The sequence below is a fragment of the Oceanobacter antarcticus genome (genome assembly GCF_044962685.1).
Lineage (GTDB): Bacteria > Pseudomonadota > Gammaproteobacteria > Pseudomonadales > Oceanobacteraceae > Oceanobacter > Oceanobacter antarcticus.
Genome location: NZ_JBBKTX010000001.1, coordinates 1 through 115,343 on the forward strand (window position 1 = coordinate 1; position 115,343 = coordinate 115,343).

Genomic DNA, 115,343 nt, shown 5'->3' on the forward strand with positions numbered 1-115,343 from the left:
AGAGTTCGTCTAGGTCGAGAAGATCTTGCTGAATGGACATAAAAAAATCCGATGTCATGGTCTGACATCGGATTTTCCAGATACTGCTCAGATGAGTAAATGGCTTAAGTGAACAGCATTAGCGCAAAGCCGGTTTTTTTATATCATGCTGGTCGATTACACGACTATTCGTCGATAAAGCTGCGCAAGTGGTCTGAGCGGCTGGGATGACGTAGCTTGCGTAATGCCTTGGCTTCGATTTGTCGAATACGCTCGCGGGTGACATCGAACTGTTTGCCGACTTCTTCCAGGGTGTGGTCAGTGTTCATATCGATACCGAAGCGCATTCGCAGTACCTTGGCTTCACGAGCCGTCAGGCCGGACAGAACGGAGCGGGTTGCTTCGGTCAGGCCGTCGTTGGTGGCGGTGTCCATCGGCGATTCGGAGTGCGCATCCTCGATAAAATCTCCCAGGTGCGAATCTTCATCGTCGCCAATCGGCGTTTCCATGGAGATGGGCTCTTTGGCGATTTTCAGTACCTTGCGGATCTTGTCTTCCGGCATTTCCATGCGTTCAGCCAATTCTTCCGGCGTTGGTTCCCGTCCCATTTCCTGCAGCATCTGGCGGCTGATTCGGTTCAGCTTGTTGATGGTTTCAATCATGTGCACCGGAATACGGATGGTGCGTGCCTGGTCGGCGATCGAACGGGTAATGGCCTGACGAATCCACCAGGTTGCATAGGTGGAGAACTTGTAACCACGACGGTATTCGAACTTGTCGACCGCTTTCATCAGGCCGATGTTGCCTTCCTGTATCAGATCCAGGAATTGCAACCCCCGGTTGGTGTACTTCTTGGCGATCGAGATAACCAGACGCAGGTTGGCTTCGACCATTTCTTTCTTGGCACGGCGGGCGCGGGCTTCACCGATGGAAACGCGGCGGTTCACTTCCTTAATTTCTGGAATGCTCAGGCCAACACGGGCTTCAACGGCTTGTATTTTGCGCTGGGCGCGGAAGATATCGAGTTTGTAGGTGTCGAGTTTTTTCGAGTAGGACTTGTTTGAAGCAATAAGGCCTTCAATCCAGTCATTGTCGACTTCGTTGCCCTGAAAGAATTTGATGAAGTCTTTACGATCCATTCCGCACTTGCGCGTCATCATCATCATGATTTGACGTTCCTGGGTACGGATGGCGTTCAAGGCTTCACGGGCGTTGGTCACCAGATTTTCGAAATGTTTGGGCGACAGCTTGATCGGTGCAAACACGGAAGCCAACGCTAACAGTGCCGCTTCGGATTCCTTGCTGGCGCGACCATGTTGTTCAATCGAGGCGAGCACGGCTTCGTGGGCGTCGTAGATTTCTTCAAAGCGACGGTTGACTTCGGTCAGGTCGATACCGGATTCCGCTTCGGAGTCGTCGTCATCGTCTGTTGTCGCTGCGTCGTCTGTTTCTTCAACAACGGCATCAGGACCGCTTTGCGGGCCTGGTTCCGGGTCTTCATCGGATGGGTCGATAAAGCCATTGAAGATATCGCCAATGCGGTTCGGATCCTGCTCGGCATCTGCAAATGCCTTGAGGATGGTCTGTACTGCACCTGGGTAGTAAGACAGCGCCGACATCACTTCGCGGATGCCTTCTTCGATACGCTTGGCGATCACGATCTCGCCTTCGCGGGTCAGCAGCTCAACGGTGCCCATTTCACGCATATACATACGGACAGGGTCTGTGGTGCGGCCAACATCGCTTTCGACTGAGGCTAATGCGGCGGCGGCTTCTTCGGCAGCGGCATCATCAGCGGCATCGTTCATAAACAGCGCTTCGCCATCGGGAGCCACTTCCGATACCGGAATACCGATGTCGTTAATCATACGGATGATGTCTTCAACCTGATCAGGGTTGGCAATGTCATCTGGCAGGTGGTCGTTCACCTGAGCATAGGTGAGGTAGCCTTGCTCTTTACCTTTGGCAATGAGTTCTTTCAATCGGGACTGTTGGGTATTCGCTGACATAGGGGCCCTGTGATCCGTTGGTATCAGGCGTGGCAAGAAAAGCGCCGAAGTATATCTTTTTGACCGGTTTTAGGCCAGAGCCAACGGGATGGGTTCCATCCGGGCTGTGAATAAAATATACAACAAGGACTCGGTTGGTTGAGTCGGGGCATTTCTGGAACGACTTATCCATATGGGGATGAATGGTTGTTTTTTCAAGCAGCATAGACCTGGTCTAGCGCTGATGTGGATTATTCAGGTAAATCTCACCACGCCCGGCTGTGAGTTCGCGGCGTTGGCGTTGGTAGGTTTTAAGCTGTTGTATCTCGTCTGAGTTCATTTGTCGGCGGCTCTCTTTGCTGTGGTAGCGGGCCAGGAGTGACTGGTATTCACTCTCTGTCTGGCGGGTTGAGAGGCGTTTGATGGCATTGCTGACTTCGGCGATAACGGGTTTGACTGGCGTTTCATTGTGGTTGGCAATACGCGTCAGTTCGGCATGGAAGGGTGTACCGATCCACTGGATCAGCAAACCTATGCTGCTGGATTGTGGTGACTGGTGCAGCTTTTTTACAACTTCCAATAAAAGGCGCTCCCGGTCGGTGAAGGGTTCAAATTCGACAGTGTCGAGCTGGCTGGCGAGAACCGGGTTGCGTACCAAGGCAGATAGGGCGCGCTCGACTACGGGTATCAGACGCTGGTTATTTGGGGTGTCACTGTTGTTGTCGAGGTTGTCACTGTCGAGTTCGGTCAGCCAGCTGGGGGTGTTGTCTGACCCATGAGGGTCAGCGTCAGGGAGCGGCTCAGTGGCTGGCTGCTGGGAATGAAGCTGGTTGGTAGCGCTTGTATCGGCGGCGTTGATTTTGTCCATTGCCCGGCTGTGAACACCCAGTTGTTTTTCCAGTTCCGCAATCATCAGATCGCGCAGTGTGCCGCGCGGGATTTTGCTGATCAGCGGAGCGGCCAGCTGATCCAGTCGTGCCTTGCCATCAAGGCTGTCGAAATCGACCTGTTGCTTGAGGTGGTCAAACAGGAATTCCGGCAGGTGACGGGATTGATTCAGGCGTTTTTCAAAGGCTTCCTTGCCTTCCTTGCGTACCAGCGTGTCTGGATCTTCGCCATCAGGTAAAAACAGGAAGCGCGCTTGCAAGCCATCTTCGAGGATGGGTAGTACTGTTTCCATGGCTCTGGCAGCTGCGGTCCGACCTGCCTGATCGCCATCGAAGCAAAAAATCAGTTCAGGAACCAGTTTGAACAAACGTCGCAGGTGGTGTTCGCTGGTGGCTGTGCCGAGGGTCGCAACCGCATAGTGAATACCGTATTCGGCCAGTGCCACTACATCCATATAGCCTTCTACGATCATGATGCGGTTCAGCTTCTGGCGAATCTTGCGCGCTTCATACAGACCGTAAAGTTCCTTGTTTTTCTGGAATACCGGAGTTTCCGGTGAGTTCAGGTATTTGGGTTTGTCGTCACCTAGTACCCGGCCTCCAAAGGCAATGATCCGGCCGCGAATATCCCGTATCGGGAACATGATGCGATCGCGAAAGCGGTCATAGTGACGGCCATCGTCTTTTTCGATCAGCATGCCAGAGGTAACCAGTTGTTTGACATCAGCAGGTGTGGTGCCGAGGCTGCCGATCAGGTTGTCCCAGCCGGGTGGTGCGTAGCCGATGGCAAAAAACTTTGCCGCCTTGCCCGATAGCCCCCGGCCTTTAAGGTAGTCGACCGCCCGCTGGCGTTGGTCATGCTGGCGCAGTTGGTGGGTATAAAAATCGGCGGCAAGGGATAGTTGTCGATAGAGTGGTTGCTGCTCTTGCTGCTGGCGTTCCATATCCTGGCTTTGCTGGTCGCGAGGGACATCCAGTCCGACACTGCTGGCCAGTTTTTCAACGGCATCGGGAAAGCTCAGGCCGTCAAATTCCATCACGAACTTTAATGCCGTGCCGGATGCGCCGCAGCCAAAGCAATAGTAGAACTGCTTTTCACGGCTGACGGTAAAAGATGGCGTGTTTTCGTTGTGAAACGGGCAGCAAGCGGAGTAGTTTTTTCCGGCTTTTTTGAGTTTGACACGGCTGTCCACCACATCGACGACGTCGGTGCGGGAGAGCAGTTCATCAATAAATGCCTGTGGAATTCGGCCCGCCATCGATTTTTTCAGCCCGTAGATAACTACACCTGCGGTATAGAGTAAATGAAGGTAGCAGAAAACAAAAAACGCCACTGTAAAAAAGTGGCGTTTTGACTCTGGCGTTGGTGTCTGTCCAGCCGCTTAACCGAGTTGGGATTTCACCATTCGGCTGACTTGCGCCATATCTGCGCGGCCTTGCACCTGTGGTTTGAGGATGCCCATAACGTTACCCATGTCCTGCACAGAGGCAGCACCGGACTGTGCAATGGCATCAGCAACGAGCTGGCTCAGCTCATCTTCGCTCAGAGCCGTTGGCAGAAATTCGCTGAGCACGTCGATTTCGAACTGCTCAACTGCTGCCAACTCATCGCGACCTGCTGCCGTATATTGGGCAAGAGAGTCACGACGTTGTTTGGTCATTTTGTCGAGAATAACCAGAGCACGGGCGTCATCAACATCAATACGCTCGTCCACCTCGACCCGTTTGAACTCGGCGGTCAGCATGCGTAACGCACCCAGACGATCTTTTTGCTTGGCGCGCATGGCATCTTTTACTGCCGCTTTTACCTGTTCAACCAGAGTACTCATGGTGGCTCCTTTGGTTATTCAGAACAAAATCAGTAGAGACGAACCATTTTACGTGATTCGCGCTGTACTTTCTTCAGGTGGCGCTTGACGGCAGCCGCTGCCTGGCGCTTGCGGATCCAGGTTGGCTTTTCGTAGTGTTCGCGACGACGTACTTCAGACAGTACACCGGCCTTTTCACAGGCACGCTTGAAGCGACGCAGTGCTACGTCGAATGGCTCGTTTTCTTTAACTTTTACAGCTGGCATCCAATCACCTACGTTTTAGCTGAATTCTTTGGTCGAGGCCGATGATTCAGGATATTCCTGCATGGACCCCAGTTAGAGGGCGGGCATTCTAATGTTTTTTGCAGTGTAATGCAAAGCCTTGGAGATCTGTTTGGTTGGCTTTCGATCGACTGGGCCGTATTATGGGCGGCTTGTTGGCCGCTGCAAGGTGTTCTTGAGGCTGGTCGATCACAATCAGGAGCGGGTAGATGCGTGTGTTGAAGGGTTTGGCGTGATTGTACTGGGTCTGGAGACGTCCTGCGATGAAACCGGTATCGCCATCTATGATACCCGGCACGGGTTGATAGCACATCGACTGTATTCCCAGATAGCCGTACATGCCGAATATGGCGGTGTGGTGCCGGAACTGGCGTCGCGTGACCATGTCCGCAAGACCCTGCCGCTGATTCACGAAGCACTGGCAGAAGCTGGCATCACGGTGAGCGATCTCGACGGCATTGCTTATACCTCCGGGCCAGGTCTGGTTGGTGCTCTACTGGTCGGCGCCTGTTTCGGGCGCAGTTTGGCCTGGGCCTTGGGCAAACCTGCGATTGGTGTACATCATATGGAAGGCCATTTGTTGGCTCCGATGCTGGAAGACAACCCACCGCCGTTTCCATTTGTTGCTCTGCTGGTGTCGGGTGGTCACACCCAGCTGGTACAGGTTGATGGCATTGGTCGGTATACCTTGTTGGGTGAGTCACTCGATGATGCTGCAGGTGAAGCCTTTGACAAGGCCGCAAAAATGATGGGTTTGCCATACCCCGGCGGCCCGGCCCTGAGCAAACTGGCAGCAACCGGAGACGACAAGCGGTTTGCGTTTCCGCGACCGATGACAGACCGTCCGGGGCTGGATTTCAGCTTTAGCGGTCTGAAAACTTTTACTCGTACCAAAATTCTGGCATTGGCGGTGGATGGCGTGCTGGCCGGTACCGACAAGGCCGATATTGCTGCCGGGTTTCAGGCAGCAGTGGTGGATACCTTGTCGCTGAAGTGCAAGCGAGCGATGCAACAAACCGGTATCAAGCGCCTGATTATAGCCGGTGGTGTCGGGGCGAATGTACGTTTGCGTGAACAGCTGCGAGTGACTGCGGAAGCGATGGGCGGGGCGGTGTATTATCCCCGGCCAGAATTTTGCACCGATAACGGTGCCATGATTGCTTACGCCGGAGCGCAGCGTCTGGCCGCTGGTCAATGTTCGGATCTGGCAGTGGCGGTGGTGCCGCGCTGGCCATTGGTGGATTTGCCTGCGGTCGCACATTCCGTTGATGCGGAGGCGGTGGATGGATAAGGTCTTTATTGATGGTCTCAAGGTGGATGCGGTCATTGGTGTGTATGAATGGGAAAAACAGGTGCGCCAACCGCTGGTGTTTGACCTGGAGATGGCCTGGGATATTCGCCAGGCGGCCGCAACCGATGATCTGACTTTCGCATTGAACTATCAGGCGGTGACGGAATACATTGAGGGTTTTGTGCAGCAGCAGCATTTTCAGTTGCTGGAATCGCTGCTGGAACGCTTGTCTGCTGGGCTGTTGCAGGAATTCGGCATGCCCTGGTTGTCTATTCGGGTGGAAAAACCAGCCGTTGTTCCGCAAGCGCGAGCGGTGGGGCTTAAAATCGAACGTGGGGTATTCTAGTTGGCCATTGTCTATTTGGGGGTTGGCTCCAATCAGCAAGCCGAGCGTAATATCACCGATGGCCTTCGAGTCTTGAGCGCCAAGCTGCAGCTGGAGAAAATTTCTCCCTGGTATCGTTCTCCGGCGATGGGATTCGATGGTCCGGCGTTTATCAACCTGGTGGTCAAGGTCTCGACCGATTTATCCTTGCCGCAGTTGGGCCGCGTACTGAAACAGCTGGAGCTGGATTTTGGCCGGGCACCGGATGCGGTGAAGTTTTCATCGCGCACGCTGGATGTCGATGTGTTGCTGTATGACGATCTGGTCGGTCAGTACGAAGGACATTCCCTGCCACGGGGGGATATCCGGCGTTGTGCGTTTGTGTTGCGGCCATTGCTGGATATTGAACCTGAACTGAGTTGCCCATCGAGTCTCCAGCGCTTTGACAGTTTCTGGCCAGCCCTGGCCTCACAGCCACTTGAGCAGATAGTCCCTCCCGCTGATTTTTGCGTGGCGTATTGCAAACAGCAACCTGCTTGAATCTCCGGTCAGCAGACCTGAGCTGCTTTCCAGCTTCCCAGGCGGGCCTTTCTGGCCTCTGCCAATGCCGGACGAATCTCGGCGCCGGTTATGCCATTGACCATTACGTCTTTCGCTGTGATGGTCAGGGCTTGTTGGAGCGCTTGCTGCAGGTATTCCACTTGCGGGTAGTCACATTGTTCAAACCCTGTTCTGCCTCTGGAATCCGCTTTGGCGACCAGCAGGAGCTGTTCAAACCGTTCCGGCCTGCGCCACACATCCACGCCATCCAATAGCTTCAATAAGGTTTCCGGCCGCAGCTCCTGTGCCCGATGTACATGGGTGTGCCACTGGCTGGCCAGTACCGACAGTTCGGCAGCGTCTTTGGGTGCTTTCAGGCGCTTGGCGAGTTGTTTGGCAGGTTTGACACCCCGTGCTTCATGAGCGATATGGCGGGGCCATTCTTCCGGCGGCGTGAGTGCCTTGCCGAGATCGTGCGTCAGTGCTGCCCAGCGGACTGCTACCTGGTCAGACAGCGGGACGCTGGCGTTTAGCGACATCAGGGCGTGTACGCCGCAGTCGATTTCTGGATGGTGTTGTGGCGGCTGAGGGACACCGAACAGGGCGTCAATTTCTGCGAACCAGAGTTTCAGCGCGCCGCAGTCGCGCAGTACCTGGAAGTAGGTGGCAGGCTGCTTTTCCTGCAGGGCACGCTGGGTTTCTTGCCAGACCCGTTCTGGTACCAGGTGATCAAGCTCTCCGGCATTCACCATATCGCGCATCAATGATTGTGTTTCGTCCGCCACCGTGAAACCAAGCGGGGCCAGGCGAGCAGCAAAGCGGGCTACGCGTAATACCCGCAGCGGGTCTTCCATAAAGGCCGGTGATACGTGGCGCAGCAGGCGGTTGTTCAGATCCTGTTGACCACCGTAGGGATCGACCAGACTGCCGTCATCCCGTTGCGCCATGGCGTTGATGGTGAGGTCACGGCGTAGCAGGTCTTGTTCCAGCGTAATGTCGGGGCTGAAGCGGCACTCGAAGCCTTGATAGCCTTTGCCAGACTTGCGTTCGGTACGCGCCAGGGCGTATTCCTCGTGAGTTTGAGGGTGCAGGAAGACCGGGAAGTCTGCGCCAACCTGTTGGTAGCCGAGATCAACTAACTGCTGTGGTGTTGCGCCTGTCACGACCCAGTCCCGATCCTTGACCGGAATACCCAACAGTGCGTCGCGGACGGCACCGCCGACCAGATAAGATTGCATGGTGATTGTTATCCTGAAAGCGTGCGGAAGCCCGATTTGCCAAGTCGGAAGCATAAAAAACGCCAGCGGGCTTGTCACCCGCTGGCGTTTTAATCGTGCAGCTGAGGTTTCCTGCTGGAAACGCCAGGGCGTGTATCAGAAGTAAAAACCGGTTTCCAGTGCGACACCGGCTTCTTTTTCGACATCGTTAGGGTTAGCCATGGCGGCGATGTCGATATGCAATCCAAATGGCGAGAAGCCGAAACCGATTGAGGCGACTTCAGCATCAGATACACTCAGATTGGTGCGGTAACCGGCACGTAGCTGCAGGGTATCAAAAACATCAAATTCTGCACCAATGGCGGCGTATTGGGTCGGATTTTCCCAGGCAATCGGGTCGTTTTCCGTGAGGTCAACGTCGATGGCGACGGTTGTCCAGTCGCCATTAAAGGCCAGACCCGCGCGGTATTGCGGCTTCAGTGAAATTTCCGGGCCGTCCTGATAGGTGGTCACAACCGCACCACGAACTTCGGCGGGTTTGGTTTCGTAGGTTTTGCTGATCAGGTTTTTACCGACCAGACCAAATACCCATTTGTTGGTGGAGCCAAAGCGGAACGAAGCGCCAAGGTCGACGTTAAACTGGTTAAAGGTTTCGGAGGAATCTTCGAGATCCTGCTCATCAATATCACCATCATAGTCGGCTTCAGTGACGTAGTGGAGAGTGATGACGCGTTGCAATTTTGGCGTAATACCAATGGCGATTTTTTTCTCCCAGAAGCTGAATTCACGGGAAAAGGAAACACCGAGATCAGAGACCGCAACACCAACCAGCTCCAGACGGGAGTTCAAGTCGGCGTCTTCAGCTTCAGAGCTCAGTTGCCCATCTTCGATAATGCTGATGTCACCCGATGCGGTAGTGATGGTGTCCGACGTATAGTTGCTGGTGGACTGAGCCTGATCGGTAATGGCTGTTAACTGGGCTTCGGTCACATCACCGTTTTCTGCGCCATCCAGCAAGGTATCAAAGTCGGTCGTCAGCGCTTGGGCATCGCTGGCGTAACCGTTGGCGGCATCAGCGTACCCATTGATCAGGTTGTTATCTTCCGGGCTGAAGTAGGCCCGGCCAGAAAAGGTAACGTTCCCAGAAAGACTGATGGCGGCGGCAAAGCGTTTGCCCGGAAAGGCGATTGCCGCTGAAGCACCCAGGCGACCGCTGAGCGGGTTGCCTGAAACCGAGTTCAGGTCGCTGGTCAGTTGATCCGTCAGGTTGTCGACGTCGTTGATATCTGCAGTCACTGTGGTCAGGGCGGTTTGCAAGTCGGCATTTTTGGCGCGCAGATTGGCGATGGTGGCATCGACATTGTTAACGTCCGTAGCCGACAGGCCGTTCAGAGCGTCATATAAAGCCTGGGAAGCCTGATCCAGCGCTTCGATGTGCTTGTCGAAGTTGTCGCTTTCCGCGTTATCAAACAGGGCTTCAAATTCCGGTATCAAATCATCGTTCATATCGACAAAGGTGTCGTACATTTCCGCTTCATCGGCTACTGAAATACCGAACTGTGGAATCAGAATGGCAAAATCATCATCGTGTTCTGCCTGCGACAGCAGCGACGGGTTGTAGGATGGCGCATGGGCGCGCTGGGCGCTGGCAACACCGGTGTTACCCATCGCCAGGCCGCGGGCATCCATCGGCAAAAAAGGAGTCGCCTGGACACTGGCGGCCCCCAGTGTGGCAATCGTTACGGCAAGCAGTGAACGTTTTGTCATAGTCCTGATCCTGAATCCATGTTGTTGATCTGATTGGTCGTATTGGCACCATTCCCTGGACAGGTCTGCACAACCTTTGTGCTCAAGGCGACCGGTGGTTGCACCAGGCGCATTGCAGGGGTGTGGCCATCGCGTGGGGCTGGTGTTTCTGGGCTAGCAACAAAGTTCCATAAGCTTAGCTATTTTTTTTTTGTCTTGCACGGTCATTGCTTAAAGAATAATCACCGCAGGCTGCGGTTGTCTTGAATTGCGGGCAAGCTGCCCGCGCTCCGGGTTAGTGATAGTGATCGTGAGATTAAAATGACCTATCAATCAGCGTAGTGAACGTCGCTGGTGATTGAGCAGTAATCTTCGATGGCGGTTTTGTAACGGAGATAGGTGTCATGCTCATTATTTAACGACAGTAACCCTGATGCTGCTATATCGCTGCAGTGGGTGTTGGTGGAAACCAGTTCTGCGAGTGCCGTTACTGCGGCGGCGGCCTGAATCTGGCTGGTTCCGGTGTCGAGTATGTCGCCCATGGTGACGGTCAGGCTGTCTTGTTGGGTCACGCCGTCGTTATCTTTCCAGCGAATCTGCAGGGTAATTTCATCGCTGCTGGCAAAGTCTGTATCGGCGGAGAAGGCTTCAAAGAAAAACTGTTCGCTGTTATAGGAGTAGTTGATGGTCTGGATGGCGTCGGCGTCGGTGGAAGATTCTTCAGCTGCCGATACCCCGTGCTCCCAGTTTGGTGGGTAGTCGAGCATAAACAGCACGTCCCGTACGGCGACATCGACAAAGCGCATAAAACCGTCGCCAAACAGGCGGCTGGCGTCTGCCGGTGTCACCATGGCGGAGTAGGTGCCTTTACCGGTGTCGGTCAGTTCATCCAGAAAATCGGAGTCGAAGTCCGCGCCAATCCCAATGCCGGAAAAATAGATGCCTTCCTGATCATTGAGGGTCAGGTTGTTAGCAATAACATCGACATTGGTTTCACCGGTATTGGCGTAGGCGTCGGTCAGCATGATGACGCGGTTGTCCTTGCTGGCATCGAAGGTTCGTAAGGCAACGCGGTAGGCTTGTTGAATACCGGCATCCAGATTGGTGCTGCCATTGGCCACCAGTTGGTCGAAGTAGCTGGTGAGTGCTGCGGTATTGACAGTATCTGAGCCTGAGTCCAGGTCGTAGTGCCAGCCTTCGAGCAGGGTGCTGGCAGCGGTATTGAATTCGACCAGATTCACGACATCGCCGGCCTTGAGGCTGAAACGCAGTTTATCGAGGCTGTATTTCACCAGCTCGATACGGGTATCGAGGCCATCAATGGTTTCATATGTACCGTTGTAGAAAGGGCTGTCCATGGAGCCGGAGGTGTCGACCAGGAGGGTTAACACCAGATTGTCGCGCGCGTCTTTGCTCAGGCTTGGGCCTTGTATATCAATACCGAGGGCGGTGAAATACGCGTGCTCCGAGTTGACCATCAACTCGCTGGCAGTGGTGTTGTAGGCACCGATAGAGACCTCAAATGGCCCCACCGTCTGGCTGTTGAAGGCACCAAAGGTTTCTGCATTGAGGTATTCGTAAGCCCGACCCCAGTTGGCCAGCGGTGCCTGGCCCTGGTCGAGGTAAAAGAGCGTCAGATCACGGGAAGCGGTGCTGGCGGAGTCGTCATAAGAAAAATAGAAGTAACTCAGATCCGTGGTGTCGATTTCGGAAGTTGGTTCATCGGGTAAAGAGGTTTCTGTCAAACTGTCTTCGGTAGCGCTGCCAACTTGCGTGGACGAGGTTAATGAACTGTCACTCTGTTCGTCGCTACCGCAAGCGGCCAGTAGCAGGCTTGTTAATAACAATGCTCTCCAGTGGTGTACTGGGGTCTGGTGGTTATGGATCATGGCGAAAGTCCTTTTGTGGTAAAGAGCCGTAAAAGAGTCTTGTTAGAAAGAGGACGGCAGACTCCGTCAGCAACCTGGGTCTGCCGTTGCTGTGCTTGCGGTCGCGGGTTTAGTCTGGCGGCTTATTGTGCCGTCCAATCTGTGACTGAGCCGGAGGTTACCTCGCCGTTGTTAACCAGATGCAGGCCATCGGCTTGTAATGGCACTCGGGTGTATTGATAGCTGTACCAGTAGTTGGCGTAGCTTTCGTCGTTGGGTTCGAGGTAGTTGGTGTTGAGTATTTCGGTGAGGGTTTGGGTGCTGGTGTTGATGTCGGCGATATAGATCTTGTCCCCTAGCCATTGATAGCCGTTGTTTTCGTCGTAATGAGACCAGGTAAATGCCAACCGCACCCCGCTGTCGGTCGCCAGAAAGCTGGCGGCGTGGTGATCCTGAAGAATGTCGGCGCTGGAGCCGCGTCCACCCAGCAGGGTGCTATTGATCGCCGTCGGGTTGGCAGCATCCGAGGTATTAAACAAGGTAAGTTTCAGGCCTGCTGTGCGGCCGCTGCTGTCGGCGTCCTGGCCAATGCCCAGTAGCAGTGAGTCGGACAGCGGATGCAGGTAGGCCGAGAACCCGGTGATCTCCAGTTCGCCTTCCACGAAAGGATCACTGGCATCACTGAGATTCAACACGTACAGCGGGTCGGTTTGCTGAAAAGTCACCACATAAGCGCGGTCACCGCGATAACGCACCGCCTTGACGTCTTCTCCCGGTTTGCCAATCACGGTGGTGCGGCTGGCGTTGGGTAGCTGTGAGATCAGATCCAGAGTGCCATCGCTGGCGGGGGTGACGATAAACAGGCGGTGTTGCCAGTCGCTGCTTTCCATTAGATCGGTGCTGTTGGCGGCGACAGCCGTGGTGCTGGAGCTGGACTCCAGGGTGGCAACGTCGTCGATGAGCACGTCTTCCCAGAACCACCAGTTCCAGCTGGAGGTCAGAATACGCAGGTTGCCGTCTTGCTCGCTGAGGCGGAAGCCGGGCATGCTGCCGTCCAGTGTGCCAGGTACTGCGCCACTGGCTTTCAGCGTCAGACCATCAAGCGTGTACCAGTCGAGGCGGGTGCTATCCCAGTGGCTATTGTCGTAACCCGTCATAATAAACGCGTCGGTTGAGGCGTAGACTCCGGTGATACGACCGCTGTTGCAGCTGGCTTCCCAGTCGGTCGGGTTATTCAGGTTGATTCGCACCAGTGCGACGATGCTGGGATAGCCTCCCTGAGCCAGATCGGGTACGTGACAGTCGCCATCTTCGAACAGGTGTCCGGTTTGTTCACCGTTGATCCAGATCCGGGGTAACAGCTCGCTCAGAGGGGTGTCGAGCACGGTGTGTTGCCAGCTGGCAATCGAGACGTTATCGCCATACTCATTGCTGTTGTCGGGGGGACTGATCGTCGGGGTGAACTTGGTTGCCATATATAGCTGGCCATTTATCACACGGCTGCTGATCAGATAGCCTTCGATACTCAGTTGATAATTCTGGTTCGGCTGAGCGGGTGTACTGAGGTCGAGTACGCGCACATCGGTGCTGTACGACTGCCAGTACCAGGGGTTGTAGTAGCTGTCTGATGCCCGTGTTGTGGCGAGATCGTTGCGGCTGGGGTCGAGCCCTGAGCGGGTCAGTGCAATCAGCCGGTTGTCCTGCAAATACAAACCTTCTACGTCATAAGCTCCCGCCAGCGTGACGCTGCCTTGCAGGCTGCTACTGACCGGGTTGGTGTGGGTGGCCCAACTGAGAATTTTGGGTGCTGTTGTGCCGCTGGGGTCGAGCCAGGCAGGCAGCGGCTGCTGGACGGCATAGAGGTAGCTGCCGTTCTGTTTGACCAGATCGGCTTCGTCGACGCCGCTTTCCTGGGTGTTGGTTACGGAGTAATTCCCACCGGTTGAGTCATCGGCGCTGGTATCTGTGTCGGTTGCTGGTGACGCGGTGTCGACTTCGGTGCTGGTATTGGTCGACTCTGAATATTGATTGATATAACCGCGTTTGAGGTAGTTTTCCAATGTGGTGGCGTTTTTCAGTTCGGCATCCAGATTCACACCCTTGCTGTCACTATCGCTCTGGCAGGCAGTGAGGATAGCGCTGATCAGCACCGTCGTTGCGATGGTGCGGAAATGGGTTATGACGTCTCTGTCCATGATCGGATTCCTCTGCGGGATCGTTGGTTCGATTATTGTTCAGGTTATATGGGAAAATTTCCCATTTCAATCCGGCAAGATAAATTTCATAAAAGTGTTACATAGCGGACTGGTAGACTGGCGTCCTTGCTCTGTTATTTTTTGAGTCTGTTTTTTGGTGTGTTTTTTGGTGTGTTTTCGGGATGTGTATTTTTGGTGCACTGGTGCACTGGTGTGATGTGAATGGTCAGGGACAGCGATACGGGACAACGATATGGGTAGAGTTATCAACGGTTCGGTGAGTCGAGTCGGCATATTCAGCACAGCCAAGCCGGTGAAACAGGCTGGCTTGTACCTGTGTGGATTGCTTGTCGGTATTGTCAGCACCAGCACGGTTGAGGCCCAGTCAGCCCCCTTGCAGGCAACGCTGGGTTATCACACCGGCCTGGCCGATGTGCCGGAGACGGATCAACGCTGGCAGTCCTGGACGCTGACACTGGGAAAAACGCTGCCGGTCGAAGCGCCGCTGGTACGTATTCGTGCCACTCTGGGGGTATTACAATCCGATAGTGCCAGTGGTCTGGCGGATACCTGGGTCTCGATGACCCGGCTGGGGCAACGACGGCATTGGCAGCACTGGTGGGATGTTCGGGCCAAGGTGAAGTTGCCCACCGCCGATGCAGCTGCTGGTCTGGGCACCGGCAGCGTGGACGAAGAGATTGGCCTTCGGGCGCTGGCTCAGTGGGGAGATTGGGTGCCCTGGTACGCTTTGGGTTATCGCTGGCGCGGCGCTAGTGATTACTATGATTTGCAGGATGGTCTGACCTGGGGAGCGGGGCTGGGTCATGCTGGCTGGAACCTGAGCTATCAGGGGCGCACGGGTAGCCGCAGACAAGACCCGAGTCGTCACGTGATGAGTGTCGGGCATGGCATGACGCTGTTTGGGCGGCGCTGGTCGCCCTATCTCAGCCTGAATGTCGGTCGTACCTCGCGCTGGGGGACGGGCCTCAGCGCTGTTTTCTGACGGGATGGGTGTGGCTCAGGCTGTTGATTTTATCCCTGATGTCTACTGGCTTTGGTAAAATACTCTTTTTCAATGGATTCCCGGACTCCCATGCATGGCGCTGACATTACCCAAGAAGCCTTGTTCACCACCATCAAACTGGATGAACGGGTGCCACACGATCATCCTTTACGATCCATCAAAACCCTGTTCGATCAGGCGCTCACCCACATCGATTGGAAACTCAGTTTGATCTATTCCGAGCGCGGGCGGGAATCCATTCCTCCGGAGCGTTTATTGAGAGTGCTGCAAATCCTCTTCAGTATTCGCAGCGAACGGCAACTGGTCGAACAGATTCAGCACACGCTGGTTATCGGCCTGAGCATTGATGATCCGGTCCGGGTTTTAAAAGCACTGCCGGGGGCTCATGGTAAAACCGTGGGCGCAGATAAAAACTACGACACCAAGGGGTTTGTGAAGGAATGCAGGAACCACCGTATCACGCTCCATGTTGCCCGAAATAACAAACGTCCCGGCGGCTCAGCGATCGATGGTCGAACCAGTCATAAAGCGGGTTTATGCCGCCAGTCAGATTGTGCGTAAACGGGTCGAAGAACCCTTCGGCTGGGGCAAGACCGTTGGCCACTTACGGCAGTTAAAAGTGAAGGGGCTGGCGAAGGTCAACAGCGTTCTTGAGATGACCATGATGGCTTACAACCTGGTGCGAATGGCAAAGTTACAGGGTCAATCCGTCCGATAATCCGATAGACAGGGATCGCCGTTCACATCATCAAGCGATCCATCGGACTTTCAGTGCCCGCAAAATGCTGGCCGATCACATGGGTATAGATCTGCGTGGTGGCAACATCTGCCGCTGTGTACGGTCAGTGCTCGCCGAGAAGCATCGAAATCCTTGATTCTCAGCCGTAAACATTCAGAAATGCACAAACCGGAGCCAAATAGCAGCGAAAATATCAGCCGATCCCGATTGTCCATCACGGCAAGAATTCGTCCGACCTCCTGCGATGAGATCACCACAGGCAATTTGGCAGGTTTGTTGGCATGTTGAAAGCCCAGGTCGCCCAGAGGCAATTCCAGATACGTGTTATAGAGAAACGCCAACGCATTCAAGGCCAGCTTCTGAGTATTGACCGAGACATGACGATCATTCGCCAGAAACCCCAGAAACTGCACCACCTCAGCAGCCCCCATCTCTTTGGGATGTCTCCGCTTTTGGTAACGATAAAGAACCGAATCCAGTAAACATAGGTTTTCTCGGTTCGCAGGCTGTAGCCGCGGGTGCGCATAAAGCGGCGAATGTCATTGAGAAAGGGGCTGGAAGTCATTGATCACTCCTTGATCTGATGTGTATGCATATCCAGTATAATTGAAAGTTTGCCCAAATCAATGCGCGCTTTTTCAGAAGCCTTGCGCGCTTTCCCGGACGTTGTTATCGTTAAGGCATTGATACACGGAAATTTTTTGCGCAGGTTTACAGATTAATGCGCAAGGCACAAAGGAGTTAATGCGCATGCTCGCTTTCACAGAATGGACTGATCTGGAAATGGATTTTACTTCCTATTATTCAAGTAGTTACGGTGATTTCCCAGAAACCGGCTTGCCCAGAAACCGCGCATGCGCACTAATAAACTGTTAATGGGTAAAGCAAAATTGAATTTACTGGCTTGTTGTTTGTTAATCGGCAAAGCCAAGGTTCACGGTTAGTGGCTTCTGGCGGTTGCCAATATTTGATGTATCGTTAGTCTGTTTATTGGTTCAGGTTTGGTTTCAGACAGGTCTTCAACTGTCAGGGTTGCAGGCTTTTCAAAGCAGGGAACAGCGGCTTCGTTGAAGCTAAATGAGAGAAGGAGTTTGTTTTAATATGCCAGCGTTTAAAACCTGTTTGCTTACGGCAAGCAGCCCACTAACAAGCGCCATCAATTCGCTCCCGTTGGTCGCCGGACACTCACTGCGTTCGTGCCGTTGTGGCGTGCGTTAGCCTCTGTAGGCAATTTCATATAAAGGAAATGTAATGAGTATTGAAGATATAAATGATTTAATTAAAGAAGCGAAAGAGAAACAAAAAGCGTTTGATGAGGCGACTGTTAAATGTGGAATTATTGGCTTGAGCGGTTCAGGAAAGTCTTCATTGATTAATGCGATCGCGGGAGAAAGAATAGCCCCTGTAGGCTCAACAGAGCAAACAATGGAAGCTCAATCATTTTTACATGCAGGTATTGAATTTGTAGATCTTCCTGGCTGCGGCACAGAAAAATGGCCTCAAAGCACATATATACAAGATTTAGAGCTTGAAGAATATGATTGTTTTATTATTGTTACGAGTAATAGGCTTTACGAATCAGATATTTATTTACATGATGAAATGGCCACCAAAAGAACTAAGCCGTGTTTTATTGTTCGAAATAAAATTGATATTGCTATACAGGATGAGCAACACGATAACGACTTAACGGAAAATGAGACAATATTAAAGGTTACGAATAATATAATTGAAAGTATAAGCAGTCTAAACAAAGGGTCAATATACCTTACATCTGCAAGGCAGCCGACTAAGTGGGATTTCCCTAAGCTTTTAGGTGATATTAGTGACTCACAAGAAGGTGTTAAACAAGAAAAATTTATAGCAGGAATGGCTGTTTGGTCAAAAGAAGCAATAGAAAAAAAGCGAAAAATTGGACTCAAAATAGTTTCGTGGTTTGCTGTTACATCAGCAGCAAATGGCTTAAACCCAGTTCCAGGACTTGATGTCGCTGTAGATGCTGGAGTTCTGCTTTCTATGGTGAAAAAAATTAATGAAATTTTTGGGCTAACAGAGGAGCAGCTATCTTACATAGAAAAAACCACTCCAGGAATTACAGATACGCCAGAATTTAATGGAATTAAGCAGGGCATTATAAAATTTATTGCGAAATATGCGGCGGTAGAGGGAATTTTGATAGTCTTAAGAAGAATGGGAACTAAAGTTGTAATTAAAAATACCACTAAGTTCTTACCTTTTGTTGGTCAGTTAGTATCGGCTGGAATAGGTTATAAAATGACTACGTCTTTTGGCGAGACATATTTAGATGAGGCTGCGGAAAAATCTGAATTATTACTTTTAGAGGTCTTGAGTAACGGGTAAAGGGGACATCTATTTAATCCGGCACGGCTCTGCGCGAGTGTTGCCGCTGTTCAGGGCAAGGCGGCCAATGCAGCGACAAGTCCTTTTCAAATTCGTCAACACCGCACTGGACGGCGGCAACCCGCACCCTCCAGGGGCTGCCGGATGATCCCGACGCTATGTCGCCGACGTTTGGCTTGACCCGTCATGCCCGCAAATCGGCTTCGTGATTCGAAACCATCCGGTAGCCCAGAGTGAGCACCGGATTAAATAGATGTCCCCTAAAGGCTAACAAACATGTCAACCGGACATTTTTTTGCTACGGTCTTTTGCAAATTCCGCTTCGCTACATTTTATCGCAAAAGCCCTCCACAAAAAACTGCGCGGTTACATGGGCGTTATGTTGGTAAAAGTTGAAAGATAAAATTGTTATTGCGTTAAACCGCTGAGCCAATGGCCTGTTAATTTTGGCAATATCGCAGGGCGTCGTTAGTGGTTTAAAGCATTTTAAAATATTGGCAGTGCAGCTATTTCGTTTGCTGGGTTTTATCCAGTGTCAGTGTTTTTCGGTTGTTGGCCATGTTGCTGCTTTTCAACGTGAACAGGTGCTTTAGGGTTTATTGGCGCTTGCCAATTTTGGTAAGGCCGTTAATGTGTTTGGTCAGTCGCGCTCGTTTCCGATGCCAATTGGCCAACGAAAGAGTAGGCTTTTCAGTTCAACAGAAGGCAGCTTCGATGCTGCTTAATTTTAACAAGGAGGTTGGTGGTGTTTTCAAAGCCTTTGATTATTTCTTCAACTTCAACGCTGCAACATAACAAGCGCCAGCACTTCGCCTCTTCGGGGCTGGGACAGCCTCCGCTGCGCTGCGGCTGCCCGTGTGGCGTGCGTTAATGGGTAAAGCAAAGTTGAATTTACTGGCTTGTCGCTTGTTAATTGGCAAAGCCCAATATCAACAGTTAGTGGCTTTTATCGTTTGCTAAAAGCCGATCAGTTGTTAGTCTGTTTGCAAAGCTCAGTCGGTTTCAGACAAGTCTTCAACTGTCAGGGTTGCAGGCTTTTCAAAGCAGGGAACAGCGGCTTCGTTGAAGCTAAATGAGAGAAGGAGTTTGTTTCAATATGCCAGCATTTAAAACCCGTTTGCTTACGGCAAGCAGCCCACTAACAAGCGCCAGCACTTCGCCCCTTCGGGGCTGGGACAGCCTTCGCTGCGCTGCGGCTGCCCGTGTGGCGTGCGTTATGTGATTTTGAATTGGAGTGCATAGATTGAGAAAAGAAGATATTCAGAAAGAGATTTTGGATCTGTCTATTGCGCAATGGAACCAATCTTTCGGTGGCACTTCGGCTTTAGATATATGCGATAAAATTTCAGTATCAAATGAAGAAGTAATGCGAGAAATGGAGTCTCTTTGCAAGGATAAAAAAGGCACTATAAATGCCAATGTTGAGCTGTATGCCATAAGAATTGATCCTGAAAATCCAAAATTTGAAATTCCTAAAGAAAGCACCACAACTCACGTATTCTTTCCAAGCAAAGAGTTGCTAGAAGATCATTTCTATGGCTCCAAGTTAGTCCGAGAAGGCTTTCCCGAATATAAAAACAGACTGCATTGTGGTGCTCACCAACTTGAACTCGTAATGTTCTCTGAAGAAGTCCTTTCGCGTTATTTTGACCACCCAGAGTGGTATGAAATTGATGATTCATTATCTGGAGGGCATATATGGACAAAATCAGAAGCACCTGAGAACCGATACTTGTACGTGAGGCATGGAAAGCGAAAACTAGATAATGGCCTGTCCGCAGTTACCGCAATTTTTAAAGATTTGTATGCTATGAGCCCTGAAGAACAAAGACATTGGCACGCATATGAATTAAATGAAGCGAGCTTTGATAGTGATGATCCAAATTTTGCTCGATTCGTCGCTCGAACATATGATGGCGCATGGGTTGATTTCCCCAAACCTCTTCAAGAGGTATTGAACCGAATTGCTGAAATTAACCAGCTATTCGGTGAAGAACTACTGTTCAAAAAGTACCAGAACGATCACTTTAGGCCGCCCGTAGAAAATACAAGAAAGTCATATTACGACAGTTGTAGTGAGCTCTATAAGCTGATTGGCCCTGATAGCTTAAATCAAAAGCTAATCAAAAATATCCTAAGGAAAGAGTTTTCCACTACGGATGGTGAACTGATTCATAAAGAATCAAAAAGACCGCTAAGTACAATCCAGCTGCTTGAATTGCTGGAAGAGAAAATGGGCGTTGATGGAGTTATTTCCAGCCAGATTAGATTGATTGGAAAAGATCGTATGGAGGCAGATCATAAGATTACTTCCTCAGCTGTAGAAGAGCTTAATTTTACAGAAGAGTTTATTTCTCTCTGTCAAAAATTTTCTCATGCAGCTAATCAATTCAAGCACACGCTCCAGCAGCATGCACTCACATAACAAGCGCATGTTGGGCGCCCACTGCGTGGGCTGGGACCTCCGTTCCGCTGCGCTCCACTTCGGCCCCAAATGCGGGCGTTAATGGGTAAAGAAAAATTGAATTTACTGGCTTGTTGTTTGTTAATCGGCAAAACCTAATATCAACGGTTAGTGGCTTTTATCGTTTGCTAAAACCCGATCAGTCGTTAGTCTGTTAGCGGGTTCCAGGTTAATTTCAGACAAGTCTTCAACTGTTAGGGTTGTAGGCTTTTCAAAGCAGGGAGCAGCGGCTTCGTTGAAGCTAAATTAGAGAAGGAGTTTGTTTCAATATGCCAGCATTTAAAACCCGTTTGCTTACGGCAAGCAGCCCACTAACAAGCGCCAGCACTTCGCCCCTTCGGGGCTGGGACAGCCTTCGCTGCGCTGCGGCTGCCCGTGTGGCGTGCGTTATCTGTATAGGAAAATACAATGAATTCGAGAAAAGTACTTACTATCGGACCCAGAGAGGGGCCATCGTCTAATCGTAAGGTGTTATACGAAGCTGATTCTATAGACGATTTGCTGGAGAAAGGCATTGAATATGCTCGACTTAGCGGAGTTAGTAATCCTGAATGGTTAAATGTTTCGCGCCCTGTAATGGGGGATAAGAAGATGACACAAGAGCATCGGAAATATTCAATGGTTCTAGACTCCAAAGAGGTCCTAGTTGTTGAATAAAACAGATAACAAGCCGCTGAAATTCATTACAGCCACAAAAAGCGTGGCCTTCACTAGGACTCGCTTCGCTCGCCTTCTAGCGGGGCGTTATGTGTCTTTTGTAGCTCATCATACAACTGTCTATAAAATGAGGAATTGAGAAAATGAAAAGCAAGTGCTTATGTGGCGCAGTTGAGATTGAGGTTGAACTGTCAAATACCGAAGTGGCTGCGTGCCATTGCAGCATGTGTCGAAAATGGTCTGGAGGTCCAATGCTGGCTATCGACAGCGGCGAACTGAGAAGCATATCAAACGAATCACTTGTGACACGCTATCTGTCATCTGAGTGGGCAGAGAGAGGCTTTTGTTCTAAATGCGGCACTCATTTATTTTACTTTTTAAAGCCAGCTAATCAATATCACTTCCCAATCGGACTATTAGATAATGGCTCAAAGTACAAATTTAGCCATCAAATTTTCATTGATGAAAAACCTGAATACTATAGCTTCTCAAACGAAACTCAAAATATGACTGGAGCCGAAGTATTTGCGCACTTTGAAAGCGATGGATAAACACATAACAAGCCTCAGCAATCGCTCCCTGTGGTCGCTGGGACAGCCAAAACGCTGCGCTTATTTGTCTGCCCCTGTGCGGGGCGTTATATTTCCGAGTATGAAACTACTAACGAATAAAGGAATAGATGAGATTGAGGGTGCTCTAGCAGGCTGTTGATTTTATCCCTGATGTCTACTGGCTTCGGTAAAATGCTCTTGTTCAATGGATTCCCGGACTCCCATGCGTGGCGCTGACATTACTCAAGAGCCTCTGTTCACCACCATCAAACTGGATGAACGGGTTCCCACCCTTTGAGATCCATCAAAATCCTGTTCGATCAGGCGCTCACCCACATCGATTGGAAGCTCAGCCTGATCTATTCCGAGCGTGGGCGGGAATCCATTCCTCCGGAGCGTTTATTGAGAGCCTTGCTGCTGCAAATCCTCTTCAGTATTCGCAGCGAACGGCAACTGGTCGAGCAGATTCAGTACAACATGCTCTATCGCTGGTTTGTCGAACGATCATTTCAGTGTCGATGGCACTTTGATGCAGGCCTGGGCTTCCCAAAAGAGTTTTCGGCCGAAGCACCCTGATGACGATCAGGATAAGGGCCAAGGGCCATCCGGACGCAATCGGGGAGAGAACTTTCGTGGAACCAAACGCAGCAACGACACGCATGAATCGACCACTGACCCAGATGCGAGGCTGTTCAAAAAATCCAAAGGGCAAGAGGCCCGATTATCCTTCCTGGGACACACCGTCATGGAAAACCGGCATGGTTTGATCGTTGCGACACAAGCCAGTCTGGCGACCGGAACAGCGGAAAGAGAAGTTGCCCTAACGCTTTTAAAAGCACTGCCGGGGGCGATTACAAAAGCAATGTAATGTTTAAAAAACTGGCTCAAATGACGTTGACACGTTCCGCCCGCAATGGCAAACGGCCCGGCGGCTCAGCTATCGATGGTCGAACCAGTCATAAAGCGGGATATGCTGCCAGTCAGATTGTGCGTAAACGGGTCGAAGAACCCTTCGGTTGGGGTAAGACCATCGGGCAGTTAAAAGTAGAAGGTCAACAGCGTTCTTGAGATGACCATGATGGCTTACAACCTGGTGCGAATGGCAAAGTTACAGGGTCAATCTGTCTGATGAACGGAAACGGGATGGATAATCCTGTTTCCAGCGGAAAAATCACTCAGAAAACAACCAGATAAGCGTGAATTATCGGGTTGAAAAGCTTCTGTCTGCGAAGTGAATAAGAATTGCTCTTCAGGAGCCGCGTTTTATGGCGGGGTTGCGGTATCTTCTGTGCCGGTATCTTCTGTGCCGGTATCCAGATCAACACTGTCACTGCTGTTATCTGCGCCATAGAGATCAACATCCGGGCGTTCAAAAATATCTGGTCGCTCAAATACTTCCGGCCGCTCTGGCGTATTGATACTGCGACCGGTGCCGCCAATACCTTCCTCGTCACCGGGGAGTTGCGGTTGCTGGCCGGTGCCGCCAATGCCGTCGTTCTCAATGCCGCTCTTGGCGGGCAGGCTGCTGGCCATCAGTAGCAGAATGAGCAGCCGGGGTGTGAGTCCGTTCATACATCGGTTTCCTGCGGGTGCGTGGCGGAGGCTGGATTCGGGTTGGTGGACGACGCTGGTTGTTCACCGCAGGCGAAGTACACCCCGGCATTCATGCGTAAATTCCCGGGTGAGCGGGTTTTCAGCTGGCGTGCCCGTTCGTTTATCTGCTTCAGCAACGCCATGCTCCTTTCCCGATACAGGTGGTGTAATTCGTCGACAGCGGCGGGTGACAACTGGCCATAATACACACTGCGCTCCAGCCGTGGCGGGTTGGTGTCATCAAGGTTTTGCGATGCTGTCTGGATATGGTCGGCCAGATTACGCTGCCAGTAGTAGAGTTTTTCTTCTTCGTTGCCGCGTGGCACGTAAGCGTCGGTTTGCAATACCACTTCGTCTTTACCATTAACACTGGCAATGCCCAGCCGCTGCCATTCGTCTAATACGGCCCGTGGGCGAATATCCTGATGGCCGACGGTTTCGACCAGGGTTTCAAAACTGACATCTCCGGGCTGGCGGCTCTGGCGTGGAATCGGTTGTGGCTGGCCATCCTGGTGATAACCTGCGGTCGCCAGCCAGCTGGCAACCAGTTGCCCTCCCAATGACAGGTTTACCGGCACCTGCTGCGTCGGAATCACGTCTTCTCGCAGGCGTTTGACCTCCTTGCGGTGAATGCCGGTCAGCAGGCTGAGGCGGCTCTCGGTCTGGCGTTTGCCATCCAGCGTCAGTTCCTGATCAGCCACTTCAACATAAAGTTGTTTCAACAAGGGTAGCAAGGCGGTGTAGGTCACCTGATTTCTCAGTAGCAGACGTACCAGTGGGCGCAGTACAGCGGCACAGGCAGTGAGCAGGCGGGAGGGACGTTCGATCTGGCTCATGGTGATCTGCGGTGAAAACGAAGAGCAGAACTGTAGCGAACTTCTGTCTGACTGTCTAAAAATGGGGATAATTTCCATTTGTTATAATTTAAAAAGCTATCAGGATTCTAGTTTTATTTTATTTAAACTATTTAAAGGGTGGCGTTACTCTGTTGGTGTATTCCAATCAATGCCAGACAGCGCCAGCAAGGCAGCTGGCGAGGAGCTTAAAATGATCAAGACACTGACCTTTGCTGTGATGCACTTTTGTGTGGCGTTTACCGTTGCCTACACTCTGACGGGGGATTTGTTGGTCGGAGGTCTGGTGGCCATTGTTGAACCTGCCATTAATACCGTGGCCTTTTACTTCCACGAAATGGCCTGGAACATGAAGGAAAAAATGAAAGACCAAATCCGCGCCGTTGGCGCTGTCAGCGTCAATGGCTGGGTAGCAGTGCAATCGGAAGGGGCGGGTCGGTAGCGCCGGTGGACAGCCACGGAGAGTGTTACAGGGTAAACCCACTGGATAGGTGTTCGATGCCAGCGGCATCGATCACCATGGCTTCAACATCGTCCAGCTGTTCAACCAGTGCCATACCTTCTTGCGGCCCCATAACAAACACTGCGGTGGCCAGGGCATCGGCCCAGAAGCCACGGCTGGCCATGATGGTGACACTCTGGCAGCCATTCGCGGGGTAGCCTGTTGCCGGGTTGATCAGGTGACTATAGCGCTGGCCGTTGTGAATGAAATAGCGTTCGTAGTCACCTGAGGTAGCCACCGCCATATTGGCGACAGGCAGGCGCGCAATCAGTTGCTCACGCTGTCGAGGGTGCTGAATGCCGACTTGCCACAGCGGTTGTCCTGGCACACTGCTGGCGTACAGATCACCTCCGGCATTGACAACAAATTGCTGGAATCCGGCGCGTCGAATGACTTGTACGGCGCGGTCGATGGCATAACCCTTGGCAATGGCACCCAATCCCATGCTGGTGTTGGCTGAGGTAATTTCTGCCAGATAACCGGTAGGGCTGGTGGTGGATTGTTGCAGCCGCACTTTGTGGTAATCAATCGCAGTTATGGCGGCCTCTATTTGCGCCTGGGTGGGGATGATCTGGTGACGAAAATCCCATAACTTGCCCGCACTGCGGAAGGTGATATCGAACCGTCCACCACTGAGTTCAGACACCTGTAATGCCATTTGCAACAGCCGATACAGTTCCTCGCTGATCGCCACCGGCCCTGTGCCCGCCGCGCTGTTAATCTGAGACACCTCACTGTGTGGTTGCCATTCCGACATCACCTGTTCAATGCGCTGGATTTCTCCGATGGCCTCGTCAATTGCCTGATTGGCAGTGGCGGTCTGCTCGATTAATTCAGGCGCGGATTCAAGCGCTAACTGAATCACAAATTCCACCGGCGTGGTCATCAGTGTGACGGTGCGGCTGACTCTGCTGCTCTGGCGTGACTCCGCAGCGGTGGGTTGATCCGGCAGAAGATGCTGGGTTGGCCAGCGTTGTGATGTGTTGTTGCCGACGGTTGCCGGGGTCTGTGCGGCCGCTATCTGTGTTATTGCTAGTTGTGTTATTGCTAGCGATGCGGTCAGTAATATGGCTAACCGTCGGCAGATACGCCGGTGCGGGTGTTGTGGCGCTATCGGTATCATTTTGAGGTTGGTTGCACGGTTTGCTGGGCGTTTGCTGGTGTTGGAATAGCTGGCTGCGCGGCTGGCTGAATAGCCGCCAGGGCAGCACGCAACTCATCATTCAAATGATGGGTAATCTGGATAATGTTGCCACTGGCGTTAATCACCACCAGCGTGGGGGTGCCCCGAACCTGATACTGGTCGGCGATGGTCAACTCGCCATCCTTGACCGAGGCGTAGGGAATACCGCGCTGTTCGACCACCGCCAGACCATTGGCGGCAGTGCGGTCGAGGTTGACACCGACGACCGTTAGCCAGGGATTGCTATTGGTGAGGGTGATCATATCTGGCAGTTCTTTCATACAGGTCGGGCACCAGGAAGCCCAGAATACCAGCAGGGTCGGTGCGCCTGGCTGATAACGGATCGCTGTGCCAACCAAACTGGTGCCACTGAATTCGGGGGCATGGGCAGGTGATTGCAGGGCGTGTGTTGCTGAGGCCAGCGTTAACATCAACATCAGTAAAAGTTTTAGCATGGTGGCTCCAGTCTTGAAGGGTTATAAATAGCGCCAGACGCAGACGTTATTGGGGATAGCGCCAGCCGACTGTCAGCCAGTAAAAGCGGATGTTGTCGCTGCGATCGTAGACCTGAAAACCCATATCATACCAGGCCTGTCGCTGCAGCCAGGGGGCAGAACCGAGCCAGGAAACATTCAGCCCCAGGGTATGGCCGTCGAAATCGCCGAGGTCAGAATCCGAGCTGCGAAAGGGCGGCAAGCCATCAAACTGCCAGGCAAAATAACGGGACTGTTGTTGCTGGTAATAGCGGTAGACCGGCTCCAGCACCAGTTGGCCACGATTGAAATGGGCATAATATCGCAGCTCCAGGGTATTGCCTTTGACATCCCAGTTGTCCTGATAGCGGCTGAAACCGAGCTGCCAGGAGTCTTCTCCGTTTGCCTGTTTGTAACGGATGGAACCGGCGTTGCGAATACGGTGTTCGGGGAGTTGTTCAAACTCAAAGTGGTCGTCTACCTTGACGGCATTAAAGGACGTGGCGAGCATTCCGCGTTGCTGGCTGTTCGACCAGCCCAGATTCAGCACGCGGGTTGGCGTCAGGCTTTGCGTCCAACCCAGATTCAGGGTGTCGGTATTACGCACCTGATCGTGCTCCTTGCTGCCATCGAAGCGAATCACCCGTACCTGATCGTTAAACACCTGCAAGCTGGCACTCAGTTGCGTGGCTCCTTCCGCCAGATCAAGATTGCCCGACAGGTTGTAACCTTGTGAACGGTAGGCGTATTCCTGGCCATAACTGGTGCCGATGGAGAAGCCCCAGTCCAGACTTTGGTGCAGCCAGGCAATATCAATATTGAACCGACCCGGATTGTAGCCAGTAGCACCGGAGACGGTTTCGGCTTTTTCCCGCGCATCGTCATAGGAGGCAGCAGACACTACGTCGCCGGTGAACTTGCCTTGTAATGCATCCTCAGCGCCGAGGCTGCTGCGGTAGAGAAAGAGTCCCTCGTAAATAGAGGCATCTTCGCTGACGTAGGGATTACCACCGTTGTTATCGTCTTGCTGCAACACAATGCCACGAAAGGCAAACAGATCATCCAGTTCACCACTGGATGGAGCAGCCGCAAAACAGGGTAAAACCAGCAACCAGCTGATGACTGTTTTTATCAGTAACACCCGCAGCCACCTCCGCCACCGGTCGAAAAAGTGCCCGAAGCGCCTTCGCGGGATGAATAGATATGGTTTTCCAGTTCGGCCTGCAGTGGCGTGCCATCAAACTGCATATCCGGCCGGGCCAGGGTTTCGCGTTCGTTAAAACGCACGCTGGTGCAGCCACTGCAAACCAGCACCACGGTGGCCAGCGTCAGCCAGTGCCGTGGTCGGGAGAAATTGGGTGTCATCGTGGTTGATCAGTCTATGTCGCTGAAACTAGGATCGAGTTAACCACAGTTATATGGGGATTTTGTGAAGATCCCGTCACGAACCGCGACGCGGCAATGGAATCAGGCAAAAGTACTTGATTGATGGGTGTCCTAATAGTCTGGTCTCTGCTTGATCGATGGGTGTCCTGATAGTCTGCTTAAGTGGGTGTCCTGATAGTCCTCCTGATAGTCCGGTGATAGTCCATGGGTGTCCTAATAGTCTTGTCCTACGTGGATCTGTGAGAATGAGCTGACACAGAACTATGAACACCCCCGCTGACAGCCCCTACGAACGAGAGCCTCTATATCACTTTGCTGTGTTTTATCACTTGAGTTGATTGTATTAAATCCAGAGCAAAAAGGTCCTTGGTATAGTCCGCATTCATATGGGTTGCCAGTGATTCCTGACTGGTAAAAATCTCCCATAAGATAAACTGGTTTGGCTTTTCGGCTGCTTTAAAAAACCTGAATTCAACACAGCCTGGCTCGTCGTTGGTGACTTTCTCGAACTCTGGCAACTGTTTTTCCAATGCTTCTGCACAACCGGTTCTGGCTTCAATAACAGCAGTCATTGCAATGTAATCTGACATATTCATTTTCCTGTTACTTCAAGAGATACAAGCAGCTTATGTTCCAGTAAACACGGTATAAGCCAGCGGATAATCACATTTCAGCAAACCGATTTCTGCTTGCTGATGTACCTGTATAGCTTGTGCACCAGCGGGCAGGTAGTCCAGTGTCAGTATTGGGAAAAAGAATTGCGCAGGTGGCATATATCTTATCCCTGCGGCATTTGCGTGGCCGCTGCTTGATTTTCCGTTAACTCAACTCCCGAGCCGCTCTGCCAGAAAATCCACCAACAGCCTGACCTTGGTCGACAGGTGGCGGCTGTGCGGATACAGCGCCCAGATCCCTTCGGCTTCCGGCTGGAATTGCGGCAAGAGCTCAACCAGTGCGCCACTGTCGATATGTTCCTTGACGTAATAATTCGGCAGCTGAACCAGACCTATGCCCTTGAGGGCTGCATCGACCAGCGCCAGGCCGCTGTTGGTGCGCAGGTTGCCGCTGACGCGGAGGATTTTTTCCCGGTTGTACTCTCGAAAACGCCAGTAGTCGAGTGTGCCCAGCAAACAGTTGTGGTGTTGTAACTCCGAGAGCGAATGGGGCTCGCCCCGTTTGCTCAAGTACTCTGGCGAAGCACACAGATATTGCTGGCGAGTGGTCAGGCGGCGAGCCTTCATGGAGGAGTCTTCCAGCTTGCCCAGGCGAATGGCGAGGTCGTAACCGCCGTCAATCAGATCGAGTTTCTGGTTGGTCATCTGGCATTCGAGCTGGACTTGCGGGTGCTGCTGGAGGAAGTCGTTCAGCAAGGGGGAAATATGGTTTTCACCATAGGTGAACGGGGCGGTCAGCCGTAACAGTCCACTGGCTTTGTGGTTGAGTGAATTGAGCGCCTGTTCGGCTTCTTCCAGTCCATCCAGCAGCGGCCGACAGTGTTGGTAGTACAGTCGTCCGGCTTCGGTGACCGATACTTTACGTGTGGTGCGGTGCAGCAGTTCGCTATTGAGGCGGGCTTCCAGCGCAGCAACCTGGCGGCTGACCTGGGCAACCGACAGCTTCAGCCGTTGGCTGGCGGCGGTAAAGCTGTTGGTCTCTGCCACGGCAACAAATTCTCTGACTCCTTCCCACTGCACCATTATTTCTACACCGTAAAGATAAATTGTTAATCTGGGGGATTATATCCATGTGAGGAAAAACTAGAATGGTGTTTTTACGCTAAATCACCAGCAGGAGAACAACATGGCTGAACCTATCAAGTGCCGCGCCGCTATTGCCTGGGGGCCGAAAGAGCCTTTAAAGATTGAAGAGGTTGAGGTTGCACCACCGCAGGCCGGTGAAGTGCGGGTCAAGATTGTCGCCACGGGCGTGTGTCATACCGATGCCTTTACGCTGTCTGGTGAAGATCCTGAAGGTATTTTCCCGGCGATTCTGGGCCATGAAGGCGGCGGTATCGTTGAGTCGATTGGCGAGGGCGTGACCAGCTTGAAAGTCGGCGACCATGTGATTCCGCTGTACACCGCGGAATGTGGCGAGTGCAAGTTCTGCAAATCCGGCAAGACCAACCTGTGCCAGGCGGTGCGTGCCACTCAGGGCAAGGGCCTGATGCCGGATGGCACTACCCGTTTCAGCTGCAACGGTGAACCGATTTTCCATTACATGGGTTGCTCTACCTTCTCTGAATACACGGTGCTGCCAGAAATTTCGCTGGCCAAGGTCAATCCGGAAGCGCCATTGGAAGAAGTGTGTCTGCTCGGTTGTGGTGTGACCACCGGTATGGGCGCCGTCATGAATACCGCCAAGGTGGAAGAAGGTGCCACCGTTGCTATCTTCGGTCTGGGTGGTATTGGTTTGTCGGCAATTATTGGTGCCACCATGGCGAAGGCCAGCCGCATCATTGCGATTGATCTCAACGAGAGCAAGTTTGAACTGGCGAAGAAGCTGGGCGCGACCGACTGTATCAACCCGAAAGACTACGACAAGCCGATTCAGGACGTGATTGTTGAGTTGACCGACGGCGGTGTGGATTACTCGTTTGAATGTATTGGTAATGTGAACGTGATGCGTTCGGCGCTGGAATGCTGCCACAAGGGCTGGGGCGAATCGGTGATTATCGGTGTTGCCGGTGCCGGTCAGGAAATCTCTACCCGTCCGTTCCAGCTGGTGACTGGTCGAGTCTGGCGCGGCTCCGCCTTTGGTGGCGTCAAAGGCCGTTCCGAACTGCCAGGTATTGTTGAAGATTACCTGGCCGGCAAATTTGCCCTGAACGACTTTATCACCCATACCATGCCACTGGATCAGATCAACGAAGCGTTTGACCTGATGCACGAAGGCAAATCCATTCGTTCTGTTATTCATTATTGATCAAGTTCGGTATTTGGGGCTAAGGCCGCAGCTATATAACATCGTCGAAACGCTGATTGACACGATGATACAGCAGCGGACTTGGGCGCGATAAATCGGTGATGCAACAGCTATCGCGCCAGGCGCTCCGTTGGCAATGCCGGGCGTTGGCGCAGGAGATGTACGATGGAAATGATCAGTCAGAACAAGAGCTTCGACGGTTGGCACAAACAGTATAGACATCGCTCCGAGGTACTGAACTGTGAGATGCGCTTTGCGATTTATCTGCCGCCGCAGGCGGTGCAGGGTCAGGATGTACCGGTGTTGTACTGGTTGTCGGGACTGACCTGTAGTGATGAAAACTTTATGCAGAAAGCCGGTGCCCAACGAGTGGCGGCGGATCTGGGTATTGCCATTGTGGCAGCGGATACCAGTCCCCGTGGCGACGGTGTGGCCAATGCGGATCAGTACGACTTGGGTCAGGGGGCCGGGTTTTATGTCAATGCGACCCAGCAGCCCTGGAGCAAGCACTATCGCATGTACGATTACATCGTCAGTGAGCTGCCAGCGTTGATTGAGGCAACGTTCCCGGTGACGTCGAAGCGGGCTATTTCCGGTCATTCGATGGGCGGCCATGGGGCGTTGACGATTGCGCTGAAAAATCCGGCGATGTTTTCATCGGTATCGGCGTTCAGCCCGATCAGTAATCCGGTGAACTGTCCCTGGGGTCAGCAAGCGTTTACTGCGTATTTGGGTAAGGATCGTGAGTTGTGGAAACAGCATGATGCCAGTGAGTTGATGAAAAGCGCTGAAGTACGTATTCCGGCGCTGGTGGATCAGGGCGAAGCGGATAACTTTCTGGTGGAGCAATTAAAACCGGAAGCGTTGCAAGCCGCTGCGGAAGCAAGTGATTACCCACTGAGGTTACGGCTGCATGCTGGTTACGACCACAGTTATTACTTTATTGCCTCGTTTATTGAAGAGCACTTGCGGTTTCATGCCGAATATCTGGGTGCCTGATTCATTCCGAAGTGACTGATTGCTGTGATCAACCAACAAAAAAGCCAACCGGGTTAACAACCCGGTTGGCTTTTTTGTTGGTCACACCATTGTGCCAATCAGAATTGGTAGTGAACACCGACTGACGTTGCGCTGTAGTCCAGCTCGATACTGTCTTCGGCGTAGTAATAATAACTGCCGTCGTCTTCCCAGGTTTGATCCAGATCCATCGAAGCACGGCTATGTTCCAGGCGTACAGCAACACCACTATTAAACAGATACTGGACGCCGCCGCCAAATACAGCACCGAAGCCATCCCAGGAATCTGAATTTGAATGAGAATCGTCGATCGCCAGATCGAAATGCTGAAGTCCAAAGCGTGCGTAAAGGCCAATATTGTCGGTTAACAGCAGCTGAAAACGGGGCGTTATGGCTACGCCTGACAGTGTATATTCTGTGGACGAGCCTTCAGCCTGAAATCCTGGTGCCCGGTTGATGTGCATTTCAAGGCCAAACCAATGGGTGAAGTTGTAACCACCATAAACACCAAACAACGCGGTGTTGTCGTCTGCCGTCAGTGAGCTGTTTAATTTATTGGTCAACTCAATATGAGTACGACCAAATTCACCACCAACAAACCAGCCGCGCTGATCGGCGGCGGATGCTGCTGTTGTTGTTATCAAGCTTATGGTGGCCGTAGTGATTAGCGTAATGAGTGACTTGAACATAGTATTTCCTTATATAGCCCTGAATTTGGACGATGGTGTCAGACGGAGTGTCAGGCAAATAACAAGCCCTGTTATCTGATCACCGGTCTGTGAAGTCCGTGTGACAGGCAGCCTTACAGAGGCTTGCCTGTCAGGTTGATGCCTTCAGAGCGGCTGCACAAAATCAAAAGAGGGCACGGCGGTGTGAGCGGATGCTTGAGGAATTTTTCCATCCCTGATCAGCCAGCAGGTTTGCAGTCCGGCTTCACGGGCAGCATCCAGTTCGGCTTCGATATCCGACAGGAACAGCACGTCTGCGGCTAGCAGACCAACATGTTGGGTTTGTAGTTGCTGCACTATATTGCGGTAGGAATCCGCTGCCTGTTTGGCCCCGGATTGGGTATCGAAATGGCCACTGAATAATGGCAACAGGTTGCCATCCTGGCTGTAACCAAAAAACAGTTGCTGGGCCTTTACCGAACCGGATGAATACACATACAAGGGTATGCCGTCGGCGTGCCATTGCCGCAGGTTGGCAGTGGCATCCGGGTACATATGGGCGGCATAGTCGCCGTTTTTGTAGCCTGTTTCCCAGATCAGTCCTTGCAGGACTTTTAACGGCGTTGCCTTGCGGTCTGCGGCAATCCATTCCAGCAGTGTATTGATCAGGGCATCGGTATCCGCTGCGGTTGCTTCACTGCCGGGAGATTCTTCTTCCAGCAGTTGTGCCGTTGCTTGCAGTTGTTGCTGCACCAGGGGGGCGTTGCGATTGGCACGTACATAACCGGCCAGGTGACTGGCGGCGTAGGGAAACAACACGTCCTTTACAAAGGCAATGGAGGAGGTGGTGCCTTCAATGTCGGTCAGTATGACTTTGACTGTCATGATCCGTTTTCCAGTCGATTAAAGCGCTCGGCAATGGTGTCGCCGGTGTAGTTGGCAACCCAGCCTGCCGGGTTATTAAACAGTCGAATGGCGATAAATCCGGGATTCGGGCCCATATCAAACCAGTGCGGGGTATTGGCCGGTACGCTGATCAAATCGCCTTGCTGGCACAGGACTTCGTAAACCTTGTCGTCTATGTGCAGGCTGAACAGGCCCTCCCCGGCAACAAAAAACCGCACTTCGTCTTCGCTGTGACGGTGTTCGCTGAGGAAAATCTGGCGCAGTTCATCTTTTTTCGGATTGTCTGCGTTGAGGCTGACAACGTCGACTGTCTGGTAACCTTCTTCATTGATCAGGCGGTCGATATCGGCGGCGTAGGCTGCGATAACATCTTCCTGGCTGGCTCCGGGGGTCAGTTGGGTATCGGTGTGCCATTGCTCAAAACGGACGCCGACTTGCTGCAGTCGTGCACGAATATGATCGTGCGTGTCGGTGGTAAACAGCAGTTGGGTGGTTTCTTGTTGGGGGTAAATGCGCAAGATGCTCATGGCTTCCTCCTTCATCATATCCAGTTCGGCACGCATATAACCGCTGCGGCGCGAGCGTACGGGTTTGCCCTTGTTCCAGGTACGGAGGTCTTTGCGCGTCAGACTTTGACGGGTGATGTACCTTGGCGTCGGTGGACGTTTCATTGCTGCCCCAGTCGTTTGAGTTCCAGTTGGTAGTCGAACAGGTGTTCAAGTGCTTCCAGATGACGCATGCATTCGGCCAAATCCCGGCCCCAGGTATACACTCCGTGGCCTCGAATCAGATAAGCATGTCCCTGCTGGCGGGTTTGCATGCGCTGTTCAACCTGGTTGGCCAGTCGGGTGATGTCCTGATCATTGTCGAAAACAGCAATGACCATCTGGCAGTCGTGGCTGGTTTGGCCAGCAAAGGCTTTCAACAGCTCCCAGCCTTCAAGTATCAGTTCACTGTTCGGGTGAATCTGCGATAACACCACTGCGGCTTTGGAGTGCGTGTGCAACACCGCGCCAATGGCCGGGTCGCGGGCGTACAGCTGCGTGTGCAACCGGGTTTCGGCACTGGGTTTTCCGGGTGTCAGTGGTTCGCCTTGCCAGTTCACCACGAGGATATCTGCCGGGGTCAGTTCGCCTTTGTGTTTGCCAGAACTGGTCAACGCGCAGCAGTGCTCGTTGAGGCGAACCGAGTAGTTAGAGCTGGTGGCTGGAGACCAATCGCGGTCGTACAGTTGTTTGCCGTAGCGACAGAGATCGGCAGCGGCGGACTGCAATGCCGCTGTATCGAAAGCCGTGGAATCGAAAGCGAGTGCCATGCTATCTCCCGTTAACGTCAGTGGCTGTCCAGCAGCGCGGCAACCGTGGCGACAGACGGCTGATGGATCACGCCCCGTTCGGTGACGATGGCGTCGATCAGCTCAGCGGGCGTCACGTCGAATGACGGGTTAATGGCCTGGCATTTTTGCGGGGCAATCTGAATGCCTTGCAGGCTGGTTACTTCGCTCATCGGGCGCTGTTCAATCGGAATATCGTTGCCGGAATTCAGGCTCAGGTCAAACGTGGTGCTGGGCGCAGCAACCATAAACTTCATACCGTGATGTCTGGCCAATACCGCCAGACTGTAAGTACCAATTTTATTGGCGACATCGCCGTTGGCGGTAATTCGGTCGGCACCGACAATGACCCATTCTGGTTTTTCGGCGCGGAACAGTTGTGCGGCAGCACCATCACACACCAGCGACACCGGGATATTATCTTGCATCAATTCCCAGGCAGTCAACCTGGCCCCCTGTAACCAGGGACGGGTTTCACCGGCGTACACATGCTTGATTTTGCCGCCGGCCCAGGCGCTGCGAATGATGCCCAGTGCGGTGCCGTGGCCTCCGGTCGCCAGCGCGCCGGTATTGCAGTGGGTGTATACCGTTGCATTGTTGCCCAATAGCTCGGCCCCGAATTGGCCCATGGCGAGATTGTGGGCAATGTCTTCAGCGTGAATACGCCGGGCTTCGGCCAGCAGCTGTTCGCCGTCGCTGGTGCCTAGTGCGGCCATCCGTTCCAGTGCCCAGAACAGGTTAACAGCGGTTGGGCGGGACTCGGCCAAGACTTTGTAAGCGGCTTCCAGATCGCGACCTGCCAAGGCATCCAGCGCAATACCATAAGCGGCCGTAATGCCGATCGCCGGGGCGCCCCGAACCACCATCTCGCGAATGGCGTTGGCCGTTTCTGCGGCGGTCTGGCATTCAATCATCTGCTGCTGATGGGGAAGAATACGTTGATCGAGTAACTGCAGCGTTTGTTGCCGCCATTCGATGGCGATCACCTGTGAGTGTTGTGACATAGGCTTTGGGTATTCCGATATGGACGCTCAGCTGGCTTGGGCAAGCTGTCGTGGAAGACATAAACCCGCACAGTTTAGCGTTAACCGTCGTGGCTGTCGCCACAGAGGTTGCTTGAATATCGGGGAAGGAAGGATCGCAGCGCCATGACAGTGCATGGCGCTGCACTCGATCAGAGTTTCGACTGCATGGCGTGGAAGGCGCGAATCAGGCCATTGGTGGAGCCATCAAACGCGTCTGGAATACGATCGGACTCCAGCGCCTCCAGCACTTTGTTACCCAATTTTTTGCCCAGTTCAACGCCCCACTGATCAAAGGAGTTAACGCCCCAGATCATGCCCTGGGCAGCAACCTTGTGCTCGTAAAGTGCAATCAGGGCACCGACGGTTTGGGGTTTGGCCTTGGGGAAGTAGAGTGTGTTGCTTGGGCGGTTGCCGGTAATGACTTTCTGGCGTGCCAGTACCATGGCTTCTGCTTCGCTCTTGCCGTCGGCGATCAGTTCGTCGATGGCTTGCTGTTCGGTTTTGCCTTGCAGTAACGCCTGGCTCTGGCTAAGACAGTTGGAGACCAGCATCGCATGGAAGTTATCGATCGGGTTGTGACTGCACATCGGCATGATGAAGTCGCAAGGGGAGAAATGGGTGCCTTGATGCAGCAGCTGGTGGAAGGCGTGTTGGCCGTTGGTACCTACACCGCCCCAGATGACCGGGCCGGTGTGGTAGTCGACCCGGCGACCGTCGAGGGTGACGGATTTGCCATTACTTTCCATGTCGAGTTGCTGCAGATGCGCAGGCAGGCTGCGCAAATAGTGGTCGTACGGCAAGATGGCGTGGGAATTGACGCCAAAAAAGTTGACGTACCAGACACCCAGCAAGGCCATGATCACCGGCATGTTTTGCGCCAGTGGTGCGGTGCGGAAGTGTTCATCCATCTGGTGGGCACCGCGCAGCATGTCGCGGAAGTTGTCGATACCAATGGCCAGCGCCAGTGGCAGACCAATGGCCGACCAGAGTGAGTAGCGACCGCCAACCCAGTCCCACATCGGGAAAATATTTTCTTCGGCAATGCCGAATTCCACGGCTTTTTCAACGTTGGAAGAGACTGCCGTAAAGTGTTTGGCCAGATATTCTTCGCAGCCACCGTTGCTGAGGAACCATTGACGGCAAGCAAGGGCGTTTTTCAGGGTTTCCTGGGTGCCAAAGGATTTCGACTGGATGATAAACAGCGTGGTGGCCGGATTCAGGCGTTTGAGAATCTCGGTAATGTGAGTGCCATCAATGTTGGCCAGGTAATGCACGTTCAGGCCGCTGTCCCAGTAGGGCTTGAGCGCACTGGATGCCAGCTTTGGCCCCAGAAAGGAGCCACCAATACCAATCGAGACGACATCGGTGAACGGCGCATTGTTGTAGCCGCGCCATTGATTACGACGAATCTTCCAGCAGAACTCTTCCATCCGATGCACGGTATCGCGAATCTCCGGCATGATGTCGCTGCCGTCGACCATGATCTGGCGGTCGCTGAAATTCCGTAACGCGGTGTGTAATGCCGGACGGTTTTCACTGCGGTTAATCGCTTCGCCTTCGAACATGGCGTTGATCTGGGCAGGCAGCTCGCGTTCGTTGGCCAGTTGCAGCAGGTAGTGCAGGGTGTCGCGGGTGGCGCGGTTTTTGGAAAAGTCGAGACTCAGGCCTGCAGCGCTGAGATGAAAATCTTCGAAACGATTGGGGTCAGTAGCAAACCAATCGAGCATGTGCTGATCTTTAATCTCGCCGTAGTGGCGTTCCAGAGTTTTCCAGCTTTCAGACTGGGTCAGGCTACTGGCCAGGGTCATAACGCTTCCTTCAATATCCGTATGGTCGGCAGGCAGTATACGGAACCGGTTCACCGTCAGCAAAAGTTAGGATTGTCCGTTTTGTGAGTGATCTGGGCGGATAGGGATAGGGGAAGAATCGGCCACCACGGGGTGGTGGCCGGACAGGTCAGGCAACCTGTACAGGAATATCGAAGCTGGTATGACTGACGGTGTTATCGGCGTTGATGTACACCATTTTGGGTTTGAACGTTGCCAGTTCACTTTCATCGTAATTGCCAAAGGCACAGATGATGATCCGGTCGCCAACACCGGCAAGGCGGGCCGCTGCACCATTGACCGAAATCATGCCAGAGCCGTCTTCGGCGCGGATGATATAGGTGGTGAAACGGTTTCCGTTGTCGATGTTGTAGATCTGGATCTGTTCAAATTCACGCATACCCGCGAGATCCAACAGTGAACCGTCGATGGCGCAAGAACCTTCATAATCAAGCACGGAGTGTGTAACACGAGCCTGATGAAGTTTGGCTTTCAGCATAATGGATTGCATGGTAACCCCTTGTTTGTACTGCGGTTCGGCGTACTCATCAAGACGCCGATACCGGGGATTTCCCTCGTCTGATCGAACAATAATTATACGACCAACGGAAGGGGGCGAGAGTATGCCCTAATCAAAATCTGTATTCAACGACACCAAAATATTATCGATAAGTCGGGCCTTACCGAGTAGCGCTGCTGCCAGAATGACAATTCTGGCCGTTTTGGTCAGCTCGGTGGTGTCGAGTTCCGCCAATGTGTCGGCATGACGGATCTCGATATAGTCTTTGGTGAAGCCGTATTGCTGCAGTTCATCGTCGGCATTGGCCAGCAAGGTGGGTAATGCTTCGCCCGCCTGCAGGCCCTGTGCAATCCGTGTCAGGGTGCGGTAAAGCGCTGGCGCAGCCTGTCGTTCTGCATCGCTCAGGTAGCCGTTCCGTGAACTCAGGGCGAGGCCGTCGTCGGCTCTGGCGGTGGGCACGGGCACCAGTGCGACGGGCATGTTCAGGTCATTGATCATCTTGCGAATCACCGCAACCTGCTGGAAATCTTTCTCGCCAAAAAAGGCCAGATCGGGTTGGACCATATTAAAAAGTTTGGCCACTACCGTTGCGACACCATCAAAGTGGCCAGGACGACTGCCGCCGCATAACCCGGCAGATACGCCAGGAACCTGCACGCTGGTGTGAAGCGTCTGCCCTTGTGGATACATCTCGACCACATTCGGAGCAAACAGCAGATCGCAACGGGCATCGACCAGTTGCTGACGATCTGCTTCCAGAGTGCGCGGATAACGTTCCAGATCGGCGGGGTCGTTGAACTGTAATGGATTGACAAAAATGCTGGCGACGACAAAACAGCCACGGTCGCGGGCGGCGTCAATCAGGCTGATATGACCCCGGTGCAGGTTGCCCATGGTGGGCACAAAGCCAATCTTGCGGCCTGACGCCTTGGCGGCCCGTACCTGCTCGCGCAGGGCGGTAACGGTATGTACGGTGATCATTGAAGTACTGGGCATCAGGCGAACTCGTGTTCCGGGCCGGGGAAAGTACGTGCCTTGACTTCGTCATTGTAGGCCGCCAGAGCTTCATTCACGGTACGCCCTGAAGTGGCAAAGTTTTTGACAAATTTCGGCACATGGTTGGGGTTCAGCCCCAGCATGTCGTGCATCACCAGAACCTGGGAATCGGTTGCGGCACCGGCACCAATACCGATAACCGGTACCGTCACGGCGGCGGTGATACGTTGGCCCAGATCAGCAGGAACGCATTCCAGCAGAATCATGTCAGCACCGGCCTCGACCAGCGCCACCGCTGCATCCACCATGGTGTCAGCATGGGACTGATCACGGCCCTGTACTCGATAACCTCCGAGCTTGTTGACCGATTGTGGGGTCAGTCCCAAATGAGCACAGACTGGAACGCCCTGTTGCGCCAGGCTGGTTACCAGCGGCACCAGCCATCGGTCACCTTCCACTTTGACCATATGCGCACCGGCCTGCATCACCTCTCGGGCGCTAGCCAGTCCTTGCTCCAGGGTGCCATAGCTCATAAATGGCAGGTCGGTCATGATCAGCGCCGGGCGTTGTGCCCGGCGGTTGCCATTGGCCACGCAGCGGGTGTGATAAACCATATCAGCCAGAGTGACTGGCAGGGTGCTGTCTTGCCCTTGCAATACCATGCCAAGGGAGTCCCCGACCAGCAGAGCTTCAATGCCTGCATCGGCGGCCAGTTGTGCGAGGGTCGCGTCGTAGGCGGTTATCACAGCAAACGTCTGTTGCTGTGACTTGTACGCCTGTAGTGAGCGAATTGTTACTGGATTCATCTGCTACTCCCGTGTGGACAAGCCACTTTCAGGTCGCTAATGGTGCGGATTGGTGAGCATAAGTCAATATTGCCCGAACAATTTTCGTTGGCAGGCAAGGGTGACTCGATCCTGCTGCACATTTTTTGACGGGTAGGCTACTCAAGGGTCGTCCAGGAATACATAATCAGGAGTCCACCGCAGGGGCTTGCGGCAGCAGCTCCAGACGTGTTGGTGTGGGGATGGTTATGAGTTCGTCTTGTCCGGCCAGTGTACTTAATATCGCATGGACGGGAGTGCCATCAGGAAGATGACAATCAGGAACCAGCTCGGCCAACGGCTGAATAACAAACAGGCGGTTGCACATTTCGACATGGGGAACCGTCAGGCGTGGGTGTTGGATTGGCTGATTGGCGTACAGCAGAAGATCGAGATCCAGAGTGCGCTCACCCCAGCGCCGTAATCGTACACGGCCCTGATGTTGTTCGATGGCTTGTAACTGATCGAGCAAGTCCAGTGGTGCGAGGGTAGTGCTTATTTGGGCAACCGCATTGACATAATCCGGTTGGTCTTGCGGCCCTACTGGCTTGCTGCGGTAAAATGACGACCAGCCGGTCAGTTTGATACCAGGGGTGCTGTTCAGAGCAAGCAGTGCCTGCCGCAGTTGCTGATCGGGCTGGTCAAGATTAGCACCCAGCCCCAGATAGCAAGTGACCGCTGTCATGGACGGCGGGGAGCGTTACTGCGACGACGGCGTTTACGTGGGGGGTCATCCCGATAGGCCTGGCGTGACGAGTCGGGCACGCCTTCACGCTTTTGCAAGTCAGTCCACCAGTCACCCACGCCTTGCAGGTCTTCACCAGACTGTTCACGCAGCAGCAGAAAATCATAAGCTGCGCGGAAACGCGGGTGTTCCAGCAGTTCTTTGGCCTTGCGGCTTTGAATTTTGGGCAGACGTAACTGCAGTTCCCAGATTTCGCGCATCGGAATAGAGAAACGCTTGGGAATAGCTGTGTGGCGAATTTGCTGGGACAGAATCCGGTCGGCGGCTTTTTGTAACGCCGGGTGTGGTGCCAGTCCGGAATCTTCAAATTCCTTTTGCATTCTGACCAGTGCTGGCCAAAGCAGCGCGGCAAGGAAAAAATACGGCGTGACGGATTTACCTGCCTGAATGCGCAAGTCGGTGTTACGCATGGTGTTTTCGGCAATGTTACGAGCCAGTTCTTCGGCTTGCAGACACTGTTCTGTTGCCGGAAAAATATGCCCCAGCAAACCGTATTCACGCAGTAATTGCAGGGTGACCAGTGCCTTGCCTGCCAGGAACAGTTTCAGCAACTCATCAAACAGTCGCGCAGCCGGTATTTGTTCCAGCAAGGGTGCCAGCATGGGGATCGGTGCCGCGGTGGCAGGTTCCAGCGAAAAATCGAGTTTCCCCATAAATCGGATCGCCCGCAGCATCCGCACCGGATCTTCTCGGTAGCGCGTTTCCGGGTCACCGATCAGGCGTAACTGGCGATGTTGCAAGTCATCCCAGCCCCCGGCGTAGGAATAGACACTGAAATCCGCAATGTTGTAATACAGCGCATTGACGGTGAAGTCGCGCCGCAAAGCGTCTTCTTCACGGTTGCCGAAGACGTTATCCCGCAGAATCATGCCCTGATCGCCGGTCGAGGCGACTTTACTGGAGTGCTCATCGGTCGGTGGTGCGCGGAACGTCGCAACTTCGATCACTTCCCGGCCGAACACCACATGCACCAGCTTGAACCGGCGTCCAATCAGGCGGGAATTACGAAATAGCTGATTGACTTGCTCCGGGGTGGCGTCGGTCGCGACGTCAAAATCCTTGGGGGAGAGGCCGAGCAGAGTGTCTCGGACACCGCCGCCGACCAGCAGGGCTTCGTGACCGGCGTTATGCAGTCGATACAATACCTTCAGTGCCGCATCGCTGATCTGGCTACGGCTGATGCTGTGATCATCGCGGCTGATAATACGCAGGTTGGCGGAAGGCGCGGCGTTGGCAACAACGTCGTCGGACTGAAGGATGTTTTTGATAAAATTGGTTAGGCGCTTCACTGATGCTCAGTTTGGTTACTCGCAACGAAGGGCGGAGTTTAGCAGTGTCCGCAACAATTGATAAATCAATCCGTCCGACAGGCAATAAAAAAGCCGCACAATGGCGGCTTTTACTGGGAGGCCCTTATTTTTATTCTTCTTGTGTCCCTCAACACTCGGACTGGGTATCCGCTCTTTTGAATATTCAGTATCGCCTGTTGTTATTTTTATCAGCGAGACCAGTCATTCGAAACAGCCGATGGGGCGCCTCTCTTGTTATTTTTGTTGTCGAGAGTTGCCGCTGCAGATGGAAGTTATTTTTATTGTCATCTGCGTGAAGTGCCTTGCTTGTTATTTTTATTGTTTGCTGCGCTTCATGATCTTACTAAAGCAGGTGCTGTGCCAACTATTTAAAGTCATTTAAAAACAATGAGTTATGAGTTTTTTAAGGATTTTTATGAGGTGTGCTGGCCCAGATTGTTACCCGCTTTCGAGGTCTTAGGTAACAGAGTGTGTGCGAGGTAACACTTTGAGCCAAAGGGGATTTTTTGAGCCATAAATGTACCTGAATGAAAAGACTTTTTTTGCCTGTGTGAATGTTTTGGTCTACCGACTGTCGTGAAGCTGGCTGTGTGGTAATTGCGGACGCCAGCGGGCAAAACAGACCTGGCGATGCAACAGAGTGAACCGCCAGGAGTGTGCTCAATATGCCAATAGCCCACAGATAGGAGCAGGCGTGGTTTGAGACAACGAAACTGAACTGAGATGTTGGCATGGGCTGCTGGATGCATCGGGTATCCATCATTTCTGACGGAGCGGACGAGAAATCCAGCACTAACGCTTGGTAGGTAGCTGGCGTTTGGATGCTGGTCTGCAAGGAGGCGTTGGCAGAGCGCCAGAAAGAACAAACCCCGCCACCTTTGCAGGTGCGGGGTTTGTGAGAGCACGGACTGTTTCTTGTTTGACACTCGATCACCGGTATTTATTTTTATTGTCGGTGATTGGCTGAGTCCACATTATTATTTTTATTGTGTGTTTCAGCTCTTGTTCTTGAACAGGATAAAGCGAGTACTGTGCCACTTTTTTAAAACTCTTTAATATCAATGGGTTGTATTCTTTGATTTGAATTTTTCTGGTCAATGTCAGATATTTGTTACCTTGATAGCGGGGTGAGGGGTAACACTTTGGCGATGGCGTAACACTTGGGTAGCACTTCTTTGGGGGGAGCAGTCTGGGTAGTGAGGAGTATTTTGGGCAGCCTGTATGTCGCAGAAAAATTGGCCCATGCGAGGGTAATAGCGGGGAGGTGTCATTCAAGGCTGGAGGATGTGTGGTGGCTGGCCATGAGATTGATGAGATTGTACGGTCACATTGCTGACATTGGATTTGCTATCTGATTTCGATATCAACCCGACTCTGCCAGTCCGTTCTGCCAGTAAAAATGCCCAGAAAGAACAAACCCCGCCACCTTTTCAGGTGCGGGGTTCGCGAGAGAGTATGACTTCTTCTTGTTCTGACACTCGTGCACCGACACTTGTTTTTATTTTCGGTGTAAGGCTGATGATCACATTGTTGTTTTTGTTTGGCGTGATACCCGCTCTTTTTGTTGCAGTAGTTAAAGCCAGTTACGTGCCAAGGTGGGACTTTTGTTTTTTTGTTTATTTTTATCGTTTTTAATCAATGACTTAGTATTTATTCCTGGCTGTGGCTATTGGTTCAGGCGGGTGTATTGCTGGCTGGGGTATTGGAGTGTTACCTATTGTGTTACCTCGGGTAGCGTATGAAATAGGTTGCTCGGGGTAGTGGGGTAACACTCAGGTTGGCCAATAGGATGTTCGAGGTACGCGGCTCGAAGTCGTACGACCAGAGAAGTAGCCGATGTAGTTGGTGGGTACTGGATGCGGGAGTTACAAGCAGGTGTTTGCCGTTCGGGTAACAATGCCCGAACGGTGGTTTTGCGGCTGAATTGAGATCGGTTGAAGCGTGTACAGGGTTTATTTTTTCTTGCGCGGAATGCCCAGACGCTGGCGTCGCTCCCACAGGCTCTTGCGTGAGATGCCCAGCTTGCGGGCAAGGTCGGTCTCGGTCATTTTGGCTTCGTTCTCCAGGACAAAATGCACAAAGTAGTCGTCGAGTGATAAATCGCCCTGGTCGCCATGTTCCGTGCGTTCGATGATGGCTGGGTTGTTGTTATTTTCAATCAGATTTTCACGCATGGCTGAGCTGATGTAGCGATCGGGCGACAAATCGATGCCGAGTAATTCAGCGCTGACGTAGCGGTCTTCTGCAAGGATCACCGCACGTTCAACAGCGTTTTCCAGTTCGCGGACGTTGCCTGGCCATTGATACTGTTTGATCGCCAATACGGCACCGCTGTCAAAACGCATGGGGGATTGCCCCATTTTTTCGCAGGCTCGCGTCAGCATGAAACTGGCCAGTTCGGTCACGTCGTCACCTCGGTCTCGTAATGGTGGTAACGTCAGTTCGACCACGTTCAGCCGGTAGTAGAGGTCTTCGCGAAACTCTCCACAGGCTGCCATTTCCTTGAGGTTGCGGTGAGTTGCGGCAATCAGGCGTACATCGACTTTAATGCTTTGTACCGCGCCAACACGACGAATCTCACTTTCCTGTAACACCCGTAACAGCCGTGCTTGGGCTTCCAGTGGCAGTTCGCCAATTTCGTCGAGGAAGAGGGTGCCACCATTGGCGGCCTCTACCAGTCCTTGACGCTGGGTAGCTGCCCCTGTGAACGCGCCTTTTTCATGGCCAAACAGTTCGGATTCGAGCAGGGTTTCCGGGATGGCGGCGCAGTTGACGGAGATAAGCTGGGCGGTTGCCCGGCGACTTTGCTGATGCAGTGCCTTGGCGACCAGCTCTTTGCCGGTGCCGGATTCGCCATGAATCATCACGGTTGCATCCGTGGGAGCGACCTTGCTGATTTTACGAAACAGCACTTGCATGGTATCGCAACTGCCAATGATGCCGTTGTGCTTGGCGATATCCGTGGCGTTGCTGACGGGCAGGTCGGAGGCATTGCTTTCGGGGGGCAGTTGGGCCTTTTCGAGGATTGATTTGACGGCTTCAACCAGTTCGCCATGATCAAAGGGTTTGGCGATGTATTCGACCGCACCCATTTTCATGGCGTCCACCGCAGAGCGGAGGCTGGCGTAGCTGGTCATGATCAGCACTGGTGTCGTTCCGGCCAGTTCAATCAGATCGGTACCTTGGCCACCTGGCAGGCGTAGATCGGTAATCACCAGATCAAAGGCGCTCAGGTCGTATTCGCGGGCTGCATCAATACTGTCGAGGTCTGTTACTTCGTAGTGGTGACGCTGCAACAGTCTGCGTACAGATTGGCGAATAATAGCTTCGTCTTCGACGACCAGAATGCGACTCATAGATTTGTTTCCATCCTGTTCTCCGGCAGGTAACGCGGGAGACTGACTTTAACACAAGTACCGGCATTCCCGGTCACCGGACTGACGATCTGTACCTGGCCATAATGTTCTTCAATGATGCTGTACACCAGTGCCAGACCGAGGCCAGTGCCCTTGCCAACTTCCTTGGTGGTGAAGAAGGGTTCGAACACTTGTTCTAATGTATCAGGCGGAATGCCGTGACCCTGATCGGTCACTCTGACGGTGACCTGATGCATATCGGCCAGTGTATCGGCAATGACCTGTTGACCGGGTTGACTGGCATCACGGGCATTACTCAGCAGGTTGATAAATACCTGTACCAGACGTTGAGAGTCGCCAATGACCAGTAGCTCAGGGTCACTTTGATTGACGAATTCAATGTCCGGGCTGCGTTTGTTCAGGCGCAACAGCTGCATGGCATCTTCAAGGCAATGGTGCAGGTTGACTTCCTCGTTCTCGGTGGCGTGGTTACCCGCATGAGCGAAGTTCATCATGGATTGCAGAATGCGGCTGACGCGTTGGGTCTGCTCACGAATCTGGTGGGCAATCTGGTGCAGCTCGGGATTGTCAGTTTCGTATTCCATGCTCTGGGCGAGGCAGTCGATGCCGGTAATCGGGTTGCCAATTTCATGGGCGACGCCAGCCGCCAGGCGACCAATCGATGCCAGACGCTCGCTGTGAATCAATTCGCGCTCCAGTAGCTGGGTGTCGGTCTGGTCTTCGAGCAACAGCACAATCCCACCTGGCTGGCCATTGGCTGACTGAATAATGGATTTGTGTAAGGTGTACCAGCGGGGGCGGGCACCAATGTCGACCCGTTTTTTGTGCTCGTGTAATGTCGGCGTTTTGATAAAACGTCCAAGCAGATCGCCCCAGGGCGTTGGTAACTGGTGCAGCAAGGTGCCGGTGACCCGTTCGGCGGCCAGCCCGGTCAGTTCGACCATCACTTGATTCCACAACAGGATTTCACCATCTTCCGCCAGGGAACATGCGCCGATAGGCAGCCGTTCGAGGGTTTGGCGGTGGTAGCGGCGCAAGTGATCCAGCTCGCCTGCGATGCCTGAAAGCCGGTCATGAAAGCCTTCCAGTCGCTGTTCAATAATATAAATGTCGCTGCTTAGTTCGGTGCCTTCCTGCAGTGGTAAATAGCGCCGGATAATATCTTGTGCCACGGTTGGGCCGAGTAAAGCGGACAAATTGGCTTCCAACCGTACGCGCAAGCGACGCAGTTCGTGCGGTCGGTCTTCATAGCCGGGCAGGCCCAGATCCGTCAGCGCCTGGTGTACTTCGCGTTCGGCCATGTAGCGACCTAACGGGCGACTGAGAGCAAGGATGGCATCGTTGGAATTTTCAGCCTCCAGCAATTGCATGCTGGGACGTTGGGCGGCGATGACGCAGGCGTCGGCGGCGCTGAGTTCGGCATCGTCCGGCTTGCGGGTGAAGCTGATGATGACAAACAGCAGCAGGTTGCCCAGTACGCTGAGCAAGGCGGTACGATGCCAGTTGCTTTCATCGGGAATCATGAACCAGTGTTCCCAGCGGGAGCCAACCAGCAGCAGCGGTAGCAGCAGCCCCAATAACCAGATAGCCAGACCGGTACTCAAACCTGCAACAAAGCCCGTACGGCTGGCACCGCGCCAGTACAACAAGCCGAGAATACCGGGCAAAAACTGCATGGCTGCACCACAGGCAAGAATACCGAGGCGGTTGATGTCGAGTTTGTCGCCCATGAGCTGATAAAAAAGATACGACAGCGCGATCAATCCGAGGATTAATAACCGACGCGACCATAAGAGCCAGCGGTAAAAATCGTGTTTCGGGCTGGGTTTGTAATGAGGGAAAAGCAGGTGATTCAGCAACATCGCCGTAGTCGCCAGAGTCATCTGAATACTGACGCCAGTGGCAGCGGCCACGCCTCCCAGAAAAACCAGCAAGGTAATGGTTGGTGAGCCGGTTTCCAGCCCCAGGCCCAGCGCAAAATATTCAGTTGGCACCGTGATCTGATGAGACATCCCGGCCCAGAGCAGCGGCGGAATAGACAGGCTCAGTGCCAGTAAAATCAGTGGAAAGGCCCAGCTGGCCAGTCGCAGGGCGCGGTTGCTGACGTTTTCGGTAAAGGTGATATGGAACGTGTGAGGCATGGCAATGGCAATCGCCAGGCACATCACCAGTAGTGTCAGCCAAGGGCCATCAGGCGGGCCGGACGGACGACTGGCGAGGTAGTGGTGAATCGATAACATCCACTGATCGCCACCCGGTGATGCAGGAATAATCTCGGTCACTACCACGATAGTGGTGACGGCTGCAGCAACCAGCTTGAACAGCGATTCCAGCGCCAGTGAAAACACCAGGCCCTCGTGGTTTTCCCTTGGCGTCATTTGGCGGGCGCCAAACATAATGGTCAGCGTCAGCAGTATCATGGCAAAGCCGAGAGCCAGATTACTGACCGGCCATCCAGGGCTGAGAATATCGAGCGTGTCGGCCACCGCCTTGATTTGCAGGCTGAGTAACGGCACAACCACACACAGCATACAGATACTGACCAGCACGCCAGCCGCCTGGCTGCGGTAGCGGAACGCCAGCAGGTCGGCGAGAGAGTTGAGCTGGTAGCGGCGGGTGATGCGCAAGATTGGCCGTAACAAAATGGGTGTCAGCAGAAAGGCACCGGCAAGGCCCCCGAAGTAGGAAAAATAGCCATAGCCATAAAGTTGAGCCAGTGCCACGCTGCCGTAATAGCCCCAAGCGCTGGCAAAGACGCCCAGCGACAGCAGATAGATGATCGGCTGTTGTACCCAGCGGCGTGGTATCCAGCTGCGCTCCACGGCGTAGGCACTGAGATACAGCAGGGCCAGGTAACCAAGCAGAATCAGGCAGAGCAGGCTGAGGCTGAATGTCATCAAGCAGGTTCCTGGTCAGGGGCGGGTGACAGTTGCTGACTGGCAACACCGAGTGTGGCAAAAGGCGACAGGGTAGCATAAATCGGACACTGGCATTTATGACCGCAGGCCAGCCGGGCTGCGTTGAAACGAGACGGGTGCTGGCAGGCCGTGAATGCCATTGAGTGCTGCGGGCTGCCAATGCTGGATTGCCCACTGTAGTACGCTGGGATTACCTTCGTATTGCAGTGCCACCGGAGGGTGCTGGCGGAGCCAGTCTAACGCCAGCCATAGGGTTTGGCCGCTGGGATCCGGTTGTAAGGGCAGGGCCAGATTCTGCTTGCTGAGTTTCTGACCATTGGCTTCTGTCGCGACCGGAATATGCGCGTACTGTGGTGCGCTCCAATCGAACGCCTGATAGATTAGCAGTTGTCGTTGGGTTGAGTCGATCAGGTCGATGCCCCGCACAATTTGGTTGATACCCTGATCACGGTCATCCAGCACCACCGCCAGCTGATAAGACCAGAGCTGGTCGCGGCGGCGAATCACAAAATCACCGATATCGTTGGCAGGAGACAGGCAAACGCGGCCTTGCAGACGATCCTGAAAGCACAGCGGCGCGGAATTCGGATCAACCCGGAAACGCCAGGCGTAATCCTGACTCCGGTCTGGCGGGTTCAGGCAATGCCGAAGGTGCAGACGGCCTTGCAGTTGCTTGCGTGAACAACCACAGGGAAAGGCCACACCTTTGTCCGCCAGCTGTTGCAAACCGTGCTGATAGACCGCCTGGCGCTGGCTCTGATAACGCACGCTGCCGTCCCAGTTCAGGCCGTAGGCTTCCAGGGTGCTGAGAATATGGTGGCTGGCTCCCGGTTCTTCCCTGGGTGGGTCGAGATCTTCGATACGCAGCAGCCATTGGCCATTGGCGTGGCGAGCGTCGAGGTAACTGGCTAAGGCTGCGAGTAACGAACCAAAATGCAGTGGGCCGGTAGGCGACGGCGCAAAACGGCCAATATAACAACCGGGCTCTGGTTGTGAGCGAGCAGTCTGGAGAGCGTCAGAGAGAGCCGCTGTGGGAGTCGACATGAGGGTGGGAAGAAGGGCGCGGCGCGGGCAAAGGGCACCCGCACGGCACAACTGGATCAAACGCCCAGTTGCTTTTCCTTGATTTCTGCAAGGGTCTTGCAATCGATACACTGGTCGGCTGTCGGACGTGCTTCCAGACGACGAATACCAATTTCAACACCACAGGCTTCACAATAGCCGTAATCGCCCTTGTCGATCAGATCGAGTGTTTTTTCGATCTTCTTGATGAGCTTGCGCTCGCGGTCACGGGTACGCAGTTCGAGGTTGAATTCCTCTTCCTGGCTGGCGCGATCGTTAGGATCGGCATAGTTATTCAGCTCAGTCTGCATGTGCTCTTTGGTACGATCGACTTCCTCCATCAACTCTTGTTTCCATTTGCGCAGAATATTTGCGAAATGCTCGAGCTGGGTGTCATTCATGTACTCTTCAGTCGCGGACGCCTGGTAAGGAGTAAAGTCTGTCAGAGCGAATTCTTTTTTATCTTGCGGCATGGTGCTGCTGCCTCACCTGGTTAACGGGTTCTATCAACCGAACACTTGGCTTACCACGACAGCAAGGACCAGTGGCCTGATACCGGCATGTCCATGGGCGCCAAAAATAATAAGGCCGGCAAACTAGCAGATAACGGCGCGAGCGCCAACTATTTCATTGGGTTGATGCGGCCAACAGGCAAATAGACGGCTTGTAGAGCGACAATTTGTCGAATTGTCGGCTTCTGGCACAATGTTGGCCCGACGCAGGAGATTTTTTGTGGAACATTCATCTCGATCTATCCATCCGGCTACTGGTCAGGCCATGACTCGACGCAGCCGTGAAATATCCCCTTTTCAGGTCATGGAGATTCTGACCGAAGCCCAAACGCTGCAAGCTGCTGGCCAGGACATTATTCATCTGGAAGTGGGTGAGCCGGATTTCCCGACCCCGGCACCGATGATCGACGCCGCTTTCACGGCATTACGAGCTGGCAACACTGGCTATACCCCGGCGCTGGGTATGCCCGCCTTGCGTGAAAAAGTGGCGCATTGGTATCAGCAACGGTTCGGTATTTCGCTGTCTCCTGCCCGTATTATTCTGACGCCTGGTGCATCCGGGGCCTTGCTGCTGCTGGCCGCGTCGCGTTTGGGGCCAGGCGATCAGCTGATGCTGGCAGACCCTGGTTATCCCTGTAATCGCCATTTTGCCCGTTTGTTTGAAGCCTGTGGCCAGTTGATTCCCGCTGGGCCGCAGCAGCGTTATCAGCTAACACCAGCGTTGCTGGAGCAACATTGGTCACCGGCCACCCGAGCTGCGCTGGTGGCCAGCCCCGCCAACCCGACGGGTACCGTATTAAGCCTGCCAGAATTGTCCCAATTGGCCACTACAGCTGAACGGCTGGGAGGTGAGTTATGGGTGGACGAAATCTACCAGGGGCTGAACTATGGCTCAGAACCACAGAGTGTCTTGTCTGTTGCCGATAATGCCGTGGTGATTAACAGCTTCTCCAAATATTTCGGCATGACCGGCTGGCGGCTGGGTTGGGCGGTAGTACCGGAGCACTGGTTGCCGACGCTGGAAACACTGGCCCAGAATGTGTTTCTTGCGCCGCCAACACCGGCACAGCACGCAGCCATGGCGGCCTTCGAGCCGGAAACCCTGGCGATTCTGGAGCAACGTCGGTCGATTCTTGCCGAACGCCGTGAGTATCTGCTCACGGCCTTGCCAGAACTGGGTTTTGTGGTGCCCGTGGCACCGGATGGGGCCTTGTATGTGTACGCAGATGCCAGCCGCTTTACCAACAATAGCCTTGAATTTTGTTTGCGCGCGTTACGTGAAACCGGCGTGGCGCTGACTCCGGGTATCGATTTTGGCGAGTATCAGGCCCAGACCCATATACGATTTGCCTTTACCGCCGATCTTGCTCGACTGAAACAGGCTGTCGAACGCCTGTCAGACTGGTTGGTAGCCATAACATGAAGTACTCATCGGCACTGATTCCGGGCCGCCTGATCAAACGTTACAAGCGCTTTCTGGCCGACATCGAACTGGATAACGGCGACGTCATTACTGCCCATTGTGCCAATACCGGTGCCATGACCGGCTGTGCCGACCCCGGTTGCCGGGTCTGGCTGTGGGACAGTGCCAACCCACAACGCAAGCTGCGCTACAGCTGGGAATGGACCGAAGTGGCGGGTCAGTACAAAGCCTGTATTAATACCGCCAGAGCCAATCAGCTGGTGGCCGAAATGCTGCAGCAACTCCCGAATACCGGTTGCTTGTCTGATCTGCTGGGTGGTTATACCCGAGTGCTGCGGGAGCCTAGGGTAGAAGATGGGCGATTGGATTTTTTGTTGCAGGGCGACGCTGTGCCAGATCTCTATATCGAGGTAAAAAGCCTGACGTTACGGCGTGAGGATCTCGCCGCCGGACTGGGTTGTTTCCCGGATGCCCGCACCGAGCGTGGGCTGAAACACTTGCGACGCTTGCAGCAATTACAGCAGCAAGGCCATCGTAGCCTGCTGCTGTTTTGCGTGGCGCTGGAGGGAGTAACGGCCGTTGCAGCGGCAGCTGATATTGATCCTGAGTACGCAAAAGCACTGGCAGAGGTTATTAATACTGGCGTTGACGTCATTGCACTGCCGGTACGTTTTGATGAAAAACAATCCAGCGTGAGCCTGTTGCCTGAAGGCAACATCGCTGTGCTTGCCGGTAATGTTGTCCTGAACGAGTGAAAACAGCCAGCGGACACTGTTTGTTTTGACGCCCGACATGTTTAGCAGGCTGTTGATTTTATCCTGATGCCTACTGGCTTTGGTAAAATACTCTTTTTCAATGAATTCTCGGACTCCCCATGCGTGGCGCTGACATTACTCAGGAGCCTCTGTTCACCACCATCAAACAGGATGAACGGGTTCCACACGATCACCCTTTACGATCCATCAAAACCCTGTTCGATCAGGCGCTCACCCACATCGATTGGAAACTCAGCCTGATCTATTCCGAGTGTGGGCGGGAGTCCATTCCTCCGGAGCGTTTATTGAGAGCCTTGCTGCTGCAAATCCTCTTCAGTATTCGCAGCGAACGGCAACTGGTCGAACAGATTCAGTACAACATGCTCTATCGCTGGTTTGTCGGCCTGAGCATTGATGAGCCGGTCTGGGATCATTCGACTTTCAGCGTCAATCGGGATCGCTTGATCCACCATGACGTCAGCGCCGAATTATTTGCCGAAGTGGTTGCCTCGGCCCAAAAACAACAGCTCCTGTCGAACGATCATTTCAGTGTCGATGGCACTCTGATGCAGGCTTGGGCTTCCCAAAAGAGTTTTCGGCTGAACCACCGTATCACGCCCCATGTTGCCCGCAATGACAAACGGCCCGGCGGCTCAGCGATCGATGGTCGAACCAGTCATAAAACGGGTTATGCTGCCAGCCAGATTGTGCGTAAACGGGTCGAAGAACCCTTCGGCTGGGGCAAGACCGTTGGCCACTTACGGCAGTTAAAAGTGAAGGGGCTGGCGAAGGTCAACAGCGCTCTTGAGATGACCATGATGGCCTACAACCTGGTGCGAATGGCAAAGTTACAGGGTCAATCCGTCTGATAATCCGATAGACAGGGATCGCCGTTCACATCCTCAACCGATCCATCGGACTTTCAGTGCCCGCAAAATGCTGGCCGATCACATGGGTATAGATCTGCGTGGTGGCAACATCCGTATGACCCAATAACTCTTGCACGGTACGAATATCCCGGCCCGCACGTAGCAACTCAGTAGCAAAACTATGCCTGAATGTATGACAGGCAACGCGTTTGTGGTTGAAGGCATTCGGATACTTTCTCCCCAGGGCATCTGGCAACGAGGGGCCAACACCCAGAGTATTATCAATTTTCTGAATTTCTATGGCACTGGCCATCGCTGCTTCAATTTCAGTCTGAAGCGATAAGGAGAGAATTGTCACCCGGTCCTTGTTTCCTTTGCCGCTGTGTACGGTCAGTGCTCGCCGAGAAAAATCGAAATCCTTGATTCTCAGCCGTAAACATTCAGAAATGCGCAAACCGGAGCCAAATAGCAGCGAAAATATCAGCCGATCCCGATTGTTCATCACGGCAAGAATTCGTCCGACCTCCTGCGATGAGATCACCACAGGCAATTTGGCAGGTTTATTGGCATGTTGAAAGCCCAGGTCGCCCAGAGGCAATTCCAGATACGTGTTATAGAGAACCGCCAACGCATTCAAGGCCAGCTTCTGAGTATTGACCGAGACACGACGATCATTCGCCAGAAACCCCAGAAACTGCACCACCTCAGCAGCCCCCATCTCTTTGGGATGTCTCCGCTTTTGGTAACGATAAAGAACCGAATCCAGTAAACATAGGTTTTCTCGGTTCGCAGGCTGTAGCCGCGGGTGCGCATAAAGCGGCGAATGTCATTGAGAAAGGGGCTGGAAGTCATTGATCACTCCTTGATCTGATGTGTATGCATATCCAGTATGATTGAAAGTTTGCCCAAATCAATGCGCGCTTTTTCAGAAGCCTTGCGCGCTTTCCCGGACGTTGTTATCGTTAAGGCATTGATACACGGAAATTTGTTGCGCAGGTTTACAGATTAATGCGCAAGGCACAAAGGAGTTAATGCGCATGCTCGCTTTCACAGAATGGACTGATCTGGAAATGGATTTTACTTCCTATTATTCAAGTAGTTACGGTGATTTCTCAGAAACCGGCTTGCCCAGAAACCGCGCATGCGCACTAATAAACTGTTAAAAGTTTTCAATTTCGAAGATCGAGGAATATATGGAATTCAATGAATATGAACTACAAAGGCTTTTTGGGCATGAAGCTGCAGAAGATGAAGATCCAGAGAGATTGAGGCAATACTATTTTAAAAACAAAACATATTCACAAGTTGTCAATGACTTACCTTTGAGGATTCTCGTCGGGCACAAAGGAATTGGAAAGTCAGCATTATTTCAGGTCGCGATAGATGAGGAGTCTTCAAAGAATAGGCTCACACTTCTTATAAAGCCTGATGACATTCTTGGTATTGCCGAAGATGCCACCGATTTTTTAAAGCTAATAAGAGACTGGAAAGCTGGTATAAATGAAATTATCGCAAGGAAGGCATTGACCTCGTTTGGTCTCCTTTATGAAGGATGGAGAGGAAAGCTAAATCAATATGGAGGCGCCGCTCTAGATTTTCTTTCATCGACATTGAAAGCAGAGAATACTGTAAATCTCTCTGCCTCTAAACAAGCTGTTCTAAAAGATTTTCTGTGCCACAATAAGATATCGGTGTACATCGATGATTTAGATAGAGGGTGGGAAGGTAGAAAAAGTGACATTCAAAGAATTTCAGCACTTTTGAATGCAATTCGAGATATATCAACAGAAAATAGGGGGATATATTTTCGAATAAGCTTGCGCTCTGATGTATATTATTTGGCAAGGACTTCAGATGAGTCTACTGACAAAACAGAAAGCTCAGTCATTTGGCACACTTGGTCAAATTACGAAATTCTTGTTCTTCTTGTTAAGAGAATAGAGAGTTACTTCGGTAGAGATGTAGATGAAGAAGAGCTCCTCAAGAAGCATCAGTGGGATATTTTTGGCTATTTAAATGAGATTATTGAAGAACGCTTTACAGGGAAAGGGCATTGGAATAATGCACCGATGTACAGAGTGCTAATGTCTCTAATTCGAAAGCGGCCACGAGATCTTGTCAAGTTGTTAACCCTTGCTGGTAGGGAAGCAAATCGTTTAGACGCTACAATAATATCTACAAACCATCTTGAGGCAGTATTTGAAGAATATTCACAGGGGCGTTTACAAGATACCTTTAACGAGTATCGATCGGAGTTTCCTCAAATTGAGAAATTAATTCTAGGTATGCGTCCATCAAAAATTCAACGAAAAGCATCGCAAGGTTACGTATATTCCACCGATGAATTACTTAAGAAAATTCGTGCGATAGAAGAGCAAGGAAAGTACAAGTGGGCTAATGGAAATACGGCAGACACAAAAGAGCTAGCGGCTTTCTTATATAAAATCAATTTCATCACCGCGAGGAAGAAGGTGGCTAATGGAATTGATCGTAAGTATTTTGAAGAAAATCGCTACCTATCAAACAAATTTACAGAGTTTGGCTATGATTGGGAGGTCCATCCGGCGTATAGGTGGGCGCTACAACCGGACGAGCCTCTTGCTATCTTTAACGAACTTGAGCTTAGCTCGGTAGAGTAACTCTCCTAGTATCAAGTTTGAAGCGCGACAATAGTCATTAGATTCCATAGTACATCTCCTCAGGGGTTTTGTAGTTAAACCGTTTTCTTGGTCGTGAATTCAGAGCAGCAGCAATGTTGTTACATTGCTGCTGAGTGATGTCTTTCATACTTTCAGTCTTAGGAAGATATTGCCGGATAAGGCCGTTAATATTTTCGTTGCTCCCTCTCTCCCAGGAATGGTAGGGAGTGGCGAAATAAAATACTGTGTCACACCGGTCTTCTATTTCCTTATATTGATGAAATTCAGTGCCGTTATCTGAGGTGATGGTTTTGAATGCATCAGGATCTCGATTGATTAGCCTGATTGTTTTTTTGTTTAACGACCGGGTTGACTTATCGTTAAGTTTTCCGATCATGACAAAGCCTGTTTTTCGTTCAAGTAACGTCACTATGCAGTGGCTGCTGCCTCGTCCATGAACGGTATCTATCTCCCAATGACCCATAGTTTTGCGGGTTTCTACGCTTGATGGACGTTCACTGATATGCCGTTTATTCGCGAGTCGACCACGGCTGTCATAGGCTTTGTAGCGCTTTCGCCGCTGCTTTGATGACTGGCGTAAGTGTAGCCAAAGATTCCCACCATTGGCTTTATCTCGCCAGATATACTGATAGATCGTCTCATGGCTCAAGCGTCGTCTCATCAAGCAATTACGGCGAATGTGACCAACTATTTGTTCAGGTGACCACTTTTGCTTCAGGAGCTTGCGTACAGTACTGAAATCACTATCAGAATAGTGTTTGTTTCTGCGAGATCGGCTGCGTCTTGCTCGCGTTCTTCGCTGTGCTTTTGACGGACGATAAGCCCCATCAGTGACGTAGCAACGATTACGCTGAAATTCCCGATACAGAGTCGAAGGATGACGCTTCATTATTTGAGCAATATTGCGCACAGATAGACCTTGCTGGGACAGGGTTGATAGCGTTATTCTTTCTTCATAGGTGAGCTGTTGATATTTCATGATGCTTTTCGACTTCTTGGCGGGAGTGAAAAACAGCAGATATTACAGCTCACCTTTCTATTTTTGAAAGGTGTCGCGGTTAGTATATGAATTCGGGTCTTTTAACAAACGCATGTTGTCGGACTGGTTTTCCGCTACGCTCCAAACCAGCCGCAAATGCGGGCGTTAGGGCTGCGCGCAGTTAATGGTCATCATAATGTCCACCAATGGCAAAAATATAAATAGAGTTATCGTCAAATTTATAAATTAATCGGTCTTTTTGAGAAATGCGTCTAGACCAAAATCCGGTGAGATTGTGTCGAAGTTGTTCTGGTTTTCCCGTGCCTTGGCTGGGATCTTCACGAAGCATTTCTTTTAAATGTTTGCAGAGAGCTTTGTATAGTTTTTTATCTTTTTCACGAAGCTCTTCATAGGTGATCCAGGTCCTACCTTCAAATACCAGTGATCTCATTTAGTTCCTCTCTGGTAGGGGTATAACCGGAGCCTTTATTGTGAGTTGCCATAGATTCAGCAATCTGTTTCATTAGGCTGTTGTTCTGTAGAACGTAGAGTGTTTCTTGCTCTCTCTCCCAGTCGTCGGCGCTCATTACTACGAATGCGTCACCGGCTCTTAGGGTAACTTTGAGCGGAGTGTGGTTTGTAACTACCTGTTCTACAAAGGTTTTTAGCTTATCTCTAAATTGGTTTACGCTTACTGTGTCCATATCTAATACCAAGTGTACGGAAATACGGTACAAATATAGCAGGTGGGCCCTAACAAGGCTATCAACCTGACGTCCAAAGCTCCGCTGGTCTTTGGGCATGGCCTGCGGCCATTTTAGCCCAAATCCAGCTCCACTTTGGCCGCAGGTTATAGCGGCGTTAGATGCTCACAGTAGTATGTAAATAACAAGACTGTTCTAAATTTTAAAATTCTTTAGAATCTCCCTTTAAATTTTTATAGTCGGAGAAATGAAATGAGAGAATGGTTGTTTTTATCTGTTGCAATTTTAGGAGAAGTAGCGGCAACTTCAGCATTAAAGGCTAGTGATGGGTTTTCAAAATTAACTCCTTCCGTTATTGTTATTGTTGGCTATGTCGTTGCATTTTATTTCTTATCTCTCGCATTAAAGTCTATTCCTATTGGCGTGGCTTATGCTGTGTGGGCCGGCCTTGGTGTAGTATTAGTGGCAATGGCAGCTTGGGTTATTTATGACCAAAAATTAGATTTAGCATCAATTATAGGGATGGGATTTATTGTTGTTGGGGTTATAATTTTAAATGTCTTTTCAAAATCGAATATCCATTAATATGCATCTAAAAAGTTGCTGCATCGGACGTGGTAAAGTTGTCACTTTTTGTGCAAAAAAACGCACAAAAATCGCCAACTTCACCACGCCGCTGAGCCGGGCGTTAGAGTTTGTGAAAGGTTGAAAGTAAAAACTTAATCCCCATATATTATATGATTTCTAATTTTGGAAATTATAAAAAAGGGTAGTTGTATGACATTTAAAAAATCTGATATGCAGTACACTCACTATAGTTGGACTGCTATTGATGGAGATGATCCAAAAATCACTGGCACACCGGATAGTACGCTTTTTAGTCGAAAAGAAGGCTATGAGGTTTTGTACATGATAAACAAGGTGCTAAAGAAGCGAGATCTTACAAGTACAACTTCGGGACGTAAAGCTGAATCATTGATTAAAGATGAATTACCTAGTACTAGTCGTAGTCAGATTAATGTATTCAATTGGTTGAATGATAACTGGTAAGTCGCTTATTTATTCGAGGTGCTGAAAACAAGCACCTTTTTTAATTGTGTAAATAAAGCTCTAACAAGTTAATCAACAAGGACAAAATACGGCTGGCTATCTCGCTACGCTCGTATTTTAGCCAACCGCATTTTGCCTGTTATTAAGGCGTTATGGCTCAAAAATAAGGAATGAAAAGTGAACAAGGCCGTAACTTGCAAGTCCCTTGAGGAAGTCCGTTCCAATAGCGACGCGATTGATCACAAGATCGTAAGCCTAATCGCTGAGCGTGGCGGCTTTGTCATGCAGGCGGCGCGCTTCAAGAAAACCAGCGATGACGTTAAGGCTCCGCAAAGAGTCGAGCAGGTAATTTCTAAAGTTCGCGCGCTTGCACAAGATTCTGGTGCAAATCCCGACGTAACCGAGGCCGTCTATCGCTCCATGATTTCGGCTTTTATAAATGCGGAGATGGTCGAACCAGTCATAAAGCGGGTTATGTCTCCAGTCAGATTGTGCGTAAACGGGTCGAAGAACCCTTCGGTTGGGGTAAGACCATCGGCCCCTTACGGCAGTTAAAAGTGAAGGGGCTGGAGAAGGTCAACAGCGCTCTTGAGATGACCATGATGGCTTACAACCTGGTGCGAATGGCAAGGTTACAGGGTCAATCCGTCTGATGACCGGAAACGGGATGGATAATCCCGTTTTAAATGGAAAACCTGGCTAGAAAACAACCAAATAAGTGTGATTTATAAGGCGGAAGAGCTTCTATCAGCGAATTAGATACGAATTTCAACGGCCTGTTAGACAATCCCGTTACTGCGCTGTCACTCAGGATTGAACGGCCACTCTGTCCGGCAAGCCTGTAGCCTGTATAGTGGCTCGGTAAATTCACTGATATCAATAAACAACCTGCGGAGTACCTGTATGAATGTAATAACCAAGCTGATGTCTGTCGCCAGTATGGCCGCCCTGCTGGCTGCTCCTGTCTATGCCGAGGATGAACCATCCTGGTGGGATAGCATGGTTAGCAAGGGTAAATCCATGTTTGGTGGCGCTGAAGAAACGGCAGCAAGCAGTGTCGACAAGGGCAGTGAGCAAGTGGAAGAGAGCACTGACGATGGCAAGAGTATGGCGGCGGAAGGGATGGAGAAGGGTAAGGAATTAGCCAAAGACGGCTATGAACACGGTAAAGAAGCCGCCAAAGAAGGTTATGAAAAAGGTAAGGAATTCGCCAAAGACGGCTACGAGCATGGCAAAGAAGTGGCCAAGGAAGGTTATGAAAAGGGTAAGGAGTTAGCCAAAGACGGCTACGAACACGGCAAGGAAGCTGCCAAAGAAGGCTATGAGTCCGGCAAAAAAATGGCAAAAGACGGTATGGAATCCGGCAAGGATTCACTGAAAAAGACCTTCGACTGAGCGTATCAAGCACTGTTGGCCGGTAGTAAACAGCGTCTTGGTCCAAGTCCGGCAGCGCTTTCAGTCCAGTAAAACCAGTAACTGGCCGTCTTTGACATCGTACTCGATGGCGGTCAGGGGCTGGCCAGCGCAAGGGCCTGCGATACACATACCATCCTCAGCCTGAAACAGAGCACCATGGCTGCTGCACTGGATAAAATAACCATCCACATCAAGAAACTGATCCGGTAGCCACTCCAGCCGAATACCCAGATGCGGACACTGGTTAACAAAAACAAAAAAACGCGCAGACCGGCGGATAACAAACAACGCCGTATCATCCAGCTCAAACCCCTTGCTATCACCCTCGGCAATATCCTGCTCGGCACATACCCAACGCCATGTACTGGCCATGATAGATTCCTGTTAAATATTGCCTTAATCGCGATGGCGACTGGTCGATGGAAGACCGGTGCGGTTGATCAGTGCGGCTTGATGAGCGTCAAGATTAATAAATAACCGGTAGTACAGCCAGTCCGCGTTTCGGGAATCACTATGTCCAAGGGACGTTCTCAATGATTAAACCGAGTTTGCTGAGAGCCGGTTGGTTTCAGAACAAGGCATGAGGAGCGCGGTTTGGCTAGCTTAATAAGTGACGAATAACGCTGTGCTGGCAGTCACTGGCCTCAGCTCGAAGAGCATCTTGCCATGCGGTGTTGTCGGACTTGAAAAGGACGCGTCATTCTCTGCGTCCAGCGCTTTGCCTGGCGGAATTTTTCTTCCTGACAGGCCGTAGCAAATAATTGAGAGCGCCCCCTGGTCACCGGGTCTTGGTTGATGCTATTCGATAAACCATTCTTATCCGACTACTGATGTGTTGCCTGATCTCCGCCCCTTGCTCTCTGTAACGTTCTGGCGGTTATGGGCTACGATGGTCAGGGGCAGCCGACTTGGTGCCGGAGTGACGTTTAAAAAAAAGTGGGTTGCTGCCTTGTCGTGGGTTCTGGGGGTGATAAGGGTTATTGCACGCTTTTGCTTGACAGAATTGTAAGGCGAACGTATGTTTCAAACAGTTGTTTGAAAATGTGTGCAGATACACCTATTCGACAGCCTGCGCTGACATTCACCGTTTTAGCTGTCAGACGCTAGACTAATAACAGATAACGCCTATCAGGCGACCCAAACAGTAAGGCGACGAGGTATCCGCAATGCCAGAATACAAAGCCCCCCTGCGTGAAATTAAATTCGTTATGGACGAGCTGCTGGATATGCCGTCCCATTACGCCAGCATTCCTGCCTACGCCGAAGTAGCGACTCCAGACATGGTGGACGCCATCATTGCTGAAGGCGCCCGTTTTTGTGAACAGGAACTGGCACCCCTGAATCGTGTGGGTGATATCGAAGGCTGCAAGCGTAATGAAGACGGTTCCGTGACCACACCGACCGGTTTCAAAGAAGCCTATGCCAAATTTGTTGAAGGTGGCTGGCCATCGCTGGCTCACGAAGAAGAATTTGGCGGTCAGGGGTTGCCTGAATCGCTGGGGATCGTTATTTCGGAAATGGTCGGTTCGTCCAACTGGTCCTGGGGCATGTATCCCGGTCTGTCGCACGGAGCCATGAACACTATTGACCAGCACGGTACTGCTGAACAGAAAAACACCTACCTGACCAAACTGGTATCGGGCGAATGGACTGGCACCATGTGTCTGACCGAGCCCCATTGCGGTTCTGATCTGGGCATCCTGAAAGCCAAGGCTGAGCCCAATGCCGATGGCAGCTACTCCATCACTGGCACCAAAATCTTTATTTCTGCCGGTGACCACGACATGGCCGAAAATATTATCCACATCGTACTGGCGCGTCTGCCTGGTGCACCTGAAGGCACTAAAGGTATTTCCCTGTTTATTGTGCCCAAGGTGATGCCAAATGAAGATGGCAGCCTGGGTAATGGTAACGCGGTAGAGTGTGGTTCTCTGGAACACAAAATGGGCATTCATGGTAATGCCACTTGTGTCATGAACTTCGACGGTGCCAAAGGCTGGCTGATTGGGCCGGAAAACAAGGGTCTGAACTGCATGTTCACCTTTATGAATACCGCCCGTATCGGTACCGCGTTGCAGGGTTCATCAGCGATGGAAGCATCGTTCCAGGGCGCGTTGGCATATGCCAAAGAGCGTCTGGCCATGCGTTCACTAACTGGCCCGAAAGCCCCTGAGAAAGCCGCTGATCCGATCATTGTTCACCCTGATGTGCGTCGTATGCTGCTGACACAGAAGTCGCTGAATGAAGCGGGTCGGGCACTGGTGTACTTTGCCTCGCAGCAAAACGACATTGTTAAAAAAGCCGCATCTGCAGAAGAACGCAAAGAAGCGGAAGAGCTGTTGAGCTTCCTGACGCCGATTGCCAAGGCCTTCCTGACCGAAGCCGGTTGTGAAGCCACCAACCTGGGTATGCAGGTGTATGGCGGCCATGGTTATATTGCTGAATGGGGCATGGAACAGCTGGCGCGTGATACCCGTATTGCCACTATTTATGAAGGTACAACGGGTATTCAGGCACTGGACCTGTTAGGACGTAAAGTTCTGATGACCCAGGGTGCCAGCCTGCGGACGTTCACTAAGATGGTGCACAAGTTCTGCAAGGCCGAGTCTGGCAATAAAGAACTGTCGAAAATGATCAAACCTTTGGTGGAAGCCAATAAAGAGTGGGGCGACCTGACCATGAAAATTGGTATGAGCGCCATGAAAAACCGCGATGAAGTCGGTGCCGCTTCGGTCGATTACCTGATGTATTCCGGCTATATGGTGCTGGGGTATTTCTGGGCCAGAATGGCTAAGGTTGCGCAGGAAAAACTGGCAGCGGGTACATCGGAAGAAGATTTCTACAAAGCCAAGCTGACGACTGCACGTTTCTACTTTACGCGTATTCTGCCACGTACCCGCATGCACGCGGCTACCATGACCGCCGGTGCTGCGAGCCTGATGGATATGGATGTGGAGCACTTTGCCTTTCTGTAAATGCTTGTTTTATGTGCCCTATGCTCCGGATCAGGTTTGATCTGGAGCAAGAGCAGAGGCCACTCTTTGGAGTGGCCTTTTTCTTTACCGGTTGTTTGTGCCAGCCAGAGTAGAAAACACAAAAAAGCCGCTGACATCAGCGGCTTTTTTGTAGTGGCTTAAGCGGTAAATTCAGCTTCAGTTGCCATTATATCTGGGGTGTTCAGGTGGCTTGGGCGACAACAGTTGTTGCTCGACGGTTACGATCTACCCGCTTTTCATGAATCTTGCGGATCTTGCGTTGGGCCTTCTCGAACGCATCCCTGACGGCCACATACATATCTTCGTGGTCAGAGTTATCGTGGTTGTCGTGAGTGATTGCTACCGTTTCACCAGGTAATCCCACTTCCAGTGACACATGGGCCAGTCGGCCTTTATAGCTATGGTTGTGCGGCATGGCGACAACAGCACGAATACCGGTGATGTCATCAAAGGTGGAAGTAAGTTTGGTGGCTTTCTCGCGGATAGACGTTTCTATCCCATCTGAATGTTCGATGTCACGAAAACTGATTGCCAGACCTTTCATAAATGCTCCTTGGTTAAAATAAGCATGAGGCTACGCCGGGGAATCCGGCGGACGTCTGCGCGTTGGCGCAGTTGTCATTACGCACTTGCTAAAGGGCAGATCCGTATAGGTATACAGACCGGTTTCTGGATCTTGCCGAGTGCGCCTGGATCGGTATTTTTACCCTCCTTCACGTTACGGTAGTCTTGAAAACCTTTATAAAACAATAACTTGATAACAAAAAACTGCAACCGGAAAATACCTTTTACCGGTTTGCGATCAGGCGTTTCTATTGCTCCCTGATGTCTTCAGACTACATCAACTTGTCACAAGGTCAATCATCTGGATGTAACATTTTTATGTTTTTTGGGCGGAACTTTTGAGTCTGCATGCAACCGTGAGTTGACGCGACGAATTCGCATTGGGAAGGATTTGAATGCATGTTAGTCTGAATGGACGCATTGTGGGCAGAGTGTCATGCAGGTATACAAGGTAAAAGTCGTTTTTTTTGATCTCGACGACTCACTGATTAACAAGGATGCCAATAGCCTCTGGATCAAATGGCGGGTTCGCCGTGAGCGTTGGGCGCTGGTTGAGGCGACTCTGGCTTTGGCCTCGCTGTATCGCGCCTATAAAAAAGGGCGGGTGACTCACTGGCGTTTATCGAATTATTACAAAACCCGTGCCCGTGGCATGGCTTTATCGGTGTATCAGCAGCGGGTGGCGCAGTTTTTTGAGGAGCGTGGCCATCTGCATATTTATCCGCAGGCGGCATCGCTGCTATATGCCTATCAGAGCCAGGGTGTCGAGCTGGTGATGATTACGGGGGCCGATGATTATGTGGCTCGGGCCTACGCTGATGCATTGGGTATCACTCATGTGATCAGTAACCGCCTCAAGGTGGTTGATGATCGTATTGTCGGCTTGCAGCGACCACTGTGCTACGGCAGTGGCAAGGTGGGTTTGGCCCGAACCTTTTTGCGAGAACGGGGTTTGAAATTTGCAGATGCCGCATTTTATACCGACAGCCATGCCGATTTGCCCTTACTGGAAAAAGTGGCCCAGCCTGTAGTGTTGAATCCGAATGCCCGTTTGCGTGACGCGGCGGAATTAAGAAGCTGGCCTTGTCTGGACTGGCGTCCCCTCAAAAACTGAAATCAACCGCCGCAAGGCTTGCCGGAGATGGGCCTTCTGGTATGATCTCTGTTCGATTAAATCACGACTATGGAGCCCGTGGTGTTCTACCCTCTGGATCGTCCTCAGCAACAAGGCCAATTGCTCGCCCGTCGATGGTGATAAACGCCTGATTTCCTGCATCACCCCTGTATTTCATGGAAGGATGCATCCGCTATTGCGTTTAATCACACTCAGGTTCCTATTATGACTCCGCAAGAATTTGAAACGCTGGTTGCCCAGGGCTACAACCGTATTCCTGTGTCGCGCCAGGTTCTGGCTGATATCGACACTCCTCTCAGTACCTACCTGAAATTGGCCAATCGCCCTTACTCCTACTTGTTCGAATCGGTTCAGGGTGGAGAAAAATGGGGTCGGTATTCGATGATCGGCTTGCCCGCACGACATATCATCAAGGTGTCGGGGCATCGGGTGGTACGGCTGGAAAATGGCAAAGTGGTCAGCGAGCTGGAAGTGCGTGACCCGTTGCAATATGTCAGTGAATTACAGCAAAGTTACAAGGTGCCAGACTTGCCAGGCTTGCCGCGTTTTCAGGGCGGGCTGGTCGGCTATTTTGGTTACGATACCGTACGTTATATTGAACCCCGGCTGGAAAAGGGTTGCCCTGTCGATGAATTGAATACTCCGGACATTCTGCTGATGGTGTCAGAAGAGGTGGTGGTATTCGATAACTTGAGCGGCACCTTGCACCTCATTGTACTGGCTGATCCACAGCAGCAGGATGCTCTGACTATTGCCGAACGGCGTATTGAGCAGTTGCGCGAACAGCTGCGTCAGCCTTACCAGGGAGAGGTGGGTCAGCCATTGGTACAGCCACGCCAGGTGGTTGAAGATGATTTCCGCTCAGTGTTTGGTGCAGACGAGTTCCGCTCGGCGGTGTCTGCCATCAAGGATTACATCCTGGCCGGGGATATTATGCAGTGTGTGATATCCCAGCGTATGCAGATTCCGTTTGCGGGCGATCCGGTCAATATCTATCGTGCGTTGAGAACACTGAACCCGTCGCCTTATATGTATTGTCTGCATCTGGATGATTTTCATGTTGTCGGTTCTTCGCCAGAGATTCTGGCACGCCTTGAAGACGGTGAAGTCACCGTACGGCCGATTGCCGGGACGCGCAAACGGGGCCATACCGCCGCAGAGGATCTGGCACTGGAGCAGGAGCTGCTGGCTGATCCAAAAGAGATAGCAGAACATCTGATGCTGATCGACCTTGGGCGTAATGATGTTGGCCGGGTGGCGCAGACTGGCAAGGTGGAACTGACCGACAGAATGGTGGTGGAGCATTACAGTCATGTGATGCACATCGTTTCCAATGTCACCGGTCAGGTAAAAGATGGCACAACCGCGATGGATGTTCTGAGAGCCGTGCATCCGGCGGGAACCTTGAGTGGCGCGCCGAAAATTCGGGCAATGGAGATCATTGATGAACTGGAAACAACCAAACGGGGTGTGTACGGCGGCGCGGTGGGCTATTTGAGCTGGAACGGCAATATGGATACCGCTATTGCGATTCGTACCGCTGTTATCAAGGACGGTGTGCTGAATATTCAGGCAGGAGCCGGGATTGTGGCCGATTCAATTCCGGAAATGGAGTGGCAGGAAACCCTGAACAAGGGCCGGGCCATGTTCCGTGCCGTTGCTCTGGCGGAAGCCGGGCTGGATCAATAACGGCCTGCCAGACAGGCCGCCATCTTCCGAATGAATGTGACAAGGCGTCAGCTGTAGCGGGCGCCGCTGGAGTACAGCATGCTGGTAATGATTGATAACTACGACTCCTTTACTTACAACATCGTGCAGTATTTCGCCGAATTGGGTGCAGATGTGCGGGTGTTTCGTAACGACGACGTTACACTGGAGCAAATCGAAGCCTTGAAACCGGATCATCTTGTGATCTCTCCTGGGCCTTGTACGCCGAATGAAGCCGGAATCTCGATGGACGCTATCCGTCACTTTGCCGGCCAGTTGCCGATCCTCGGAATTTGTCTTGGCCACCAGTCGATCGGCCAGGTATTTGGAGGCACGATTACGCGTGCTGGGCAGGTGATGCATGGCAAGCTGTCAGCAATACACCATGCCAATACCGGGGTGTTTAGCGGCCTGACGAATCCGTACCAGGCGACTCGCTACCACTCTCTGGTGATTGACAAGCACAGCTTGCCTGCTTGCCTGGAAGTGACTGCCTGGACGCAAAACCCGGATGGCAGCATGGAAGAAATTATGGGGATTCGGCATCGGGAACTGGCGATTGAAGGGGTTCAGTTCCATCCCGAGTCCATTCTTACCGAACATGGCCATGACTTGCTCAACAACTTTTTGCAAATGCGGCTGAACTGATCAGGAGACCGTTATGGAAATGCGCGCTGCCCTTGCACGGGTTGTCGAAGGTGAAAATCTGACGACGGAAGAAATGACCGATATCATGCGCCAGATAATGACCGGCCAGTGTGAAGATGCCCAGATCGGGGCATTTCTGGTTGCCTTGCGGATGAAGGGCGAAACCATTGACGAAATTGTCGGTGCGGTGCGTGTGATGCGGGATTTGGTTAGCGGCGTCAATGTTCATCCGCACCATGCGGTGGATATTGTCGGTACTGGTGGCGATGGCTCGAACTTGTTTAATGTCTCAACAGCCTCGTCCTTTGTGGTTGCGGCTGCAGGCGGCAAGGTCGCCAAGCACGGTAATCGTGGCGTGTCGTCGAAATCAGGCAGTGCCGATTTACTTGAGGCAGCAGGGGTCAAATTGACGCTCAGCCCCGAGCAGGTTGCCCGTTGTATTGAAGAGTTGGGAGTGGGCTTTATGTTTGCTCCCCAGCACCACAGTGCCATGAAACATGCCATTGGTGTGCGCAAGTCGCTGGGGCTAAGAACCATTTTTAACATTCTTGGGCCCATGACCAACCCGGCCGGTGTACCCAATCAGTTGATTGGTGTGTACAGCAAGGCGTTGGTGCGCCCGGTGGCGGAAGTGATGCAGCGGATGAACGCTGGCCACGTCATGGTAGTGCATTCCGATGACGGACTGGATGAAATCAGTCTGGCTGGCCCTACGTACGCCTGTGAGCTTTACATGGGTGAACTTCGTGAACGTATTATTCGTCCAGAAGAGCTGGAAATTGAACCACGCAGCCTGAATGGTCTGATCGTTAATAGCGCGGCTGAAAGTCTGGAGTTGATTCAGGATGCGTTGGGCAAACGTAAAACGGAAGCAGGCAAGAAAGCCGCAGATATGCTGGCTTTGAATGCCGGTGCTGCCATTTATGTGGCTGGTTTGGCGCTGAATCTGAAAGATGGTGTCAGCATGGCACAGGATGCCATCTACTCGGGTCTGGCACTGGAAAAAATGAAAGAGCTGGTCAGCTTTTCAACCTGTCTGGTTGAAGATGGCGCTGCCTGAAATCGGCGAAACAAAAGGCGAATAACGCAGTGAATAACGATACACCGACCGTACTCCGAAAAATCCTCGCAACCAAAGCACTGGAAATAAAGCAGCGTCGGCGTAACTTGCCGCTGGCTGAATTAAGAGCACAGGCGCTGGATCAGGATCCGGAACAACTACGCGGCTTTTATCGAGCCATGCGTGCCCGCATTGATGCTGGTGATCCTGCGGTTATTGCCGAAGTAAAAAAAGCATCACCATCGAAGGGCGTATTACGTGAACATTTTGTCCCTGCAGCCATTGCCGAGTCTTACGAAAAGGGCGGTGCGGCGTGTTTGTCGGTACTGACGGATCGTGAGTATTTTCAGGGGCATGAGGATTTTCTCCAACAAGCCCGTAGTGCCTGCTCGCTGCCGGTCATCCGCAAGGATTTTCTGGTGGATCCCTACCAGATTTACGAAGCACGGACGTTGAATGCCGACTGTATTTTACTGATTGTCTCGGCGTTGTCGGGCATGCAGTTGCAGGATCTGGAAGGTCTGGCGCAGGAGCTGGGTATGGATGTGCTGGTCGAGGTTCATGATCAGCGTGAACTGGAATCTGCGCTGACGTTGACAACGCCGCTGTTGGGTATCAATAACCGCAATCTGCATACGTTTGAAGTGACGTTGGAAACGACCTATGGTTTGTTGGCGGCGGTGCCAGACGATAAATTACTGGTAACGGAAAGCGGTATTTTGAGTCGCGAGGACGTTGAAGCCATGCGTCAGCACCATGTTCATGGCTTTTTGGTCGGAGAGGCCTTTATGCGGGCTGATGAGCCTGGTGTCGAGCTGAGCCAACTGTTTTTCTGACCGATGGTTTTTTATGATCACCACAAAAAAACACTGCCATGGCAGTGTTTTTTTGTTTGTGCTCGTCAATAAAGCATTGAATCCGGTATCAAATTCAGCGGGTGCCGTACACCACCATGGTTTTGCCTTTAACGGATACCAGGCCGCTGTCTTCAAGGTCTTTTAATACCCGACCGACCATTTCGCGGGAGCAGCCAACAATGCGGCCGATTTCCTGTCGTGTAATCTTGATTTGCATACCATCCGGGTGGGTCATGGCATCAGGCTCCTTGCTCAATTCCAGCAAGGTGCGAGCAACACGGCCAGTGACGTCCATAAATACCAAGTCACCGGCTTTGCGGGTGGTATGGCTCAGGCGATGCGCCATTTGGCGGAACAAGCGGAAGAGCAGCGCAGGATTCAGTTTGACCAGTTCTTCAAACTTGCTGTAGCTGATTTCGGCAACTTCACATTCGATTTTGGATTTTACCCAAGCGGTGCGGGTTTTGTGTTCTTCATCGAACAGACCCATTTCACCAAAGAAGTCGCCAGGATTCAGGTAGGCCATGATCATATCGCGGCCATCTTCGTCTTCAATAATGACGCTGACGGAGCCTTTGACCAGATAGTACAGGGTGTGACTTTCTTCTCCAGCATAAATCAGGGTGCTGCGCGCCGGGTAACGACGACGGTGACATTGAGACAAAAAGTCTTCCAGATAGGGATCCTTTTGGGGCAGTCTTACCAGGCTCATAGTTGGGCTTCCAATCCGGTACTGATGCGATTATTGCTCATGAACAGAATAAGTTAAACAGTATGTCAGTTTGTGACGCAGTGCGTTAGTGCTTTTACCATTACAGACAGTATGGCTTTCAGTTCCGTGAACCAGATCATTAATATCAGTAAAATCATGTAAGCCTTTGATTTGTCTTGTAGGGTTCGGGTTTGCCCGGCATAACAGCCGGATTTGGTAGCGAGCCTAGGGTGGTGGCATCAAATGTATCGACAGATTGGGCTTTTTTGTCAGGGTGACAAAACACGGCGACAGGACGTGTTGCCCGGGTGAGACAATTTAACCGCGCGCGCAGGTTATGGTACGCTCCGCGCCTTTCTTTAATAACTGTGCTGGTTGACGAGATGAAAGCAGAAATCAAATGGGTAGACGGTGCCATGTTCCTGGGTGAGTCTGGCAGTGGTCACACAGTTGTCATGGATGGTCCAGAAGATCACGGTGGCAGGAACATGGGTGTCCGGCCGATGGAAATGCTGTTGCTGGGGCTGGGCGGTTGTACCAGTTTTGATGTCATGAGCATCCTGACCAAACAGCGTCAGCAGGTCACCGATTGTGTTGCCTCCATTGAAGCGGAACGGGCAGATTCCGTGCCGTCGGTCTTTACCCGTATACATGTACATTTCAAAGTGTCCGGGAAACATCTGAAGGCGGGCAGTGTGGAGCGCGCAGTCACTCTGTCGGCAGAAAAATACTGCTCGGCATCGATTATGCTCGAACAGGCGGGTGTTGCCATTACCCACAGCCATGAAGTGATTGAAGCCTGATATCAGGTTCAATGAAATTCAAATTTTAACATCCACACCACCGCATCAGGCGGGGTTGATGAGGATACGCTATTGAACGACAAGTTGCGCCTGCATGGCTTCAACAACCTGACCAAGTCTTTGAGTTTTAATATCTACGATATTTGTTATACCCAGACCGAGAAAGAACGTCAGGAATACATCGAATACATTGATGAACTCTACAACGCCGACCGCCTGACTCAGATCCTGGGTGATGTAGTGGATATTATCGGTGCAAATATTCTCAATGTGGCCCGTCAGGATTATGAGCCACAGGGCGCAAGTGTGACCATTTTGATTGCTGAGCATGAAGTACCGCCCAGCGATGACCTGATGGAAGAGAAGCCTGGCCCATTGAGAGATTCTGTCGTTGCTCATCTCGATAAAAGCCATGTGACAGTGCACACCTACCCAGAGAGTCATCCGGATGGCGGGATCAGCACTTTCCGGGCAGATATTGATGTCTCGACATGCGGTCTGATCTCGCCGCTGAAGGCATTAAATTATCTGATTCATGCACTGGATTCAGACATCGTTACGGTGGATTACCGGGTGCGCGGTTTTACCCGTGATGTTGATGGCAACAAGCATTATATCGACCACGATATTAATTCAATCCAGAACTATCTGACCGAAGACACCCGCAACGCCTATCAGATGATCGATGTGAACGTGTATCAGGAAAATACCTTCCACACCAAAATGTTGCTGAAGGATTTTGAACTGGATAACTACCTGTTCGGAGAAGCGGCACTGAGCCTGAGTACTGCAGAGCGCGAAGTGATTGAGAACAAGGTGCGCAAGGAAATGCTGGAGATCTTCTACTCCCGTAATATGCCTGACTGATTCGGGTAAACGCCCACAGGGCAGTGCCTTTGACTGGGGCGCTGTCCTGTTTTTTTGTCTTTTGGGTCTGAAACTCGACAGGGGTTCTCCTGTGTTTCGGCTAGCCTTCCTTGCGTAATTGCAATTGCCAGCGCCATTCGCTGGCGCTTTCTAACTGGAAATCCGGATCATTGCTGCGGTAGTCACCGGTCAGGTGTTGGCTGATGGATACACCGATACGCCAACCACCTGTCCAGGAGTAGTCAAGATAGCCACCACAATCATGGGAAGGCGTGTTCCGTACGCTGATTTCGTGCGTGTCGCCAACCGCAAGATGGGCCGATTGACCTTGATAAAACCAGTAGGCTCCGAGTCGGGCATGACGGAAATACCAGTACTCCACGCTGGCTTTGATCACGGAGTCCGGAGACTGATCCAGCCGTCGGCGTTGTTCTATTACTTGCCCACCCCGAACATCCGACTCATAAAGATTAGCTCCCAGTTCGACAATCAGTGGTCGCTCAGCCAGCGATAACGGTCGCCGTACAGACAGACTAATACCGCGCAGAACGGCAGGAACAGCACTGTTGACCGGTGTGATCTGATATTGCCCTGCGGCCAAAGCGTCATAGCGATAATGGATGGGCTGGTAGAGGCTGCGCTGGAAGACTGACAGAATCAAGCCTTCTTCTTCCGCCCGGACACCGGTCTGGAATTGGCGCTGATAGCGCATCACGTAGGAGGTTATCTGCTCGTCCACCAGGTTGGCATTGCCCATCCATAACAGGTTCTCGTCATCCAGTTGGTGGGGAACCCGATCCCTGGCGCGGGCTGAATGAATGCTTTGGCCGAGGCTGAACTGCAATTGTTGATGATAGTCGAGGCGACGATTGAGGATTGCACTGGGCAACCAGTAGGTCGCGGTTGCGATCTCAGATTGGTCGGCAAGACTTTGATCTCCTTCATTGTCTTGGCTGAGTTCATAGGATTCCAGCCGTAATCCCAGCGTAAGACGGGTACCGGGCGTTACCTGCCAAGCATCCTGTATAAAGGCAGAGGCCCGGTTTTCCTTGAATATCAGCTGTTGTTGCTGGCTATCGCCAGCATGGTAGGTGCTCTGCTTTCGTTGCTGGTAGCTCAGCCCCAGTGACCAGCGGTGTTCATCGCGGGTTTCTGCCAGTGTCCAGTTCAGTCGATAGCGGCTGTCGTCTTCGTCATCGTAGGTGTTGTCTCGTTGTTGTTGCTGTTCAAATTGCTCACCTGTCAGCGACAGTCGGGTAATACGGCTATCAATTTGATGACTGGCACTAAAGCGAAGATATTGATTGGTGCGGTCATGCTGGTAGGTCGTATCGGCCAGGCCTGGGTGACTGGCATCATAACGTAACGTTAATGGCAGAGCGGTGTGATTGCGGTCGAAGTCGCTGTTCATCAGCATGAGTTCACTGCTCAGGCGTGTTGCTGCAGATAATGAAGCTTGGTGATACAGCCGCAGCGTATCGTCTTGCTGCTGACGGTGTTGTGACCAGGTTTGCCGGGTGCCATCGTCATACGTCCCCTGGTTGTTGCTAGCCTGGCGAATACGTGAAAGACCGATTCGCAGAGTACGAGATAGTGATACATCGGCCAGCAGTTGATAACCATCCTCCGGACCACTGATGCCTGCCAGGTAACTGCTTGGGCTGAATTGATCCTTCAGTATCAGGTTGATGGCACCGGCAGCGCCTCCCCCCCAGTCCTGGTCTGACTGGCTGTTTTCACTGATGTCAATTTGCTTGATCATGGCGGCCGGAATGCGCTCAAGAGCCAGCCGCTGGGCATTGCTGTCTCCCAGTAGCGGTTGGCCATTAATAGACAAACTTTGGTAGCTGCCGCTCATGCCATAAAGGAGTACGTCGTCCTCTATATTGAGATTCTTACCCATCCCAGTAGTGGGGAGCTGGCGTAGCAGGTCGAGGGCTGTCAGGGGCAAAAAGCGGCTGTAGTTTTCCGGGTCGTAGGAAAGTGTTGCATCATTTGCCTGACCCGGAGCAGAGAATCCGAGCAGTGCTACCAGTACACTGGCTGGAATCAGCTGGAGCAGGGGATGTCGACGCCTGACACTGATGTGTTGCTCGTTCCTGAACATGGTGTTCCCCCTGCTGTCGGACTCCGGCGGTTAATGGCTGATACGGAGTATCTTGAAGCCGTTGGCTGTGGCGACTTCCTCTACCTGGCTGAAGTGGTGTGTGGCCCACTCTTCATAGGGCAAGTGGCGGTTGGCGACGACCCAGAGCTTGCCTCCTGCCCGTAATTGTTTGCGGGCACTGGCAAACAGTTGTTCGGCAAAATGGTAGTCTGTCTCTTTGCCAGCGTGGAACGGTGGGTTGCTGATAATGGTCTCAAAATAGCCGTCGACCTGGCTCATGCCATCACTGGCGATAATATCTGCCTGGATCCCTAACCGCGCCGCATTCAGTGCGGCGCTGCGCAGTGCAAAGGCGTCGGTATCTGCCAGCGTCAGACTGATGTCCGGGCTACGCAGCGCCTGGCTTAGGCCCAGTACGCCACAGCCGCAACCCAGATCCAGCACCTTGCCGTGCAGCGGCTTGAGTTGTGCCAACAGTAACTCGGTGCCCTTGTCGAGAGCCCTCTGACTGAATACGCCGGGCAGGGATAGATAATCCCGACCATCGTAGTGTGTTGCTTTGGCGAGTGCCAGCCAGTTGAACGCTTGTTGCTGAGGCCGCAGCAGCGCTGACCACAGGCTGCAATGGCGGGCACTGTCGTGCTTCAGTGGATCCGCAAGGTGCTTGATGGCGTTATTGATGCTTTTGCCACCGCTGTCATTGGCGCCGACCAGCCAGACTTCAGGCAGATGGCGGTGAGCGGGTACCCGAGTCAGCATTTGTACCAGAGCGATGGCCAGTTGCTTGGCTTTAGGCCAGACAATAACGACGCGTTCGGTGTTATCCGGTAGTTCGGCTTCGGGAATAGCAAAGGTGACCTTGTCTTCGCCCAGCGCCGCTGACATGGCGAGGTAGCAGCGCCAATCCCAGGTTTGCAGGCGACAACCGGCGCTACGCACCATGTTGAGCCACTCGGGATCGGTGTCGCTCTCGCTGGTAAGGATCAGCGTGGTAGCCGTCAGCAAATCCGGGTGGCGGGTCAGTAATTGGTAGGGGGCCTGGTTCATGCCGTCATTCCTTGTACTATGTCTCGTACGTTTAATGCTGCGATCTGGTAGTCGTCGCCAAGTGGGACCAGCCCTTGCTGACGTAATTGACTGTCAAATTCACTGGATTGTCCGGTGACAAACAACGGACAGCCGGTTTCTGCGGCAATCTTGTGTAATTGCTGAATACGTTCTGTCGAAGGTGTTGCTTCTATTTGTAGAACGGCAACAGGCCAGTGTCGACATTCGTTCAGCAACGGGATGATTTGCTCCAGCGCCATTAAACCGGACAGACGAGTAGCGCCCAGACCGAGTTGTCGGATCAGCAAGCCGAGCAGTAACAGATTGATTTCGCTGTCTCTGGTGCAGTTTGCCAGCAGTATTCTTGGCTGTTCTGGCGTTGTTCCGCTTTCTGACAGGCGCCAGGCCAGCCTGGCTTGCAGGAATGAAGTAAAAAAGCACAGCCGGGCGCTGCCCAGTGTCTGGGTGCTGTTTTCCCTGAGCTGACGATAAAAAGGCACAAACAGAAATCGCAGCGCCAGCTCAACCGGAAAAAACTGGCTGACTTCATCAAAGGTGGAAGCCAGCAAACGGTCGTCAAAGTCTTGCGTCGCTTGCTGTAATAATTCCCGATAATGCTGCCACTGGGAAGGTTTTGCGGCGGTGAGCGGAGTATCAAGATCGGCCTCGCCATTCGCCAGCATGGCCTGGGCCTGGGAAATGGGGATGCCGCGATTCAGCAAGGCAATCACCCGTTTGATCAGCTGTATGTCTTGCTCGGTGTAAAGGCGATGCCCCTTGGCGGTGCGTTTGGGTTCGATCAGTCCATAGCGTCGTTCCCAGGCGCGCAAGGTGATGGCATTGATGCCTGTTTCCGCAGACACTATCCGGATCGGATAATACGCAGCGTGAGATTCGGAACCATTGCCAGTCATGTCATGGGCTCTTGCGTTATCTGGTAACAAGCAGGCTGTCACCTTGGGTGGACGGTGACCGGGTACGATGATGAAATCTTCTTTTGTAACCGGTGGTGTACAAGGGTGTACAGATTCTATTCTTACATCGTTACAAAGTAAAAGTCGCGTCCCAAAGGGGCCAAATACTTGACCACGGCGGTGACGCTGATTAACTTGCCGGAATATTCCAATGGAGAGCATGTATGTTTGCTGACGCGTCAGACCCTCAGGGGCCGATCAGCCTTGAGCTGTTGAAAAAAGCGGTCGATGCCTCCAATGATGGCATCGTCATTGCCGAGCAGGAAGGTGACGACAATATTCTGGTTTACGTCAACAAGGCGTTCGAGCGTCTGACTGGCTATCAGGCCGATGAGATTCTCTATCAGGATTGTCGTTTTTTACAGTTGGGCGATCGGGATCAGGCCGATCTGGGTGCAATCCGCCAGGCGATTGCTGAAGGACGACCGGCACGAGCCACACTGAGAAATTATCGCAAGGATGGGTCGTTGTTCTGGAACGAATTAAGTCTGTCGCCAGTGTACAGTGATGACGATCAGCTGATGTATTACATCGGTGTGCAGAAAGACGTCACCGCGACCGTTGAAGCCCTGCATCGTGCTGAAGTGGCAGAGGCCGAGTTGGCCAGGTTGCGTAGCCTGCCCTGATCCGTTGAGCACAGCTGTAAAAGTTACGCTGTTAAAAATCATCTCAAAAGGCTCATTCAGCACGGTTAAACTGCGCTTTTTCGTTGATTGTTGCCTCGGTCTTTTATCGCTCACTCTATTTTTTAGATGCCAGGGTGGGCTTTAACCATCCAATAGGAAGCATAAAAAAAGCAGAGTCGCGGCTGCGCTCTGCTTTTTTATTGATACTGATTGGTTGGTCTGTACCGGATTACTTGTTGTTGTAAGCTTCGGCAGATTCCATGATCAGGCGACGTGCTTCGTCGGCATTACCCCAGTCGCGCACCTTGACCCATTTTCCGGCTTCCAGATCCTTGTAGTTTTCAAAAAAGTGGGCAATCTGGTTGCGCAGCAACTCAGGTACGTCGTTTACGTCCTGAACGTCATCATAAATCTTGCTGAGTTTGGTATGAGGAACGGCGAGTAACTTGACGTCTTCGCCACCTTCGTCTTCCATGTTAAGTACGGCAACCGGGCGAGCGCGGATGACAGAACCCGGTTGTACTGGATAAGGCGTGATCACCAGCACGTCAAGTGGGTCACCGTCACCTGCCAACGTATTTGAAATATAACCATAGTTGGCCGGGTAGAACATCGGGGTGGCCATGAAGCGATCGACCATCAGGCAATCCATGTCCTTGTCTATTTCGTATTTGATGGGGGCATGGTTGGCTGGAATTTCAATGACGACGTAAACATCGTTTGGCAGGTCTTTACCTGCGGAAATGGCGTTGTAGCTCATCTTGTTTTCCCTGGGTCGGTTGAGTTATTTGGCCGGATTATAGCCAAGCGGCTCTTGTTCTGTCAGGTCTACATCAGTATAAAACTGCAGGCATCGACCAAAAGATGCAGGCAGCCGGTTTATTATCCTGATCAGCGAGTAAAAGAAATACGACTTATGGCGATGTTAATTTGGGCCTTGGTGGGCATCCCGTTACTGTGGGTGTCTGGCAATGCGACGGCCAGCGATTTCGACGATAAGCAGCTGCCAGACTTTGCGGAAGTCTTTGGCCTCGGTGATGATGATATTCCGGTTGTCCTGACGGCGACGCGCCTGCGCCAGCCGCGTGCCGAGGTACCTGCCAGTGTCACCGTGATTGAAGCAGAGCAAATCGAGGCATGGAATGTCCGAACCCTGCCAGAACTGATGCGTTTTGTGCCAGGCATGTTTATTGGTCATGGCGATGATGAGAACAACGCATCGATTGCCTATCACTCTTCCAGCCCCAGTGTGATGAGGCGCTTACAGGTGATGGTGGATGGCCGCTCGGTGTTTAAATCCGGCATTGCCTCGGTGGTCTGGGATGATATACCGATCGCGTTAGAGGATATTCAGCGGATTGAAATTACCCGAGGCCCCAGTTCGGCAACCTATGGCTCCAATTCCTTTCAGGGGGTCATTAACATTATCAGCAAGCACCCGGGTGACACTTTGGGGGTGCGTTTGCGTTACCGTAATGGCAATCAGGGAGAGGATGACAGTTTGGCCAGTTATTCCTGGCAAGATGACAGTGTTTCCTACCGACTGACAGCACAACTGAATGCATCGAATGGGTTTGATGGTATCGATAGCACGAAGGGGGCTGATGACCTGCGCGACAGCAGCCGTCATGGTTTTGTCAGCCTGAATCGGACTCAGGGGTTTGAGGGTGGCTGGCAGCTGAATACCCAGGCGGCCTACAAGGCGGGCCATACTGACATTCGCCAGGGGGATTTTGATCAGGGTTATCCAGATCAGGATACGCGTCAGGGAATGGTCATGGCCAAGCTTTCTCGGGATTTCAGTGCCAATCATTCGTCTTCGGTACGTGCCTACTGGCAATATGATGATCGCACGCAGGAGACTTCTGTCCGGGTGCCAACGATATTGCTGGATCCGAACCTGTATGCCCTCTATCGCAACAATCCGGATCTGGCTCGGTTGGCATTAAATGAATCCATGATTAATGCCGTGGCATCCGGGGCTTCTGCCGAGCAGCTTGAGGCGTTGGCAACGTCAGCTGGCCATCCGGTTGAGGTCAGCAATTCCGATCTGGATCAGCTGCAGGCGATGCTGGCGAGTACCGGTGGGGACGTTGCCAATGTGTCGCAAGAGGTGACGGGACAAACCAATTGGAATATCGCTGATGAGCGGGTTGATATTGAATTTCAGGATACCCGGCGCTGGAGTAACTCACTGCGTACGGTCTTGGGTATCAATATGCGACGGGATCAGGTGACGTCCGAGACGTATTTTGGCGGCAAGGTAAATAACGATACCTATCGGGTGTTTGGTAATCTGGAATGGCGCAGCTATGATCGTGTCATTGTCAACCTTGGTGGCACCTATGAGCGCGAAGATGCCAATGATGATGCCTTCTCTCCCCGGATTGGCCTGAATCTGTTATTGACCCCCCAGCAGAGTATTCGCCTTATTCACTCAGAAGCCGTGCGTTCACCGGATTTGCTGGAGCAGAACCCTAATTATACGGTGGCCGTCAGCGGCCTTGGGGATAATTACCTCGGCTTGTCGGAAGGACAGTTTTTTATTCATCAATGGCCGGAGTCAAGGGATCTCGATCATGAGCGAATTGTCAGCACCGAAGTAGGCTATTATGGTCGTTTCTCTGATCCTGATATCGAAATTGATCTGAAATTGTTTCAGGAGCATATGACCCACCTGATTTCGGATCCCATTCAGATTCAGAGCCTGGCCATCAGTTCGGATACCCAAATGGATATTGATGGGGCAGAAGTACAGCTTAACTGGCGCATGACTCCCACAGACTGGATCTGGTTGTCGTCTGCCTATATTAATGTCGAGCTCAAGGGTGAGGATGGCGTGCAACGCAATCAACGTGTTGATACCCGCCTCAGTGCGAAAGACAGTGTGGTTGCGAGCCGGCATCATCAGGGCAGTCGCTGGAGTCTGACAGGCTCGCATTTCTGGTACGACGCCTACAATAGTAAGTACAGCGGCAAGGGAAATCGCTATCGTCGCTATGAAGTCAGTCTGAAAGTATTTGACCGGATCGGCCGGTATAACCCTTGGTTGGGTTTTCATTTACAGCATCTGGTTGACGACAGTAGTCTGGTGTACGCGAACCAGCGCTACTCTACAAATAATCTGTACAATGTACAGCTTGGCCTTAATTTCTGACAGGGAGCGGATGCTTGCATGGATGCATGGCTTTTCAAGCAATGGTTTAAGCTACTGGTTTTTCCCCTGTTAGTCGGGTTGAGTGGTACTGCCAGTGCGCTTGAGTTGCTGTTTATCACCCATAAGACGATGGACTCGGTTAATGAGCTGGCAGCACAGACGGCTGCCGGATCTGGCGCCAGCTCGACGGTACGGGTGTTGTCTGACGGTCATCTGGACAGCGCCATTGCCAGTGCTGATGTCGTGGTGTTGGTCGGCCCTGTGGCAGTGCGGGAAGCGGCGTCTCTGGCGTTGCCCATTGCTTTGCCAGTGTTGGCTACCCTGGTAACTCGTGAAGACATCTTCAGGGCAGATCATCTGTCCAGTGCTGTGTATCTGGAGCCACCCTTGATGCGTCAGGTTAGCCTTGCCCACGAGATTCTCGGTCGCCAGACTCCGCTCGGCTTGCTGGCCAGTAGTCCGGAGCGTCTGCTCACCTTGTGTTGCAACGAAAGTGCATTACGCAAGATGGGAGTCACTCCTTATTTTATCAGTGACTATCCGGGTATGAATCGAGCGCTGGTGGATCTGTTGCAGGACAATCAGGCGCTGGTCGGCATTTACGATCCCGAGTTGTTCAGTGCTGCCAATATCAAGAATATCCTCATTACCGCCTATCGCCAGAATCGACCATTGATTGGTCCATCCAGTGCTTATATCCGTGCTGGTGCGCTGGCGACGACCTATAGCGACCTTGACGATGTTGCCAGTCGACTGGTGGATATCATTCGGCAGGGGAGCAAGTCGGGTAGCTGGCCAGAGCCGGACTACAATCCCTATTTCAAGGTGCGTTACAACGAACAGGTGGCTCGCTCCCTGAATCTGGTGCTGCCCGATGAAAATGACATGGTAACCCGCCTCAAGGACAGGGAACGTCGATGATTTCGGTTCGGCGCTGGTCGATCCGCCTAAGAATCATGTTGGTTGCAACAATTCCGGTGGTGTTGGCAGCGATTCTGATTACCAGTTATCACATGATGCAGCGCTGGGAGGAGTTACAGCGGGAAACTGACAGCTTGGCGAATATCGCGCTGGAACACCTGGTGGCAGGCGCAGAATATCCTATTTTTTCAGGCAACTATCAGTTGCTGAATCCGGTGGTGATGGCGGTGCTCAAGCAGCCTTCCATTGCGGCCGTTGAGATCCTGGATATGAGTGGCAAGCGGCTGTATTTCCAGCAAACCGAGCGTTACGAAGAAATCCCCAGAAAGGATGTTCGTACCTTGACGCGGGAAATTTTTCCTGAAATTCCGGCGCTGGACAGCTTGTCCGAGTTTGATTCCCAACAGCCAGAGGTACACCGTATCGGGCTGGTCAAGATGGAAGTGGCGGATACCTTTATTCGTCAGCGTCAGGACGCCATTATGTATCAGTCCATGGTGGCAGGTCTGGGGTTTGTACTGGTCTCCATGCTGGTGGCTGGGGGAATCTCGACAACGATTATCCCGCCGCTTGAACGACTCACTGGCTTTATCGGCCAGCTGGCTTCTGGCAATGTCAAACAGCGTATTACGATCGACAGTGGGGCAGAGATAGGCAATCTTCAAGATAGCGCTAATCGGCTGGCTGAGTCGTTGCAGCACGCTCAGGAAGCCCACCGGCGCTATACCGCAGAACTCCGGGAAGAACAGCACAAAAGCCAGCAGGCCAGTCAGGCCAAAAGTGAATTTCTGGCGATGATGAGCCATGAATTACGTACGCCATTAAATGGCGCAGTAGGGATGCTGCAGTTGATCGCACTGGATAACAAGGCTGAGGAATTTTACGAATACAAATCGATGGCTGAGCAGTCGCTGACCAATCTGGCACAGCTACTGGAAGATGTGCTGGTGGTTGTAGACACGGAAAAGAATAACTTGCCGGTGGTTTTTGCCGAGCATCCGCTGCCTGAAATACTGGCGACCCTGATGCACGAGTTCAGCCTTCGGGCACTGGAAAAGCGGCTGTCTTTCGTTGTTGAATACGATGATATCCTGTCGCAAGGCAAAATTCGGGTGGATCCATCGCTGGTGCGGCAAATTGTTCGCCACATCATTGACAACGCGATCAAATTTACCGAACAAGGGTATGTGGTGGCATTGTTCTCGATTCATCAGCAGCCGACCAGCCACTGGCTCAGAATCCAGGTGAAGGATACCGGGATCGGCATTCCGCCCGATAAACGACACAAGGTTATGGAAGCCTTTTCCCAGATAAGCTCATCTTTCAGTCGTCAATACGACGGGATTGGGCTGGGTCTGACCATTTCACAGCATATCAGCCATATCCTCGGCGGCAGTATCCAGTTACGGGATAATGACGGTGGGGGAACCCAGGTATTAATCAATCTGCCGATCAAGCGTTCTGTCGTGTCCGGTAACCAAGACACGGATGTGCTTGGTATGGCGCTTGCCGTTTTGGTGGTAGAAGACAATGTGGTTAACCTCAAGGTGGCAGAAAAAATGATCCTCAAGGCGTGTCCTGGAGCCAACGTGGTTGCTGCCGAAAACGGCGAACGCTGTCTGGAATGCGTGGCGGAGCAGGATTTTGATCTGATTCTTATGGATTGTCAGATGCCGGTTCTGGATGGCTTTGAGACAACCCGGCGTTTGCGTGCCAACGGCGTGACAACCCCTATTGTTGCCTGTACCGCCAATGGCTCGGATCTGGTGTTTCGGCGCTGTATCGGCGTGGGAATGAATGACTACCTGGGTAAGCCGCTGTCATTGGCTTCGCTGCAAGCCACTTTGCTGAAGTGGGGCCGGAAGGGAGGAACGGAGGTCAGTACGACGGATCGCTGACCTCCTGATAATCGACCGTTAATCAGTGATGATACTGCTCAACGATGCTTACTTCCTCAGCGGAACCCATCACGACGGAGACGCGCTGGTGAATGCCTTGTGGTTGAATGGCCATAATAGCTTCACTGGCGGTACTGCAGCGGCCACCAGCTTGTTCCATCAGCATGCTCATCGGATTGGCTTCGTACATCAGCCGGAGTTTGCCGGGTTTGGCGGGATCACGGTTGTCGAACGGGTACAAGAAAATCCCCCCTCGAGTCAGAATACGATGGATTTCCGCCACCATGGCAGCCACCCAGCGCATATTGTAACGTTTACCCAGCGGGCCGGTTTCGCCCTTCAGCAAGTCATCTACGTATTGCTGCATGGCCGGTAGCCAGAAGCGCTGGTTCGACATATTGATGGCAAACTCGGCAGTAGCGGCGGGCACCTGAATATTTTCTTTCATCAGCAGGAATTCGCCCATGCGGGTGTCCAGTGTGAAGGAATATACGCCGTTACCCGTGGTCAGCATCATGATGGTGGATGGCCCATACAGAACATAGCCAGCGGCCACTTGCTGGTTGCCTGGTTGCAGATAGGCCGCTTCGTCACTGCCATGGCTGCCTTCCGGCGCCGCCAGAATCGAGAAAATGGTGCCAACCGTCACGTTGATGTCGATATTGGAAGAACCATCCAGTGGATCAAACAGCACCAGATAAGCACCGTTTTCATTGCATGCCACAGGATCCGGCTCTTCTTCGCTGGCGATACCGCGTACAGCGGGTAATGCCGCCAGTGAGTCCTTCAGCAGATCGTTGGCGATCACATCCAGTTTTTTCTGGCATTCACCCTGTACGTTTTCCTGCTCGGCGCTGCCAAGAATGCCCGCTAGGTCACCGAGGGTGAGCTGGTGGGCAATGTCTTTGCAGGTCACTGCCAACTGGTCGATAACATCGATCAGTTCTGCATTGTCGCAGTGCTGCTGTAAAAAAGTCCTCAATCTAAGCATAGGTCGCTGGGCCTCATTGGTCACATTCGTTCCGTTGCGGCGATACTACCGGAATCAGGTTCTGATTACAGTGCCAGCCGTGGCCGCCTGACCTGATTTCGCCTTCTTCTACCGACAGACAGGCCGATTTATCTGTGCTTGGGTCAGCGCGACCCAGCGGCTACACTAGCGGACTTTTTGTTGGTTTGTGGGGATGATTGGCCATGCGCGTTCATATTTTGGGAATTTGTGGCACTTTCATGGGGTCGCTGGCGCAGTTGGCGAAGGCGCTCGGCCATCAGGTGTCAGGCAGTGACCATGGTGTGTATCCACCCATGAGCGAGCAGCTGTCGGCTGCCGGGATCGATCTGATTGAAGGGTTTGACCCCGCTGCGATTCCTGCTGATACCGAGTTGGTGATTATCGGTAATGCCATGTCGCGGGGGAACCCATCGGTCGAGTATGTACTGGAACGAGGTATTCCCTATTGTTCCGGCCCCCAGTGGATGAATCAGCATCTGCTGCAAGGTCGCTGGGTTGCTGCGGTAGCAGGTACCCATGGCAAAACATCAACAGCCAGTATGTTGGCCTGGATACTTGAGTGCGCGGGAATGGCACCGGGCTTTCTGATTGGTGGTGTGCCGGGAAACTTCCCGGTGTCCGCCCGCCTTGGTGACAGCCCGTTTTTTGTGATAGAAGCCGATGAATATGACACGGCGTTTTTTGACAAGCGCTCGAAGTTTGTTCATTACCTGCCCAGAACCGTAGTGATGAACAATCTGGAGTTTGATCACGCGGATATTTTTGACGACCTGGCGGCGATTGAGCGTCAGTTTCATCACCTGGTGCGACTGGTTCCGGCTTCTGGCCGTATTGTATTGCCTGCATCTGAACCGGCGCTGGAACGAGTGCTGGCGCAAGGTTGCTGGAGCGAAATCGAACGTTTTGGAGAACGAAGTGGTTGGCATATACGCAAGCATGCGGATGATGGCAGTCTCTTCTCGTTGTGGCAGGGCGAGCAGCAATTGGGTCAGGTGCAATGGTCACTGAATGGTGATCATAATCTGAATAATGTCTGCGCTGCGCTGCTGGCTGCGCGGCATATGGGTGTACGGCCCGAGCAGGCACTGGAGGCCCTGACGTCGTTCAGATTGCCGCGCCGACGGATGGAATGCCTGGCAAATACCGGCAGGGTGCGTGTGTATGACGACTTTGCTCATCACCCTACGGCGATCAAGACCACTCTGGCCGGTGCCAGAGCGGCGATGACGAATGACGAGCGGTTGATTGCGGTACTCGAACCACGTTCCAATACCATGAAAATGGGAGTGCACAAGGAAGCACTGATACCCGCTGTGGGCGCTGCTGATTTGTCCTTCTGGCTGGAATCGCAAGGCCAGGGCTGGAGCCTGGCAGACCTTCTGCCTGAAGAAAAAGGGCGCTGTTTCCATACGGTTGAGGAGCTGCTGGAGCATTTGCAGCAACAGCTGCGTCCTGGTGATCGGGTGGTATTTATGTCCAATGGCGGATTTTCCGGCCTACCGGCACGGTTTGCTGCCTGGGTTAACCTGCAAGCAGAGGAAGAACACGCGTGAATGACTGTCGTATCTGTGTCGCGGTCACCGGAGCCTCTGGTTCACCCTATACCTTGCGCCTGATTGAGGTTCTGCTGGCGGCGGATCAGAATGTTGACCTGATCTTTTCTCGCGCAGCCCTGCTGGTGATGGCAACGGAAACCGAATTGCAGCTGCCTGGCAAACCGCAAGGTCAGGCCCGTGCGCTGCACCACCATTTTCAGGTGGATGCGCAGCGTCTGCGAGTGTTCGGCCGTGATGACTGGATGTCCCCCTGGGCCTCTGGTTCCGGTCAGCCCGGCACGTTGGTGATCTGTCCGTGCAGTACCGGCACGTTGTCGGCGATTGCCGTCGGTGCCAGCGATAATCTGATCGAACGGGCTGCCGATGTGGCATTAAAAGAAGGTCGCAAGCTGATTCTTGTGCCCCGTGAAAGTCCATATTCGGAAATTCATCTCAGCAACATGCTGACACTGAAACGTATGGGAGCGACCATTCTGCCCGCTAGTCCGGGTTTCTACCATCAACCACAATCGGTTCAGGATCTGATTGATTTTGTGGTGGCCCGTATCCTTAACCAACTCAATATACCCCAGTCGTTAATGCCACTGTGGGGAGTAACCTACCCGCCAGGAGAAATATCCGGTGACTGAAACCAATCACGAATCACATCATAATCCGGTCGAGCCACCGGATATCACCCGCTGGGCATTTATCGGATTTGTCGCCGGGATCATTTTATCTGTGCTGGCAATGGAATATTACGGCTTTATCAAGCATCCATCCGACGCTGACAGCGCCCGCATCGACGAGTTTGTCTTGTTGTCGCTGGAACCTGGTTATGACGTCAAAGTTTCGAACAAGGCATCTGGCAAAGAGGCGTTCTGCGTTGATGGCTATTTGCTGCTGCGGCCGACCAATGGTCATGAAGTGGCCGGCATCCTGGTGGATGGCAAAAACCGACCGGTAGCCTGTCAGGAGGCGCTGGGTCATGGCCAGCCTGAGTTGAAGGCACCGAGCGAATAATCTGGCTTGTCGGCTGACTGCTGGCAGTGGATTTTCGACAGCCTGCTAGACTGCAAATATATTCAGATATTTGGAATCAGCCAGCATGTCGTTGAACTGTGTATTTTGCCAAAAAGTGGTTTTTGGCAGTAGTGGACAGACGGTACCGGGGATGGGGCCAGCCCATGCTCATTGCTATCAGGCCTATCGCACCATGAAACGTACCTTCAAGTCGATGGATATTACCCAGCTGACGGATGTTGAACTGGCGGATCTGAAAGATCTGGTACTGGCAGAAGAAAATGACAGGAAACGCAAGGCCAGTGGTGGTACGGACGAGGGTGATATTGAGCTGTTCTGAGACCTTTTTCTGATCGGCCCATACCGATGTTTGTTTCATTGCTGTAGAGATAGGACCCCCGGCAATGTCCGGTAACAACACCAACCAACACCAACCATACCGGTTAAACGGTGTTATTGGTGTTGGTTGAGGCCGGATTACTTCCCAGAAAGATACTTGATCAACTCATCCGAGCCGCCAATGTGCTCTCCGCCAATGTAAATTTGCGGTACGGTTTCACGTCCGGTGATAGCGCGCAGTGAGACGATACTGGCATCCGTACCCATGACGATTTCTTCATAATCCATCCCTGCTGCTTCCAATGCACCTTTGGCTCGCGCACAAAAGGAGCAGCCCGGCTTGGTGAATAACGCCACCGATTGGGGTTTTTCGGCATCGGCATTGATAAATTCGAGCATGGTATCAGCGTCAGATACCTCAAATGGGTCGCCCGGTTTTTGTGGCTCAATAAACATCTTTTCGACAATGCCGTTTTTCACCAGCATGCTGTAACGCCAGCTGCGTTTGCCAAAGCCGATATCATTCTTGTCTACCAACATGCCCATGCCAGCAGTGAACTCGCCATTACCATCTGCAATCATACGAATGTTTTCAGCTTCCTGATTGGCGGCCCAGGCATTCATCACAAAGGTATCGTTGACGCTGATGCAGAGAATTTCATCAATGCCATTGGCGCGGAACACACTGGCCAGCTCGTTGTAACGCGGCAAGTGGGTACTGGAACAGGTGGGCGTGAAGGCACCAGGAAGCGAAAAGACCACCACGGTGCGATTTTTGAAAATGTCATCACTGGAGATCTGAACCCAGTCATCTCCAACACGGGCGGGCCAGGTGACTGAGGGTACTGTTTGGCCTTCTTTACTGATCAATGTCGTCATGCTTGCTCCTTGAATGGAAAGATCGATGTTGCATCGCGTCTGCCGGAATGTTGCGCGCCGAATAAAGCAGTTACTTGGTATGTAGCCAGTATGGCTGGTGCTTATTATTCCTGAAATTAATTGAATTTATTTTTTCAATAGTTTTTTGCTTTATTGAGGGCCATCTCTCGCTGTATGGTTTTAGGGTGCATCTAAGAATGTAGCGCGCTCGGTAATTCATAGATGATCCCTTTAGAGTATGATAGCTGATCGGCGGTAATGCAGTGGTAGCCTTGTATGTTGATAGAAACCAGTTCAGATCTGATTGTCTCAGATCATGTCACAACACTGGCCAATGGTGTCCGTGTTGATGCAGCCACATTGCTTAATGGTTGTGTACTGACGATTGGCCGGGATGGTCTGGCGTTATATCGTCACCTGGATGCGTTGCAGGATCCTCTGGGCAATGGTCTGATTCGCAGTGTGGCATTGACGGACGCGGCGTGTTTACCCGATTGCTCGCCGCTGATCCGGGAACATCGAGCTGGCTACGTCGGTTTGGCCGAAGGCTTTGTATTGCTGATTGGTCTTAATGATGTCCGCCTGTTTGCCAACAAGCAGGATGCGCTGGCAAACACCCATGAATTGCAGCGTATGTCGCTGGAATATCAATAACCAGGCAGTTGACGGGGAGTAAAACGTTTGTTGGTAAATCCTTTCTATAGCTATGTGATCGGTGCAGACCGCTCGGTGGGCCAGTGTCTGACCAGAGCGCTGGCAACAGAAAACTATATCTACAAAGGCGTGGCGATTGAAAGGCAGGAGCGGCTTTCCGTACAATCGGCCGGGCAGCCGTTTTTTGTGCTGACGCCCTCGTTGTGTCATCCCAGCGACTTCAGTGATGCCATGGCCTGGGCTGATCTGGCCGATGAACATGATGCTCCTGTGGTACTGGTGTCGTCGCTGGCGGTCTTTGCAGCGGATGACGGGCATCGATTCTCCGAACAGGACAATGACTACTGTTCCAGTGAACTGGGTATTGTGTTAATGGCTGCTGAGCAACGGATCCGTCAGTGTCGTCGGCACCTGATTTTGCGGGTCGGTCAAGCTTTTGCGGTACAGTCTGGTGATTTTGCCCATACCTTGCTCACCCGCATTCGCGATAATGGCCTGATTCAGGTGGATGACCAGCGTACCTTCAGCCCGACACCGGATGATGATATTGCCAACGTGCTGTTGGCGATGCTCAAACAGGCCGACTGCAGTGATGATTTATGGGGCACCTATCATTTTTGTGGCGTAGAGCCAGTCACCTCCTACGCTTTTGCCGAAGCTTTGTTAGCAGAGGCTGGGCAATTTGAAGATTTGTCCGAGGCTCGTCTGATGGAGCATAGCGAGGGTCTAGCTCCGGTAATCTGGACACCAAATGCGGATGTGTCACAACTGTTTTATACCTTCGGGATCAAGCGCAAGCCATGGCGAACCGGTTTGGGGCGACTGGTTCGACGCTACTACCGGGCAGGCAGTACGGACAGCTGATCTGGATTGATAGACGTAAAAAACGGGCAATCAAGGCCCGTTGTTTTTGACAGTCGATCCAGATCAGGCCAGGTTCAGAGCACTGGATTCCTGATACAGCGTCATCAGCTTGTCTGTGATCACGGCACGAATACTTTCGCGATCCAGTGATGACAAGGCTTTTAAGTCTTTCAGACGCAGGCGATGCAAGTGCAGACAGGGAAGCTGATCGTTAAATTCGCGCAGGTCACCTTTCATCAATACCGGCAGGAAAGGATCCTCGGTGTTGGAGCGACGCAGAATCTGGCGAATACCTTCCTGGAATGGAATAGGCACTGAGCGTACGTTTTTATCCCGGTGCGAAATAATCAGATACAAACCACTTTTACCAATCAGATTGCCAGGAATAACATGCAGTCCGGTGGACTGGACAGCTTCCGGGTTCAGGTGGCTGAAAGTGTCGTGGAAAGCATAGGGATCAGGCAAGATAACCAGTTGGCGGTTGGCTTCTTCAGGAAAAAAAACGTTGTAGTTGGTATAGAGCTGACGGACGGAAGAAGAGAACACACAAAAGTGATTCTCAAACTGTTTTACAAAGTTGACGGCCCGCTTGTGCTGATGGATCTTCTGGAGATCCCACACCAAATCCGCGTTACGTTGTTGCTTCACAGAATTCATCCTGTCTACCTTCACGAGTCAAATGCAGTTTAACGTATAGATCGGGTGTTGCTAGCTATTTTTGCAGTACAGCAGAGGCTAAGTGTTACTCTTTGTTACCGCTGACAAAATTTGTCAGCGGTAACGCCACACTGGGTGCTCATTTACTCATTGTGTCGCTTACTGACCATTTGTGTTAATAACCAACAGGCAGCAGTATCTCATCTTATATACACGAAAACTGTGCGTTAGTCGGACTGCCAAATGTTAACTCTGTCCCAAACGCTGGTTGTGGAACAAGTGGGTTGATGTGACCAAAAGTGTCAGTTCGCTGATGAGTAACCAGCAATCGCCACCCTGACCCTTGGCGGCTGTGTCGACTTTTTCTGCCAAAACAAGTGCTTGCTGGAGTTCTTGTCGCGTCAGTCGCGTCAGTGCTGTTTTATAACTGCCCTGTTGTCGCGGCCAGACCCGTGCTTGTTTGAAGGCTTCGCTCAATGATTGCCCGGATTTGCCAGACAGAACCATTAGCTGGCGAATTTTATGGGTCAATGCGCCAAGAATAGACAATACTTCGACCCCTTCGGCACGCAAGTGCGACAGAATCCGGCTGGCCTCCTGTACCTTGCCGTCGAGGCAGGCATCGGCGAAGCCAAAAGCGTCAAAACGGGCACTGTCGCCCAGTGCTTCCTGCAATAACTCTTCTGTGATACGTACTGCGCCACTCATGCGCAGTTTTTCAATTTCCTGAACCGCTGCCAGCAGGTTGCCTTCGGTTTGATGGGCCAGCAGAGAGATGGCAGCCGGATCTGCTTGTAAACCCGCCTGCTGCAAGCGGTGGCGCAGCCAACCGGCATACTGGTTGCGTTCAATCGGCCAGATTTGTACCAGGCCGCCGTGCTTGTCGATGGCTTTGTGCCAGGCGGTATTTTGTGACTTGCTGTCCAGTCGCGGGCAAATAACCAGTAACAGATTGTCGGGGTTCGGCCGCTGCAACAAGGCCTTGAGCGTATCGCCTTTATCGCTGGGCTTGCCGTTGGGGATGCGTACTTCCAGTAACCGACGACTGGCAAACAGCGACATGGCATCGGCTTCATCTCGAAGCTGGTTCCAGTCGAAGCCAGCTTCGGCATGAAAGAGCTGGCGCTCCTCAAACCCTTGTGCACGGGCGGCTGCCCGCAGTTGGTCGCAGGCTTCCATGACCAATAAGGGTTCATCACCAGAGACCAGATAGACCGGCAGCAGTGATTTGCCCAAATGGCCCTGCAACTGGTCGGTACGAAGTTTCAATTCTCGCTCCGGATGTGTTGCAAGCGGAAAATCAGTAATTCAATCATGCGTGCTGTGAGGCGCTCACGCACGGCGTCTTCTTCCAGAGCCGTCGCCGTGACTCGGGTGACGTCATTGTCGAACCAGGACTGGGTGGACAGCTCGATGGAGTAGGCAGCGGCAGCGGCGGTGACCAGACGACCCTGCAGCTCGGCCTCCAGTTGATACTCAGCAATTTGTCCGGCGCTGTTAATCGTCAGAGTCCGGCGATTGATAACAAACGACTGGATTTCAAGGACTGCCTGGGCGTCCTCGCGGTTATTTACCAGTAGCCAGCCATGACGCTGCAGTGCCTGCTCTATACGCTGGTTAATGTTGCTGCTTGCCTGGCTTTGCAGCATCAGTACCGTGGTATCGGCAGGAGGCTGATAGTCTCCACGCAGCTGCCAGCCGCAGCTACTGACCAGTAAGGTCAGTAGCATCAGCAGGCTATGTGGAACGCGAAGATAGCTCAAAATGGTCAGCCTGTTCAGTTCGCGACGATGTTGACCAGTTTGCCAGGCACTACGATCACTTTTCGCACCGTTTTGCCATCAAGCTGCTTTTGCACTGCCTCGTCGGCCATGGCTTGTGCTTGCAGTTCTTCCTTGCTGACACTGGCCGCAACGTCGAGTTTGGCACGCAGCTTGCCATTCACCTGTACCACGACCTGAATGGTATCAGCTACCAATGCGGACTCATCCACTGCTGGCCAGCTGGCATCGATCACCAGGCCTTCGTTGCCGAATGCGACCCAGAGCGCCTGAGTGATATGCGGCGCCATCGGGCTGAGCATGCGAATCACGGCGTCCATGGCTTCGGCCGCAACGGCACGGCTGGATTCCAGCGCGAGGTCGAGCTTGGTGAGGGTTTTCATCAACTCCATAATGGCAGCAATACCGGTATTGAAGTTGTAACGGCGACCAATGTCGTCAGATACCTTGGCAATGGTCTCGTGCAGTTTACGGCGCGCGTCTTTATCGGATTTACTCAGTGCAACGGCGCTCAGTTCAACCTGATCGAGTTGCTTCAGTTCGTAAGCCAGACGCCATACCCGCTGGAGGAATTTCTGCGATCCTTGTACGCCGGAGTCAGACCATTCCAGTGTTTGCTCTGGCGGCGCTGCGAACATGGTGTACAAACGCACGGTATCGGCACCGTAGTGCTTGATGGCTTCTTGCGGGTCAACACCGTTGTTCTTGGATTTGGACATCTTGCTCATGCCCGAGTGGTGCAGCTCGAGGCCGTCCGCAGTGCGTTTGGCAGACACCATCCGGCCTTTGTCATCACGTTCAACGGTGACTTCTGCCGGATTGACCCATTCCTTGCCGCCATTGACGTTGGTGTAATAGTAGGCGTCGGCCAGTACCATGCCCTGACACAGCAGGCTTTTGAACGGCTCGTCACTGTCCACCAGACCAGCATCTCGCAGCAGTTTGTGGAAAAAACGGGCATAGAGCAGGTGCAGGATGGCGTGTTCGATGCCACCGACGTACTGGTCGACCGGCAGCCAGTAGTTGGCTTCGGCTGGATCCAACATCTGGTCGGCCTTGGGCGAGCAGTAGCGGGCGTAGTACCAGGATGACTCCATAAAGGTATCGAAGGTGTCGGTTTCGCGGAAAGCCGGAGCACCGTTGAATTCGATGTTTTCGAATGCCGGGTTGTTCTTGATGGGAGAATTGATGCCGTCCATCACCACGTCCGTTGGCAGAATCACCGGCAGCATGTCTACTGTTGCTGGAATAGATTCACCACTTTCTGTCCGGATAATGGGAATCGGTGATCCCCAATAGCGCTGACGGCTGACGCCCCAGTCGCGCAGTCGATAATTGATTTTGACTTCACCCTTGCCCAGTTCGGCCAGTTTGGCGGCGATGGCATCGAAGGCTTGTTCGAAAGCCAGACCATCGAATTCGGCGGAATTGATCAGGGTGCCTTTTTCCGTATAGGCCGCCTTGCTCAGGTCGATTGCGTCACTCTCGGTTGCTGCAGCAATCACCTGAGTAATCTCGATACCGTATTGATTGGCAAATTCCCAGTCACGCTGGTCGTGGGCGGGAACGGCCATCACTGCACCGGTACCAAATTCCATCAATACAAAGTTGGCCACCCAGATATCCACTTCTTTGCCAGACAGGGGATGAATGGCAGTAAAACCGGTCTTCAGGCCTTTCTTTTCCTTGGTTGCGACATCGGCTTCGGCGGTGCCGGACTTGCTGCACTCGTCAATAAAGGCAGCCAGCTCGGTATTGTTCGCGGCGGCTTCTTTGGCTAATGGGTGGCCAGCCGCGACTGCCACGTAGCTGACGCCCATCAGGGTATCCGGACGAGTAGTGTAAACTTCCAGCGCTTCGTCCCGGCCTTTTATACCAAATTGCAGTTGTACACCACGGGATTTGCCAATCCAGTTACGCTGCATGGCCTTGACCTGATCCGGCCAGCCTTCCAGTTGGTCGAGGTCGTTTAACAGCTCTTCCGCGTAGGCTGTGATACGGATAAACCACTGCGGGATTTCCTTGCGTTCAACCGGTGTGTCACAGCGCCAGCAACAGCCTTCGATTACCTGTTCGTTGGCCAGTACCGTCTGGTCGTGGGGGCACCAGTTAACGGCAGATACTTTTTTGTAAGCCAGATCCTTGTCGATCAACTGGGTGAAGAACCATTGTTCCCAGCGGTAATAGTCCGGGTCGCAGGTGGCAATTTCGCGTTCCCAGTCGTAGCCAAAGCCCAGTGATTTGAGCTGGTTTTTCATGTAGGCAATGTTTTCCCGTGTCCACTTGGCTGGCGCAACCTGGTGCTTGATGGCGGCGTTTTCAGCAGGCAGACCAAATGCGTCCCAGCCCATCGGTTGCAGCACATTCTTGCCCAGCATGCGCTGGTAGCGAGAGATTACGTCACCGATGGTGTAGTTACGCACATGGCCCATGTGCAGGCGGCCACTGGGGTAGGGGAACATCGACAGGCAGTAGAATTTTTCCTTGCTGGCGTCGGCCACAGCACGGAATACCTGGTTTTCCTGCCACTGTTGCTGAACAGCAGGCTCAATGGCGTGGGGAGCGTAAGTCTCTTGCATCATGTTGGCTTTGAAATCGGATACGTGATTGGGAAAGTAGGGCAGGAGTTTAACCGAATGCGTCCGGCGCGAACACCGATGTCCGTCGTGAGCGGAAAGGACAAGTCGTGACAAGGTCTTTCTTATTCATTACTGAACGATTGTACTCTGTTTGGGCTGTTGACTCAGATCAGTGGCAGTCCTACAAACTGGCGAAACAACACAGACAGGGGTTGGAGCCGGGGAGCGAGGCCGGTATTTTGTTGGATCGTCACTGGAATATCCTGGAAATGAAAAATATCATTCAACCTTTATTGTATGTGCTGCTGTTAAGCGTGTTGTCCTTTCTGGCACGGGCGGAGTCCGTTGACGAATTGTTGGCAGATATGGAACGTATCCAGCAAGATCCGGCTGCGCTGCGAGCCGCCATTCAGCAGGGGGAGTATCGCGGTACGTTGTGTTTTTCCTGCCATGGCAAGGATGGCAACAGTACACGGGATTACATTCCCAATCTGGCCAGCCAGAATCCGACTTACCTGTTTACCCAGTTTGAACATTTTGCCAGCGGCGAGCGCAAAAACTATGTGATGAGCAAACTGGCCACCCAGCTAACGGATTCGGATCGGGTGGCCGTTGCGTTGTATTTTGCCGGTCGGGCAGTTAAGCCGAGACAACAACCCGTTGTCCCTTCGGCCGAGGGTAAGGCCCTGTTTGACTCTATGTGTTTCGCCTGTCATGGCGCCAGTGCCCATGGCTCCCGCGAATATCCTCGTATTGCCGGTCAGCCTTATGAATATCTGGAAGCAACGTTGCTGAAATTTCGAGATAAAAATCCGGACAGGGCGAAATCGCCAATGATAGGTGTGGTGCAAAATCTGACCGAACAACAGTTAAAAGACGTCGCGGCGTATCTGGCCCATATGCGCTGATAGCGGTTGCTGCTGTTATTTCATGGTTGGATCCTGAGTCATATTGCTTAGTTCGCCGGGTTATTCAGGGATTCCCTTGCTCTGTTAGACTGACAGGCCCGACCGACCAGCGATGCCGTCATGACCCAACCAGCCGCCTCTTTATCTCCCCATCTGAATACTCCCGCCAGCCGCTGGCAGTTCTGGATTGATCGGGGAGGTACCTTTACTGATCTGGTGGCGTTGCGCCCTGATGGTGTATTGGTGACGCACAAACTGCTGTCCGCAAACCCCGACCATTATAACGATGCCGCGATAGAGGGTATTCGCCAGCTGTTGCGCCGATATCCCGAGCAGGGAGGTCTGATCCAGCAAGTAAAAATGGGTACTACGGTGGCCACCAATGCGTTGCTGGAACGTAAGGGCGCGCCAGTTGCACTGCTGATCAGTCGTGGTTTGAGAGACCAGCTCCAGATTGGTTATCAAACACGCCCTGACCTGTTTGCCGTCGCTATCGAACAGCCTGAACGGTTGTATCAGGCGGTGTATGAAGTGCCGGAGCGGATATTGGCCAGCGGCCAGGTCGACTGGCCGCTGGATCTGGAAGCTGCCCGTGTGCAGCTGCAAGAAGCCTGGGATGGTGGCTTGCGCGCTGTTGCCGTGGTGCTGATGCACGCCTATAAATACCCGCAGCATGAGCTGGCACTGGCAGAGCTGGCACGTGTCGTGGGCTTTGAACAAATCTCTCTTTCCCATCAGGTCAGCCCGCTGATCAAACTGGTCGCCCGTGGCGAAACCACGTTGGCGGATGCCTATCTGACGCCGGTGTTGCAGCATTACTTGGCGAATGTCGAGCAGCAGTTGCAGGGCATTTGTGTCGATGCCACGCTGGCGCTGATGCAGTCAAACGGTGGCTTGGCCCCGGCAGCCATGCTGTCTGGCAAGGATGCTGTATTGTCTGGTCCGGCCGGTGGGGTGGTGGGGATGGTACGCACGGCCACGGCCGATGGTTTCGAGCGTCTGCTCGGTTTTGATATGGGAGGCACCTCTACAGATGTCAGTCACTTTGCCGGTGAGCTGGAGCGTGAAACCAGCACCCGTATTGCCGGTGTTGGCTTGCGAGTGCCAATGATGAATATTCATACCGTGGCGGCCGGGGGCGGTTCGATCGTCACGTTTGCCGATGGACGTTTGCAGGTTGGGCCACAATCCGCCGGGGCTTTTCCTGGCCCTGCCTGTTATCGCAACGGGGGGCCATTAACCGTCACTGACTGCAATGTATTGCTGGGCAGAATCCAGCCGCAGTATTTTCCCAGTCTGTTCGGGCCGGGTCAGGATTTACCTCTGAATGTGGATATTGTTCGGCAACAGTTTCAACAGCTGGCACTTGAGGTGAGTCACCAGACCGGGCAAGCGCAGACCGCTGAATCACTGGCGCAGGGTTTTCTGGCTATTGCCGTCGATAACATGGCCCGTGCTGCCAAAAAAATCTCGGTACAACGCGGCTATGATGTACGGGATTACGCCCTGGTCGCCTTTGGTGGTGCCGGTGCCCAGCATGCCTGTCAGGTGGCGGAGGCTTTGGGCATTGAGCAGGTTTATCTACACCCCATGGCGGGCGTATTGTCGGCCTTCGGCATCGGCGTTGCCGATCAGCGCTGGCTGGGTGAGCAACCGGTAGAGACCGTGCTCGAACAGATGGCCAATCAGCAGCAGCGAGTGTGTCAGCAGTTGCAGCAACAGGCGCAGCAGTCATTACCGGCAACCGCCGAGGTGGCTGATCACTGGCGTGCGTATGTGCGTTATCAGGGTGCCGATACGCCTTTGCTGGTGGCATTGGCAGCGCCGGAAACAATGGCAGCCGAGTTTGCCATCCGTCACCAGCGACTGTTCGGGTTTGTGTCAGCGGATCAGCCACTGATCTGCGATGCTATTCAACTGGAACGTATTCAACCGGGTGAGCCATTACCTCGGCTAATACCGAGGGCGGGTGACACTCCCGAGCCATTGGCATCCGTCGAGATGGTCTTTCCTGCCGGTCGCCAGTCGGTGAAAGTGTATAGCCGAGAAAGCCTGCCTAGCGGCTTTTGCGCAGCCGGGCCGCTGTTATTCACCGACAGCAATAGTACCTTGGTCGTCGAGCCAGGCTGGACATGCCAGGTTATCGCCAGCGGTGCGCTGGTGTTGGAAAAGGTGCGGGAAGACGTGCAGGAGAAGATGCTGGAAAGCCAGTCAAAGCAGCAGACCGAGCAACCATCTGATACGGAACTGCCTGATCCAGAACCATCGGGTGCTGATCCGGTGCAACTGGAGGTATTCAATAATCTGTTTATGGCTGCTGCCGAACAGATGGGACTGGTGCTGGAAAAAACCGCCAGCAGTGTCAATATCAAGGAACGACTGGATTTTTCTTGCGCTATTTTTGATCGTAACGCCGAACTGATTGCCAATGCACCGCATATACCGGTGCATCTCGGTTCCATGAGCGACAGTGTGCTGGCCGTTGTCCGTCGCCACCCAGAGATAGAAGCAGGCGATGCCTTTGTGCTGAACTCACCCTATGAAGGGGGCACTCACTTACCGGACATCACCGTTGTCAAACCGGTCTTTATTGCCGGGAACACCACAGGGACGGCCGATTTTTTTGTGGCGGCCCGTGGCCATCACGCTGATATAGGCGGCATAACACCCGGTTCGATGCCCGCCAACAGCCAACACATTGATGAAGAAGGCGTACTGATCGACAACCTGTTGCTGATGCGGCAGGGGGTGTTACTGACGGACTCAATCCTGAATGTGTTGACGAATACCCGTTACCCGGCACGTAATCCGCAGCAGAATATCGCCGATCTGAAAGCTCAGCTGGCCGCTTGCGAAACCGGTGCCCGAGAACTGGCACGCCTTTGCCAACGTTATGGCCGCAGGTTGGTGCACCAGTACATGGGCTATGTGCTCGACAATGCCGAAGACACTCTGCGAACCTGTCTGGCACAGTTGCCGTCCGGTCAGTTTGACCAATTGATGGATGATGGCACCCGGTTTGCTGTACGGATCGAGGTAGACCAACAGACGCGCAGTGCATTGATTGATTTTACCGGCACCGGCTATCGGCCGGATCAGGCAATGCATCCTGGCAATTTTAATGCGCCCACATCGGTGGTTCGTGCCGCCGTGCTGTATGTGTTCCGGGTGCTGGTGGCTCGGCCGATTCCGCTGAACGCTGGCCTGTTCCGGGCGTTAACCATCCGAGTACCGGACGCATCGATTATTGCCCCCTGTTATCCGGCAGCGGTGGTCTCCGGCAACGTCGAAACCGCCCAGTACCTGGTCGATACCTTGATGGGGGCGTTGCAACTGATGGCTGCCTGTCAGGGCACCAATAACAACCTGACCTTTGGTAACCAACGCTATCAATATTACGAAACTCTGTGCGGTGGGGCTGGTGGCAGCGCTTTTGGGGCCGGTGCCAGTGGGGTGCACAGCCATATGACCAACTCACGGCTGACCGACCCGGAAGTACTGGAGCAACGTTACCCGGTGGTGCTGGATCACTTTCATTTACGCCGTAGCTCGGGTGGCGCTGGCCAATATCCGGGCGGCATGGGCGTTGAGCGGCATATCCGTTTTCTCGAACCAATGACCGCTAATATCATCAGCGGCCGCCGCCAGGTTGCCCCCTTTGGGATTCAGGGCGGTGGTGCCGGTAGCTGTGGAGTGAATATGGTGATGCGCGGACGTACCGCCGCAGGAGAACCGAAATCGGTGTTGCCTGTCGCCGCTTGTGCCCGGCTGGAACTGGATGTAAACGATACGCTGGCAATTCATACGCCAGGCGGTGGCGGTTACGGTACCGCCACTGTACCAGTGGCTGGACGCTAAAACCCAAGCGTGGCTGTCAGGATTAGCCAGGATTGTGGTAATCTGAACGCTGTTGATTCACCTGACGAGAGAGTTGTCACCATGGAAATTATGGAAGTCATCAAAGACCAGATCGAAAGCAACGATATTCTGTTGTACATGAAGGGCTCGCCTAACCAGCCTATGTGTGGCTTCTCGGCCCGCACTGTTCAGGCGGTGATGGAATGTGGCCAGAAGTTCGCTTACGTCGATATTCTGTCCAATCAAGAAATTCGGGCCAATTTGCCCAAGTATGCCAATTGGCCTACGTTTCCCCAGTTGTGGGTCAAGGGTGAGTTGGTGGGCGGTTGCGATATCATCACCGAGATGTTTGAAAAGGGTGAGCTAAAAACCCTGCTTGATGAAGCGGCGCCGAAGGCAGCACCAGAGGCTTGATGCTCCGGTGCGAAGCCGGCTGGCTTCGCACCTGTTTCTCTTGGCTGTTTTCCGCCATATCGCCCGATTGTTATCTTGTTGCCTTATGGGCATTTGCTCTGTCTTCTATATCGACCGTGGGTTCGGTGTCGATGGTTGCTGTGGGCTGATGAAACTCGCCATAATGTCTCAAATCGTTACCGCAGTCTGCCATGACGACCTCTGAACACTATTCCCATAACACATCGCTTGCTGCGTTAGCGGATGTCCTTGCGGCGCCGCTGTTACTGGCGCGGCGGTGTCCTCCTGCCCCCTTGTCACCCTGTATAAAACGCCTCGATTATCCTCTGGATGCCACGACTCCGGGGTTGGTGTGGATTCATGCTCCCGCCGGATTTGGTAAAACCCAATATCTGCTGGAGTGGTATCACCACTGGCAGGGGCAAGGGCTGAATGTCATCTGGTTCAATTGTGAAGTGACGGATGATGCGGCCTTGTTGCTGCAGGCTTTATTGGCTGGCGATGGGTCTGCAGCGGCGATTGAGTTGGCCCGACATTGTTGGCCTTTGGCTGAAACGCCTGCGTTTGCTGCCGGACAGCTGGAGTCGATCCTGATCAACTGGTTGGCGCTGATCGACCGGCCGCTGTGTGTGTGTGTCGATAATCTGCAGAATCTTGATGAGACTGGCTGGCGTCTGGTTCAGCTGCTGATCAGTCGGGTGCCAGAGACTTGTTCTCTCGCTTTGGCGACCCGTCGGGCACCCAGTGGTGCCAGTGTGGTGTTCCGGCATCCGTCGTTACTGGCGGTTGCTGTGCGTCAGCTTACCTTTAGCCTGCCGCAGCAGCAACGCTGGCTGGCGGAGCATGGCCTGTCGCTTGATCAGGATGAACAGTTGCTGCTGGATCGCCGTTTGGGTGGCTGGCCGGCAGCGCTGGGGATCTGGCTGGCCTGTGTCCGGGCCTATGCAACTCTGGAAGTGATGGCCCCCGGGTTGGGGATGTTTGAGTTGCAGGATTATTGGTTCAGTGATGTGGTTGCTGACCAGTCGGCTGAGAATCGATTACTGTTGCAACAACTCGCGGTGCTGGAGTATGGCTGTGAGGATCTGTTAAGGCGGTTGAATCAGTGGGATTCCAGCGCTGGCATCGATGAATTATTACGCAACGGATTTTTACAGCCGTTGGATCAGGCCGGTTGGGTCAAGGTAGCGGCTCCGTTTCGACGGCTGATATTTGCGACCGTTACGGAGGTGCAGCGGGAGCAATGGCACCGTCTGGCTTTTTATTGGTACGGCGAGCATCAACAGCCTGTGCGGGCGTTGGAGCATGCACAAAAAACGGCCATGGCAGCCGAGCTTGCCCCCTGGATGGAGTCGCAGGCGGAGGCTTTGCTGGCGAGCCTGGACATCGCTGGTCTGATCGACTGGTGTGAGCTGGCTGGTGATCAGGTGCTGAATCAATCGCCACGCCTGATGCAACTGGCCTGTTGGGCCTGGCTGGTCAGCCATCGGCAGCGTCGGGCCGAGTCGATGTTGCGGCAGCTGATGCATCGACAGTTACTGGATGACGCCGAGCTGGCGGCATTGCAAGGGTATCTGGCGCGGCTCAAGGGGCAGCAAAAAAGCGCCATAAGTCTGTGTAAAAAAGCGCTTGATGGTTTGTCGGGCGATCGTTACAGCATTCGCTTTCTGATGTGCAGCACGTTGACCTATCTGAGCCTTGGCGAAACCGATCTCGACAACGCCCGCGCCTGGAATCGACGTGCCATGCAACTGGCACGGCAACATGGTGGTTGGGCGCTGGAGGCGCTGGCGATGTTTGACCAGGGGCGTATCGAACTGCACCGGGGTCATCTGGAATTCAGTCTGGATCTGATTGATGCCGGTATTCAGCTGTTACGGGACAAACCCGGACGTATTGCGGTCGTGCCAATGGGTCGACTGATGGTGTATCGCGCCTTTTTGTTGTGGGTCACTCATCGTCATCCGGATACGCTGCCAGATTTACTGGAACAGGGCAGCCGTTACTGCCGTGAAGGGGCGGATGTGATGATCTGCTACGGCTACGGCCTGCAGGCCATGATTGCTGCCGCAGATGGGCACTGCCGCCAGGCACTGGATCTGCTGGATGAGGTTGAGCGCTTGATGCACAGTTGGGGCGTCGAATCGGCCAGTTACCTCTGGCTGATTCTGGTAAAAGCCAATGTCTGGATTTCCCAGGGCAAACACCATCGCGCCCAGGGTTGTCTGGTTGAATTGTTGCAGGGGCAGCCGGTAGCGCACCTGCCGCGTCCGGAAGTATTCCCGTTGTTACCAGACTTTGCCGCTGCGACCCAGGCGCGGTTGTATCTGGTGTGCGGTCGCTTTCATGATTGCCTGGCGGAAGTGGATGAGTGGTTACGCTGTAATTCCAGCCCGATGATCATGATGCTGATCCAGTTGATTCGTGCTGCGGCCTTGCGTGGTTGTAATCAGATTGCTGAAAGTCAGCATATTTTTAATCAGGTCGGGCATCAGTTGCGCCAGGAAGGCATTAGCATGAGTTTCAAAGCCTGGTTACCGGAGCTGTATGCTCCGGCACGAGAAGCAGAATCCACGTTTACCACCACGGCCAGGGTTCAGCTTAGTGAGCGGGAGCACGATGTGCTGCGCAAGATTGCCGAGGGGTTATCGAATCAGGAAATAGCCTCGCAATTGTTTATTTCCCTGCATACGGTCAAGACTCATGCCCGCAAGATCAATATCAAACTGGGGGTAAAAAACCGTACCCAGGCAATTCACAAGGCGAAGGAACTGCTGTTGCTTTAGGGGACATCTCTTTAATCCGGCAGCCTCCGCAGGGCGCGGGTTGCCGCCGTCCAGTGCGGTGTTGACGAATGTGAAAAGGACGGGTCATTTCGCTGCATTCGCCACCTTGCCCTGCACAACGGCAACACTCGCGCAGAGCCGTGCAGGATTAAATAGTTATCCCCTTTCGTTTAGTTGACCATTGGTCTTGATGTCATCGGTCTTGATGCCGTTGTTCTTTTATGTGTGGCGATGGTACGTGTGATGATGGTATGAGTGGTGATGGTATGTGTGGTGATGCAAAAGCAGATGGTCGCTTGATAATACTCGCTGTCACTGGCGAATTGCACGGCTGTCGTCTAAACCTTAAAAGGTTTACTGGATGCAATGGTTGGTAACACATGGAAACGACATATCACGCCGTCATTCTGGCGATCGGGCCACTTCCCGAGATAGAAGCGGTGCTGGACGACGGTTACACACTGCATCAGGTTGGGCAGCTGGACGCCATTCAGGAAGGGGTGTGGCAATACGATGCCAAGCTGATTCTGGTCGATCTGGTCAGTATTGGCCCTAAAACTGGCATTGCCGCCTGTCGTCAGCTCAAGGATGATCCGGCCACTGCAGAAGTACCGCTGGTGATGCTGGCCAACAGTGAAACCCTCAAACATCGGATGAGTGCTTACGAAGCCGGTTGTGATGACTACCTGGTTCGCAGCGACCTGGATGAGATGAAGCCAAGGCTCGATCGGGTACTGTTTAACAAGGTTGCAAACGATCAGCTCAAGGTGCAACTGAAACACGCCAATGAAATGGCATTTATTGCCATGTCCGATACGTCTGATCTGGGCGTTAATATCCAGTTTTTACTCGACGTGAATACCTGTAACAACCTGGATGAACTGGGTATGCGGCTGTTTCAGGCGTTAAAAAGCTACGGCATCAATTGCAGTTTGCAAATACGCTCCCGTTTTGTGGTCAAGAACATGGAAGCCAACGGCATGGCCAAGGAGCTGGAAGCGGCGCTACTGATGGAGTGTCGGGATCAGGGCCGCTATGTTGATTTTGGCAAGCGCTCCATTATGAATTACGGCTCGGTATCCATCCTGGTGAAAAACATGCCGGTGGATGACCGCAATAAATATGGTGCCATCAAGGATAACGTGTTCTCGCTATTACAAGGGGCTCATGCCCGAACCATGGCATTGGATAACCTTTACTCCCTGGAGATCGAAGGTCAACTGGTCAGGCGCCTGGTCAGCAGCATGCGCGGTCTGATGGCCTCGGTCGATGATTCCTATCAGCTCGTTATGCGCGATATTGCCAATGTGGTTGAAGGGATGGCCGAAGGTGTGGAAAGCAGTTTGCAATTTCTGGGGATGGACGAACAACAGGAGAGGGCAATCCAGAACATTATGGAGCAGGGCGTAGCCGATACCTCGAAGGTCTTTAACGAAGGTATCCGGATTGACGATGGTCTTGGTGTCGTACTGGACAAAATCAATCGTGCCATCGGCAGTGGCCATGGTGATATGAAAGAGCTGACACGGCTGCTGGAACTGCTGCCTTCGGTGGTCGAGTAATACCGGTTTGACCAACCATGCCATTAACTCAACAAGATCTCTCTCCCTTTGTAGAATGGCCACCAGTTGCCGTGGTGATATAAAAGAAAAGGGGGTGGCTATTGGCATCCTGCGAACTTTCTGATCATTTTTGATCACCCGGTAAGCCTGTCGGACGACTTGGGCGTTGACCTGATTTTCTGCAAACCCCTTTTACTGCTGCGTCAGCGCTGCAATTGCTGGTTTTGAATTGAGTGGCGCTGGATATACACGGTGACCGCCGGGCTGCGCAGTATTTCCTTGTTATTGGCGTCTTTGATCACAGCTTCGAGCAAATGTTGGCCTCGTATCAGTTGGTTGATGGGGATGCTGTTGTCGTGCCCGGAAGCGATCGGGCTGCCATCGACCAGTACTACAAAGGTGTCTTCTGCCCGCAACGCCGGTATGACGTCAATCAGGATGTTCAGGCTGGCGGCCAGGCCGGTGGGGATGTTTTCCTGATTGGAAGGGCTGAGTATTTGCAGGCTGGTGTAATAACGTTCTGGTTGAACGGGTGCTGCAGTGGGTGGCGCCCGGTCTGCTGAGAGTGGCACAAAGGCAGGCACGGTTGGCAGTTCATTCACATCGTGGGCTTCCGAGTCGGCACTGGCGCGATCGCTGAACGTCAGGTTGCCGGCGGCATCTCGGGTTACGTACACCTGGGTACTCGCCTGGGCATAACTGGCGGCGGTCAGACAGAGTATGCATAACAGCCGTGCGATTGAAGACCGTCGGGAGGATATCAGGCACATCATAAAGTCTGTCCTCTGTCATGGGGTTTTGATGGCGACAGCTTACCCGAGTTTCTGCAGCAAAGGCGAACGATGTGCAGGGGTTGAATTCATCGTTATGCTGCAGGCGTTAGAATTGTGAACCAGTTTAAACAGGAAGACAGATGATTGGGTTGATTCAGCGGGTTTCTGACGCCAGTGTGGCGGTGGATGGCAAGGTGATTGGCGAGATTGGTGGTGGTTTGTTGCTGCTGTTGGGGGTGCAACCGGACGATACGTCGACAGAGGCCGACAAGTTATTACACAAGGTGGTCAATTACCGGGTCTTTGCGGATGACGAAGGCCGTATGAATCGAAGTTTGCTCTCCGCCGGAGGACAGCTGTTGGTGGTCTCGCAGTTTACCTTGGCAGCAGATACCGGCCGTGGCTTGCGGCCGGGCTTCTCGACGGCGGCAGCGCCAGTCTTGGCTGAATCCTTGTACGATTATTTTGTCGCAGCAGCGGGGCAGTGTGTTCATACTGCCAGCGGCCGCTTTGGTGCTGATATGCAAGTGGCATTAACGAATGACGGCCCGGTCACATTTTGGCTGCAAGTTTAAATTCGTACTTTTCTGAGGATCTTATGGACTACTCTGCTGTAAAACACGCTCACGCTGGCCTGGCTTATTTGTCAGCGCTGTTGTTTCTGATTCGTTTCGGACTGGTGTATGCCGGAGCCGGGATGGCCTCCAGCAAACTGGTCAAGATTCTGCCGCACGTGATCGATACGATCCTGCTGGTATTTGCCGTCTGGCTGTGTGTGCTGATTGGCCAGTATCCACTGGTTGATGGTTGGCTGACAGCCAAGGTGGTGGCGCTGGTGGTATTGATTGGCGCAGGTGTCATCGCGGTGCGACAGCGCAGTATCCCCGCCGCTGTGGTGACTCTGTTAATGTACGTTTATATGGTCGGGGTAGCGAAGAGCCATCATATATTGTCGTGGCTGGCCTAGACGTTCCCTGCGTTCAACGCCTTGGCTGATGAAATTTTCACCGACAACAGGCTTTGTTCTATCATGGAGAGCGCCCGCTGATCTGATGTCTGGCCGATCGTAAAAGACTTTTACGGTCGGCTTTGGATCTTGGATTTTGACACCGGAGGCGCTTTACTGGCTCCCTGATGTCATATTGATACCGCCTCTGTCACTGTCACCTGATCAGGTATGGGCGGTTGACCGGAGCTGTTATGAGTAAATCTGATTCTGTCCTTGCTACGGCCCGTGCAGCGGGTGCCCCGACGATCGTCGGTGGTGGTCCGAAAAAGGTGCTGTATACCCTGCAGACCGTTGGGCGTATTGGTCTGATCAATTCTGCCAAGGCGCTGAAAAGCCACAATACCTGCAAGGCCTGTGGTTTGGGTATGGGGGGGCAGCATGGGGGAATGACCAACGAATTGGATGAGTTTCCGTCGGTCTGCAACAAAAGTATCCAGGCGCAGTCGACGGACATTCAGGCGCCGATTCCTACCGCCGTCTTCAAACACTCGCTGGACGATTTTCAGCAACTCAGTCGCTACGAGCTGGAACACCTCGGTCGTCTGAACACCCCGTTGTTCAAGCCCGCAGACAGTGATCATTATCAGGTACTGAGCTGGGAGTCAGCGTTTGAGCGTATCGCCGAACGTATGCAGGTGACTCCGGCGGAGCGGAGCTTTTTTTATTCTTCCGGACGCTCGTCCAACGAAGCCGGTTTTGTCTTGCAGCTGCTGGCGCGGTTATCCGGTACCAATAATGTCACCAACTGTTCCTATTACTGCCATCAGGCGACGGGCGTGGGGCTGCAATCCACCGTCGGGTCGTATACCGCGACGGTGGAACTGGCCGATCTGGCGGAATGCGATCTGGTGGTACTGATAGGCGCCAACCCGGCTTCCAATCATCCTCGTCTGATGCACAAGCTGATGGCACTGCGTGAACGTGGCGGCCATGTGGTGGTGATCAATCCGGCGAAAGAGTCGGGGCTGGTGAAATTTGCGGTTCCCAAGAGTCCCCGCTCGATGCTCAAGGGGGGGAGTGACATTGCCTCGGAGTATCTGCAGCCCAGGGTGGGGGCGGATATCTGGTTACTGTATGGGCTGGCCAAATCGCTGCTGGAACAAGGGTGGATGGATGACGCATTTATGCAGGCCCATACCGAAGGGAGTGATGAATTCCTGACGCAGGTGGCCGGGCTGGCGTGGCCGGACATTGAAGACAGGACCGGTGTTGCCCGCGTTGATATCGAGCGAGTGGCGGCATTGTACGGGCGTTCCACCAAGGCGATTTTTGCCTGGGGGATGGGAGTCACACATCACACCCATGGTGCCGATACCGTTGAGGCCATTGCTAACCTGGCGCTCTGTCGGGGAATGGTCGGCAAGCCGGGGGCTGGGCTGTTGCCCTTGCGGGGTCATAGTAATGTGCAGGGGATTGGCACCATCGGCGTTAAACCTGTGTTACCGGAGCAGGTGTTTCAGGCGCTTGAACAGGAGTTGGGTGTCCGTCTGCCAACCACCACGGGGCTGGATACGCTCGCCAGCCTGGAACAGGCTCATGCCGGAGCCGTCGATCTGGCTGTCTTGCTGGGCGGTAATCTGCTCGATGCCACACCGGATACTCGCTGGGCCAGGGAGGCGCTTGACCGGGTCAAGACCAAGGTGTTCCTCACCACAACTCTGAACCGTGGCCATGTCTCCGGTATGGAGCACAGTGAAGCCTTTATTTTACCGGTTGCCGCCCGGGATGAAGAATTTGAGCCAACCACGCAAGAGTCGATGTTCAACTACGTCCGCCTCAGTGATGGCGGAATTACCCGGCTGGACAATGTCAAAGCGGAGAGCGCTATTCTGCTGGAGTTACTCAAGCGGGGTGTGTCTCAACCTGGGCTGGATCTGACGGCGATTGAATCCCATCAAGGGGTGCGCGAATGCATTTCACGGGTGGTTCCCGGTATGGCAGGGCTGGCGGATATCAGTGACAGCCAACGGGAGTTCCATATTCCCAACCGGCTGATCAAGACCCCGAGTTTTACCACACCGTCTGGCAAGGCGCATTTTCAGACCCACAGGCTTCCCGGTCTGAAAATGTCGGCGGCGTTTCCGTTTGCACTGATGAGCGTGCGTAGCGAAGGGCAATTTAATTCCATCATTTATGAAGAAGCAGACAGCTATCGTGGCACCCCCAAGCGCTGGTCGGTACTGATGTCGCCGCAGGATATGCTGGAGCTGGGTATCAAGCCACAACAGGCCGTGACCTTGCGTTCCCGTAATGGCTGTATGGAAGGGGTAGAGGTGTACCCCTATGGACTGACTCGGGGTGCAGTGATGGCCTATTACCCGGAAGCCAATGTGTTAACCGGCATTGAGCGTGACCCCAGAAGCCATACGCCTGCATTCAAATCCGTGGCAGTGGCGGTGGAGGTATGACTAGGGGGCGTTCTCAATTGGTCAATCGGATCTGCTGAGAGCCCGTTGGCTTCAGAACAAGCCATGAGGAGTGCCTCCTGTGTTTAATAAACAGGGCGAGCTCAATAAGCGACGAATAACACCGTTCTGGAGTCAACTGGCCTCAGCCCGAAGGGTTATGGTTAAACATCCATCATGCGGTGTTGTTGAACTTGAAAAGGGCCCACCATTCTCTGCGTTCAACGCCTTGCCTGATGGATTTTTTCTCCATAACAGGACGCATTAACTAATTGAGAACGCCCCCTAAGCCCCGTTAAAACCCAGCTCAGCTTTGTAATGCCTGAGCAGAAGGAGCTGTTCAGGCAAAAGAAATACAAATAGCAATTGTTCCGTATCTGGAAAACAGCGATTCGGAATGACTAACACTTCCAAATATCCCGACTCAAGCTATCAAAGTGTGACGTGAATAGCATAACTGATGCTAATGGCTCACAAATTATGTGTATTTTTGATTTTTATTTCCTAAATGTCGGTTTATAAAACGACTTGGGTGCTTGTCATCAATTGTTAACAAACTGTTGTTAGTGGCAGGGCTAATACGGCGACCCCTAGGGCTGGTTCAATAACGTTAACACGTTACCGGTTGTCTGAACCGGCCCATGGAATTGCACTTATGATGATTACCCACGTAAAACTGCCTTGGCTGGAGGTATCCCAGGCGTTTGTCTGTTTCCAGTTATCGCGTCAGCTGCCTCATAACGGTGTACGAACGGCTGATCGACTGATTATCGATCATACGCCGTCTACGGTTGCCGTCACGGCTAATGGTTTGTCTGTTCTCCAGTTGATCAAGGCACGCAGCTGGCACGAGTACGTCAAAACCTTCTGGGCGCACAGTCGCCTGTTCAAGGAAGTGAAGGGCAACCGTTTGCTTACCCGGTTGGGTATTCATGTGGCTGCTATTCATGAAATGGGTGTCGGGCTGTTACCGGGCCGTCGCTATCGTTATCTTGGCTACTACATCATGGATGACCTCGCCGCTGCGGGGGCGCTGGAAGTCTTTGAGCTGTTCAAGTCTGGTGGTCTGGACAGTGCGCAGCGGATTAGCTGGCTGGATTCGATTCTGGATGATCTGCGTATTATGCGAGATGCCGGTGTGGTGTTTTCGGATTGTCATTTGAAAAATGTCTTTGCGCATCCGCAAGGTAAAGTCACCTGGATAGACACCGGTGTTACTCGCTATTTTTGCCCCAGAAGTCGAAAATTTGCTCGCAAGTTCAATTATTCAATACGCCGTTTTGCTGATTATCATGATGCTGAACTGCCACTGAGTCATGAAGAAAAACGCCGGATTCTGGCGCTACTGCTGCCGCAATAGTACGACTTTCGGCCACTCCCATTCGGGCCGTCTGGTCCTATAGTAGCGCTGGCCGCCGACGGCCCTCCGATCTAACATAAAACCCCATAACGATAAATAACATCACTACATCACTACATCACCACAGGTGGCGGTATGCATTACCCCAGCCCTTCTCAGAATCCTTATCAGGTCTTTTTGCACTGGCTGCTGTTACTCGGGCTGATGCTGTTTGCGGCCCTGCTGTTACTGGATCTGGGGGTGCTGAATACCATGCTGGCACAGGATGTAACCCGGATTACCGCAGTCACCCTGCTGGTGTTTGTGGTTGGCTGTGGCCATTGTGGCGTACGCAGCTGGGTACTGGCACGCGAATGTCTGGCGTTTGATCACCTGACGCCTGCTCATAAAGCACCGCAGTTGGCTTCCCTGACGCCGGAATGCTCGCTGGGCAGTCAATATTTACAGGGACTCGGCCCGGATCAACAAGAAAACGCGCTGGCGGCAGAAATCCTGGCGGAACGTCTGCGTGGTAGTCACCAGATTGGCTGGTTTGTTACCGGGGTACTGGTAAAACTCGGGCTGTTGGGCACCGTGGTCGGCTTTATTCTGATGCTGGGTTCTGTCTCGGGGCTGGAGAATCTGGATACCTCTGATATCAAGGAGCTGATGCAGCAAATGACGTCGGGCATGGGGGTGGCGATGAATACCACGCTGGTCGGACTGGTTTGCAGCGTGCTGCTGGGTATGCAATATCTGCTGCTGGATCGGTGTGCTGACCGTTTGGTGGCCGACACCGTGGCATTGGGCCAGATGCTTAACACCCGTTCCGGGTCGAGCTGATGGCGCTGTTTCGCCGTAATCCACACACTGAAATCGACCCCTTCACCGATTTGCTGTTTAACGCTCTGTTAACGTTCACCTTTCTGTTTCTGATTGCGCTGGTGTTGCTGAACCCGCCCGCCAAAACCGGCATTGTGGATCCCAAGGCCGAGTTTCTGATTACAGTCAGCTGGCCGGATGGCAATCCCAACGACATTGATATCTGGCTCTCCGGTCCGGATGGCAAGCAAGTCAGTTACAAGCAGCCGCAGGCTGGTTTGATGCACCTGGACCGCGATGATCGCGGCATGATCAACGACGTTCAAACCGTCAACGGTGTGGAAATCAATAACCCGTTGAACCAGGAGGTGCTGACCATTCGCGGCCGACCCCCAGGGGAATACATTGTCAATCTGCACTACTTCAAAACGCAGCAAGCCGATACCTCAATGCCTCAGCCTGAGACAGAGGAGGTGCCCGTCACTGTCTATCTGGCAGAAGTGAATCCGCGCATGAAAGTGCTGTTTTACAACACTAATGTGCTGGGCAAGGAAGGGGACGAGGTCACGGCCTTCCGCTTTACCATCACGCCGGAAGGCAAGGTCACCAATATTAACCAGCTGCAAAAAAGTCTGGTTCGGGGAGAGGATAAATGACTGAAACCATGTTGCTACTGCTACTGGCCTACACCGCCCTGGTGGCCTTGCTGGTGCTGGCACTGATCAGCAGTCGCTGGCCGGTTGTTGCCAAACTGGTGCTGGTGGTACTGGCCAGTGGACTGTACTGGGGCAGTTACCTGGGCTGGAAAGATACCCAGGGGTGGCCTGCCAGTGTCGAGCTGCCGGACAAGTTCCTGCTGCATTTTGCCGTGATTGAAGAACCGGATGACAGCAGCGGTGCGCCAGGGGCGATTTTTCTCTGGTTGACGGATTTATACGACGACCAACTGGCTGCGGAGCCGCGTGCCTATCGCTTGCCGTATAACCAGGAGTTGCACGCCAGGGTCGAAAGTGCCATGCGCCGTGCCAAGGCGGGTAACCTGCAATTGGGACTGAAGGCGGGAGGCGATGATTTGCCCGAGGTCAAACGCTTCCGCAACCAGTTGGGAGACCGCCCGCTGGAGCTTGAATTTGTTCCGGTGCCGGATCCGTCGTTACCGGAAAAGTAGGAGCAGACTATGAACAATCAGTCGATGTATCGGTATCGGTATTTTCCTGGCCTGCTGCCGGTGCTTGCTGCGGCGCTGCTGTCGGGCTGTGGTCAGGCTCCGGCCGCAGATGATTATTTCCCCCTGGAGCCGGGTTTACGCTGGCAGTATCAGGTGACGGAAGACCGCACCGATGCCCGTGAGGTGCGTCGCTTTGACGTGGCCACCCGGCGTATTGATACTCCGGCCGAACTGGTCAGCCTGATCGGCGCTGCGCAAATGACGGTGCGCCACACCAGTGATGGCACCGATTATTATCTGCTGCGGAATATCAGCGGCACCTATCGGGTTGGCAAGCGTACTCTGATTGAAAAAGCCCCCCGGCTGGATACCGAACCCGTACTGGTGCTACCGCCAGCGGATGAACTGGAGCAGGGCATTACCTGGAATCAGTCAACCCGACCGTATGTCATTCACAGCACCCAGAGCCATGTTGCCTGGAATCGGGGCAGCAATGAATTTGATATGACCTACGAGCTGGCTGCAACCGGGCTGGAGTTATCCACTCCGGCGGGCGAATTTCACGATTGTGTGAGGGTGGAAGGCCGCGCCGTGATCGGATTGTACGCCGATCCCAGGCTGGGTTATCAAGAGGTCGAGATTGTGCAGTCGGAATGGTACGCACCCGGGGTGGGACTGGTACGGCTGGTGCGAGAAGAACCGCTGGATCTGGCCATGTTCAAGGGCGGCACTCTGACGTTTGAGCTGATCGATTTCCAGCACCCTTGATAACACGGCTGACGGAGCAGATTGGACAACGCGGGGGGGAATCCGGGGCTTGTCATTAATGAGACAGTCGGTCTAATATATACGAATGAATAAACCAACGACACCAACGCCCGCCGATATCACCGCCGCCGAGTCACCCCGTCGCCGCGGACGCCCGCCCAAAGATGGTCGCAGTGTCAGCGAGACCCGTGCATTACTGGTGCGTAGTGGCATAGATGTACTGACGGAGCAGGGCTTTGCGGCAACCGGTATCGACCAGGTACTGAAGCGGGTAGGTGTTCCGAAAGGGTCTTTTTACCACTTCTTTGCCAGTAAAGAGGCCTATATTGCGGCGGTAGTAGCAAGTTATGGCCGCTATTTTGACAAGGTACTGGCGCGCAGCTTTCACGACAGCGAGCTGCCCGCACTGGCACAGATCGAACATTTTACCAATAGTGCGATGCGCTGGATGGAGCAGCACGACTACCGCAGTGGTTGTCTGGTTGGCAACCTGGGGCAGGAAGTGGGCCAGTTGCCGGAGAGCCTGCGCCAGCCGTTACAAGCCATCTTGGCTGGCTGGGAGCTGCAGCTGCAGCAGTGCCTGGAACAGGCACAGCAACAACGGATGATCGCTGTCAACGAAGACTGTGCAGTGTTGGCTAATATCTTTTGGGTTGGCTGGGAAGGTGCGGTGATGCGGGCGCGGCTGGAGCGCAGCACCCAACCGATGCGACGTTTTCGTGATTGGTTTCTGGCTTCTCTGACACGGGGGTAAATCAACCTTGGGTAACGCCAGGGTATAACAGCTGGGTGTTTTTCAAATCAATAAAAGACGATCGGTCTAATTTGGCCGTGAGTGTCATAGATTCACAACACCGGCGTAGCCGGACGGAGGCTGTAATGTTCAAGGCGATTCAGATTAACAAGGATGACAAGGGCTACCACGCCGAGTTGACGCAACTGGAGGACGATACGTTACCAGAGGGCGATGTGACGGTACGGGTTCATTATTCTACCCTTAACTACAAGGATGGGCTGGCGATTACCGGCAAGGCCCCGGTTGTCCGCCGCTTTCCCATGGTGCCCGGTATTGATCTGGTCGGCACGGTCGAAGCCTGCAGCAGTGATGCCTTTGCGGTGGGTGACACGGTGTTGTTAAACGGCTTTGGTGTGGGTGAAGTGCATTGGGGCGGGCTGGCCCAGCGTGCGCGGCTGAACAGTGATTGGCTTATTCGATTGCCAGCAGGTCTGTCTGGCCGTGAGGCAATGTCGATAGGCACTGCAGGGTATACCGCCATGCTGTGTGTGCATGCCTTGCAGCGTAACGGCGTGACGCCAGAGCAGGGCGATATTCTGGTCACCGGTGCCAATGGCGGTGTTGGCAGTTTTGCGATCGGCTTGTTATCCCGTTTGGGCTACCGGGTGGTGGCGTCAACCGGACGCCCGAATGAAGTGGATTATCTGCAACAACTGGGTGCCGCCGAGATTGTCGATCGTCAGTTGTTATCCGGGCCGGGCAAACCGTTACAGCAGGAACGGTGGGCTGGGGCGGTGGATTCGGTGGGGAGTCACACGTTGGCCAATGTGCTGGCGAGCACCCGTTATGGTGGCACCGTTGCCGCTTGTGGCCTGGCTCAGGGAGCCGATCTGGCCACCACGGTGATGCCATTTATTCTGCGTGGTGTGACGCTGGCGGGAATAGACAGCGTGATGCGACCGAAAGCCGATCGGGTGTCTGCCTGGGATCAGCTGGCCGGGTTGGTGGATGAATCCATGCTGACGGGGATTGCTCATGAGATTGGTCTGGAGCACGTCATCGAAACGGCGACTGCACTGCTGGAAGGTAAAGTGCGTGGTCGAGTGGTGGTGACACTGGATTAATGGAAGAACCATTACAACCACAACCGTCATTTGGCACTGCAATCCGACTTGGCATTTGTGCCGGATTTGCAGTGCCGGATTGCAGTATCTGCTGGCGGTGAGGGTGTTGCTCAGACCTTGAATCCTGCGACCTGATGGTTAAGGCTGGCCGCTCTGGAGCGCAGGTCGCTGACCGAGTTGTTCACGGTATCAGAACTGCTTTTGCCCTGGGCACTGAGCGTTTTGGCACTCGACAGGTTATGGTTGATGTCGGTGATAACCGACGTCTGTTCCTCGATCGCAGAGGCGACTTGCAGGATGTTGTCACTGATATTCATCAGCGAGTCTGAAATGGTCTGGATATTTTCTTGTGAGCGGCTGGCATGAGTCACGGTTTGTTCGGCCTTGTGCTGGCTTTCATTCATGGCTCCTACCGCGCGTTCGACACCGGCTCTCAGGCGTTCGATCATTTCATTGATATCGCCGGTCGACTGTTGGGTGCGGCTGGCCAGTGTACGTACCTCGTCGGCGACCACCGCGAAGCCCCGACCTTGTTCTCCGGCTCTGGCGGCCTCAATGGCGGCATTCAGTGCCAGTAAATTGGTTTGTTCGGCAATCCCCTTGATCACATCCAGTACCGAGGCAATATTGGTGGTTTCGGCTTCCAAAGCCCGGATTACTTCGCTGGAATCATCGACCCGTGATACCAGCGTGCGTAATTCGTCCATCGCCAGGCCAAATTCTTTGGCGACGGTTTTGGCGGTTCGATCGGATGCTTGTGCTTCTGCAGATACCTGCTGTGTATTGCTTGATACTTCCTGGATGGCCAGACCCATTTGCTCATTCGCGGTGGCTACCATATCCATGGTGTGGCTATAGTCGTTACTGACCCGCTGGCTGACTTCGGCACTGCTGTGCAGCTGATCGGTGGTGTGCTGAATGCCACTGGCTTCATGACGGATATGGGTGATCATGCCCTTGAGGTTGTCGAGAAAGGCGTTGAAGTGGCGCGCCAGTTCGCCAATTTCATCCTTGCGGTTGCTGTCCAGGCGGGTATTCAGATCGCCCTGACCATTGGCCAGGGTTTGCAGTTCTCTGGCCATGCGATTAATCGGCGTGGTAATGGCTCTGGGGAAGAGTACGGAGAAACTACCGACAATCAGCACTGCCAATACCAGCATCAGCAGAATACGGTTGCGGGAGTCGATTCGATCCTGATCGCTCAATACATGCTCCGACAGGCTTTCTTGGGTAACGGACTCACCCAGTGCGTCCAGTAAAGCACGTATTCTGTTGAACTCGTCGTAAAGTTTGCCGGTGCTGATACTGGCAGCTGCGTCAGGATAATGGGTATTGGTGGCGAGCTCGCTGACAAAGCGGGTGCTCTTGTCTCGCCAGACGCCGAAGGCGCTGAGAAAGGTATCCGCCTGGTTATGGATTGAGGCAGACATATCCAGTGTTTTGATCTTGCTGATACGGTCTGCTACCTGCTGTAAGTTGTCGGCGTGCTCTCTGACCAGTCCCGGATTTTTCAGACCTAGTGCAAGACTGCGTTCAGCCAGTTGGGCCTGATACAAATCCCTGTCCGCATTCAGCACCAGGCTGATGCCGGGAAGGTATTCGGTGGAGATGTGACCGTATTCCTTGGCGAGACGCTCAAGAGTGGTGATTTGCATATAAGACAGTACCAGCATCAGTGCGCCGGTAAGCAAAATAGGTAGCAGTATTTTGGTGGTCAGGCCAAGGTTGGACCAGTTCATGGGCGATGCTCCGGTTATACAGTGTCTAGGTACCTGGAGTGTTATCGGCCGCATCTGCAATTAATTAACGGGGAGGATCAACCCGATTACTGACACTGCTGTTGAGGCGGAACCAGCCTGCAATACTGTAGCGGTGCCGATTAGCCGCCAGTACTTCGTGAGGAAACTCTTCGCTTAAAAACGTGACCAGGGTGCCAAGTTGGGGCAGTAATCGGGATCTTACCGAGTCGCTTTCCTCGTCACTATAAATCAGCAGTTCGCCGCCATCGTCTGGTTGCCAGTCGGGGTTGAGATACAGCACGGTACTGAGAATACGGTTGGACTGGCCGCTAAAGGCATCTTTGTGTTTTTGATAGAAGTCGCCAGGCTGGTAATGGGCAAAATGGCACTCGTAGCTGAACAACCCCAGTAACAACGTGCGATTGAGGTGTTGTTGCAGCTGCGCCATAAAGTCCAGCCAGGCTTTTTCAGCCGGGTCTTGTGCTGTTAGCCAATGAATCCGGTCGCGGCGTATCTGACGATTCAGCTGGTGTGACTGTTCTCGGCCAGTGCCAGCGAGTTGTAATTTTTTTTGCTCCCCCAGATTCAGAACGCGTGTTCGGAGTGGATGCGACAGCTCCGACAGAGGCGTCGATGGCAGCTGCAAATCGAATGGCTGACAGATGGCCAGGCCGTTACACAGCAGTTGCTCTTCGATATGACGGAACAGAGGCGTATTCAACGGGGCAGGGGGACTCGGTTGGTGCTGGTTTGCGGGGGCGCAGATTTTGACTGCGTACCTTGATGAAGACCAACGAA

104 protein-coding genes and 4 pseudogenes are annotated in these 115,343 nt (G+C 52.9%); 54 read left to right on the forward strand and 54 right to left on the reverse strand.

All coding sequences use genetic code 11. The annotated features are described in order from the left end of the window. Nucleotides 1–164: 164 nt before the first annotated feature. The 4 genes from rpoD to rpsU all read right to left on the reverse strand — a co-directional run bounded on the left by rpoD (nt 165) and on the right by rpsU (nt 4,928). Nucleotides 165–1,988, reverse strand: coding sequence for an RNA polymerase sigma factor RpoD (gene rpoD / locus WG929_RS00005; protein ID WP_416204372.1), 1,824 nt, complete (start codon nt 1,986–1,988; stop codon nt 165–167). Between the two features lie 214 nt (nt 1,989–2,202). Continuing rightward, entirely contained in the window at nt 2,203–4,113 is a 1,911-nt protein-coding gene (gene dnaG, locus WG929_RS00010) for a DNA primase (protein WP_416204373.1), read from the reverse strand. A 123-nt stretch (nt 4,114–4,236) separates the two neighbouring features. Next, nucleotides 4,237–4,683 carry a GatB/YqeY domain-containing protein gene (locus WG929_RS00015; protein ID WP_416204374.1) on the reverse strand — a complete coding sequence of 149 codons (447 nt, stop codon included), beginning with the start codon at nt 4,681–4,683 and terminating at the stop codon, nt 4,237–4,239. Nucleotides 4,684–4,712: 29 nt separating this feature from the next. After that, nucleotides 4,713–4,928, reverse strand: coding sequence for a 30S ribosomal protein S21 (rpsU, locus tag WG929_RS00020; RefSeq protein WP_416204375.1), 216 nt, complete (start codon nt 4,926–4,928; stop codon nt 4,713–4,715). A 250-nt stretch (nt 4,929–5,178) separates the two neighbouring features. Here rpsU and tsaD point away from each other — a divergent pair, with 250 nt between their 5' ends. Genes tsaD through folK (WG929_RS00035) form a run of 3 tightly spaced genes read left to right on the forward strand, consistent with a single transcriptional unit; the run spans nt 5,179 to nt 7,102 of the window. Next, the gene (tsaD, locus tag WG929_RS00025; protein WP_416204604.1) at nt 5,179–6,237 is read left to right on the forward strand and encodes a tRNA (adenosine(37)-N6)-threonylcarbamoyltransferase complex transferase subunit TsaD; all 1,059 of its coding nucleotides are present in this window, start codon (nt 5,179–5,181) and stop codon (nt 6,235–6,237) included. Then, a complete protein-coding gene (gene folB / locus WG929_RS00030; protein WP_416204376.1) occupies nt 6,230–6,583 on the forward strand; it encodes a dihydroneopterin aldolase in 354 nt (117 codons plus the stop codon). The genes tsaD and folB overlap by 8 nt, the downstream gene beginning before the upstream one ends. Beyond that, nucleotides 6,584–7,102, forward strand: coding sequence for a 2-amino-4-hydroxy-6-hydroxymethyldihydropteridine diphosphokinase (folK, locus tag WG929_RS00035; RefSeq protein WP_416204377.1), 519 nt, complete (start codon nt 6,584–6,586; stop codon nt 7,100–7,102). An 8-nt stretch (nt 7,103–7,110) separates the two neighbouring features. On the opposite strand, the gene WG929_RS00040 is transcribed toward folK (WG929_RS00035), so the two are convergent. The 4 genes from WG929_RS00040 to WG929_RS00055 all read right to left on the reverse strand — a co-directional run bounded on the left by WG929_RS00040 (nt 7,111) and on the right by WG929_RS00055 (nt 14,128). Then, nucleotides 7,111–8,340, reverse strand: a complete 1,230-nt coding sequence (locus WG929_RS00040; RefSeq protein WP_416204378.1) for a multifunctional CCA addition/repair protein — start codon at nt 8,338–8,340, stop codon at nt 7,111–7,113. A 135-nt stretch (nt 8,341–8,475) separates the two neighbouring features. After that, a complete protein-coding gene (traF, locus tag WG929_RS00045) occupies nt 8,476–10,086 on the reverse strand; it encodes a conjugal transfer protein TraF (RefSeq protein WP_416204379.1) in 1,611 nt (536 codons plus the stop codon). 308 nt (nt 10,087–10,394) lie between these two features. Further along, nucleotides 10,395–11,954 (reverse strand): vWA domain-containing protein, encoded by a 1,560-nt coding sequence (locus tag WG929_RS00050; protein ID WP_416204380.1) that lies wholly within the window; start codon nt 11,952–11,954, stop codon nt 10,395–10,397. 122 nt (nt 11,955–12,076) lie between these two features. Next, nucleotides 12,077–14,128, reverse strand: coding sequence for a beta-propeller domain-containing protein (locus WG929_RS00055; RefSeq protein WP_416204381.1), 2,052 nt, complete (start codon nt 14,126–14,128; stop codon nt 12,077–12,079). Between the two features lie 253 nt (nt 14,129–14,381). Here WG929_RS00055 and WG929_RS00060 point away from each other — a divergent pair, with 253 nt between their 5' ends. Both WG929_RS00060 and WG929_RS00065 read left to right on the forward strand, forming a co-directional pair. After that, entirely contained in the window at nt 14,382–15,131 is a 750-nt protein-coding gene (locus WG929_RS00060) for a transporter (RefSeq protein ID WP_369855327.1), read from the forward strand. 90 nt (nt 15,132–15,221) lie between these two features. Continuing rightward, nucleotides 15,222–15,870, forward strand: a pseudogene (locus tag WG929_RS00065) (transposase). A 50-nt stretch (nt 15,871–15,920) separates the two neighbouring features. Here the strand turns inward: WG929_RS00065 and WG929_RS00070 are convergent. Beyond that, nucleotides 15,921–16,456: pseudogene (locus tag WG929_RS00070) on the reverse strand (phage integrase N-terminal SAM-like domain-containing protein). Nucleotides 16,457–17,142: 686 nt separating this feature from the next. Between WG929_RS00070 and WG929_RS00075 the strand changes: the two are divergent. The 4 genes and pseudogenes from WG929_RS00075 to WG929_RS00090 all read left to right on the forward strand — a co-directional run bounded on the left by WG929_RS00075 (nt 17,143) and on the right by WG929_RS00090 (nt 23,053). Continuing rightward, complete coding sequence (locus WG929_RS00075; RefSeq protein ID WP_416204382.1) at nt 17,143–18,252, forward strand: GTPase; 1,110 nt, start codon at nt 17,143–17,145, stop codon at nt 18,250–18,252. A gap of 1,243 nt (nt 18,253–19,495) precedes the next feature. Next, nucleotides 19,496–20,677, forward strand: coding sequence for a hypothetical protein (locus WG929_RS00080; RefSeq protein WP_416204383.1), 1,182 nt, complete (start codon nt 19,496–19,498; stop codon nt 20,675–20,677). Nucleotides 20,678–21,516: 839 nt separating this feature from the next. Further along, the gene (locus WG929_RS00085; RefSeq protein ID WP_416204384.1) at nt 21,517–21,924 is read left to right on the forward strand and encodes a GFA family protein; all 408 of its coding nucleotides are present in this window, start codon (nt 21,517–21,519) and stop codon (nt 21,922–21,924) included. A gap of 223 nt (nt 21,925–22,147) precedes the next feature. Next, nucleotides 22,148–23,053, forward strand: a pseudogene (locus WG929_RS00090) (transposase). A 134-nt stretch (nt 23,054–23,187) separates the two neighbouring features. Here the strand turns inward: WG929_RS00090 and WG929_RS00095 are convergent. Together WG929_RS00095 and WG929_RS00100 are read right to left on the reverse strand one after the other, a co-directional pair. After that, the gene (locus tag WG929_RS00095; RefSeq protein WP_369855318.1) at nt 23,188–23,496 is read right to left on the reverse strand and encodes a hypothetical protein; all 309 of its coding nucleotides are present in this window, start codon (nt 23,494–23,496) and stop codon (nt 23,188–23,190) included. Beyond that, nucleotides 23,493–24,353, reverse strand: a complete 861-nt coding sequence (locus WG929_RS00100; RefSeq protein ID WP_416204385.1) for a DUF6502 family protein — start codon at nt 24,351–24,353, stop codon at nt 23,493–23,495. Before WG929_RS00100 ends, WG929_RS00095 begins: the two co-directional genes overlap by 4 nt. Before the next feature lie 211 nt (nt 24,354–24,564). Here WG929_RS00100 and WG929_RS00105 point away from each other — a divergent pair, with 211 nt between their 5' ends. After that, entirely contained in the window at nt 24,565–24,813 is a 249-nt protein-coding gene (locus WG929_RS00105) for a DUF2061 domain-containing protein (protein ID WP_416204386.1), read from the forward strand. Nucleotides 24,814–24,838: 25 nt separating this feature from the next. On the opposite strand, the gene WG929_RS00110 is transcribed toward WG929_RS00105, so the two are convergent. The 7 genes from WG929_RS00110 to WG929_RS00140 all read right to left on the reverse strand — a co-directional run bounded on the left by WG929_RS00110 (nt 24,839) and on the right by WG929_RS00140 (nt 29,612). After that, nucleotides 24,839–25,996 carry an FAD:protein FMN transferase gene (locus tag WG929_RS00110; protein WP_416204387.1) on the reverse strand — a complete coding sequence of 386 codons (1,158 nt, stop codon included), beginning with the start codon at nt 25,994–25,996 and terminating at the stop codon, nt 24,839–24,841. Further along, the gene (locus WG929_RS00115) at nt 25,993–26,511 is read right to left on the reverse strand and encodes a TlpA family protein disulfide reductase (RefSeq protein WP_369855314.1); all 519 of its coding nucleotides are present in this window, start codon (nt 26,509–26,511) and stop codon (nt 25,993–25,995) included. Before WG929_RS00115 ends, WG929_RS00110 begins: the two co-directional genes overlap by 4 nt. Before the next feature lie 46 nt (nt 26,512–26,557). Then, a complete protein-coding gene (locus WG929_RS00120) occupies nt 26,558–27,670 on the reverse strand; it encodes a DUF3570 domain-containing protein (RefSeq protein ID WP_369855313.1) in 1,113 nt (370 codons plus the stop codon). After that, entirely contained in the window at nt 27,661–27,894 is a 234-nt protein-coding gene (locus WG929_RS00125; RefSeq protein ID WP_369855312.1) for a DUF4266 domain-containing protein, read from the reverse strand. Before WG929_RS00125 ends, WG929_RS00120 begins: the two co-directional genes overlap by 10 nt. Nucleotides 27,895–28,217: 323 nt before the next feature. Then, nucleotides 28,218–28,505 carry a putative quinol monooxygenase gene (locus WG929_RS00130; RefSeq protein WP_305453086.1) on the reverse strand — a complete coding sequence of 96 codons (288 nt, stop codon included), beginning with the start codon at nt 28,503–28,505 and terminating at the stop codon, nt 28,218–28,220. A 36-nt stretch (nt 28,506–28,541) separates the two neighbouring features. Next, on the reverse strand, nt 28,542–28,688 hold the full coding sequence (locus tag WG929_RS00135) for a hypothetical protein (RefSeq protein ID WP_305453087.1): 147 nt from the start codon (nt 28,686–28,688) through the stop codon (nt 28,542–28,544). Nucleotides 28,689–28,739: 51 nt separating this feature from the next. Continuing rightward, nucleotides 28,740–29,612, reverse strand: a complete 873-nt coding sequence (locus tag WG929_RS00140; RefSeq protein ID WP_416204388.1) for a LysR substrate-binding domain-containing protein — start codon at nt 29,610–29,612, stop codon at nt 28,740–28,742. A 103-nt stretch (nt 29,613–29,715) separates the two neighbouring features. Between WG929_RS00140 and WG929_RS00145 the strand changes: the two genes are divergently transcribed. Further along, a complete protein-coding gene (locus WG929_RS00145) occupies nt 29,716–30,837 on the forward strand; it encodes an S-(hydroxymethyl)glutathione dehydrogenase/class III alcohol dehydrogenase (RefSeq protein ID WP_369855309.1) in 1,122 nt (373 codons plus the stop codon). Between the two features lie 165 nt (nt 30,838–31,002). After that, nucleotides 31,003–31,836: an S-formylglutathione hydrolase gene (gene fghA / locus WG929_RS00150; RefSeq protein WP_416204389.1), complete on the forward strand. Its 834-nt coding sequence runs from the start codon at nt 31,003–31,005 to the stop codon at nt 31,834–31,836. A 98-nt stretch (nt 31,837–31,934) separates the two neighbouring features. Here the strand turns inward: fghA and WG929_RS00155 are convergent, their stop codons facing one another. The 15 genes from WG929_RS00155 to dksA form a co-directional block, all read right to left on the reverse strand. Further along, entirely contained in the window at nt 31,935–32,543 is a 609-nt protein-coding gene (locus WG929_RS00155) for an outer membrane beta-barrel protein (protein ID WP_416204390.1), read from the reverse strand. A 144-nt stretch (nt 32,544–32,687) separates the two neighbouring features. Next, complete coding sequence (gene mtnC, locus WG929_RS00160) at nt 32,688–33,407, reverse strand: acireductone synthase (protein WP_416204391.1); 720 nt, start codon at nt 33,405–33,407, stop codon at nt 32,688–32,690. Further along, nucleotides 33,404–33,955 (reverse strand): 1,2-dihydroxy-3-keto-5-methylthiopentene dioxygenase, encoded by a 552-nt coding sequence (locus WG929_RS00165; protein ID WP_369858078.1) that lies wholly within the window; start codon nt 33,953–33,955, stop codon nt 33,404–33,406. The genes mtnC and WG929_RS00165 overlap by 4 nt, the downstream gene beginning before the upstream one ends. 140 nt (nt 33,956–34,095) lie before the next feature. Further along, nucleotides 34,096–34,743 (reverse strand): methylthioribulose 1-phosphate dehydratase, encoded by a 648-nt coding sequence (locus WG929_RS00170; RefSeq protein ID WP_369855305.1) that lies wholly within the window; start codon nt 34,741–34,743, stop codon nt 34,096–34,098. 17 nt (nt 34,744–34,760) lie between these two features. Then, a complete protein-coding gene (mtnA, locus tag WG929_RS00175; protein WP_416204392.1) occupies nt 34,761–35,765 on the reverse strand; it encodes an S-methyl-5-thioribose-1-phosphate isomerase in 1,005 nt (334 codons plus the stop codon). A 170-nt stretch (nt 35,766–35,935) separates the two neighbouring features. Next, on the reverse strand, nt 35,936–37,594 hold the full coding sequence (gene pgi / locus WG929_RS00180; protein WP_369855303.1) for a glucose-6-phosphate isomerase: 1,659 nt from the start codon (nt 37,592–37,594) through the stop codon (nt 35,936–35,938). Nucleotides 37,595–37,742: 148 nt separating this feature from the next. Continuing rightward, the gene (gene panD / locus WG929_RS00185; RefSeq protein WP_416204393.1) at nt 37,743–38,123 is read right to left on the reverse strand and encodes an aspartate 1-decarboxylase; all 381 of its coding nucleotides are present in this window, start codon (nt 38,121–38,123) and stop codon (nt 37,743–37,745) included. A 117-nt stretch (nt 38,124–38,240) separates the two neighbouring features. Beyond that, nucleotides 38,241–39,128, reverse strand: a complete 888-nt coding sequence (gene panC / locus WG929_RS00190) for a pantoate--beta-alanine ligase (protein ID WP_416204394.1) — start codon at nt 39,126–39,128, stop codon at nt 38,241–38,243. Beyond that, nucleotides 39,128–39,934 carry a 3-methyl-2-oxobutanoate hydroxymethyltransferase gene (panB, locus tag WG929_RS00195; RefSeq protein ID WP_369855300.1) on the reverse strand — a complete coding sequence of 269 codons (807 nt, stop codon included), beginning with the start codon at nt 39,932–39,934 and terminating at the stop codon, nt 39,128–39,130. Before panB ends, panC begins: the two co-directional genes overlap by 1 nt. 166 nt (nt 39,935–40,100) lie before the next feature. Next, nucleotides 40,101–40,637: a 2-amino-4-hydroxy-6-hydroxymethyldihydropteridine diphosphokinase gene (folK, locus tag WG929_RS00200; protein WP_369855299.1), complete on the reverse strand. Its 537-nt coding sequence runs from the start codon at nt 40,635–40,637 to the stop codon at nt 40,101–40,103. Continuing rightward, complete coding sequence (gene pcnB, locus WG929_RS00205) at nt 40,634–41,965, reverse strand: polynucleotide adenylyltransferase PcnB (RefSeq protein WP_369858077.1); 1,332 nt, start codon at nt 41,963–41,965, stop codon at nt 40,634–40,636. The genes folK (WG929_RS00200) and pcnB overlap by 4 nt, the downstream gene beginning before the upstream one ends. Before the next feature lie 1,994 nt (nt 41,966–43,959). Continuing rightward, entirely contained in the window at nt 43,960–45,363 is a 1,404-nt protein-coding gene (locus WG929_RS00210; protein ID WP_416204395.1) for a sigma-54-dependent transcriptional regulator, read from the reverse strand. Continuing rightward, complete coding sequence (locus WG929_RS00215) at nt 45,360–48,281, reverse strand: ATP-binding protein (protein ID WP_369855297.1); 2,922 nt, start codon at nt 48,279–48,281, stop codon at nt 45,360–45,362. Before WG929_RS00215 ends, WG929_RS00210 begins: the two co-directional genes overlap by 4 nt. 96 nt (nt 48,282–48,377) lie before the next feature. Further along, nucleotides 48,378–49,346 carry a tRNA glutamyl-Q(34) synthetase GluQRS gene (gene gluQRS / locus WG929_RS00220; RefSeq protein ID WP_416204396.1) on the reverse strand — a complete coding sequence of 323 codons (969 nt, stop codon included), beginning with the start codon at nt 49,344–49,346 and terminating at the stop codon, nt 48,378–48,380. Nucleotides 49,347–49,402: 56 nt separating this feature from the next. Continuing rightward, nucleotides 49,403–49,837, reverse strand: a complete 435-nt coding sequence (gene dksA / locus WG929_RS00225; protein WP_369855295.1) for an RNA polymerase-binding protein DksA — start codon at nt 49,835–49,837, stop codon at nt 49,403–49,405. Between the two features lie 259 nt (nt 49,838–50,096). Between dksA and WG929_RS00230 the strand changes: the two genes are divergently transcribed. From WG929_RS00230 to WG929_RS00240, 3 genes are all read left to right on the forward strand, one after another. Next, a complete protein-coding gene (locus WG929_RS00230; RefSeq protein WP_369855294.1) occupies nt 50,097–51,299 on the forward strand; it encodes a pyridoxal phosphate-dependent aminotransferase in 1,203 nt (400 codons plus the stop codon). Then, a complete protein-coding gene (gene sfsA / locus WG929_RS00235; RefSeq protein WP_416204397.1) occupies nt 51,296–52,054 on the forward strand; it encodes a DNA/RNA nuclease SfsA in 759 nt (252 codons plus the stop codon). The genes WG929_RS00230 and sfsA overlap by 4 nt, the downstream gene beginning before the upstream one ends. 119 nt (nt 52,055–52,173) lie before the next feature. After that, complete coding sequence (locus WG929_RS00240) at nt 52,174–52,923, forward strand: transposase (protein ID WP_416204398.1); 750 nt, start codon at nt 52,174–52,176, stop codon at nt 52,921–52,923. A gap of 25 nt (nt 52,924–52,948) precedes the next feature. Here the strand turns inward: WG929_RS00240 and WG929_RS00245 are convergent, their stop codons facing one another. Continuing rightward, complete coding sequence (locus WG929_RS00245) at nt 52,949–53,425, reverse strand: tyrosine-type recombinase/integrase (RefSeq protein WP_416204605.1); 477 nt, start codon at nt 53,423–53,425, stop codon at nt 52,949–52,951. 144 nt (nt 53,426–53,569) lie between these two features. Further along, nucleotides 53,570–53,775, reverse strand: a pseudogene (locus WG929_RS00250) (phage integrase N-terminal SAM-like domain-containing protein); the annotation flags it as partial. Nucleotides 53,776–54,116: 341 nt separating this feature from the next. On the opposite strand from WG929_RS00250, the gene WG929_RS00255 reads away from it, so the two are divergent. Continuing rightward, the gene (locus WG929_RS00255) at nt 54,117–55,562 is read left to right on the forward strand and encodes a P-loop ATPase, Sll1717 family (protein ID WP_416204399.1); all 1,446 of its coding nucleotides are present in this window, start codon (nt 54,117–54,119) and stop codon (nt 55,560–55,562) included. A 37-nt stretch (nt 55,563–55,599) separates the two neighbouring features. Here WG929_RS00255 and WG929_RS00260 read toward each other — a convergent pair whose 3' ends face one another. The 3 genes from WG929_RS00260 to WG929_RS00270 all read right to left on the reverse strand — a co-directional run bounded on the left by WG929_RS00260 (nt 55,600) and on the right by WG929_RS00270 (nt 57,365). After that, nucleotides 55,600–56,562 carry an IS30 family transposase gene (locus WG929_RS00260; protein WP_416204400.1) on the reverse strand — a complete coding sequence of 321 codons (963 nt, stop codon included), beginning with the start codon at nt 56,560–56,562 and terminating at the stop codon, nt 55,600–55,602. A gap of 181 nt (nt 56,563–56,743) precedes the next feature. Continuing rightward, complete coding sequence (locus WG929_RS00265) at nt 56,744–57,013, reverse strand: Txe/YoeB family addiction module toxin (protein ID WP_416204401.1); 270 nt, start codon at nt 57,011–57,013, stop codon at nt 56,744–56,746. Further along, nucleotides 56,994–57,365, reverse strand: a complete 372-nt coding sequence (locus tag WG929_RS00270) for a type II toxin-antitoxin system Phd/YefM family antitoxin (RefSeq protein ID WP_416204402.1) — start codon at nt 57,363–57,365, stop codon at nt 56,994–56,996. The genes WG929_RS00265 and WG929_RS00270 overlap by 20 nt, the downstream gene beginning before the upstream one ends. Nucleotides 57,366–57,518: 153 nt before the next feature. Here WG929_RS00270 and WG929_RS00275 point away from each other — a divergent pair, with 153 nt between their 5' ends. The 5 genes from WG929_RS00275 to WG929_RS00295 all read left to right on the forward strand — a co-directional run bounded on the left by WG929_RS00275 (nt 57,519) and on the right by WG929_RS00295 (nt 59,711). After that, nucleotides 57,519–57,851, forward strand: coding sequence for a DMT family transporter (locus WG929_RS00275; protein WP_416204403.1), 333 nt, complete (start codon nt 57,519–57,521; stop codon nt 57,849–57,851). Between the two features lie 192 nt (nt 57,852–58,043). Continuing rightward, nucleotides 58,044–58,316, forward strand: coding sequence for a hypothetical protein (locus tag WG929_RS00280; RefSeq protein WP_416204404.1), 273 nt, complete (start codon nt 58,044–58,046; stop codon nt 58,314–58,316). A 177-nt stretch (nt 58,317–58,493) separates the two neighbouring features. Further along, on the forward strand, nt 58,494–58,871 hold the full coding sequence (locus tag WG929_RS00285; RefSeq protein WP_416204405.1) for a chorismate mutase: 378 nt from the start codon (nt 58,494–58,496) through the stop codon (nt 58,869–58,871). Then, entirely contained in the window at nt 58,808–58,969 is a 162-nt protein-coding gene (locus WG929_RS00290) for a transposase (RefSeq protein ID WP_369855281.1), read from the forward strand. The genes WG929_RS00285 and WG929_RS00290 overlap by 64 nt, the downstream gene beginning before the upstream one ends. A gap of 250 nt (nt 58,970–59,219) precedes the next feature. After that, nucleotides 59,220–59,711, forward strand: a complete 492-nt coding sequence (locus WG929_RS00295; protein WP_416204406.1) for a hypothetical protein — start codon at nt 59,220–59,222, stop codon at nt 59,709–59,711. 60 nt (nt 59,712–59,771) lie between these two features. Here WG929_RS00295 and WG929_RS00300 read toward each other — a convergent pair whose 3' ends face one another. Further along, the gene (locus WG929_RS00300) at nt 59,772–60,104 is read right to left on the reverse strand and encodes a Rieske (2Fe-2S) protein (RefSeq protein WP_416204407.1); all 333 of its coding nucleotides are present in this window, start codon (nt 60,102–60,104) and stop codon (nt 59,772–59,774) included. Nucleotides 60,105–60,898: 794 nt separating this feature from the next. Here WG929_RS00300 and WG929_RS00305 point away from each other — a divergent pair. Then, nucleotides 60,899–62,707, forward strand: a complete 1,809-nt coding sequence (locus tag WG929_RS00305) for an acyl-CoA dehydrogenase C-terminal domain-containing protein (RefSeq protein ID WP_416204408.1) — start codon at nt 60,899–60,901, stop codon at nt 62,705–62,707. A gap of 202 nt (nt 62,708–62,909) precedes the next feature. Here WG929_RS00305 and WG929_RS00310 read toward each other — a convergent pair whose 3' ends face one another. Continuing rightward, nucleotides 62,910–63,272 (reverse strand): HPF/RaiA family ribosome-associated protein, encoded by a 363-nt coding sequence (locus WG929_RS00310; protein ID WP_369857048.1) that lies wholly within the window; start codon nt 63,270–63,272, stop codon nt 62,910–62,912. 456 nt (nt 63,273–63,728) lie between these two features. Between WG929_RS00310 and WG929_RS00315 the strand changes: the two genes are divergently transcribed. The 5 genes from WG929_RS00315 (at nt 63,729) to trpC (ending at nt 68,678) form a co-directional block, all read left to right on the forward strand. Continuing rightward, a complete protein-coding gene (locus tag WG929_RS00315) occupies nt 63,729–64,406 on the forward strand; it encodes an HAD family hydrolase (protein ID WP_369857049.1) in 678 nt (225 codons plus the stop codon). A gap of 225 nt (nt 64,407–64,631) precedes the next feature. Then, nucleotides 64,632–66,116, forward strand: a complete 1,485-nt coding sequence (gene trpE, locus WG929_RS00320) for an anthranilate synthase component I (protein WP_416204409.1) — start codon at nt 64,632–64,634, stop codon at nt 66,114–66,116. Between the two features lie 78 nt (nt 66,117–66,194). Then, the gene (locus WG929_RS00325) at nt 66,195–66,782 is read left to right on the forward strand and encodes an anthranilate synthase component II (protein WP_416204410.1); all 588 of its coding nucleotides are present in this window, start codon (nt 66,195–66,197) and stop codon (nt 66,780–66,782) included. A 13-nt stretch (nt 66,783–66,795) separates the two neighbouring features. Beyond that, nucleotides 66,796–67,842: an anthranilate phosphoribosyltransferase gene (trpD, locus tag WG929_RS00330; RefSeq protein ID WP_416204411.1), complete on the forward strand. Its 1,047-nt coding sequence runs from the start codon at nt 66,796–66,798 to the stop codon at nt 67,840–67,842. A 29-nt stretch (nt 67,843–67,871) separates the two neighbouring features. Beyond that, nucleotides 67,872–68,678, forward strand: a complete 807-nt coding sequence (gene trpC, locus WG929_RS00335) for an indole-3-glycerol phosphate synthase TrpC (RefSeq protein WP_416204412.1) — start codon at nt 67,872–67,874, stop codon at nt 68,676–68,678. A 94-nt stretch (nt 68,679–68,772) separates the two neighbouring features. Here the strand turns inward: trpC and crp are convergent, their stop codons facing one another. Then, a complete protein-coding gene (gene crp / locus WG929_RS00340; protein WP_369857054.1) occupies nt 68,773–69,411 on the reverse strand; it encodes a cAMP-activated global transcriptional regulator CRP in 639 nt (212 codons plus the stop codon). Between the two features lie 383 nt (nt 69,412–69,794). Here crp and WG929_RS00345 point away from each other — a divergent pair, with 383 nt between their 5' ends. After that, nucleotides 69,795–70,214 carry an OsmC family protein gene (locus WG929_RS00345; protein ID WP_369857055.1) on the forward strand — a complete coding sequence of 140 codons (420 nt, stop codon included), beginning with the start codon at nt 69,795–69,797 and terminating at the stop codon, nt 70,212–70,214. Between the two features lie 72 nt (nt 70,215–70,286). Then, on the forward strand, nt 70,287–71,081 hold the full coding sequence (speD, locus tag WG929_RS00350; protein ID WP_369857056.1) for an adenosylmethionine decarboxylase: 795 nt from the start codon (nt 70,287–70,289) through the stop codon (nt 71,079–71,081). 100 nt (nt 71,082–71,181) lie between these two features. Here the strand turns inward: speD and WG929_RS00355 are convergent, their stop codons facing one another. The 3 genes from WG929_RS00355 to WG929_RS00365 are packed head-to-tail and all read right to left on the reverse strand — an operon-like array spanning nt 71,182 to nt 75,149. Continuing rightward, the gene (locus WG929_RS00355) at nt 71,182–73,188 is read right to left on the reverse strand and encodes a TonB-dependent receptor plug domain-containing protein (RefSeq protein ID WP_416204413.1); all 2,007 of its coding nucleotides are present in this window, start codon (nt 73,186–73,188) and stop codon (nt 71,182–71,184) included. 30 nt (nt 73,189–73,218) lie between these two features. Continuing rightward, complete coding sequence (locus WG929_RS00360; protein WP_416204414.1) at nt 73,219–74,235, reverse strand: class I SAM-dependent methyltransferase; 1,017 nt, start codon at nt 74,233–74,235, stop codon at nt 73,219–73,221. Then, a complete protein-coding gene (locus WG929_RS00365) occupies nt 74,232–75,149 on the reverse strand; it encodes a MerR family transcriptional regulator (RefSeq protein ID WP_416204415.1) in 918 nt (305 codons plus the stop codon). Before WG929_RS00365 ends, WG929_RS00360 begins: the two co-directional genes overlap by 4 nt. Before the next feature lie 224 nt (nt 75,150–75,373). On the opposite strand from WG929_RS00365, the gene WG929_RS00370 reads away from it, so the two are divergent. Continuing rightward, on the forward strand, nt 75,374–75,835 hold the full coding sequence (locus WG929_RS00370) for a PAS domain-containing protein (RefSeq protein WP_369857060.1): 462 nt from the start codon (nt 75,374–75,376) through the stop codon (nt 75,833–75,835). A 229-nt stretch (nt 75,836–76,064) separates the two neighbouring features. Here the strand turns inward: WG929_RS00370 and ppa are convergent, their stop codons facing one another. After that, nucleotides 76,065–76,595, reverse strand: coding sequence for an inorganic diphosphatase (ppa, locus tag WG929_RS00375; RefSeq protein WP_369857061.1), 531 nt, complete (start codon nt 76,593–76,595; stop codon nt 76,065–76,067). Between the two features lie 156 nt (nt 76,596–76,751). On the opposite strand from ppa, the gene WG929_RS00380 reads away from it, so the two are divergent. The 3 genes from WG929_RS00380 to WG929_RS00390 are packed head-to-tail and all read left to right on the forward strand — an operon-like array spanning nt 76,752 to nt 81,811. After that, complete coding sequence (locus WG929_RS00380) at nt 76,752–78,992, forward strand: TonB-dependent receptor plug domain-containing protein (protein WP_416204416.1); 2,241 nt, start codon at nt 76,752–76,754, stop codon at nt 78,990–78,992. Nucleotides 78,993–79,010: 18 nt separating this feature from the next. Next, nucleotides 79,011–79,913: a hypothetical protein gene (locus WG929_RS00385; RefSeq protein WP_369857063.1), complete on the forward strand. Its 903-nt coding sequence runs from the start codon at nt 79,011–79,013 to the stop codon at nt 79,911–79,913. After that, entirely contained in the window at nt 79,910–81,811 is a 1,902-nt protein-coding gene (locus WG929_RS00390; RefSeq protein ID WP_416204417.1) for a response regulator, read from the forward strand. The genes WG929_RS00385 and WG929_RS00390 overlap by 4 nt, the downstream gene beginning before the upstream one ends. Nucleotides 81,812–81,833: 22 nt before the next feature. Here the strand turns inward: WG929_RS00390 and WG929_RS00395 are convergent, their stop codons facing one another. Continuing rightward, nucleotides 81,834–82,802 carry a class 1 fructose-bisphosphatase gene (locus WG929_RS00395; RefSeq protein ID WP_416204418.1) on the reverse strand — a complete coding sequence of 323 codons (969 nt, stop codon included), beginning with the start codon at nt 82,800–82,802 and terminating at the stop codon, nt 81,834–81,836. Between the two features lie 203 nt (nt 82,803–83,005). On the opposite strand from WG929_RS00395, the gene mpl reads away from it, so the two are divergent. The 4 genes from mpl (at nt 83,006) to WG929_RS00415 (ending at nt 85,721) form a co-directional block, all read left to right on the forward strand. Then, entirely contained in the window at nt 83,006–84,376 is a 1,371-nt protein-coding gene (gene mpl / locus WG929_RS00400; protein ID WP_416204419.1) for a UDP-N-acetylmuramate:L-alanyl-gamma-D-glutamyl-meso-diaminopimelate ligase, read from the forward strand. After that, nucleotides 84,373–85,008, forward strand: a complete 636-nt coding sequence (locus WG929_RS00405) for a flavin prenyltransferase UbiX (RefSeq protein ID WP_416204420.1) — start codon at nt 84,373–84,375, stop codon at nt 85,006–85,008. Before mpl ends, WG929_RS00405 begins: the two co-directional genes overlap by 4 nt. Then, a complete protein-coding gene (locus WG929_RS00410) occupies nt 85,001–85,381 on the forward strand; it encodes a PA3694 family proteiin (protein WP_369857068.1) in 381 nt (126 codons plus the stop codon). Before WG929_RS00405 ends, WG929_RS00410 begins: the two co-directional genes overlap by 8 nt. Nucleotides 85,382–85,466: 85 nt before the next feature. Next, the gene (locus WG929_RS00415) at nt 85,467–85,721 is read left to right on the forward strand and encodes a DUF2175 domain-containing protein (RefSeq protein WP_416204421.1); all 255 of its coding nucleotides are present in this window, start codon (nt 85,467–85,469) and stop codon (nt 85,719–85,721) included. 137 nt (nt 85,722–85,858) lie between these two features. On the opposite strand, the gene WG929_RS00420 is transcribed toward WG929_RS00415, so the two are convergent. Next, complete coding sequence (locus WG929_RS00420; RefSeq protein ID WP_416204422.1) at nt 85,859–86,599, reverse strand: glutathione peroxidase; 741 nt, start codon at nt 86,597–86,599, stop codon at nt 85,859–85,861. Nucleotides 86,600–86,875: 276 nt separating this feature from the next. Between WG929_RS00420 and WG929_RS00425 the strand changes: the two genes are divergently transcribed. Next, on the forward strand, nt 86,876–87,253 hold the full coding sequence (locus WG929_RS00425) for a hypothetical protein (RefSeq protein ID WP_369857071.1): 378 nt from the start codon (nt 86,876–86,878) through the stop codon (nt 87,251–87,253). Nucleotides 87,254–87,280: 27 nt separating this feature from the next. Beyond that, entirely contained in the window at nt 87,281–88,117 is an 837-nt protein-coding gene (locus WG929_RS00430; RefSeq protein WP_416204423.1) for a sugar nucleotide-binding protein, read from the forward strand. Nucleotides 88,118–88,180: 63 nt separating this feature from the next. On the opposite strand, the gene WG929_RS00435 is transcribed toward WG929_RS00430, so the two are convergent. The 4 genes from WG929_RS00435 to leuS all read right to left on the reverse strand — a co-directional run bounded on the left by WG929_RS00435 (nt 88,181) and on the right by leuS (nt 93,134). Next, nucleotides 88,181–88,774, reverse strand: a complete 594-nt coding sequence (locus WG929_RS00435; protein WP_416204424.1) for a hypothetical protein — start codon at nt 88,772–88,774, stop codon at nt 88,181–88,183. A 246-nt stretch (nt 88,775–89,020) separates the two neighbouring features. Continuing rightward, complete coding sequence (gene holA, locus WG929_RS00440) at nt 89,021–90,043, reverse strand: DNA polymerase III subunit delta (protein WP_416204425.1); 1,023 nt, start codon at nt 90,041–90,043, stop codon at nt 89,021–89,023. Continuing rightward, nucleotides 90,040–90,537: an LPS-assembly lipoprotein LptE gene (locus WG929_RS00445; RefSeq protein ID WP_369857075.1), complete on the reverse strand. Its 498-nt coding sequence runs from the start codon at nt 90,535–90,537 to the stop codon at nt 90,040–90,042. The genes holA and WG929_RS00445 overlap by 4 nt, the downstream gene beginning before the upstream one ends. A 14-nt stretch (nt 90,538–90,551) precedes the next feature. After that, nucleotides 90,552–93,134, reverse strand: coding sequence for a leucine--tRNA ligase (gene leuS, locus WG929_RS00450; protein ID WP_416204606.1), 2,583 nt, complete (start codon nt 93,132–93,134; stop codon nt 90,552–90,554). A gap of 269 nt (nt 93,135–93,403) precedes the next feature. On the opposite strand from leuS, the gene WG929_RS00455 reads away from it, so the two are divergent. From WG929_RS00455 to WG929_RS00475, 5 genes are all read left to right on the forward strand, one after another. Beyond that, nucleotides 93,404–94,042 carry a c-type cytochrome gene (locus tag WG929_RS00455; protein WP_416204426.1) on the forward strand — a complete coding sequence of 213 codons (639 nt, stop codon included), beginning with the start codon at nt 93,404–93,406 and terminating at the stop codon, nt 94,040–94,042. 120 nt (nt 94,043–94,162) lie between these two features. Continuing rightward, on the forward strand, nt 94,163–97,900 hold the full coding sequence (locus tag WG929_RS00460) for a hydantoinase B/oxoprolinase family protein (protein WP_416204427.1): 3,738 nt from the start codon (nt 94,163–94,165) through the stop codon (nt 97,898–97,900). Nucleotides 97,901–97,981: 81 nt separating this feature from the next. After that, nucleotides 97,982–98,314 carry a Grx4 family monothiol glutaredoxin gene (gene grxD / locus WG929_RS00465; RefSeq protein WP_369857078.1) on the forward strand — a complete coding sequence of 111 codons (333 nt, stop codon included), beginning with the start codon at nt 97,982–97,984 and terminating at the stop codon, nt 98,312–98,314. A gap of 191 nt (nt 98,315–98,505) precedes the next feature. Beyond that, nucleotides 98,506–101,100: a LuxR C-terminal-related transcriptional regulator gene (locus WG929_RS00470; protein ID WP_416204428.1), complete on the forward strand. Its 2,595-nt coding sequence runs from the start codon at nt 98,506–98,508 to the stop codon at nt 101,098–101,100. Between the two features lie 380 nt (nt 101,101–101,480). After that, complete coding sequence (locus tag WG929_RS00475; RefSeq protein WP_416204429.1) at nt 101,481–102,662, forward strand: response regulator; 1,182 nt, start codon at nt 101,481–101,483, stop codon at nt 102,660–102,662. 203 nt (nt 102,663–102,865) lie between these two features. Here the strand turns inward: WG929_RS00475 and WG929_RS00480 are convergent, their stop codons facing one another. Next, nucleotides 102,866–103,435, reverse strand: a complete 570-nt coding sequence (locus WG929_RS00480) for a hypothetical protein (RefSeq protein WP_369857081.1) — start codon at nt 103,433–103,435, stop codon at nt 102,866–102,868. Between the two features lie 140 nt (nt 103,436–103,575). On the opposite strand from WG929_RS00480, the gene dtd reads away from it, so the two are divergent. The 10 genes from dtd to acuI all read left to right on the forward strand — a co-directional run bounded on the left by dtd (nt 103,576) and on the right by acuI (nt 112,806). Then, nucleotides 103,576–104,010: a D-aminoacyl-tRNA deacylase gene (gene dtd / locus WG929_RS00485; protein ID WP_416204430.1), complete on the forward strand. Its 435-nt coding sequence runs from the start codon at nt 103,576–103,578 to the stop codon at nt 104,008–104,010. A 23-nt stretch (nt 104,011–104,033) separates the two neighbouring features. Beyond that, entirely contained in the window at nt 104,034–104,402 is a 369-nt protein-coding gene (locus tag WG929_RS00490) for a SirB2 family protein (RefSeq protein ID WP_369857083.1), read from the forward strand. A 233-nt stretch (nt 104,403–104,635) separates the two neighbouring features. After that, entirely contained in the window at nt 104,636–106,852 is a 2,217-nt protein-coding gene (locus WG929_RS00495; protein WP_416204431.1) for an FdhF/YdeP family oxidoreductase, read from the forward strand. Between the two features lie 652 nt (nt 106,853–107,504). Further along, nucleotides 107,505–108,209: a hypothetical protein gene (locus WG929_RS00500; protein ID WP_416204432.1), complete on the forward strand. Its 705-nt coding sequence runs from the start codon at nt 107,505–107,507 to the stop codon at nt 108,207–108,209. 135 nt (nt 108,210–108,344) lie between these two features. Further along, nucleotides 108,345–109,031 (forward strand): MotA/TolQ/ExbB proton channel family protein, encoded by a 687-nt coding sequence (locus WG929_RS00505; RefSeq protein ID WP_416204433.1) that lies wholly within the window; start codon nt 108,345–108,347, stop codon nt 109,029–109,031. Continuing rightward, complete coding sequence (locus WG929_RS00510) at nt 109,031–109,666, forward strand: DUF2135 domain-containing protein (protein WP_369857087.1); 636 nt, start codon at nt 109,031–109,033, stop codon at nt 109,664–109,666. The genes WG929_RS00505 and WG929_RS00510 overlap by 1 nt, the downstream gene beginning before the upstream one ends. Further along, a complete protein-coding gene (locus tag WG929_RS00515; protein ID WP_369857088.1) occupies nt 109,663–110,178 on the forward strand; it encodes a hypothetical protein in 516 nt (171 codons plus the stop codon). The genes WG929_RS00510 and WG929_RS00515 overlap by 4 nt, the downstream gene beginning before the upstream one ends. Nucleotides 110,179–110,187: 9 nt before the next feature. Beyond that, nucleotides 110,188–110,946 (forward strand): hypothetical protein, encoded by a 759-nt coding sequence (locus tag WG929_RS00520; RefSeq protein ID WP_416204434.1) that lies wholly within the window; start codon nt 110,188–110,190, stop codon nt 110,944–110,946. A gap of 85 nt (nt 110,947–111,031) precedes the next feature. Beyond that, nucleotides 111,032–111,700 carry an acrylate utilization transcriptional regulator AcuR gene (gene acuR, locus WG929_RS00525; protein ID WP_416204435.1) on the forward strand — a complete coding sequence of 223 codons (669 nt, stop codon included), beginning with the start codon at nt 111,032–111,034 and terminating at the stop codon, nt 111,698–111,700. Nucleotides 111,701–111,825: 125 nt separating this feature from the next. Beyond that, nucleotides 111,826–112,806, forward strand: a complete 981-nt coding sequence (gene acuI, locus WG929_RS00530) for an acrylyl-CoA reductase (NADPH) (RefSeq protein WP_416204436.1) — start codon at nt 111,826–111,828, stop codon at nt 112,804–112,806. Nucleotides 112,807–112,916: 110 nt separating this feature from the next. On the opposite strand, the gene WG929_RS00535 is transcribed toward acuI, so the two are convergent. Together WG929_RS00535 and WG929_RS00540 are read right to left on the reverse strand one after the other, a co-directional pair. Further along, nucleotides 112,917–114,545 (reverse strand): methyl-accepting chemotaxis protein, encoded by a 1,629-nt coding sequence (locus tag WG929_RS00535; RefSeq protein WP_416204437.1) that lies wholly within the window; start codon nt 114,543–114,545, stop codon nt 112,917–112,919. Nucleotides 114,546–114,609: 64 nt separating this feature from the next. After that, nucleotides 114,610–115,266, reverse strand: a complete 657-nt coding sequence (locus tag WG929_RS00540) for a 2OG-Fe(II) oxygenase (protein ID WP_416204438.1) — start codon at nt 115,264–115,266, stop codon at nt 114,610–114,612. Nucleotides 115,267–115,343 lie beyond the last annotated feature (77 nt).

Coding starts and splice junctions, on each gene's coding strand:
- rpoD (WP_416204372.1), bottom strand. CDS start 1,988: ATGTCAGCGAATACCCAACAGTCCCGATTGAAAGAACTCATTGCCAAA.
- dnaG (WP_416204373.1), bottom strand. CDS start 4,113: ATGGCGGGCCGAATTCCACAGGCATTTATTGATGAACTGCTCTCCCGC.
- WG929_RS00015 (WP_416204374.1), bottom strand. CDS start 4,683: ATGAGTACTCTGGTTGAACAGGTAAAAGCGGCAGTAAAAGATGCCATG.
- rpsU (WP_416204375.1), bottom strand. CDS start 4,928: ATGCCAGCTGTAAAAGTTAAAGAAAACGAGCCATTCGACGTAGCACTG.
- folB (WP_416204376.1), top strand. CDS start 6,230: ATGGATAAGGTCTTTATTGATGGTCTCAAGGTGGATGCGGTCATTGGT.
- WG929_RS00040 (WP_416204378.1), bottom strand. CDS start 8,340: ATGCAATCTTATCTGGTCGGCGGTGCCGTCCGCGACGCACTGTTGGGT.
- traF (WP_416204379.1), bottom strand. CDS start 10,086: ATGACAAAACGTTCACTGCTTGCCGTAACGATTGCCACACTGGGGGCC.
- WG929_RS00050 (WP_416204380.1), bottom strand. CDS start 11,954: ATGATCCATAACCACCAGACCCCAGTACACCACTGGAGAGCATTGTTA.
- WG929_RS00055 (WP_416204381.1), bottom strand. CDS start 14,128: ATGGACAGAGACGTCATAACCCATTTCCGCACCATCGCAACGACGGTG.
- WG929_RS00060 (WP_369855327.1), top strand. CDS start 14,382: ATGGGTAGAGTTATCAACGGTTCGGTGAGTCGAGTCGGCATATTCAGC.
- WG929_RS00075 (WP_416204382.1), top strand. CDS start 17,143: ATGAGTATTGAAGATATAAATGATTTAATTAAAGAAGCGAAAGAGAAA.
- WG929_RS00085 (WP_416204384.1), top strand. CDS start 21,517: ATGAAAAGCAAGTGCTTATGTGGCGCAGTTGAGATTGAGGTTGAACTG.
- WG929_RS00095 (WP_369855318.1), bottom strand. CDS start 23,496: ATGAACGGACTCACACCCCGGCTGCTCATTCTGCTACTGATGGCCAGC.
- WG929_RS00100 (WP_416204385.1), bottom strand. CDS start 24,353: ATGAGCCAGATCGAACGTCCCTCCCGCCTGCTCACTGCCTGTGCCGCT.
- WG929_RS00105 (WP_416204386.1), top strand. CDS start 24,565: ATGATCAAGACACTGACCTTTGCTGTGATGCACTTTTGTGTGGCGTTT.
- WG929_RS00110 (WP_416204387.1), bottom strand. CDS start 25,996: ATGATACCGATAGCGCCACAACACCCGCACCGGCGTATCTGCCGACGG.
- WG929_RS00115 (WP_369855314.1), bottom strand. CDS start 26,511: ATGCTAAAACTTTTACTGATGTTGATGTTAACGCTGGCCTCAGCAACA.
- WG929_RS00125 (WP_369855312.1), bottom strand. CDS start 27,894: ATGACACCCAATTTCTCCCGACCACGGCACTGGCTGACGCTGGCCACC.
- WG929_RS00130 (WP_305453086.1), bottom strand. CDS start 28,505: ATGTCAGATTACATTGCAATGACTGCTGTTATTGAAGCCAGAACCGGT.
- WG929_RS00135 (WP_305453087.1), bottom strand. CDS start 28,688: ATGCCACCTGCGCAATTCTTTTTCCCAATACTGACACTGGACTACCTG.
- WG929_RS00140 (WP_416204388.1), bottom strand. CDS start 29,612: ATGGTGCAGTGGGAAGGAGTCAGAGAATTTGTTGCCGTGGCAGAGACC.
- WG929_RS00145 (WP_369855309.1), top strand. CDS start 29,716: ATGGCTGAACCTATCAAGTGCCGCGCCGCTATTGCCTGGGGGCCGAAA.
- fghA (WP_416204389.1), top strand. CDS start 31,003: ATGGAAATGATCAGTCAGAACAAGAGCTTCGACGGTTGGCACAAACAG.
- WG929_RS00155 (WP_416204390.1), bottom strand. CDS start 32,543: ATGTTCAAGTCACTCATTACGCTAATCACTACGGCCACCATAAGCTTG.
- mtnC (WP_416204391.1), bottom strand. CDS start 33,407: ATGACAGTCAAAGTCATACTGACCGACATTGAAGGCACCACCTCCTCC.
- WG929_RS00165 (WP_369858078.1), bottom strand. CDS start 33,955: ATGAGCATCTTGCGCATTTACCCCCAACAAGAAACCACCCAACTGCTG.
- WG929_RS00170 (WP_369855305.1), bottom strand. CDS start 34,743: ATGGCACTCGCTTTCGATTCCACGGCTTTCGATACAGCGGCATTGCAG.
- mtnA (WP_416204392.1), bottom strand. CDS start 35,765: ATGTCACAACACTCACAGGTGATCGCCATCGAATGGCGGCAACAAACG.
- pgi (WP_369855303.1), bottom strand. CDS start 37,594: ATGACCCTGGCCAGTAGCCTGACCCAGTCTGAAAGCTGGAAAACTCTG.
- panD (WP_416204393.1), bottom strand. CDS start 38,123: ATGCAATCCATTATGCTGAAAGCCAAACTTCATCAGGCTCGTGTTACA.
- panC (WP_416204394.1), bottom strand. CDS start 39,128: ATGCCCAGTACTTCAATGATCACCGTACATACCGTTACCGCCCTGCGC.
- panB (WP_369855300.1), bottom strand. CDS start 39,934: ATGAATCCAGTAACAATTCGCTCACTACAGGCGTACAAGTCACAGCAA.
- folK (WP_369855299.1), bottom strand. CDS start 40,637: ATGACAGCGGTCACTTGCTATCTGGGGCTGGGTGCTAATCTTGACCAG.
- WG929_RS00210 (WP_416204395.1), bottom strand. CDS start 45,363: ATGAGTCGCATTCTGGTCGTCGAAGACGAAGCTATTATTCGCCAATCT.
- WG929_RS00215 (WP_369855297.1), bottom strand. CDS start 48,281: ATGACATTCAGCCTCAGCCTGCTCTGCCTGATTCTGCTTGGTTACCTG.
- gluQRS (WP_416204396.1), bottom strand. CDS start 49,346: ATGTCGACTCCCACAGCGGCTCTCTCTGACGCTCTCCAGACTGCTCGC.
- dksA (WP_369855295.1), bottom strand. CDS start 49,837: ATGCCGCAAGATAAAAAAGAATTCGCTCTGACAGACTTTACTCCTTAC.
- sfsA (WP_416204397.1), top strand. CDS start 51,296: ATGAAGTACTCATCGGCACTGATTCCGGGCCGCCTGATCAAACGTTAC.
- WG929_RS00240 (WP_416204398.1), top strand. CDS start 52,174: ATGCGTGGCGCTGACATTACTCAGGAGCCTCTGTTCACCACCATCAAA.
- WG929_RS00245 (WP_416204605.1), bottom strand. CDS start 53,425: ATGAACAATCGGGATCGGCTGATATTTTCGCTGCTATTTGGCTCCGGT.
- WG929_RS00255 (WP_416204399.1), top strand. CDS start 54,117: ATGGAATTCAATGAATATGAACTACAAAGGCTTTTTGGGCATGAAGCT.
- WG929_RS00260 (WP_416204400.1), bottom strand. CDS start 56,562: ATGAAATATCAACAGCTCACCTATGAAGAAAGAATAACGCTATCAACC.
- WG929_RS00265 (WP_416204401.1), bottom strand. CDS start 57,013: ATGAGATCACTGGTATTTGAAGGTAGGACCTGGATCACCTATGAAGAG.
- WG929_RS00270 (WP_416204402.1), bottom strand. CDS start 57,365: ATGCCCAAAGACCAGCGGAGCTTTGGACGTCAGGTTGATAGCCTTGTT.
- WG929_RS00275 (WP_416204403.1), top strand. CDS start 57,519: ATGAGAGAATGGTTGTTTTTATCTGTTGCAATTTTAGGAGAAGTAGCG.
- WG929_RS00280 (WP_416204404.1), top strand. CDS start 58,044: ATGACATTTAAAAAATCTGATATGCAGTACACTCACTATAGTTGGACT.
- WG929_RS00295 (WP_416204406.1), top strand. CDS start 59,220: ATGAATGTAATAACCAAGCTGATGTCTGTCGCCAGTATGGCCGCCCTG.
- WG929_RS00300 (WP_416204407.1), bottom strand. CDS start 60,104: ATGGCCAGTACATGGCGTTGGGTATGTGCCGAGCAGGATATTGCCGAG.
- WG929_RS00305 (WP_416204408.1), top strand. CDS start 60,899: ATGCCAGAATACAAAGCCCCCCTGCGTGAAATTAAATTCGTTATGGAC.
- WG929_RS00310 (WP_369857048.1), bottom strand. CDS start 63,272: ATGAAAGGTCTGGCAATCAGTTTTCGTGACATCGAACATTCAGATGGG.
- WG929_RS00315 (WP_369857049.1), top strand. CDS start 63,729: ATGCAGGTATACAAGGTAAAAGTCGTTTTTTTTGATCTCGACGACTCA.
- trpE (WP_416204409.1), top strand. CDS start 64,632: ATGACTCCGCAAGAATTTGAAACGCTGGTTGCCCAGGGCTACAACCGT.
- WG929_RS00325 (WP_416204410.1), top strand. CDS start 66,195: ATGCTGGTAATGATTGATAACTACGACTCCTTTACTTACAACATCGTG.
- trpD (WP_416204411.1), top strand. CDS start 66,796: ATGGAAATGCGCGCTGCCCTTGCACGGGTTGTCGAAGGTGAAAATCTG.
- crp (WP_369857054.1), bottom strand. CDS start 69,411: ATGAGCCTGGTAAGACTGCCCCAAAAGGATCCCTATCTGGAAGACTTT.
- WG929_RS00345 (WP_369857055.1), top strand. CDS start 69,795: ATGAAAGCAGAAATCAAATGGGTAGACGGTGCCATGTTCCTGGGTGAG.
- WG929_RS00355 (WP_416204413.1), bottom strand. CDS start 73,188: ATGTTCAGGAACGAGCAACACATCAGTGTCAGGCGTCGACATCCCCTG.
- WG929_RS00360 (WP_416204414.1), bottom strand. CDS start 74,235: ATGAACCAGGCCCCCTACCAATTACTGACCCGCCACCCGGATTTGCTG.
- WG929_RS00365 (WP_416204415.1), bottom strand. CDS start 75,149: ATGACTGGCAATGGTTCCGAATCTCACGCTGCGTATTATCCGATCCGG.
- WG929_RS00370 (WP_369857060.1), top strand. CDS start 75,374: ATGTTTGCTGACGCGTCAGACCCTCAGGGGCCGATCAGCCTTGAGCTG.
- ppa (WP_369857061.1), bottom strand. CDS start 76,595: ATGAGCTACAACGCCATTTCCGCAGGTAAAGACCTGCCAAACGATGTT.
- WG929_RS00380 (WP_416204416.1), top strand. CDS start 76,752: ATGGCGATGTTAATTTGGGCCTTGGTGGGCATCCCGTTACTGTGGGTG.
- WG929_RS00385 (WP_369857063.1), top strand. CDS start 79,011: ATGGATGCATGGCTTTTCAAGCAATGGTTTAAGCTACTGGTTTTTCCC.
- WG929_RS00390 (WP_416204417.1), top strand. CDS start 79,910: ATGATTTCGGTTCGGCGCTGGTCGATCCGCCTAAGAATCATGTTGGTT.
- WG929_RS00395 (WP_416204418.1), bottom strand. CDS start 82,802: ATGCTTAGATTGAGGACTTTTTTACAGCAGCACTGCGACAATGCAGAA.
- mpl (WP_416204419.1), top strand. CDS start 83,006: ATGCGCGTTCATATTTTGGGAATTTGTGGCACTTTCATGGGGTCGCTG.
- WG929_RS00415 (WP_416204421.1), top strand. CDS start 85,467: ATGTCGTTGAACTGTGTATTTTGCCAAAAAGTGGTTTTTGGCAGTAGT.
- WG929_RS00420 (WP_416204422.1), bottom strand. CDS start 86,599: ATGACGACATTGATCAGTAAAGAAGGCCAAACAGTACCCTCAGTCACC.
- WG929_RS00425 (WP_369857071.1), top strand. CDS start 86,876: ATGTTGATAGAAACCAGTTCAGATCTGATTGTCTCAGATCATGTCACA.
- WG929_RS00435 (WP_416204424.1), bottom strand. CDS start 88,774: ATGAATTCTGTGAAGCAACAACGTAACGCGGATTTGGTGTGGGATCTC.
- leuS (WP_416204606.1), bottom strand. CDS start 93,134: ATGCAAGAGACTTACGCTCCCCACGCCATTGAGCCTGCTGTTCAGCAA.
- WG929_RS00455 (WP_416204426.1), top strand. CDS start 93,404: ATGAAAAATATCATTCAACCTTTATTGTATGTGCTGCTGTTAAGCGTG.
- WG929_RS00460 (WP_416204427.1), top strand. CDS start 94,163: ATGACCCAACCAGCCGCCTCTTTATCTCCCCATCTGAATACTCCCGCC.
- grxD (WP_369857078.1), top strand. CDS start 97,982: ATGGAAATTATGGAAGTCATCAAAGACCAGATCGAAAGCAACGATATT.
- WG929_RS00470 (WP_416204428.1), top strand. CDS start 98,506: ATGACGACCTCTGAACACTATTCCCATAACACATCGCTTGCTGCGTTA.
- WG929_RS00475 (WP_416204429.1), top strand. CDS start 101,481: ATGGAAACGACATATCACGCCGTCATTCTGGCGATCGGGCCACTTCCC.
- WG929_RS00480 (WP_369857081.1), bottom strand. CDS start 103,435: ATGATGTGCCTGATATCCTCCCGACGGTCTTCAATCGCACGGCTGTTA.
- dtd (WP_416204430.1), top strand. CDS start 103,576: ATGATTGGGTTGATTCAGCGGGTTTCTGACGCCAGTGTGGCGGTGGAT.
- WG929_RS00490 (WP_369857083.1), top strand. CDS start 104,034: ATGGACTACTCTGCTGTAAAACACGCTCACGCTGGCCTGGCTTATTTG.
- WG929_RS00495 (WP_416204431.1), top strand. CDS start 104,636: ATGAGTAAATCTGATTCTGTCCTTGCTACGGCCCGTGCAGCGGGTGCC.
- WG929_RS00500 (WP_416204432.1), top strand. CDS start 107,505: ATGATGATTACCCACGTAAAACTGCCTTGGCTGGAGGTATCCCAGGCG.
- WG929_RS00505 (WP_416204433.1), top strand. CDS start 108,345: ATGCATTACCCCAGCCCTTCTCAGAATCCTTATCAGGTCTTTTTGCAC.
- WG929_RS00510 (WP_369857087.1), top strand. CDS start 109,031: ATGGCGCTGTTTCGCCGTAATCCACACACTGAAATCGACCCCTTCACC.
- WG929_RS00515 (WP_369857088.1), top strand. CDS start 109,663: ATGACTGAAACCATGTTGCTACTGCTACTGGCCTACACCGCCCTGGTG.
- WG929_RS00520 (WP_416204434.1), top strand. CDS start 110,188: ATGAACAATCAGTCGATGTATCGGTATCGGTATTTTCCTGGCCTGCTG.
- acuR (WP_416204435.1), top strand. CDS start 111,032: ATGAATAAACCAACGACACCAACGCCCGCCGATATCACCGCCGCCGAG.
- acuI (WP_416204436.1), top strand. CDS start 111,826: ATGTTCAAGGCGATTCAGATTAACAAGGATGACAAGGGCTACCACGCC.
- WG929_RS00535 (WP_416204437.1), bottom strand. CDS start 114,545: ATGAACTGGTCCAACCTTGGCCTGACCACCAAAATACTGCTACCTATT.